95 protein-coding genes and 2 pseudogenes are annotated in these 108,106 nt (G+C 36.6%); 72 read left to right on the forward strand and 25 right to left on the reverse strand.

The genetic code is table 11. The features are described from left to right. The first annotated feature begins 154 nt into the window (after nucleotides 1-154). The 6 genes from HMPREF3270_RS13955 (at nucleotide 155) to HMPREF3270_RS07915 (ending at nucleotide 6,446) form a co-directional block, all read left to right on the forward strand. Nucleotides 155-331, forward strand: coding sequence for a hypothetical protein (locus tag HMPREF3270_RS13955; protein WP_002479814.1), 177 nt, complete (start codon nucleotides 155-157; stop codon nucleotides 329-331). A gap of 75 nt (nucleotides 332-406) precedes the next feature. Further along, complete coding sequence (locus HMPREF3270_RS07895) at nucleotides 407-940, forward strand: NAD(P)H-dependent oxidoreductase (protein WP_070848191.1); 534 nt, start codon at nucleotides 407-409, stop codon at nucleotides 938-940. An 80-nt stretch (nucleotides 941-1,020) separates the two neighbouring features. Further along, entirely contained in the window at nucleotides 1,021-1,692 is a 672-nt protein-coding gene (locus tag HMPREF3270_RS07900) for an NAD(P)H-dependent oxidoreductase (RefSeq protein WP_070867236.1), read from the forward strand. A 149-nt stretch (nucleotides 1,693-1,841) separates the two neighbouring features. Then, complete coding sequence (locus HMPREF3270_RS07905; RefSeq protein WP_070848190.1) at nucleotides 1,842-2,837, forward strand: D-2-hydroxyacid dehydrogenase; 996 nt, start codon at nucleotides 1,842-1,844, stop codon at nucleotides 2,835-2,837. A 47-nt stretch (nucleotides 2,838-2,884) separates the two neighbouring features. Then, entirely contained in the window at nucleotides 2,885-4,672 is a 1,788-nt protein-coding gene (locus tag HMPREF3270_RS07910; RefSeq protein WP_070848189.1) for an ABC transporter ATP-binding protein, read from the forward strand. Further along, nucleotides 4,665-6,446 carry an ABC transporter ATP-binding protein gene (locus HMPREF3270_RS07915; protein WP_371106803.1) on the forward strand — a complete coding sequence of 594 codons (1,782 nt, stop codon included), beginning with the start codon at nucleotides 4,665-4,667 and terminating at the stop codon, nucleotides 6,444-6,446. The genes HMPREF3270_RS07910 and HMPREF3270_RS07915 overlap by 8 nt, the downstream gene beginning before the upstream one ends. Nucleotides 6,447-6,519: 73 nt before the next feature. Here the strand turns inward: HMPREF3270_RS07915 and HMPREF3270_RS07920 are convergent, their stop codons facing one another. Then, a complete protein-coding gene (locus HMPREF3270_RS07920) occupies nucleotides 6,520-6,801 on the reverse strand; it encodes a GNAT family N-acetyltransferase (RefSeq protein WP_002479808.1) in 282 nt (93 codons plus the stop codon). A gap of 343 nt (nucleotides 6,802-7,144) precedes the next feature. On the opposite strand from HMPREF3270_RS07920, the gene HMPREF3270_RS07925 reads away from it, so the two are divergent. From HMPREF3270_RS07925 to melB, 3 genes are all read left to right on the forward strand, one after another. Beyond that, complete coding sequence (locus HMPREF3270_RS07925) at nucleotides 7,145-8,212, forward strand: metal ABC transporter solute-binding protein, Zn/Mn family (protein WP_070848188.1); 1,068 nt, start codon at nucleotides 7,145-7,147, stop codon at nucleotides 8,210-8,212. 158 nt (nucleotides 8,213-8,370) lie between these two features. Further along, nucleotides 8,371-9,264 carry a VOC family protein gene (locus tag HMPREF3270_RS07930; RefSeq protein WP_070848187.1) on the forward strand — a complete coding sequence of 298 codons (894 nt, stop codon included), beginning with the start codon at nucleotides 8,371-8,373 and terminating at the stop codon, nucleotides 9,262-9,264. 279 nt (nucleotides 9,265-9,543) lie between these two features. Continuing rightward, a complete protein-coding gene (gene melB, locus HMPREF3270_RS07935) occupies nucleotides 9,544-10,947 on the forward strand; it encodes a melibiose:sodium transporter MelB (protein ID WP_070848186.1) in 1,404 nt (467 codons plus the stop codon). Between the two features lie 93 nt (nucleotides 10,948-11,040). Here the strand turns inward: melB and HMPREF3270_RS07940 are convergent, their stop codons facing one another. Beyond that, nucleotides 11,041-11,901 carry an AraC family transcriptional regulator gene (locus tag HMPREF3270_RS07940; protein WP_081600380.1) on the reverse strand — a complete coding sequence of 287 codons (861 nt, stop codon included), beginning with the start codon at nucleotides 11,899-11,901 and terminating at the stop codon, nucleotides 11,041-11,043. 87 nt (nucleotides 11,902-11,988) lie between these two features. On the opposite strand from HMPREF3270_RS07940, the gene HMPREF3270_RS07945 reads away from it, so the two are divergent. Further along, nucleotides 11,989-14,937: a glycoside hydrolase family 2 TIM barrel-domain containing protein gene (locus HMPREF3270_RS07945; RefSeq protein WP_070867237.1), complete on the forward strand. Its 2,949-nt coding sequence runs from the start codon at nucleotides 11,989-11,991 to the stop codon at nucleotides 14,935-14,937. Nucleotides 14,938-15,042: 105 nt separating this feature from the next. Here HMPREF3270_RS07945 and HMPREF3270_RS07950 read toward each other — a convergent pair whose 3' ends face one another. Beyond that, entirely contained in the window at nucleotides 15,043-16,995 is a 1,953-nt protein-coding gene (locus tag HMPREF3270_RS07950) for a fructose-bisphosphatase class III (RefSeq protein ID WP_002479802.1), read from the reverse strand. A 198-nt stretch (nucleotides 16,996-17,193) separates the two neighbouring features. On the opposite strand from HMPREF3270_RS07950, the gene HMPREF3270_RS07955 reads away from it, so the two are divergent. Further along, nucleotides 17,194-18,051, forward strand: a complete 858-nt coding sequence (locus HMPREF3270_RS07955; RefSeq protein WP_070848184.1) for an ABC transporter ATP-binding protein — start codon at nucleotides 17,194-17,196, stop codon at nucleotides 18,049-18,051. After that, entirely contained in the window at nucleotides 18,048-18,710 is a 663-nt protein-coding gene (locus tag HMPREF3270_RS07960) for an ABC-2 transporter permease (RefSeq protein ID WP_070848183.1), read from the forward strand. The genes HMPREF3270_RS07955 and HMPREF3270_RS07960 overlap by 4 nt, the downstream gene beginning before the upstream one ends. 74 nt (nucleotides 18,711-18,784) lie before the next feature. Here the strand turns inward: HMPREF3270_RS07960 and HMPREF3270_RS07965 are convergent, their stop codons facing one another. Beyond that, entirely contained in the window at nucleotides 18,785-19,399 is a 615-nt protein-coding gene (locus HMPREF3270_RS07965) for an undecaprenyl phosphate transporter UptA (protein WP_070848182.1), read from the reverse strand. Between the two features lie 350 nt (nucleotides 19,400-19,749). On the opposite strand from HMPREF3270_RS07965, the gene HMPREF3270_RS07970 reads away from it, so the two are divergent. From HMPREF3270_RS07970 to HMPREF3270_RS07990, 5 genes are all read left to right on the forward strand, one after another. Beyond that, nucleotides 19,750-21,024 (forward strand): pyruvate MFS transporter, encoded by a 1,275-nt coding sequence (locus HMPREF3270_RS07970; RefSeq protein WP_002479798.1) that lies wholly within the window; start codon nucleotides 19,750-19,752, stop codon nucleotides 21,022-21,024. Nucleotides 21,025-21,185: 161 nt separating this feature from the next. Continuing rightward, nucleotides 21,186-21,488: a putative quinol monooxygenase gene (locus HMPREF3270_RS07975; RefSeq protein ID WP_002479797.1), complete on the forward strand. Its 303-nt coding sequence runs from the start codon at nucleotides 21,186-21,188 to the stop codon at nucleotides 21,486-21,488. A 94-nt stretch (nucleotides 21,489-21,582) separates the two neighbouring features. Next, entirely contained in the window at nucleotides 21,583-22,290 is a 708-nt protein-coding gene (gene budA / locus HMPREF3270_RS07980; protein ID WP_031262481.1) for an acetolactate decarboxylase, read from the forward strand. A 131-nt stretch (nucleotides 22,291-22,421) separates the two neighbouring features. Then, entirely contained in the window at nucleotides 22,422-24,347 is a 1,926-nt protein-coding gene (locus tag HMPREF3270_RS07985; protein WP_070848181.1) for an FUSC family protein, read from the forward strand. Between the two features lie 43 nt (nucleotides 24,348-24,390). After that, nucleotides 24,391-24,795: a DUF2188 domain-containing protein gene (locus HMPREF3270_RS07990; protein ID WP_002479794.1), complete on the forward strand. Its 405-nt coding sequence runs from the start codon at nucleotides 24,391-24,393 to the stop codon at nucleotides 24,793-24,795. A gap of 191 nt (nucleotides 24,796-24,986) precedes the next feature. On the opposite strand, the gene HMPREF3270_RS07995 is transcribed toward HMPREF3270_RS07990, so the two are convergent. Further along, nucleotides 24,987-26,186 carry a GTP-binding protein gene (locus tag HMPREF3270_RS07995; protein ID WP_070867238.1) on the reverse strand — a complete coding sequence of 400 codons (1,200 nt, stop codon included), beginning with the start codon at nucleotides 26,184-26,186 and terminating at the stop codon, nucleotides 24,987-24,989. A 261-nt stretch (nucleotides 26,187-26,447) separates the two neighbouring features. On the opposite strand from HMPREF3270_RS07995, the gene HMPREF3270_RS08000 reads away from it, so the two are divergent. The 7 genes and pseudogenes from HMPREF3270_RS08000 to HMPREF3270_RS08030 form a co-directional block, all read left to right on the forward strand. After that, the gene (locus HMPREF3270_RS08000; protein WP_002479792.1) at nucleotides 26,448-27,158 is read left to right on the forward strand and encodes a GTP pyrophosphokinase; all 711 of its coding nucleotides are present in this window, start codon (nucleotides 26,448-26,450) and stop codon (nucleotides 27,156-27,158) included. Between the two features lie 601 nt (nucleotides 27,159-27,759). Next, entirely contained in the window at nucleotides 27,760-29,859 is a 2,100-nt protein-coding gene (locus HMPREF3270_RS08005) for an AAA family ATPase (protein ID WP_002479791.1), read from the forward strand. Between the two features lie 162 nt (nucleotides 29,860-30,021). Further along, complete coding sequence (locus HMPREF3270_RS08010) at nucleotides 30,022-30,708, forward strand: GntR family transcriptional regulator (protein WP_070848180.1); 687 nt, start codon at nucleotides 30,022-30,024, stop codon at nucleotides 30,706-30,708. Between the two features lie 12 nt (nucleotides 30,709-30,720). After that, nucleotides 30,721-32,256, forward strand: a complete 1,536-nt coding sequence (gntK, locus tag HMPREF3270_RS08015; RefSeq protein ID WP_057509981.1) for a gluconokinase — start codon at nucleotides 30,721-30,723, stop codon at nucleotides 32,254-32,256. Nucleotides 32,257-32,392: 136 nt separating this feature from the next. Further along, nucleotides 32,393-33,754, forward strand: a complete 1,362-nt coding sequence (locus HMPREF3270_RS08020; protein WP_070848179.1) for a gluconate:H+ symporter — start codon at nucleotides 32,393-32,395, stop codon at nucleotides 33,752-33,754. A 70-nt stretch (nucleotides 33,755-33,824) separates the two neighbouring features. Beyond that, on the forward strand, nucleotides 33,825-34,604 hold the full coding sequence (locus HMPREF3270_RS08025; RefSeq protein ID WP_070848178.1) for a hypothetical protein: 780 nt from the start codon (nucleotides 33,825-33,827) through the stop codon (nucleotides 34,602-34,604). A 41-nt stretch (nucleotides 34,605-34,645) separates the two neighbouring features. After that, nucleotides 34,646-35,902 (forward strand): annotated as a pseudogene (locus HMPREF3270_RS08030) (acetylornithine deacetylase); the annotation flags it as partial. A gap of 96 nt (nucleotides 35,903-35,998) precedes the next feature. Here the strand turns inward: HMPREF3270_RS08030 and HMPREF3270_RS08035 are convergent. Together HMPREF3270_RS08035 and ppx are read right to left on the reverse strand one after the other, a co-directional pair. Then, nucleotides 35,999-38,167 (reverse strand): RNA degradosome polyphosphate kinase, encoded by a 2,169-nt coding sequence (locus tag HMPREF3270_RS08035; protein WP_002479785.1) that lies wholly within the window; start codon nucleotides 38,165-38,167, stop codon nucleotides 35,999-36,001. Nucleotides 38,168-38,373: 206 nt separating this feature from the next. Further along, nucleotides 38,374-39,903 carry an exopolyphosphatase gene (gene ppx / locus HMPREF3270_RS08040; protein WP_031262477.1) on the reverse strand — a complete coding sequence of 510 codons (1,530 nt, stop codon included), beginning with the start codon at nucleotides 39,901-39,903 and terminating at the stop codon, nucleotides 38,374-38,376. Between the two features lie 345 nt (nucleotides 39,904-40,248). Between ppx and HMPREF3270_RS08045 the strand changes: the two genes are divergently transcribed. The 7 genes from HMPREF3270_RS08045 to HMPREF3270_RS08075 all read left to right on the forward strand — a co-directional run bounded on the left by HMPREF3270_RS08045 (nucleotide 40,249) and on the right by HMPREF3270_RS08075 (nucleotide 46,390). Further along, nucleotides 40,249-40,710 carry a DUF1307 domain-containing protein gene (locus tag HMPREF3270_RS08045; protein WP_002479783.1) on the forward strand — a complete coding sequence of 154 codons (462 nt, stop codon included), beginning with the start codon at nucleotides 40,249-40,251 and terminating at the stop codon, nucleotides 40,708-40,710. Between the two features lie 210 nt (nucleotides 40,711-40,920). Next, complete coding sequence (locus HMPREF3270_RS08050; RefSeq protein WP_070848176.1) at nucleotides 40,921-41,529, forward strand: stage II sporulation protein M; 609 nt, start codon at nucleotides 40,921-40,923, stop codon at nucleotides 41,527-41,529. Between the two features lie 192 nt (nucleotides 41,530-41,721). Next, on the forward strand, nucleotides 41,722-42,510 hold the full coding sequence (locus tag HMPREF3270_RS08055; RefSeq protein ID WP_002479782.1) for a CPBP family intramembrane glutamic endopeptidase: 789 nt from the start codon (nucleotides 41,722-41,724) through the stop codon (nucleotides 42,508-42,510). Between the two features lie 188 nt (nucleotides 42,511-42,698). Continuing rightward, entirely contained in the window at nucleotides 42,699-43,442 is a 744-nt protein-coding gene (locus tag HMPREF3270_RS08060) for a CPBP family intramembrane glutamic endopeptidase (RefSeq protein WP_070848175.1), read from the forward strand. Between the two features lie 168 nt (nucleotides 43,443-43,610). After that, complete coding sequence (locus HMPREF3270_RS08065; RefSeq protein ID WP_023015085.1) at nucleotides 43,611-44,279, forward strand: ABC transporter ATP-binding protein; 669 nt, start codon at nucleotides 43,611-43,613, stop codon at nucleotides 44,277-44,279. After that, complete coding sequence (gene fetB, locus HMPREF3270_RS08070; protein WP_002479779.1) at nucleotides 44,276-45,055, forward strand: ABC transporter permease; 780 nt, start codon at nucleotides 44,276-44,278, stop codon at nucleotides 45,053-45,055. Before HMPREF3270_RS08065 ends, fetB begins: the two co-directional genes overlap by 4 nt. Before the next feature lie 171 nt (nucleotides 45,056-45,226). Beyond that, on the forward strand, nucleotides 45,227-46,390 hold the full coding sequence (locus HMPREF3270_RS08075; protein ID WP_070848174.1) for an MFS transporter: 1,164 nt from the start codon (nucleotides 45,227-45,229) through the stop codon (nucleotides 46,388-46,390). 38 nt (nucleotides 46,391-46,428) lie between these two features. Here HMPREF3270_RS08075 and HMPREF3270_RS08080 read toward each other — a convergent pair whose 3' ends face one another. Further along, on the reverse strand, nucleotides 46,429-47,808 hold the full coding sequence (locus tag HMPREF3270_RS08080) for a carboxylesterase family protein (protein ID WP_070848173.1): 1,380 nt from the start codon (nucleotides 47,806-47,808) through the stop codon (nucleotides 46,429-46,431). A gap of 82 nt (nucleotides 47,809-47,890) precedes the next feature. Beyond that, nucleotides 47,891-49,528: an APC family permease gene (locus HMPREF3270_RS08085; protein ID WP_070848172.1), complete on the reverse strand. Its 1,638-nt coding sequence runs from the start codon at nucleotides 49,526-49,528 to the stop codon at nucleotides 47,891-47,893. Between the two features lie 476 nt (nucleotides 49,529-50,004). On the opposite strand from HMPREF3270_RS08085, the gene HMPREF3270_RS08090 reads away from it, so the two are divergent. The 6 genes from HMPREF3270_RS08090 to HMPREF3270_RS08115 all read left to right on the forward strand — a co-directional run bounded on the left by HMPREF3270_RS08090 (nucleotide 50,005) and on the right by HMPREF3270_RS08115 (nucleotide 55,439). Next, on the forward strand, nucleotides 50,005-50,601 hold the full coding sequence (locus HMPREF3270_RS08090; RefSeq protein ID WP_070848171.1) for a YdeI/OmpD-associated family protein: 597 nt from the start codon (nucleotides 50,005-50,007) through the stop codon (nucleotides 50,599-50,601). 468 nt (nucleotides 50,602-51,069) lie between these two features. After that, nucleotides 51,070-52,284: a betaine/proline/choline family ABC transporter ATP-binding protein gene (locus tag HMPREF3270_RS08095; RefSeq protein ID WP_002479773.1), complete on the forward strand. Its 1,215-nt coding sequence runs from the start codon at nucleotides 51,070-51,072 to the stop codon at nucleotides 52,282-52,284. After that, the gene (locus tag HMPREF3270_RS08100; protein ID WP_002479772.1) at nucleotides 52,284-52,913 is read left to right on the forward strand and encodes an ABC transporter permease; all 630 of its coding nucleotides are present in this window, start codon (nucleotides 52,284-52,286) and stop codon (nucleotides 52,911-52,913) included. The genes HMPREF3270_RS08095 and HMPREF3270_RS08100 overlap by 1 nt, the downstream gene beginning before the upstream one ends. Nucleotides 52,914-52,944: 31 nt before the next feature. Further along, nucleotides 52,945-53,889, forward strand: coding sequence for an osmoprotectant ABC transporter substrate-binding protein (locus HMPREF3270_RS08105; RefSeq protein ID WP_002479771.1), 945 nt, complete (start codon nucleotides 52,945-52,947; stop codon nucleotides 53,887-53,889). Continuing rightward, entirely contained in the window at nucleotides 53,889-54,578 is a 690-nt protein-coding gene (locus HMPREF3270_RS08110) for an ABC transporter permease (protein ID WP_002479770.1), read from the forward strand. Before HMPREF3270_RS08105 ends, HMPREF3270_RS08110 begins: the two co-directional genes overlap by 1 nt. A 93-nt stretch (nucleotides 54,579-54,671) precedes the next feature. Then, complete coding sequence (locus tag HMPREF3270_RS08115) at nucleotides 54,672-55,439, forward strand: alpha/beta hydrolase (RefSeq protein ID WP_023015080.1); 768 nt, start codon at nucleotides 54,672-54,674, stop codon at nucleotides 55,437-55,439. A 113-nt stretch (nucleotides 55,440-55,552) separates the two neighbouring features. Here the strand turns inward: HMPREF3270_RS08115 and HMPREF3270_RS08120 are convergent, their stop codons facing one another. From HMPREF3270_RS08120 to HMPREF3270_RS08150, 7 genes are all read right to left on the reverse strand, one after another. Beyond that, a complete protein-coding gene (locus HMPREF3270_RS08120; protein ID WP_002479768.1) occupies nucleotides 55,553-56,095 on the reverse strand; it encodes a TetR/AcrR family transcriptional regulator in 543 nt (180 codons plus the stop codon). Between the two features lies 1 nt (nucleotide 56,096). Further along, nucleotides 56,097-56,459: a DUF3147 family protein gene (locus tag HMPREF3270_RS08125; RefSeq protein WP_002479767.1), complete on the reverse strand. Its 363-nt coding sequence runs from the start codon at nucleotides 56,457-56,459 to the stop codon at nucleotides 56,097-56,099. Between the two features lie 19 nt (nucleotides 56,460-56,478). Further along, nucleotides 56,479-56,838 (reverse strand): DUF3147 family protein, encoded by a 360-nt coding sequence (locus HMPREF3270_RS08130; RefSeq protein ID WP_002479766.1) that lies wholly within the window; start codon nucleotides 56,836-56,838, stop codon nucleotides 56,479-56,481. A gap of 234 nt (nucleotides 56,839-57,072) precedes the next feature. Continuing rightward, a complete protein-coding gene (gene lrgB / locus HMPREF3270_RS08135; RefSeq protein WP_002479765.1) occupies nucleotides 57,073-57,774 on the reverse strand; it encodes an antiholin-like protein LrgB in 702 nt (233 codons plus the stop codon). After that, nucleotides 57,771-58,232, reverse strand: coding sequence for an antiholin-like murein hydrolase modulator LrgA (lrgA, locus tag HMPREF3270_RS08140; protein ID WP_002479764.1), 462 nt, complete (start codon nucleotides 58,230-58,232; stop codon nucleotides 57,771-57,773). The genes lrgB and lrgA overlap by 4 nt, the downstream gene beginning before the upstream one ends. Nucleotides 58,233-58,481: 249 nt before the next feature. Then, nucleotides 58,482-59,252 (reverse strand): response regulator transcription factor LytR, encoded by a 771-nt coding sequence (locus HMPREF3270_RS08145; RefSeq protein WP_070848168.1) that lies wholly within the window; start codon nucleotides 59,250-59,252, stop codon nucleotides 58,482-58,484. Continuing rightward, a complete protein-coding gene (locus HMPREF3270_RS08150) occupies nucleotides 59,249-61,018 on the reverse strand; it encodes a sensor histidine kinase (RefSeq protein ID WP_002479762.1) in 1,770 nt (589 codons plus the stop codon). The genes HMPREF3270_RS08145 and HMPREF3270_RS08150 overlap by 4 nt, the downstream gene beginning before the upstream one ends. A 244-nt stretch (nucleotides 61,019-61,262) precedes the next feature. Here HMPREF3270_RS08150 and HMPREF3270_RS08155 point away from each other — a divergent pair, with 244 nt between their 5' ends. Then, nucleotides 61,263-62,657 (forward strand): MFS transporter, encoded by a 1,395-nt coding sequence (locus tag HMPREF3270_RS08155; protein ID WP_002479761.1) that lies wholly within the window; start codon nucleotides 61,263-61,265, stop codon nucleotides 62,655-62,657. A 147-nt stretch (nucleotides 62,658-62,804) separates the two neighbouring features. Here the strand turns inward: HMPREF3270_RS08155 and HMPREF3270_RS08160 are convergent, their stop codons facing one another. Then, nucleotides 62,805-64,325, reverse strand: a complete 1,521-nt coding sequence (locus HMPREF3270_RS08160; RefSeq protein ID WP_070848166.1) for a serine hydrolase domain-containing protein — start codon at nucleotides 64,323-64,325, stop codon at nucleotides 62,805-62,807. A 208-nt stretch (nucleotides 64,326-64,533) separates the two neighbouring features. Here HMPREF3270_RS08160 and HMPREF3270_RS08165 point away from each other — a divergent pair. Then, a pseudogene (locus tag HMPREF3270_RS08165) lies at nucleotides 64,534-66,364 on the forward strand (APC family permease). Between the two features lie 83 nt (nucleotides 66,365-66,447). Here HMPREF3270_RS08165 and HMPREF3270_RS08170 read toward each other — a convergent pair. The 3 genes from HMPREF3270_RS08170 to HMPREF3270_RS08180 form a co-directional block, all read right to left on the reverse strand. After that, nucleotides 66,448-67,833, reverse strand: a complete 1,386-nt coding sequence (locus tag HMPREF3270_RS08170) for an amino acid permease (protein WP_023015075.1) — start codon at nucleotides 67,831-67,833, stop codon at nucleotides 66,448-66,450. Between the two features lie 184 nt (nucleotides 67,834-68,017). Next, the gene (locus HMPREF3270_RS08175) at nucleotides 68,018-68,644 is read right to left on the reverse strand and encodes a C39 family peptidase (RefSeq protein ID WP_002479756.1); all 627 of its coding nucleotides are present in this window, start codon (nucleotides 68,642-68,644) and stop codon (nucleotides 68,018-68,020) included. A gap of 121 nt (nucleotides 68,645-68,765) precedes the next feature. After that, on the reverse strand, nucleotides 68,766-69,962 hold the full coding sequence (locus tag HMPREF3270_RS08180; RefSeq protein ID WP_002479754.1) for a putative multidrug effflux MFS transporter TcaB: 1,197 nt from the start codon (nucleotides 69,960-69,962) through the stop codon (nucleotides 68,766-68,768). Nucleotides 69,963-70,136: 174 nt separating this feature from the next. Here HMPREF3270_RS08180 and HMPREF3270_RS08185 point away from each other — a divergent pair, with 174 nt between their 5' ends. From HMPREF3270_RS08185 to HMPREF3270_RS08195, 3 genes are all read left to right on the forward strand, one after another. Next, nucleotides 70,137-70,517: a GtrA family protein gene (locus HMPREF3270_RS08185; RefSeq protein WP_002479753.1), complete on the forward strand. Its 381-nt coding sequence runs from the start codon at nucleotides 70,137-70,139 to the stop codon at nucleotides 70,515-70,517. Between the two features lie 204 nt (nucleotides 70,518-70,721). Next, a complete protein-coding gene (locus tag HMPREF3270_RS08190) occupies nucleotides 70,722-71,618 on the forward strand; it encodes a cation diffusion facilitator family transporter (RefSeq protein ID WP_002479752.1) in 897 nt (298 codons plus the stop codon). A 236-nt stretch (nucleotides 71,619-71,854) separates the two neighbouring features. Then, entirely contained in the window at nucleotides 71,855-72,541 is a 687-nt protein-coding gene (locus tag HMPREF3270_RS08195; RefSeq protein WP_070848163.1) for a 2,3-diphosphoglycerate-dependent phosphoglycerate mutase, read from the forward strand. 318 nt (nucleotides 72,542-72,859) lie between these two features. Here HMPREF3270_RS08195 and HMPREF3270_RS13740 read toward each other — a convergent pair whose 3' ends face one another. Further along, nucleotides 72,860-72,967, reverse strand: coding sequence for a putative metal homeostasis protein (locus HMPREF3270_RS13740; protein WP_002479749.1), 108 nt, complete (start codon nucleotides 72,965-72,967; stop codon nucleotides 72,860-72,862). 217 nt (nucleotides 72,968-73,184) lie between these two features. Here HMPREF3270_RS13740 and HMPREF3270_RS08200 point away from each other — a divergent pair, with 217 nt between their 5' ends. The 24 genes from HMPREF3270_RS08200 to HMPREF3270_RS08315 all read left to right on the forward strand — a co-directional run bounded on the left by HMPREF3270_RS08200 (nucleotide 73,185) and on the right by HMPREF3270_RS08315 (nucleotide 97,795). Further along, entirely contained in the window at nucleotides 73,185-73,967 is a 783-nt protein-coding gene (locus tag HMPREF3270_RS08200) for an amino acid ABC transporter substrate-binding protein (protein ID WP_002479748.1), read from the forward strand. After that, nucleotides 73,951-74,685, forward strand: coding sequence for an amino acid ABC transporter permease (locus HMPREF3270_RS08205; RefSeq protein ID WP_023015074.1), 735 nt, complete (start codon nucleotides 73,951-73,953; stop codon nucleotides 74,683-74,685). Before HMPREF3270_RS08200 ends, HMPREF3270_RS08205 begins: the two co-directional genes overlap by 17 nt. After that, nucleotides 74,682-75,413, forward strand: a complete 732-nt coding sequence (locus tag HMPREF3270_RS08210; RefSeq protein ID WP_070848161.1) for an amino acid ABC transporter ATP-binding protein — start codon at nucleotides 74,682-74,684, stop codon at nucleotides 75,411-75,413. The genes HMPREF3270_RS08205 and HMPREF3270_RS08210 overlap by 4 nt, the downstream gene beginning before the upstream one ends. A 194-nt stretch (nucleotides 75,414-75,607) precedes the next feature. Next, the gene (locus tag HMPREF3270_RS08215; protein ID WP_031262467.1) at nucleotides 75,608-76,207 is read left to right on the forward strand and encodes a DsbA family protein; all 600 of its coding nucleotides are present in this window, start codon (nucleotides 75,608-75,610) and stop codon (nucleotides 76,205-76,207) included. 183 nt (nucleotides 76,208-76,390) lie between these two features. After that, entirely contained in the window at nucleotides 76,391-77,509 is a 1,119-nt protein-coding gene (locus HMPREF3270_RS08220) for an NAD(P)/FAD-dependent oxidoreductase (RefSeq protein ID WP_002479744.1), read from the forward strand. Beyond that, nucleotides 77,503-78,834 (forward strand): nucleoside recognition domain-containing protein, encoded by a 1,332-nt coding sequence (locus HMPREF3270_RS08225; RefSeq protein ID WP_023015072.1) that lies wholly within the window; start codon nucleotides 77,503-77,505, stop codon nucleotides 78,832-78,834. The genes HMPREF3270_RS08220 and HMPREF3270_RS08225 overlap by 7 nt, the downstream gene beginning before the upstream one ends. A 31-nt stretch (nucleotides 78,835-78,865) precedes the next feature. After that, nucleotides 78,866-79,768, forward strand: a complete 903-nt coding sequence (locus HMPREF3270_RS08230; RefSeq protein ID WP_070848159.1) for a CobW family GTP-binding protein — start codon at nucleotides 78,866-78,868, stop codon at nucleotides 79,766-79,768. 169 nt (nucleotides 79,769-79,937) lie between these two features. Then, nucleotides 79,938-80,453, forward strand: coding sequence for a YceI family protein (locus HMPREF3270_RS08235; RefSeq protein WP_002479741.1), 516 nt, complete (start codon nucleotides 79,938-79,940; stop codon nucleotides 80,451-80,453). A gap of 143 nt (nucleotides 80,454-80,596) precedes the next feature. After that, a complete protein-coding gene (locus HMPREF3270_RS08240; protein ID WP_060803604.1) occupies nucleotides 80,597-81,067 on the forward strand; it encodes an SRPBCC family protein in 471 nt (156 codons plus the stop codon). A gap of 90 nt (nucleotides 81,068-81,157) precedes the next feature. Then, nucleotides 81,158-81,349 carry a hypothetical protein gene (locus HMPREF3270_RS08245; protein ID WP_002479739.1) on the forward strand — a complete coding sequence of 64 codons (192 nt, stop codon included), beginning with the start codon at nucleotides 81,158-81,160 and terminating at the stop codon, nucleotides 81,347-81,349. A gap of 216 nt (nucleotides 81,350-81,565) precedes the next feature. Beyond that, on the forward strand, nucleotides 81,566-82,396 hold the full coding sequence (locus tag HMPREF3270_RS08250) for a formate/nitrite transporter family protein (RefSeq protein ID WP_002479738.1): 831 nt from the start codon (nucleotides 81,566-81,568) through the stop codon (nucleotides 82,394-82,396). Nucleotides 82,397-82,586: 190 nt separating this feature from the next. Beyond that, nucleotides 82,587-83,303 (forward strand): sirohydrochlorin chelatase, encoded by a 717-nt coding sequence (locus tag HMPREF3270_RS08255; protein WP_023015068.1) that lies wholly within the window; start codon nucleotides 82,587-82,589, stop codon nucleotides 83,301-83,303. A gap of 1 nt (nucleotide 83,304) precedes the next feature. Beyond that, a complete protein-coding gene (locus tag HMPREF3270_RS08260; RefSeq protein WP_002479736.1) occupies nucleotides 83,305-83,760 on the forward strand; it encodes a precorrin-2 dehydrogenase/sirohydrochlorin ferrochelatase family protein in 456 nt (151 codons plus the stop codon). A 2-nt stretch (nucleotides 83,761-83,762) separates the two neighbouring features. Then, nucleotides 83,763-86,168 carry a nitrite reductase large subunit NirB gene (gene nirB / locus HMPREF3270_RS08265; protein ID WP_002479735.1) on the forward strand — a complete coding sequence of 802 codons (2,406 nt, stop codon included), beginning with the start codon at nucleotides 83,763-83,765 and terminating at the stop codon, nucleotides 86,166-86,168. A gap of 2 nt (nucleotides 86,169-86,170) precedes the next feature. Further along, complete coding sequence (gene nirD / locus HMPREF3270_RS08270) at nucleotides 86,171-86,485, forward strand: nitrite reductase small subunit NirD (protein ID WP_002479734.1); 315 nt, start codon at nucleotides 86,171-86,173, stop codon at nucleotides 86,483-86,485. Next, nucleotides 86,476-87,429 carry a uroporphyrinogen-III C-methyltransferase gene (gene cobA / locus HMPREF3270_RS08275; protein ID WP_057509960.1) on the forward strand — a complete coding sequence of 318 codons (954 nt, stop codon included), beginning with the start codon at nucleotides 86,476-86,478 and terminating at the stop codon, nucleotides 87,427-87,429. Before nirD ends, cobA begins: the two co-directional genes overlap by 10 nt. A gap of 221 nt (nucleotides 87,430-87,650) precedes the next feature. Continuing rightward, nucleotides 87,651-91,325: a nitrate reductase subunit alpha gene (locus HMPREF3270_RS08280; protein WP_070848155.1), complete on the forward strand. Its 3,675-nt coding sequence runs from the start codon at nucleotides 87,651-87,653 to the stop codon at nucleotides 91,323-91,325. Beyond that, complete coding sequence (gene narH, locus HMPREF3270_RS08285) at nucleotides 91,315-92,883, forward strand: nitrate reductase subunit beta (RefSeq protein WP_070848153.1); 1,569 nt, start codon at nucleotides 91,315-91,317, stop codon at nucleotides 92,881-92,883. Before HMPREF3270_RS08280 ends, narH begins: the two co-directional genes overlap by 11 nt. Beyond that, a complete protein-coding gene (locus tag HMPREF3270_RS08290) occupies nucleotides 92,876-93,451 on the forward strand; it encodes a nitrate reductase molybdenum cofactor assembly chaperone (RefSeq protein ID WP_002479730.1) in 576 nt (191 codons plus the stop codon). Before narH ends, HMPREF3270_RS08290 begins: the two co-directional genes overlap by 8 nt. Further along, nucleotides 93,444-94,130 carry a respiratory nitrate reductase subunit gamma gene (narI, locus tag HMPREF3270_RS08295; RefSeq protein ID WP_002479729.1) on the forward strand — a complete coding sequence of 229 codons (687 nt, stop codon included), beginning with the start codon at nucleotides 93,444-93,446 and terminating at the stop codon, nucleotides 94,128-94,130. The genes HMPREF3270_RS08290 and narI overlap by 8 nt, the downstream gene beginning before the upstream one ends. A gap of 11 nt (nucleotides 94,131-94,141) precedes the next feature. Next, nucleotides 94,142-94,597 (forward strand): nitrate respiration regulation accessory nitrate sensor NreA, encoded by a 456-nt coding sequence (gene nreA, locus HMPREF3270_RS08300; protein WP_070848150.1) that lies wholly within the window; start codon nucleotides 94,142-94,144, stop codon nucleotides 94,595-94,597. Continuing rightward, the gene (nreB, locus tag HMPREF3270_RS08305) at nucleotides 94,584-95,633 is read left to right on the forward strand and encodes a nitrate respiration regulation sensor histidine kinase NreB (protein WP_002479727.1); all 1,050 of its coding nucleotides are present in this window, start codon (nucleotides 94,584-94,586) and stop codon (nucleotides 95,631-95,633) included. Before nreA ends, nreB begins: the two co-directional genes overlap by 14 nt. An 11-nt stretch (nucleotides 95,634-95,644) precedes the next feature. Beyond that, nucleotides 95,645-96,298 (forward strand): nitrate respiration regulation response regulator NreC, encoded by a 654-nt coding sequence (gene nreC, locus HMPREF3270_RS08310; RefSeq protein WP_070848148.1) that lies wholly within the window; start codon nucleotides 95,645-95,647, stop codon nucleotides 96,296-96,298. A 330-nt stretch (nucleotides 96,299-96,628) separates the two neighbouring features. After that, on the forward strand, nucleotides 96,629-97,795 hold the full coding sequence (locus HMPREF3270_RS08315; protein ID WP_070867239.1) for a nitrate/nitrite transporter: 1,167 nt from the start codon (nucleotides 96,629-96,631) through the stop codon (nucleotides 97,793-97,795). A 137-nt stretch (nucleotides 97,796-97,932) separates the two neighbouring features. Here HMPREF3270_RS08315 and HMPREF3270_RS08320 read toward each other — a convergent pair whose 3' ends face one another. Both HMPREF3270_RS08320 and HMPREF3270_RS08325 read right to left on the reverse strand, forming a co-directional pair. Continuing rightward, nucleotides 97,933-99,132, reverse strand: coding sequence for an FtsW/RodA/SpoVE family cell cycle protein (locus tag HMPREF3270_RS08320; RefSeq protein ID WP_060803609.1), 1,200 nt, complete (start codon nucleotides 99,130-99,132; stop codon nucleotides 97,933-97,935). A gap of 203 nt (nucleotides 99,133-99,335) precedes the next feature. Next, nucleotides 99,336-100,505 (reverse strand): hydroxymethylglutaryl-CoA synthase, encoded by a 1,170-nt coding sequence (locus HMPREF3270_RS08325; protein WP_070848146.1) that lies wholly within the window; start codon nucleotides 100,503-100,505, stop codon nucleotides 99,336-99,338. 111 nt (nucleotides 100,506-100,616) lie between these two features. Here HMPREF3270_RS08325 and HMPREF3270_RS08330 point away from each other — a divergent pair, with 111 nt between their 5' ends. Both HMPREF3270_RS08330 and HMPREF3270_RS08335 read left to right on the forward strand, forming a co-directional pair. Then, nucleotides 100,617-101,768 (forward strand): thiolase family protein, encoded by a 1,152-nt coding sequence (locus HMPREF3270_RS08330; RefSeq protein ID WP_002479722.1) that lies wholly within the window; start codon nucleotides 100,617-100,619, stop codon nucleotides 101,766-101,768. Between the two features lie 5 nt (nucleotides 101,769-101,773). After that, nucleotides 101,774-103,051, forward strand: coding sequence for a hydroxymethylglutaryl-CoA reductase, degradative (locus HMPREF3270_RS08335; RefSeq protein ID WP_070848144.1), 1,278 nt, complete (start codon nucleotides 101,774-101,776; stop codon nucleotides 103,049-103,051). Between the two features lie 124 nt (nucleotides 103,052-103,175). Here HMPREF3270_RS08335 and HMPREF3270_RS08340 read toward each other — a convergent pair whose 3' ends face one another. Both HMPREF3270_RS08340 and HMPREF3270_RS08345 read right to left on the reverse strand, forming a co-directional pair. After that, the gene (locus tag HMPREF3270_RS08340) at nucleotides 103,176-103,580 is read right to left on the reverse strand and encodes an Hsp20/alpha crystallin family protein (RefSeq protein ID WP_002479720.1); all 405 of its coding nucleotides are present in this window, start codon (nucleotides 103,578-103,580) and stop codon (nucleotides 103,176-103,178) included. Nucleotides 103,581-103,730: 150 nt separating this feature from the next. Further along, on the reverse strand, nucleotides 103,731-104,168 hold the full coding sequence (locus HMPREF3270_RS08345) for a MarR family winged helix-turn-helix transcriptional regulator (protein ID WP_070848142.1): 438 nt from the start codon (nucleotides 104,166-104,168) through the stop codon (nucleotides 103,731-103,733). 168 nt (nucleotides 104,169-104,336) lie between these two features. On the opposite strand from HMPREF3270_RS08345, the gene HMPREF3270_RS08350 reads away from it, so the two are divergent. The 4 genes from HMPREF3270_RS08350 (at nucleotide 104,337) to HMPREF3270_RS08365 (ending at nucleotide 107,997) form a co-directional block, all read left to right on the forward strand. Then, nucleotides 104,337-104,963, forward strand: a complete 627-nt coding sequence (locus tag HMPREF3270_RS08350) for a nitroreductase family protein (protein ID WP_023015062.1) — start codon at nucleotides 104,337-104,339, stop codon at nucleotides 104,961-104,963. 125 nt (nucleotides 104,964-105,088) lie between these two features. Next, entirely contained in the window at nucleotides 105,089-105,445 is a 357-nt protein-coding gene (locus HMPREF3270_RS08355; RefSeq protein ID WP_070848140.1) for a DUF3139 domain-containing protein, read from the forward strand. Between the two features lie 199 nt (nucleotides 105,446-105,644). Next, entirely contained in the window at nucleotides 105,645-106,547 is a 903-nt protein-coding gene (locus tag HMPREF3270_RS08360) for an EamA family transporter (protein WP_002479716.1), read from the forward strand. A 172-nt stretch (nucleotides 106,548-106,719) separates the two neighbouring features. Further along, entirely contained in the window at nucleotides 106,720-107,997 is a 1,278-nt protein-coding gene (locus HMPREF3270_RS08365; RefSeq protein WP_023015060.1) for a cation:dicarboxylate symporter family transporter, read from the forward strand. Nucleotides 107,998-108,106 lie beyond the last annotated feature (109 nt).

Consider the following 108,106-nt stretch of genomic DNA (forward strand, 5'->3'; position numbering starts at 1 on the left):
GACAAGTCCGTAGGACTTTGTCGACAGTCTGACACGCAACCTGAAAAAGGTTGCGTGTTTTTATTTATAAAAACATAAGTTGTCACAAAATTCAAAATACATATTGCAATTTGTATCTTTTATGGGTAAACTAGTCAAAAGGGGATGATGGGATATGATAACAAGATTACTATACATTTTTATTGCTTTCTTCATTAACTCAGCCATTACGTTTTACCTGACAGATATCGGTACAATGATGAATAGTCTGTTGAAATCAATGTCTATCAGTATGATCATTGTATTCTTATTCTATTACACAAAGTTAATGATGGAGACCAAAGGGGAATAACTAAATAGTACGACTTAAAATGAGATGACTTCGGGGTACATCTCATTTTTATTTTGAATGAAAGGAAGGATTATCATGTCCACATTAGTAATTATTGCACATCCTGATATTCAAGAAGGCGACGTTAATCAAGTATGGAAGAAAACATTAGAAGATCGTTCTGATTTAGTGACGGTACATGACTTGTATCAAACTTATCCAGATGGAAACATTGATGTTGAATATGAACAAGCGTTATTACAGAAACATGATTATATTATCTTTCAATATCCCATGTTTTGGATGAGTTATCCGCCACTTTTACAGCAATGGTTCGATGAAGTCTATACACATGGTTTTGCGTTTGATGGCGGTGACGCTTTAAAAGGAAAACATTTCGCATTAGCCATTTCATGCGGCCAACCAAAAGCACATTATAAAGAAGATGGACCGATAGGGTATACGATTGACGAAATTTGCAATCCATTAAAAGGTGTTGTTAATTTAATCGGTGGCCATTTCTTTGGCATTCATGCGATTTACCAAACGGATGACATCGATAATTTTGCGACTCTCGCAGAAAATGCTGATGAATATGTGGCATTTGTTGAAAGACTTCAAAAACAGTAACCACAAGCATTTTCCTTTAGACTCCTTGGTAGGTTCACTATACTATAGGTGACTACATAAGATGAGGAGCGAAAATAGTAATGGAACAACAAGCAATACGCGATCAAATTTTACAAGCATTTAATTTTAGACATGCGACAAAACGTTTTAATCCAGACAAAAAAGTGGGTGCAGAAGATTTCCATACCATTATTGAAGCTGGACGTCTTTCACCAAGCTCAATCGGTGCGGAACCATGGCGCTTTTTAGTCGTTCAAAATGAAGACTTACGTCAAAAATTAAAAAAAGTATCTTGGGGTGCACAAGGCCAATTAGATACAGCCTCACACTTTGTGATTTTACTTGCGCGTAAAAACGTACGTCCGGGTACAGAATATTTAACACATATTATGAAAGAAATAAAAAATGTACCAGATGATGTATTAGAAGATATGAATAAACGTTATGAAATGTTCCAAAATGATAGCTTGGATTTATATGAAAGTGAACGTTCATTATGGGACTGGGCAAGTAAACAAACATACATTGCCTTAGGTAATATGATGTCAGTAGCCGCATTTTTAGGTGTAGACTCTTGTCCAATTGAAGGTTTCAGTATGAGAGAAGTCACACAATTGCTTTCTGATGAAGGAATTATGAATGAAAATGAGTTCTTACCATCTGTTATGGTAGCTTTCGGTTATCGTGCAGAAGATCCGAAACGTGCCAAAACTCGTCAAGCATATGAAGATGTCATTGAATGGCTTGAATAGTTATTTAGGAAAGACTTGAGCTTTAACAGCTTGAGTCTTTTTATTTTAATTGTCTGAATCTTGTGTTTCTTACCTTTGTTTCAATGCTATAATATTACCTATATTCTTGATTTATAAAGATGTAATACATATTAAAGGGGAGTTTTAAGATGGTAAGAATAAAAATGTTTGATGTCGCACCTTATGAAATTGACGCAATTAAAAATTGGTCAGCAGAACACCAAGTAGAAGTGGATTATGAAAGCAATCCTTTAACTATGGACAATATTGAACAAGTAAAAGGATATGATGGCTTATCATTATCTCATAATGGACCATTCAATCCTGAGATTTATAGTAAATTAGAAAGCTATGGTATTAAACAAATTGCACAACGTAGTGCTGGCTTTGATATGTATGATTTAGAAGAAGCCAAAGTACATAATTTAATCATTACAACAGTACCCAGCTATTCACCAAGTTCTATTGCTGAATATGCAGTCACAGGCGCTTTGTATTTTGTGAGACAGTTGCCACTTATCAAACAACGTATGGAGAATCATAACTTTGTATGGGATGCACCATTGATTTCACGTCCTGTCAAAGATTTAACCATAGCGATTATCGGTGTAGGACGCATCGGCAGTATTTCAGCGCAATTGTTCTCAAATTTCGGTTGTAAAGTCGTTGGTTACGATATCGAAGATAAGACGAAATTAGAAAATATTGTTGAATTTAAAGATTCGTTAGAAGAGGCAATCGCACAAGCAGATATCGTTTCACTTCATGTCCCGGGAAATAAAGAGACGTATCATATGTTTAATCAAGCAACATTTAATCAGTTGAAAGATGGTGTGATCTTTGTCAACTGCGCACGTGGTATGGTTGTTGAGACACAAGCTTTGCTAGATGCATTGAATAGTGGTAAAGTAGCGGGTGCTGTTATCGATACGTATGAAAATGAGGCGCAATATTTCCGTAGAGATTTTTCAAATAGAGAAGTTCAAGATGAAACTTTATTAGAATTGATTGAACGTAATGATGTGTTAGCTTCTCCTCACATCGCATTCTTTACACACGAAGCTGTAAAAAATCTTGCTGAAGGCGGATTGAACAGTACTATGGAAGTGTTAGAAACAGGAGATGCACAAACAAGAGTCAACTAAAATGTTGTTGATAAATAAAAAGATAAAAGAAAGGAGGAAGTGATGAGATGAAAGTGTTTATGCATTTAAGCTGGTTTTTTAAACAAGAGAAGTTGAAGTATATTGTCGGGCTATTAGTATTACTCTTTATCGCATTATTTCAGCTTATTCCGCCGCAAATCATCGGTAAAACGATTGATGCGATTGCAGCTGATCGTTTAACGGGAAGGCAGCTATTTACTTATATGATGATACTTGCTTTTGCGGCAGTGATGATTTATATTCTACGCTACTCTTGGCGTGTTCTGATTTTTGGAACAAGTAATAAGCTAGGGAAGATTTTACGTAACCGTTTATATGAGAAATATACTTCTATGAGTCCATCTTTCTTCCAAAGACGTCGAACAGGTGACTTGATGGCCCATGCGACCAATGATATTAATGCTGTTCAAGGTGCCGCAGGTCCAGGGGTGTTAATGATTGGCGACTCTTTAATTACAGGAACTTCAATTTTAATTACGATGGCACTGACAATCAACTGGAAATTGACGTTGATAATTATGCTGCCTTTACCTATTTTAGTCTTATTAACAAGTTATTATGGTCGTTTGATGAGCAAAGGCTTTAAAAAAGCACAAGCTGCATTCAGTCGTTTAAATGATAAGACACAAGAAAGTATTGCTGGTATTAAAGTTACTAAAACAATGGGTTATGAAAAAAGTGACCAAAAGGACTTTAAAACTATCAGTGATGATGTGGTTCGAAAAAATTTAAAAGTTGCGCAAATTGATGCCTTATTCAGTCCAACGATTATGTTAGTGATTGGTACAAGTTACTTCCTTGCATTAGTGTTTGGGACATTTATGATTTTCAATCATACAATTACGTTGGGTCAGTTAATTACCGCAACAACGTATCTCGGTATGTTAGTGTGGCCGTTACTTGCGTTAGGTTTCTTCTTTAATATTATTCAAAGAGGTCATGCATCCTATGAAAGAATTAGTGGTATTTTAGACACAGAAAATGAAATAGATTTAACTTATAAAGTAAATGGTTATCCATCAGGGCCCATCACTTATCAAATTAAATCTTTTACTTTCCCGGGCAGTGAACATCCTTCGTTAAGAGATGTACACTTTACTATTGAAGAAGGTATGACTGTTGGTATAGTTGGGCGTACAAGTTCAGGAAAGAGTACGTTATTACGACTGTTAGTACGTGAATTTGATACGCAACGTCCTGAAGATATTACGTATGGCGGTATTCCAATCCGTGATTATGAAATCCAACATTTACGTGCAATGTTTGGTTATGTACCGCAAGACAACTTCTTATTCTCTACAACTATCCGAGAAAATATTGCCTTTGCGGTACCGAATAGTACAGAACAACAAATTCAACAAGCAGCTGAGACCAGCTATGTTCATCATGATATTTTAAATTTCCCTCAAGGGTATGACACGGTTGTTGGAGAACGTGGTGTTTCATTATCAGGAGGTCAAAAACAACGTGTTTCTATCGCACGTGCAGTCATTTCGGATCCGCCTGTCTTGATGTTTGATGACTCTTTGTCAGCGGTTGATGCAGATACAGAAGAACATATTCTTAATAATATGAGAGACCAAAGACAAGGCAAAACGAATATTATTACTGCCCATCGTATGAGTGCAGTGAGTCATGCGGATTTAATTATCGTGATGGATGAAGGTACAGTGGCAGAACAAGGGACACATGAACAATTGATGCGCAATCAAGGTTGGTATGCGAAAACTTATCAGTCACAACAATTACGCGACCAATTAACTAAAAAGTTAGATGAAGCGGCACATGAAGAGGAGGATGATTATCATGGCTAGAAGACAGAAAATGCATGGTGATAATCAACTCAGTGCGCGTGATCAGTGGCATACATTAATGCGCTTGATGCGTTATACCTTCCCGTTTAAATGGTTGATTTTAGCTGCCTTTGTGATGCTTGGGATTTCCACAGCAGCAGGTGTGGCAGTGCCTTATATTGTGAAAGTGTTTATTGATGATTACTTAACACCAAGACACTTTCCACAACATGAAATCATTTGGATGATTGTTATCTTTATCGGCATTGAATTGATTGGTGCGATAACAACGTATATTAACATTTATATGTTCCAAAACTTCGCATTTAAAATTATCCAACAATTACGTATTGATGCGTTTGATAAAATGGGCGAACTCGGCATGAAGTATTTTGATGAGGTGCCAAGTGGAAGTATCGTGTCACGATTAACGAATGACACAGAAGCCATCGTTAACATGTTTGTTGGGGTGTTTTCTTCCTTTATGATGGCATTATTTACAGTCATTTCAAGTTTTATTATGATGTTTATTCTAGATGTCAGACTTGCGTTAATGGCTTTATGTTTTATGCCGATTATTATCATTATTTTAGCTTTATATCGTAAATATGCTTCAATATTCTTTGCGCAAGCACGTCAACGGTTATCTGATTTGAACGCGAAACTTGCCGAATCTATTGAAGGTATCCGTATGATTCAAGTCTTTAACCAAGAACGCAGACTACAAAAAGAATTTGATGAAATTAACGAAGAGCACTATCAATATAACTTGAAAACGATTCGCCTAGATGGTCTATTATTACGTCCAGCCATCGGTATGTTAAGTATCTTTGCGACAGTAATGATACTAAGTTATTTCGGATTATTAAGCTTCTCTTCGACTGTGACGGCAGGGGTTGTTTATGCGTTCGTACAATATATGCAGCGCTTCTTCGAACCCATTAACCAGGTCAGTCAAAACTTGAATATATTCCAACAAGCTATTGTCGCAGCTAACCGTGTCTTTACATTACTAGATAACGACACATTAGAACCTAAACAAAATGAAATCGCTGACCACCATATCACAGAAGGTAAAATTGAATTTAAAGATGTAACTTTCAGTTATGATGGAGAACACAATGTATTAAAACATATTACATTTACTGCTAATCCTGGTGAAACAATAGCGCTTGTAGGCCATACAGGTTCTGGTAAAAGTACGATTATTAATTTATTTATGCGCTTTTATGAATTTCATCAAGGTGAAATATTAATTGATGGTCAATCTATCAAATCAATTCCAAAGCAAGAATTGAAACAAAAAGTAGGACTGGTTCTGCAGGATCCGTTTATCTTCTATGGAACAGTCTTATCTAACATCCGCTTATATCATCCAACAATGACATTCGAACAAGCAAAAGCTGCTGCAGAATTTGTGCATGCAGATCGCTTTATTGAACAACTGCCAGATCAATATGAGCATAAAGTAATAGAGAAGGGTAGTGCATTCTCTAGTGGTGAACGTCAGTTAATCGCATTTGCGAGAACGATGGCAATTGATCCTAAAATTCTTATTTTAGATGAAGCAACTGCTTTTATTGATTCTGAAACAGAAGAACAAATACAAAACTCATTGAAAGATATGCGTAAGGGACGTACAACGCTCGCAATTGCACATCGATTGTCGACGATTCAAGATGCAAATCAAATTTTAGTGTTAAATCAAGGTGAGATAGTCGAACGGGGTACCCATGAAGAATTACTTGCACAAAAAGGCATTTATTATAATATGTATTTGCTGCAAAATGGATAAAAGAATAAGCGTAACAAAAGAAGCACCTAAAGCCGTTTGAACTTTAGGTGCTTCTCTTTAGTTTATGTAAGTGTTATTCCTTACCAGCTAAGAATAGTTTAAACTCTGGGAATTGTTCAATCACACGTCTTGCGAATGAACAGCTCGCAGTGATTTTAAGTTGATTTGCATTCGCGTAATCTACTACTTTTTCAACGAGTTTCGTTCCGATACCTTGGCCGCCTAATTCATCACTGACAGCAGTATGGAAAATATCAATCACATTTTCTTGCTCATCTCTGAATTCAATGATGGCGCTCGGTGAACTTTCTTCCCCAATAAAGAACTTATGGTCGCCTTGCTTTAAATCTGTCATAGTCATAATCCCCTTTATCTATTTAATGTTACTCCTATCTAAATGGTACAAAACAAAGCGGGTCAGAAACAAGGGTTATTACAAAAATTATATGTTTTCTTTAATGTAAGCGTTTTCTTTAATTTATAAATTTACAAAATAATTAACGTCAAATTAAAAAGAGTACTTTTCTCTTTAATGTGTATATGAATAGTGAACCTAACTGTTTTTTAATTATAAAATATTAGGTTGAAAATTTCAGAATTCTGAGAATCTAAAAGATTTCATGAATACCATTGCAATTTAGTGTATTTAAGGGTATAGTTTAAAACATAATGATTACGATTTGGAGGGACCTTTTAAGATGAAAAAGACACTTTTCATAATGTTATCTTTAGTCTTAACAGTTGTATTAGCAGCTTGCGGTAATGGTGACAGCAGCAAAGACAGCGGTAATAAAGACAGTAAAGATGCTAAGTACAGCGAAAGCAATAAGATGAAAGTTAACACAACTGTATTCGCATTCCAAAGTTTTGCGGATCAAATCGGCGGTAAATATGCAGATGTGAAATCAATTTACCCACCAGGTACAGACTTACATAGTTTTGAACCAACACAAAAAGAAATCATGAACATTTCTAAAGGCGACTTATTTATTTATACAGACAAAGAAATGGACCCAGCAGCGGGTAAAATTGCGAAAACAATAAAAGACAACAAGAAAGTGCTTGAGTTAACAAAAGGCTTAGACAAAAACGCGATTCTTCCTGGTGAAGAACATGAGCATGAACACGAACATGAACATGGTGACCACGAAGAAGGTGAACACCACGAACACGGTGAACATGAAGAACACGGTGAACATGAAGAGCATGGTGATCACGAAGAACACCATCATCACCACGGCAAATACGATCCACATATTTGGTTAGATCCAGTAGCAGATAAAACATTTGCGAAAGAAATCAAAGATGAATTTGTGAAAAAAGACCCTGATCACAAAGATTACTACGAAAAGAACTACAAAAAATTAGTTCAAGACATCTCAGATGTGGATAAAGAATTAAAAGACGTTTCTAAAAACAAAAAACGCGACAAAGTGATTATCTCTCACGATTCATTAGCTTACTTAGCTAAACGTTATGACTTCGAACAAGAAGGTATTAACGGCATGAACAACGATGAACCAACACAAAAAGAATTAATGGCTATCGTTTCTGATATCAAGAAAGAAAAACAACCATATGTATTATACGAACAAAACATCACTTCTAAAGTGACAGATATCATCAGAAAAGAAACTAACACGAAACCATTACCATTCCACAACTTATCAGTTTTAACAAAAGATGAATCAAAAGATAAAGATGTTACTTATCAATCATTAATGAAGAAAAACATCGAGTCACTGAAAAAAGCTTTAGACAACTAATGTGATTAACGTTTATGATACGCATTTCCGGTTAAATCGGAAGTGCGTATTTTTTTATTTACATGAAACAAAATACTGGTATAAAAATTATACTGGTGTTATAATGAGTTTAACAAAGTAAGTATAATAATTATACTGAATAAAGGAGGTTTCCATATATGGAAAATATTAAACGTATACATCATATTTCAGCAATTGTAGGTGACGCACAAGAGAACTTAGACTTCTATCGTAATGTACTTGGCTTACAATTGATTAAACAAACAGTAAACTTCGATGACCCAGGTGTTTATCACTTATACTTCTCAAGACAAGATGACGACAAACGTATGGTAATGACATTCTTTAACTGGCCAAATCAACATAAAGGTCGAGTGGGAAGCGGACAAGTTGGACGTATCGCATTCAGAATTCCTAAAGGCTCAATGGATGCTTGGGAAGCACATTTAAATGAACAAGGTATTGAAACTAAAATTTCTGGTTTATTCGACGAAGCAACATTAGAATTTAATGATGTGCATGGACTAGCTTTAGCATTAGTTGAAGGACAAGAAGAAGCTGAAGATAATGCTATTATAGGTTTCCATGGTACAGAACTATTATCTGCAGATCCAGCAGGTACTCGCAGCACATTAGTAGATGATATGGGGTTAAGTGTTGTTAACGAAAACCCTTCTAAAATCCACTTAGAAACAGAGGGCGAAGAAAAACACCAAATCATTATGTCTGCACAACCATTGCCAAAAGGTTTATTCGGTGTAGGTACAGTGCATCATGTGGCTTGGTCTATCCCAACAGAAGCAGAACATTTAGAATGGCAAAAACACATGGAAGACCATGGTTATTTTGTGACAGAAGTTAAAGACCGTAATTACTTCAAAGCGATTTACTTCAAAGAAAAAGGTGACATCGTATTTGAAATGGCGACAGATGGTCCAGGCTTTGCGGTAGATGAGCCGAAAGATCAATTAGGTCAACATCTTCAATTACCGCTACAATACGAAGATAGACGCGAAGCTTTAACGCAAAATCTTAAACCATTGAAATTATAATATCAGTTATATAAAAGAACTCCTGTGCTTACTTATTTAGAGTAAGTGACAGGAGTTTTTTTCGTTTGAATAATGATAATAACAAGATGAGGAATTATTTTTTAAAGGTTCAAAGTGCCATAAATATTTTAACCTCGAAACATTTGGACATATAAAAGAAAGATTTGGATATTCTATTGTTTTCAGAAAAATGATAACGTTTACATGAATAGAAAATTAATTATTTGAAGGTACAAAGACAACACCAGAAATAACAATCTATAGATAGAGGTGAAAGGATTGGAAAGAAAATTAACGCGCTTTGAAAAGTATGCATTTGGATTCGGAACAGTAGGAAAAGACGCCATTTTTAATATTGTCAGTTTGTTTTTAATGTTCTATATTACGGACATTGTTGGACTCTCACCCGCATTCGTCGGAGTGTTGTTTTTCGCAGCACGTATTTGGGATGCGATTAACGACCCGATTATGGGCATGATTGTTGATAATACACACAACCGCTTCGGCAAATTCAAAACATGGCTCGTTATCGGTACATTAATTAACGCTGTCATCACAGTATTACTCTTCACAAACTTTGATTTCGCAGGCAACGGCATGTACATTTACATCTCAATCATGTACATCATATGGGGTATGACTTATACCATTATGGACATCCCGTATTGGTCATGGCTGCCAAACTTAACGAATAACCCACGTGAACGTGAAGAAGTTGCGGTAGTGCCACGTTTCTTTGCGAGCTTTGCGGCATTTGTGATCGGAAGCTTCGGTTTAATGTTTATCCATAAATTAGACGATTTCTTAGGTCAACCGTTCAGAGGTGCAGGTATTTTTGCGCTTGCAATCATCTGTAGTATTACATTTATCATTACTATCGGTATTACAGTATTCTTCGTTCATGAAGACACTGAAATTGAAAGACAAAACGCAATTAAAGTCCGTTTTAAAGATATTTGGCGTATTCTCTTTAAAAACAAAGAGTTGCTTGCGGTAATTGGTGTAATCTTAGCATTCAACTTATGTGGACAAATGATTAACGCAATTATCTTGTATTACTTTAAATATGTGGCAGGCGTAGAAAGCTTATTCTCTGTCTTTAACACAATGATTCTTATGGAAATGGGATCATTATTGATTTTCCCATACTTAGTTAAGAAAGTCGGACGTAGTGCAGTATTCAACTACGCTGTATTTGGAATTATTATTGGTTTAGTAGTTATCTTGCTTGCAGGCTTTATTGCGCCGCACGCAGCAATCTGGGTAATTATTGGCGGTGCATGTATCCGCTTCGGTACAGGTACACTTGTCGGAATCAACACAGTCGCGTTAGCTGACGTAATCGACTACAGTGAAGTGAAATTCGGTCAACGTAACGAAAGTGTCATCACATCAACACAAACATTCTTAGTAAAATTAGCACAAGCATTTGCGGGATTAAGTGTCGGTGTCGGTTTATCAATGATTGGTTATGTGCCAAATGTTGAACAAACAACAGATACAATCTGGGGTATCAGAATCGGTATGATTGGGGTACCAATCTTCTTTATCATCATTTGTAGTATTTTATATCATAAAGCCTTCAACTTAAAAGGCGACTTCTTACGTGATATTCAACAAACACTTGAATTTAAACGTAAAAGAGAAGGACGTCCGCCGATTCATAAAGAAGAAAAACTGTAACAATACAATAAGCAGTGTTAGAGCCTTCATTCATAACTCTATCCACTGCTTTTGTTTTACAGCAACAAAAAAGTAGCTGCTTGATAGTTTCATTTATTCAGATTGCAATGCTTTTCTGGCCTTATAATTTTTGCGGTATTGCGTAGGTGGACAGTTAAAGTACTTAGAGAAAGCCTTGGAGAAAGCAAGTGACACATCATAATTAAGTTCATCTGCAATGGCTTGCACAGTTTTATTTGTGAATTTCAGCTGCTCAGCCGCAAAAGCCATACGAAGATCGGTGAGATATCTACTTGGTGAAGCGCCAAATTGCTTTTTGAAACGTTTATAGAGCTGACTACGGCTCATGTTTGCGACTTGAGCAGCATTATCAACAGTAGTATCTTTGCTTTTGAAGTTGTCATTGAAATATTCTAAAGCATCTTTTAAATCTGTTGCTTCACGTTGATCAGGAATTACAATTTCTTTTTGGTTTTGTTGTGTTAGGAAATATAACAATTCAAATAGTCTTATCTTTAGTAAGATATCGTGGGTGTCCTCAGGGGTATGGCTGTTTGCCAGAATGCAGATTTTAAAGATTAATTTAAACAGTGTTTCAGTGTTTTGATTTAAGAGGACGAATTCATCTGATAAAGAAGTACGTGTAATAAAGCTGATGGCATGCGTGCCGCTGAAGCCGACCCACATATAATGCCAAGGTGTTTCTCCTGTCGCATGATATTTGACATGCATGCCTTTGAGCAATAAGAAGACATCACCTTTCTTTAAATGGTAAGTCGTATCATTCACAGTAAAGGTGCCGGTTCCTTGTGTCACGATATGCAAGACAGCAGGTTTAGTGACTTCATATTCATAGCCGTTACCTACGTATAAGTTTTCTTTGCCGCATTCATCAACTTGGGCTTCGTAGCTTGTTTTTTTAAGTTTTGTCCAAAAGACTTGCACTTGTCTCACTCTCTTTCTCTCTATGATAGAGCCATTATAACACGTATATTTAACAAAATTATATAATTTTTGAAAAATACATAGGAGGGTCATACCTTGAAATTAGATTTACACTATAACTTAGAACAATTACATGTTAATACATTACCTTATGCCGCTTATTTTATCCCAAAGCCACAACAACACAATACTTCTGTAACACAGTTATCTGGTAACTGGAACTTCGGTTTCTTCAACAGTGTGGCAGAGTTTGAAGCAAGCCGTCATAAAGTGACACAAACTTTACCGGTACCGTCTGTGTGGAATTTACATGGATTTGACCAAACACAATATGTCAATATTAAATATCCAATCCCATTTGATCCGCCGTATGTACCAGAAGATAATCCATGTGGTTATTATGAACGCAACTTTACCATCGATTCTATCTATGACAATGACCATCAATTTGTGTTGAACTTTGACGGTGTCAGCAGTGCGTATTATGTATGGATCAATAATACATTTGTAGGCTACAGCCAAGTTTCACGCAGTGCGTCACGTTTTGATGTCACATCTTTTGTTCAAGAAGGGGATAATACGATTCAAGTATTAGTCGTTAAATATTCAGATGGTACGTATTTTGAAGATCAAGATATGTTTAGACATTCAGGTATCTTCAGAGATGTGTATATTGTAGAACGTCCTAACAATCGTATTGAAGATTATACGATTCAAACGACAGTCGATACAGCTGTACAAACAGGTGCAGTCCATTTAGATGTGACGCAAGTAAATGGTAAACCTGATTATACAGTAGCGCTGCTTGACCAAGAAGGCGGCGTCATTACTGAACAAAAAGGGACAAATGAAGATGTTTTAGTATTAAATGTAGAAGACGCCGTATTTTGGAGTGCTGAAACACCTTACCTTTATACGCTAGTTATCACTACTGCGGATGAAGTTATCACTGAACAGGTCGGTTTACGTGAAGTTGAAATTAAAGATCAACAGTTATGGATTAATGGTAAATCTGTGAAATTGCGTGGGGCTAACTATCACGACAGTAACCCGGAAACGGGATATGTCTTAACTGAAGCGCAAATGCATGAAGATTTGACATTAATGAAACAAGCCAACTTTAATGCGATTCGTACAGCACACTATCCGAAAGCGCCTCGCTTCTATGAGTTAGCTGATGAATACGGGTTCTATGTGATGAGTGAAGCGGATTTAGAAACACATGGCGTAGTGCTGTTTTATGGAGATGAAAATACTAAAGACTTTAATATTATCGCAGATGATCCGCAATACGAAGCACCGATTTTAGATCGTATTGAAGCGTCTATTGTGCCGCTACGCAACTTCTCATCTATTATTATGTGGTCATTAGGTAATGAATCTGGATATGGTGTCAATATTGAGAAAGCAGCTGAACTTGCGAAGGATTTAGATGCAACACGTCCAGTCCATTATGAAAGTGCCTTTTACGCAGAAGGTGGGGAAGATTTCTCTAAACTAGATATGATCAGTCGTATGTATCCGTCACCTGAAGAAATTAAAGAGCGTTATTTAGATAATCAAAATATTACACAACCCTTTATCTTATGCGAGTATGCACATGCGATGGGGAATTCACCAGGTGGTCTTTTAGAATATCATGAATTATTAGAAGCGTATCCAAGCTTTATTGGTGCGTTTGTTTGGGAATGGTGCGACCACGCAGTAAATATCAGTCAAGATGAAGCGCAACCAGTCTTTCGTTATGGCGGAGATTTCGGAGAAGATTTACATGACGGCAACTTCTGTGTAGATGGTATCGTATCGCCAGATAGAACGCCGCACGAAGGTTATTATGAATTCCAACAAGTGAATCGTCCGGTGATTTTATCTCATTATGATAAACAGACGTTAACGTTTTATAATCGTCTCGATTTTATTGATGCAAATGAAGTCTTGCAATTACGTTTTACGATTACGACATTATCAGGTGAACAATATGAAGAGTATGCAGATTTAACAGGATTTGAACCACATACTGAAATTTCTGTGGAACTGCAGACGTTTATTGATGAAGCGATTTTAAACCAAATCAGTGATATTTTAGTAGAGTATATTTCACTTAAAGATCAAACAATTTTAGGTCATGATCAAATCGTTCAAGAACGTTTGGAATTTGAAACAGTAACAGAGCATGAAGCTGCTTATCAAGTATCAGTGGATGATACAGCGCATACTATTCATATTTCAGGAGAGAATAGTGATTATGCGTTTGATACACAAACTGCTTCATTAACGCACGTTACACAAGCAGGTAAGTTCGTGCTTCATGAATCTACTGCAATCCGCATTTGGCGTGCACCGACAGATAATAACATTAATATTCGTAAGCAATGGGAAGAAATGGGTTACGAACATGCGCATACGCGTGTATATGATTATTCGATTGTCGAATCTGAAGGCGGCGTGAGTATTCAATTCCAAATCAGTATTGTGCATAAACGTGTGCCGAAAATCTTAACGGGGACTTTAACTTGGTTAGTGCATGCGGATGGTAAGATTGAAGCGGATTTAGAACTTGAGAAGAATGCACGTATGCCGTTCTTACCGAGACTTGGCTTAGAATTCAAGTTATCAAATGACTATCAAAAATTAGCATACTATGGTCATGGACCCTTCAGCAGTTATGATGATAAGCAGCTTGCGAGTCATTTAGGTTACTTTGTTTCTACAGTCAATGATAATTTCTGGCCGCATATCAGACCGCAAGAAGACGGCAGTCACAATAATACAACACATGTGACATTAAATAATACAACAACACAAGTTGCGTTTAACGCTGAAACACCATTCAGTTTCAATGCGAAACCTTATTCAGATGCGCAACTTACAACAGTAGAACATGCAGATCAATTACACTTAGATGGTTACACATATGTTAATATCGATGTTGGCCAAAGTGGTATCGGTACAAACAGTTGTGGACCGGAATTACCAGAACGTTATCGTATGGATGATGCAGAGTATCACTTAAACTTTACATTGCAGTTCAATACATTATCTTAAATTCTAGTACACGAGACAAATCACAAGCTATAAAAATAAGATATAACCACAAAAAAGCAGAAGGTGACGTTTAATCAGTCAACCTTCTGCTTTTCTTTATGGTTATTAATCTGTATAGCGATGAGACATAAGTTCTTTTAAGTTGCGGATTTCTTCTTTGATGAATTGTCCTGTGTTCGTATCGCGGATACGTTTACGTTGAAGTTCTTTATCAACAAGACGTTTTGTAGATAATTCATCTGCACCGTATCGTAATACGTTTTCTTTCGTGTTGAAGTGTTGGTGTGCCACTAGCTGCATACCGTAAGAGTTGTACAGTAACGTATAACCCGCAATACCTGTTGTAGATTGATACACTTTAGAGAAGCCGCCATCAATGACGATCATTTTACCGTCGGCTTTAATCGGATCTTCACCATCAATTTCTTTGACTGGTGTATGCCCGTTAATGATATGACCTTGTTCAGGATCTAAATCAAAGTCTTCTAAGAGTTTGCCTACAACTTTAGGGTCTTCACGTAGTGAATAATATGGGTTCTTTTCTTCTTTATGAGTTGCTTTATCTTTAATGAAATAACGTTCGAATGTTGTCATGGCACGTTTTCCGAATAACGAAGAATATTTACCTGTCCATAAATACCAAACTAAGTCAGTTGCTAAATCATCGGTAATATCTTTATTTCGGAATGCTTTACGCATATACATTTCGAATTGGTCTAATAATGGACGGCCAGCATAGAATGTGCCATCAATTTCCATACCTTCCATATTGCCATGTTCATCAATCGGGATACAGCCGTGAATTAATAAATTACCGTTGTAAGGTAAGTAAAGTGAACCTTTATCCATTAAGAATGTCATATGACGTTTAAGCTTTTCTGATTCTTGTACAGAAACTAATAATTTATCAATGACTTCTTGTTCTTCTGGTAATAATTTAGCTGGGTCTTCTGGATCTACTGTCACGAAACATGTATCTGTTAATTCATGTGTTTGGCCATGTAATGTATACGTTAAGTTATCATAGTCAACATGTTCTAAGACTAAGCGTTCTTCCATTTCGAAAGAAGGACGACGTTTGATAATCGGCATTTCTAATTTGAATTGAATCATCGCAATGGCTTGATGAATTTTAGTGATTTGAAGTTGTTCTTGTTCAGATAAGTTAGAATCAGAACGTAATTTTGGACGGAAAGCTGGGTTATCACCATAGTATTTTTCAGCTAAGTTTAATAATGGGCGTAAGTTGATACCGTAAGCATCTTCAACGATATTCAAGTTATCGTAACGTGCACAAATACGTAAGATGTTAGCTAGGCAGACACGAGAACCGGCATAGGCACCAATCCAAATCGCATCGTGGTTGCCCCATTGGATATCAACAGAATGATAGTTGATTAATGTTTCTACAATTTTTTCAGGTTCAGGACCACGGTCATAAATATCACCGACAACATGTAAGTGATCTACGACTAGACGTTGAATTGTGTAAGATAAACCGATAATTAAATCGTCTGCTTGTTGAGTTTCGATGATTTGACGCATCAACGTATTGTAGTAAGGTGTTTTATTCTCAAGTTCGTTGGTTTTATAAAGTAACTCTTCGACAATATAAACAAACTTTTTAGGTAATGCTTTACGTAATTTAGAACGTGTATATTTTGAAGCGGAATATTGAACCATTTGAATCATTTGGTCAATACGTGTTTCATACCAACGGTTTAATGGCTCTTTTGTTTCGAAGCTGCTTTTAACCATTCTTAATTTATCTTCTGGATAATAAATTAAAGCAGTGAAGTCGCTGATTTCTTGGTTCGACATTTTATCTTTGAAGATGTCATTGACTTTCGTACGAACATTGCCTGAACCGTTACGTAAGACATGTTGGAAAGATTCATATTCTCCATGTAAGTCACTGACAAAGTGTTCTGTACCTTTTGGTAATTCTAAAATAGATTCTAGACTGATAATTTCTGATGCAAGTTGTTCTTCATGGTTGAATTTCTCTGCAAGTAAATCGAAATACTTATTTTTAAGTTCACGTTCGTTGGTAATCATTTGTGCCTCCTGGGTTTAATAATAATAGCGCTTACATTTGATTATTGTACTTTTTTAACAATTTTTCAATGGTGACGTTTTAAAAAACTGAAAAAATAATGTGTGGTTGGATTAAAAAGAGGGAGAATAGAGAAATAAACTAAATATTTGAATCAGCTATGTTAAAATAAAAATAACATAAAAATATCAGGAGGTCTTATGACACCATTATTATCAGTACATCATTTAACGAAACAGTTTTCTAATAGCCGCTTCTCCATCAATGATGTCTCCTTTCAAGTTGATCCAGGTGAAATTGTCGCTTTAATCGGCAAAAATGGTTCAGGCAAATCAACGTTAATTCGTATGATTGTGGGAGATTATCCTTTAACTAGCGGAGAAATCTATTTTTTCGGTCAACGTGTTTCACCTGAAGATACAGACTACAAAAATGACATGAGTGTTGTATTTGATTCCATGAATTTCACTAAAAATATGACCGTTGATAAGTTGAATCGTATGTTTCAAAAGGTGTTCCGCCATTTTGACAGTACTTTGTTTAATGATTATATCCAGCGTTTTGAACTGCCAGAAAAACAGGCAGTTAAATTCTTTTCAAGAGGTATGTCTATGAAACTCTCTATGGCAGTCGCATTGTCACACAAAAGTCGATTATTGATTTTAGATGAAGCGACAGCAGGATTGGACGCAGCAAGTCGTGATGAGATTCAAGATGAAATTGAAAAGTTCGTACATGATAGCAATCGTGGTGTGTTGATGACATCTCATATTGCGGAAGATATTGACCGCTTAGCGACAAAGTTAGTTTTTCTGAGACATGGCCAAGTTTATAAGCAAATTGACAAAGCAGCATTATTCAACAATTATGCACGTTTAACATGTGATGAAACAGAATTTGAAAAACTTGTAGACGAAGATGTGTTAGCAAAAAAACACCACTTAGGTGAAGTTCAAGCGATTGTGTTAAAAAATGAACGTACTTTGTCTTTTGATTTAGAATCTATCGAGTACATTGATCAAGTCAGTAAAATAATCTTAAGAGGTGAAGACATATGAAGGGTTTAATTTATAGTCAGTATTATTCAACTCAGAAAGCATTGTGGATCTACTTAGGTATCGGTTTATTGTTAGGTATCGGGTTCACAGCTGTGGATTTAGAAGGGTTTCAACCGTTAATCAGTTTAATCATTTTAATGTTTTCTGTTTCAGCTGCGACTGATAATTTGAAAAATGAAGCAGCAGCGGGTTGGTATAAATATGCGATTACATTACCTGTCAGTCGCAAAGAAATTGTACAAGCACATTATGCATATTATTTTTTGTCTGCTGGATTAGGGTTAGCCATTGTTCTGTTTATTTTTGCAGGCAGATATCTATTAGGCTTCGGTACTATTACGGAATCCTTGTCAGCTATCATGTTAGGGATAGGAATTTGTTTGTTAGTGTCATTGTTTTATCCGTGTACTTATGTGGTTGGTGCAGATAAATCGAATATAATTCAAATGATTATCACAGGAATTATAGTAGTTACATATCTCGTGTATAACACTGTAACACTTATCATTGGCGGTTATATGTATGGCTCAGGTAATGATGCTATGCAGCATACTAGTTTTGAACTGGGACGCATGTCTATCTTCCTTGTCTTTGCGCTAATACTTGCGCTACTTGGTTACTTCATAGGTTTGAACAAGTTTAAAAATCAGAATTTCTAAAAAATCAAAATAAATCATAACAAATAGATAAAGCACACTTCAAAAAAATGAAGTGTGCTTTATTTTCGTATTGTTTAGTTCTGTCTATGACGGCGTTTCGCAATGTAACGGTAAGCAAAGTATACTAACGCAATTGCGATAATAGCATACATGATATATGAGTATATATGCATTACATTTAAAATATCGTGCCAGTTATCGCTTAACGATTTACCTAAATAGATTAAACCGAAGTTCCAAATTGTTGTGCCGACTAATGACAATGTCGCAAATGTGACGATGTTCATTTTGTTGACGCCTGCAGGAATAGTGATCAATACACGTAAAACTGGAACGAAGCGACAGATAAAGACTGCGATTGCACCGTATTTTTTAAACCAATTGTTGGCACGTTCAACGTCTTTACCTTTAAGTTTAATCCATTTACCGTATTTGTCTACGAAGCGGTAAAGTTTCTGTTCATTAACTAAGCTACAGATGTAATACAGAATCAATAGCCCCATAAATGAAGCGACTGTTGCGATAATCAATAGCAGCCAAATAGAAATATGTGATTTTGCGGCTAATACACCTGCGAAAGTCAGCACAATTTCTGAAGGCACGAAAGGCAGGATATTCTCAGCAAGAATTAAAATAAAAATTGCGAGATATCCCCAACGCGAAATAAAGTCAGTCAGTATTTGTTCCATGGTAATGCGATGACTCCTTTTTATGTACAAGTTTTATAATGTTTTAATTTTATTTAAAGAACACTTGTGGTTTTGTGTCCAAGCTATATTGTACTAAAAATAGAATCAAATGACATCTATTTATATATCCAGCATATGCATGTCCAAATTTAAAAATCGTAAAAGTCAGGCGTAGTCATGGTTTGTTCGAGGTGTTTTGTAAATAACGAAATAATATTGTGTCATTCATAGTGTTCAAATTTCTGTAAAAAAGTTATTGTGAACGGTTTCAAATAGTGGTAATATTTACTAGAACAACTTAGGTCATATGATGACCTAATGTATTTTGAACACAGAAAGTTGGGATATCTATGAGTGAAAGAAAGAGTAACGTACGATGGTTCTTCGCATTTGCGTTCTTTATTATTGGGGTTATTGCCTATATGGACAGATCTAACATCTCCTTAATTGCGGCACCAATGATGGAAGATTTACATATGACGAAGGCTCAGTTTGGTTTATTAGCAACATTCTTCTCAGCGGGCTATGCCATGATGCAAGTCCCATCCGGTATTCTTGCGGAAAAATTCGGACCGCGAAAAATGTTGACGATTGCGTTGATTTGGTGGAGTGCATTTACGATTTTAACTGGTTTAGTTAAGAACCACGGTTTATTATATACTGTGCGTTTCTTATTCGGTGTAGGGGAAGCGCCGATGTATCCATCAAACGCAGTATTCAACTCATATTGGTTTACTAAAAATGAAAAAGGGCGTGCATCTAGTGCGTTGCTTGCAGGGTCATATTTCGGTCCGGTTATCGCACCGATCGTGACAGTATGGATTGTAAGTTTATTTAACTGGCAAGCCGTATTCTATATCTTCGGGGCAGTTGGTTTTGTGATTGCGTTATTGTGGGTGATTATCGCAAAAGACTTACCTGAACAACATAAAATGGTTAACAATGCTGAAAAACGTTATATCATTCAAGGTCGTGACGTGGTTGATGCAGGTGAAAAACAATCTGCACCATGGAGCGCATTCTTTAAACATTTCAGTTTCTATGCGATTGCAGTTCAATATTTCGTAGTACAATTTATTGTTGGTTTATTCTTAATTTGGTTACCGACTTACGTAATGGAACAATATCATGTTAAATATACAGCATTAGGCTTATTGGCAGGGGTGCCATGGCTTGCGATGTTTATTTGCATCATGATTGCTGGTGCAATTTCAGATAGAATTTTACAAGCTGGCAAATCACGTTTTGTCGCTCGTGGTTCAATTGCGATTGTAGGTATGGTTGTCTTTAGTATTGGTTTATTATTCGCAATCCGCAGTGAAGTATTAGAAGTGAATATCGCTTGGTTAGCAGTATGCTTAAGCGGTATGGGTGTCACTACTGGTATGAGCTGGGCAGCAGCTGCTGACATCGGACGTAACTTCTCAGGTACAGTTTCAGGTTGGATGAACTTATGGGGTAACGTCGGTGCGATGTTAAGTCCATTAATCGCTGGTATTTTAGCTGATTTGATCGGTTGGACTTGGACATTACAATCATTAATTATTTTAGTTGCGATAGCTATATTAATGTGGTTCTTCGTTAAACCAGATAGTCCGCTTGTAGTCAATCGTTCTAAAATGTAAGCACAAGTATAAAATAAGATAGTAAATACAGGTCATGTTACGATGAATGAGAGAAAGGGTCTTATCAAGCGTAGCATGACCTTTTAATTTTATTATGGTTCGTTGAATTATTTTAGGGGAAAGAAAGTACTGGTAAAATATAGAAATTGGAGAGGGAAAATATGATTACAGTAATTGTTAAAACAAAAGTCAACGATATGAATTATGATAAATATACACAATTAATGGGACAATTAGTCGCAGCATCACAAGCTGAAGCATCAAATATCAGCTATGAACATTATGAAAATGCGAATATCCCAAATGCCTTTGCGATTATTGAACAATGGAGTTGTGAAGAAGGCTTTGAAAATCATAAGAAATCTGATCATTTCCAAGTGTATTGGCAAGAAATCGTACAACTTTGTCTAGATGAGCCAGAAATTATTGTCTTTGATAACCAAGAAACACTCACAGAAAATTAAGCAACAAATAAGGCAGGGCATGACTTTAGTGCTATAATAGGACATAAATAGACAAAGACATAAAGATGTCTGTCATGTCAAATCAGTAAGGAGAATGAAGAGTATGATTTACCAACATGGAACTTTGGCGACGTTAATGGCTGGAATGCTTCAAGGCACAGTATCTGTAGATGAGATGCTTGAACAAGGAGATATGGGCATCGGTACATTGACAGGTTGCGACGGTGAAGTCATTTTTATTAACGGTAACGCTTATCACGCAGATGAATACGGCGGTTTCAGACACTTAGACGGTCATGAGATGTTGCCGTTTGCGACCATTACGAAATTTGACCCTACACAGGCATTTGAAGTGTTGAATGTTACAACTCAAGATGAATTGTACGATCAAATTATGGAACGCATGAAGAGCCGCAACTTATTCTCAGCAATCCGTATCACAGGCAGTTTCAATCATGTCCATGTACGTATGATGCCGAAACAAGAGCCGCCATATACGCGATTAATGGAATCAGTGAATCGCCAACCAGAACACCATTATGATTATTTAAATGGTACAATTGTCGGTTTCTTCACACCTGAACTGTTCCATGGTGTTGGTTCAGCAGGTTTCCATTTACATTTCGTGGACCAAGACCGTACAGTAGGCGGCCATATTTTAGGCTTTGAATTAGAACGAGGCAGTGTAGAAATTTCTGATGCAGAAACGTTCGAGCAACACTTCCCAACTAAAGATGAAGCATTCTTAGAAGCAGATATTGATTACGAAAATATCGATGAAGAAATCAGAATGGCAGAATAAGCGAAACAACATCCTAACGTCAGGATATAATACTCGGGTATTATGTTCTGGCGTTTTTTATTTTCATATAGGACATGACCATCTGATAAATTAAAAGATAGATGACTTTAATATTTGAAAGGAGAAATCGTATGGCGCACTATATCAAGTCGCTATTTAAATTTAATAAACACAATGTGAATTACAGTAAAGGAATAAGACAAGGCTTATTGATGCTGACACCGTTACTGTTAGGATATCTGTTAGGTTACTTCCAATTTGGTTTATTAATAGCGACAGGGACATTGGCTAACATTTATGTCTTTGGCGGATCTGATAAATCTAAATTACGTATTTTATGGTGGTGTGCTGTCGGGTTTGCGTTATGTATTACATTTGGAACACTGACAGTTGCAACACCGTTGCTGTTTGGAATATTGTTGCTGCTTGTTACTGTTGTAGCATACTACATATTCAGTGCTTTAGAAATTCCTGGTCCTTCAGCAACTTTCTTCATTGTAACGTTTGCGTTACCGATTAACATGCCGATTGCGCCGGAACAAGCATTGACACGTGGCGTTTTTGTATTTATCGGCGGTATCTTTGCGTTAGCAGTTGTAGCAATACTGTTAAAATTACAAGAGAAAAATACACAAGAGCGTGCCATTGAAGCGGAGTATCAAAGCTTATTAAAACTTGTTAAAGAATACGCAGACAGTGAGAAATTCAAGAAAAATACTGAGCAGTTGGTCAATCAGTTTAAATCTACAGATAAACAGCTGATTACTTCTTTTACTTCTAATAAGAAACAATCTGAACAATTACATCGTTTATATTTACTGCATAATAACGCAGAAGGTATCTTTGCTGAATTGTTAGAGTTGAAGACTAAAGAAGTCGAAACATTACCAGATGTTTTAATTGAAATGATGCAGTATATTGAACGAAGTGTTTCTTCAAGGTTAGAAGAACAAGAAATCATGCAGTGGAGAGAAAAAATCGAGCTGCCGGTTAGCTTTCAACGTTTAGAAAAACAGATTTATCGTACAGATGAAATCTTACATAGTCCGACAGGTCAAATTGAATACGAAGCGAATCTAAGACAACCATTATACGGACAACAGTTAAAATATAACTTAACATTAGATTCACTCGTATTAATGAATACTTTACGTTACAGCATGATTATGGGTGCCGCTATCTTTATCGCGTTGATGTTTGATTTTGATAAAGCGTATTGGATTCCATTAACAGCACATACGATATTGATAGGGACGAATACGATTCATAGTATGGAACGTGCCGTTGCCAGAACAATTGGTACGTTTATCGGGGTCCTCTTATTGACCGTTATTTTATCCCTTCACCCGCATATGATTGTTAGTATTATTGTACTTGCGTTAAGTGCAACGATTACTGAAGTCATTATCGGTGCGAATTATGCGATAGCGATGATTTTCATTACAACGCAAGTCATTATGTTGAACGGCCTTGCATCAGGCAAGTTATCTATTTTAATTGCTTTACCAAGGGTTGTAGATGTAGTTATCGGTGTGATTATCGCGGTCATCGGTCTCTTAATACTAGGCAGAAAAAATGCATCGCAAACATTACCAGATGCGATCGCTGAAGTGGTTCGTTATGAAATGTCTTTCTTCTATTATGTCTTCTCAAGAAATGAACATTTAGCAAAACAAGCACCGAAGTTCAATGAATTAAAATTACGTATCAAACTAAGCAATATGAATAGTATGTACCAAAACGCACATGGTGAGTTATTTGCGGATAGTACAAAAATCAGTGCGTATTATCCAATTATCTTTGCGTTAGAAGAAATCAGCTTTATGTTATCAAGAGCGCAAAACAATCCAAAACCGCAAACGATTGATGATGTCGTTATGGGTCAGTATTTAATTGCGTTTGAAGGTATCGCGACGCACTTTGAACAACATGTACCGCTTTATCAAGGCACAGGCTTACCATCTTTACCGCAATATACGAATATTCGCACTGCGCTGTTGAATATCCAACAATATGCACGTTTAAGAAATTCAGACAAGATTGGAGATTCTCAATAAGTGGTATAGCAATATTAAGTGATATTGAAGAGGAGGGCGTTATATGCCTTGGACATTAGATGACTATCCAAATACTTGGAAGAACTTAGATAAGTTAGAACGCAAGAAAGCGATTGATATCGGTAATGCGATGTTAAAAGATGGTTATGACGAAGGTACATTGATTCCGATTGCGACAAAACAAGCTGAAGAATGGTATAAAAATGCGTCAAAAGAAGAACTTGATGAGTTGAAAAATAAAAATATTACAAGTCATCAAAAAGATAAAGACGCGCGTCCGGAATTAAATGAAAATGATGTCGAAGTCTATAAAGAAGATAACGAGTGGAAAGTCAGAACGCATGGTGCGAAACAAGCTGCAGATAGTTATGATAAGAAAGAAGAAGCGGTTAAACGTGCCAATGAAATCGCAGATAACCGTGGCACAAAAGTACATGTTAAATCTTAAATTAAGTGCACGATAATGATTATTTAAAACAGGACTTGGGTATTTTAAAAGTACCGATTCACAGTATGCAATATAATAAGAAACTGAGCGCGTTGCATAGTGAATCAAGGGAGCAACAGATACGTTATTATAGAAGAAAGCCTCTTAACAAATTGCGTTAAGAGGCTTTCGTTTGTCTAATATACTGTTGTTTATGCTTGTGTGATTTGCCATCCATAAGGTTCTGGTAGTTGAGACCAATCTTGATCGTATTCTTCTGTTGTTAGTAAGCATTCATCTAATGATTTTGTTAATGCTTCTTGGTCTAAGTCTGTACCGATAATCACAAATTGTGTATGGCGGTCGCCAAACTCAGGATCCCAGTTTTCACGCACATCTTCACGTTCATGCAAGATTTCACGTTGTTGTGCTTCAGACATTGCCGCAACCCAGAAAGTAACAGGGTGGATAGAGACTGAAGAACCTGCTTGTGACATTAAGCACGCCACATGATTATATTGTGCTAACCAAACAATACCCTTAGCACGTACAATTGTATTCGGCATATTTTCTAACCGCTTATGGAAACGTTCTGCGTGGAATGGCATACGACGTTCATATACAAATGAAGAAATACCGTATTCTTCTGTTTCTGGTGTATGTGTCGCATGGCCGCCTTCTGTTAATTCTTGAAGCCAGCCTGCAGAGTTTGATGCAGCTTCAAAGTCGAATAAGCCAGTGTTTAACACATCGCTGAGTTCAACTACTGAATTTTGTGTACGGATGAATTTCGCAGTTGGTTGTAATTTGCGTAAAATACCTTCTAGTTTGTTTAATTCTTCTTCTGAAACTAAGTCTGTTTTGTTTAAGACTAAAACGTCACAGAATTCGACTTGGTCAATTAATAAATCAGCAATAGTACGTTCATCTTCTTCACTTGTACCTTGATCACGGTCAACTAATAAATCTTCTGATTTGATGTCGTTGATGAAGCGGTTCGCATCAACAACAGTAACCATTGTGTCTAAACGGCAGATGCTTGTTAAATCGATACCAAGTTCTTCATCGATATATGAGAATGTTTGTGCGACAGGTACAGGTTCAGAAATTCCTGTTGATTCAATCACGATTTGATCAATGCCGCCACGTTTAACAATATTTTCAACTTCTTTTAATAAGTCTTCACGTAATGTACAGCAGATACAACCGTTAGAAAGTTCTACTAATTTTTCATCAGTACGTGAAATGCCCCCGCCTTCAATTACTAAGTCTTTATCAATATTCACTTCACTCATGTCATTAACAATGACCGCAATGCGTAAGCCTTCTCTATTTTGTAAGATATGGTTTAATAAAGTTGTTTTACCTGAACCAAGGTACCCACTCAGTACCGTTACTGGTATTTTAGCCATAAATAAATCCTCCTATTTATATATACACGCGTTTAATCGTAATTATTACGATTTATATTGTATAGAAAAAAAGAACGGTGCGCAAGGTGATGAACCTAAACTATGAATGTTTAAAAATAAAGAATTGTCTATTAAATATGCAGAGACTCGTTTTGTATCTTTTGAAAATTTATGCGCAAATATTCGTTTGTGAATTACAAATAATTAATTTTAACTACAAACTTCGTTATAATAAAGATGTCTGAAGAACGGGGGATTATTATGTATGTAGAGAGAAGAGAAACACTTAACCTTAATGCGCTTAAGGAAGATTTAAAACGTAATATCACAAAGTTTCAAGAACAAAATTATCGAATTGAAGAACTCGTGGACTTTGTGAGCTTACATCATTTGTATGCATCAGCGTTAGAAGAAGTCAGTACGAAGTTGAGTATTTTAGATAATGACTTCCAAATCTTATATGAACATAATCCAATTCATCATATGGAACGACGTGTTAAAGAAATCAGCAGTTTAGTACGTAAGCTGGAAACAAGGGGATTGCCAGTAACGACTGACTCTGCACGTCAAAATATTACAGATATCGCTGGAATTCGTGTGGTATGTAATTATTTGGAAGATATTGAAGTCGTAGCTTCTTTATTATTAAGACAAGCTGATGTTAAATTATTAAAACGTAAAGATTATATAGAAAATCCTAAAGAGAATGGATATCGCAGTTTACATCTTGTAGTATCAATACCGGTGTTCTTAACAGATACGGTTGAGTATGTACCAGTCGAAATTCAAATCCGTACGATTGGTATGGATATGTGGGCCAGCCTTGAACATAAATTACGTTATAAAAATGCGACAAATACAGAAGTTTATAAAGATACATTAAAAGAATGTGCTAAAGAGATCGAAACAGTAGAGTATAAGTTGCAGAAAATGCATGGAGACATTTTAAAACAGGTCAGCCATGAAGATTAATCGGAAAGAAGTTGAGTCTATGAAGATTCAACTTCTTTTTTTATGAAAAAATCAATGTAATGTACACAGAGGTACTCAGATGGTTGGTAAATTAGTTATTTGGTATATTTAACCGAAAAAATCCAAAAAAACTTAAAAAAACTTTGAAAAATGCATATTTAGTACTTGATTTATGCATAAATATGCGTTATAATTACATATGTAAGGTTGATAGAGGCGATAACTAAAGGAATTAAGTTATTTGACTTTAATTGACCAAATAATAATTATACAAATTTTAACTTGAAAACAAGACATGAAATTGCAAGGACACAATAGATAATGTAGAAGTAGAGAAATAAAAAGAACATGTAATATTAAAGTGTTTTGAATCTTTGACAAGGTGGGTATATTTGAAATGTAAGAAGTAGTTTATCTTGTCAACTAATTGAATATCCGAATTTAAAGCACTTATCTGTTAATAATATGACTCGCACAGCGAAAAAGTATTGTGTACTTGCCACAGGAAATAACATAAATGGAAGTGTAAAACAGTTATTTTAAGTCAGACAGAGATTCTTAAAATAATGGAATTTTACCAATTAACGGAGGTTATGAATATATGAATAACGGATTTTTCGGAAATGAATTTGACTCAATTTTTAGAAGAATGATGCAAGATATGCAAAATGCAGATGGAAATAAAAAATATTATATTAATGGTCGTGAAGTATCACCTGAACAATTACAAGCATTACAACAACATCAAGGTGGTCACCCTTCACAACAAGTACAAAGTGCACAACCAGGACAAGCTGGCGGTGGACAAGGCGGCGAAGACTACTTAGAAAAAGTAGGCCGTAACTTAACTGAAGAAGCAAGACAAGGCTTATTAGATCCAGTAATCGGACGTGACAAAGAAGTTCAAGATACTGCAGAAGTATTAAGCCGTCGTAATAAAAACAATCCAATCTTAGTCGGTGAAGCTGGTGTAGGTAAATCAGCAATCGTTGAAGGATTGGCACAAGCAATTGTGAAAGGTAATGTACCAGCAGCAATTAAAGATAAAGAAATTATCTCAGTAAACATTTCTTCATTAGAAGCAGGTACTCAATACCGTGGTGCTTTCGAAGAAAACATTCAACAATTGCTAGACAGCGTTAAAGAACGAAAAAATGTCATCTTATTCTTTGACGAAATTCACCAAATCATCGGATCAGGTTCTACTGGCGGAGATTCAGGCAGCAAAGGCTTATCTGATATTATCAAACCAGCATTGAGCCGTGGTGAAATTTCAGTTATCGGTGCAACTACTCAAGACGAATATAGAAACAACATCTTGAAAGACCCAGCTTTAGCACGTCGTTTCAACGAAGTAGTCGTTAAAGAACCATCAGCACAAGATACAATCAAAATCTTAGAAGGTGTTCGTGAAAAATTCGAAGAACACCACAATGTAACATTACCTGATGATGTATTGAAAGCTTGTGTAGACTTATCTATCCAATACGTGCCACAACGTTTATTACCAGATAAAGCATTAGATATCTTAGATATCACAGCTGCACATTTAGCTGCACAAAATCCTGTAGTAGACAAAGTGGAAGTTGAAAAAGAAATTAAAGAATTAGAAGATAAAAAATCTAAAGCAGTCAGCGAAGAAGCTTATTCTGATGCAGACAAATATCAAAAAGAAATCAAAGAATTACAAGACAGACTTGAATCAGGTCATGGTGAAGGTTCAACAGCAACTGTTCAAGATGTAGCAGACACTGTAGAACGTATGACTGGTATTCCAGTATCACAAATGGACGACAATGATATTGCTCGTTTGAAAAACATTTCTAAACGACTAAAAAGCAAAATCATTGGTCAAGATAAAGCAGTAGATATGGTAGCTCGTGCCATCCGTCGTAACCGTGCAGGTTTCGATGAAGGTAACAGACCAATCGGTAGCTTCTTATTCGTAGGTCCTACTGGTGTAGGTAAAACTGAATTAGCAAAACAATTATCAATCGACTTATTCGGTAATAAAGAAGCGCTTATTAAATTAGACATGAGTGAATACATGGACCGTACAGCTGTATCTAAATTGATTGGTACATCTGCTGGTTATGTAGGTTATGATGATAACTCTAATACTTTAACTGAAAAAGTTAGACGTAACCCTTACTCAGTCATCTTATTCGATGAAATCGAAAAAGCGAACCCACAAATCTTAACTTTATTACTACAAGTGATGGATGACGGTAACTTAACAGACGGTCAAGGTAATGTCGTGAACTTCAAAAATACAATCATCATCTGTACTTCAAACGCAGGTTTCGGTGATGAAGATGAAAAAGATCGCGAAGCATTAATGGACGACCTTAAAAAATTCTTCCGTCCAGAATTCCTTAACCGCTTCAACGGTATCGTAGAATTCGTTCATTTAGACAAAGATGCATTACAAGATATCATCAACTTATTATTAGATGATGTTGCTGATACACTTGATAAAAAAGGTATCTCACTTGAAGTAAGCCAAGATGCTAAAGATTGGTTAATTGATCAAGGTTACGATGCAGAACTTGGTGCACGTCCATTACGTCGTGTGGTTGAAAGAGAAATTCGTGATCGTATCACAGACTACTACCTAGAACACACAGATGTGAAAGACATCGAAGTAACACTTGATGGCGATGACATCTTAATCAACGGTGAAAAAGTAGATTCTCTATAATCCACCACGATTGAATAATTGAATCACATTTAAATTTCACGCTCTCATCTATAGAAATATGGATGAGGGCTTTTTTATTACTTTCTTGTAAGCGATTGCAATCTTCGAAACTTTGTATTAATATACTTGTATACAAGTATGTAGAACGAAAAGAGGTGCGTGATGGAAAAACAATATCCGAAACAATGGTTAGCGAATATGACAACAGGGGAAACAGTTGCGGCTGAGTTACGTTTGAAGATTATCAATGGTGAATTGACATCAGACGATGCCTTGACTGAAAATCAAGTCGCTAAACAATTCAATGTCAGTCGTTCTCCTGTGCGTGATGCGTTTAAATTATTGAAACAAGATCAATTGATTCGTTTAGAACGTATGGGGGCAGATGTCTTAACGTTTGGAGAAGCTGAACGTCGTGAAGTGTATGATTTACGCATTATGATGGAATCTTTTGCGTTTGCGCGTGTTAAAGATGAAGAACGTGCAGCGTTAGCTAAAACTATGCGTAAGCATTTAGAGATGATGAAAGTAGCGGTACAGTTTGAAGATGCAGAATCTTTTACTGAACATGATATTTTGTTCCATGAAGTGTTAATTCATGCGACGAAGCACCGTTATTTACTCAGCAGCTGGAATAATATTAAACCTATTTTATTGTGTTTAATATTGTTATCGATGCGAGATAGAATGCAGATGGACCCTGATGATTTTGAAAGAATTCATGCCAACCACGAAGTATACGCACAAGCCGTTGAACATAACGATACGACATTATTACGCGATGCATTCCATCGTAATTTTGATGATGTCGGAGATTATATCAGCGCATTATTTTTAGAGAAGAAATAAGGAGGTCAAACCATGCAGTATATGATTGGAGTCGATATTGGCACAACGAGTACGAAAGCTGTTCTTTATGATGAAAATGGTCAATATTTGTTAAAACATAATATTGGTTACGACATGCAGACACCAGATGTCGATACCTCTGAAGAAAATCCAGATGAAATTTTTGATGCCGTTTTAATGACGATTAAAGCAGTCATACGAGAAGGCAAAGTAGGACCAGATGATGTGAAGTTAATCGCATTCAGTGCACAAATGCATAGCTTAATTGCGATGGGCAACGAACAAAAACCATTAACACAAAGTATTACTTGGGCCGATAACCGCGCAAGTCGACACGCTGAAGAAATTCGTCAACAACATCACGGACACGAAATCTATAAACGTACAGGGACACCGATTCATCCAATGTCGCCGTTATCTAAAATCTATTGGTTGAAAGATGAGCATCCAGAGATTTATCAACAAGCGACAAAATATATTGATATTAAAAGTTATGTCTTATACCAACTTTATGGACGCTATGTGATGGACCATTCTATCGCTTCAGCAACAGGTATGATGGACCTTGAAACATTGACATGGGATATACCAGCATTAGATTTGCTTGGGATTACACCAGAACAATTACCAGAACTTGTGCCGACAACATATATCTTAAAAGGAATGAAACAACGCTATGCGACACTATTAGGTTTAAACAAAGAAACACCTGTAGTTATCGGCGCAAGTGATGGCGTATTGTCAAACTTAGGTGTGAACAGCTTCAAGAAAGGCGAAGTAGCGGTTACTATCGGTACATCAGGTGCGATTCGTACTGTGATTGATCATCCAAGAACAGATGAGAAAGAACGTATTTTCTGTTATGTCTTAGATGAAGGACAGTATGTGATTGGAGGTCCAGTAAATAATGGCGGTATTATTTTACGTTGGTTGCGTGATGAATTGCTTGCGAGTGAGGTAGAAACAGCGAAACGTCTTGGTGTCGATCCTTATGATGTTTTGACAAAAATCGCAAGCCGTGTAGAACCAGGTGCGAAAGGTCTGATTTTCCATCCTTATCTTGCAGGTGAACGTGCACCTTTATGGAATGCGGATGCAAGAGGTTCGTACTTTGGTTTAACGTTATCACACCAAAAAGAACATATGATTCGTGCAGCGCTTGAAGGTATTTTATACAATCTGTATACCGTTTATCTTGCGTTAATTGAGATGATGGGTGAAACACCAACGGCCATTAAGGCAACAGGTGGTTTTGCGAAAAGTGAAATGTGGCGCCAAATGATGTCGGATATTTTTGACACGGATTTAATTGTACCTGAAAGTTATGAGAGCTCTTCTCTTGGTGCGTGTGTTCTAGGACTGAAAGCATTAGGAGAGATTGAAGACTTTTCAATTATCGAAGACATGGTCGGGACAACACATGCACATCAACCGAACCAAGAAGCGGTAGAGATTTATCAGCAATTGATTAGTATTTATATTGATTTGAGTCGTAGTTTGGCTCCGCAATATCGTAAGATCGCAGATTTCCAAAGAAAACATTTATAAAAACAAAAAGCCATGAGCCACTGAGAAAAAGCAGTTGAAGTGTCTACCTATAATTATTAAGCACTTCAGCTTTTTCTTTGACTACTGATGTAAACGCTGTCAGTAAAGGTGCTCATAAGGAAAGCGAGGAAAAGTTATGTTTACAGAAATTTGGCCGTTAATCACGGTGGTCATTGGTATTTTAATTTTATTAGCACTCATTATTGTATTGAAGTTGAACACATTTATTTCCTTAATTATTACATCAATGGTCACTGCGTTGACGTTAGGTATGCCGTTAGATAAAGTCGTTGAAACCGTCGAAAAAGGGATGGGCAGCACGCTTGGACATATCGCAATTATCTTCGGTTTAGGTGCAATCTTAGGTAAGTTGCTCTCTGATGGTGGCGGTGCAACACGTATCGCAGATACCTTAATTGATAAATTTGGAGAGAAACATGTCCAATGGGCAATGGTTGTCGCTGCCTTTGTGATCGGGATTGCGTTGTTCTTCGAAGTTGGACTTGTACTATTAGTTCCTTTAGTCTTTACTCTAGCAAAACGTACGAAAGTATCTCCGCTTAAAATAGGATTGCCGATGATTACTGCGTTATCTGTAACGCATGGCTTCTTGCCACCACACCCTGGTCCAGTCGTTATCGCGAAAGAATTACATGCTTCATTAGGTGAAGTATTATTATATGGTTTCATTATCGCGATTCCAGTTACGATTATTGCAGGTCCGGTATTCGGTAAAATTGCACAAAAATTAACACCGACTGCTTATACAAGAGAAGGTGACATTTCATCATTAGGTGCACAAAAAGAATTTAAAGACTCAGAGATGCCGGGCTTTGGTATCAGTGTGTTAACTGCGACACTTCCTGTTATTTTGATGTTAATCGCTACAGTTGTTCAATTGATTACAGGGAATGTAGACAATTCTAAAAATGCATTTATCGGTATTATCAACTTTATCGGTACAGCTGATACAGCGATGTTGATCGCGGTACTCTTTGCGATGGTTACAATGGGTATCCGACAAGGCCGCAACAACAAAGCGATTATGCAGTCTGTAACAGATGCGATTTATCCGATCGGTATGATGATCTTGATTATCGGTGGCGGCGGTACGTTTAAACAAGTACTGATTGATGGCGGTGTCGGTGATACAATTGCGAAGATGTTCGAAGGCTCAACGATGTCTCCGATTTTACTAGCATGGATTGTTGCGGCAGTTCTACGTCTTGCGTTAGGTTCTGCGACAGTTGCGGCAATTTCAACAACAGGTATTGTATTACCGTTGCTTCAAGCCAGTGATGTCAATGTCGCATTAGTTGTGCTTGCGATTGGTGCCGGCAGTGTGATTTTATCTCACGTTAACGATGCAGGATTCTGGATGTTTAAAGAGTACTTCGGTTTAACAATTAAAGAAACATTCTTAACTTGGTCATTACTTGAAACGATTATTTCTGTTTCAGGACTTATCTTTATTTTATTCTTAAGTTTATTTGTATAGATTTAGAACGCACGTGTCTTTCATTAGATGCGTGCTTTTTTGTTATAGTAAAGATGAAGAGGTGAAGACCATGACACGCATTGTGATAATAGAAGATATTTCGCTTACCGCAAAATACATATTAGAGACTTTGAATCCGGGACACTATGAAATTGTTGTTGTATATGATTCAAATCGAGAACCTGATCAATACCCAGGTATAATTTATCAACCAATGGATTATTTAGACTTAGCACATTGGCAAAAATACATAGAAAAAGAAGATATCGTGCTGATGAATGCATTGCCTGAAATGTTTGGAGATGGTTTGTGGCATGGTAAGCCTCATGTCCTACGTCAATTGATTAAAGATTATGTATGTGCGGCTGGACCATTTGAAGTGATTGAGTATCATGACATTATCGCATATCAAAAAGTGAAGACGAAACAAGCTGCGTCACTTCAACAAATGTCGGTATCTCAAGACTATACAGCTCATCAAAGTATTATTGCTTATGCGCATTACTTAAAGAAAATGTCTTTAGGTCTTATTCAAGTGAAAGGACAACCTGAACGCTTTGATATTCACTTACTCAATATGAAACGTCCTTTGATTGCGATGAATCAAGTGCCATTAACGCATGGTGTCAAACTTACGCTTCAAGCAAACAGCTTGTTGTATCAACCTAAAAGTAACGCCTCAGCTTTTTATTTTATTCAAAAGCAACAATCGCTATGTACCTGTTTAACGCATTTTACGCCGCGTTTATCTTGGCGCATTTATCAATCTACACAAGCAGTGATACATGAATGGGTGATGCGAGGATTTCGCAGTTATTTAAGACGATTAAATCAGGGTAACGAGAAGTGAAACAAACATAAAACAAACAATCACATTTAGAAAGGAAGAGGAACATGGAACGTCGCTTATTTGAGTTGTTGAAATGGTTAGTGGAACATCCTACAGAAAGTCCGCCAGCACGTAATACAGATCCGTTGCAAATAGAAATACAGAATTACTTAGAAGGATTAGGCTTTGAAGTCAAACGTGAGCCTTTATATGAGAATGACAGTATAGTGGTTGGTGTATTAGCGGGTGAAAATAAGGATGCACCGAAGTTGATATTAAACGGTCATGTAGATGTCGCAAATGTAGAAGATCCTAAACATTGGCAATATCCGCCATTTAAATTAACTGAAGTAGATGATGCAGTGTATGGTCGAGGTGTCAGTGATATGAAAGGCGGCATGGCTTCGCTCTTTTATGTCTTAGAACAACTGCATGCACAAGGATTAAAACCAGAAGGTGACATCATTGTACAATCGGTTGTGGGAGAAGAAGTCGGAGAAGCAGGTACTAAGACGGCATGTGAATTAAGTCCCAAAGCTGACTTGGCATTAGTATTAGATACAAGTGATGCACAAGCGTTAGGGCAAGGTGGCGTGATTACCGGCTGGATTACAATTCAAAGTAAAACGACAATTCATGATGGTGCACGCAGCCAAATGGTACATGCAGGCGGTGGCCTGCATGGAGCGAGTGCGATTGAAAAGATGGCTAAAATCATTACAGCGTTAAAAGAGCTAGAACAACATTGGGCAGTTATGAAATATTATCCAGATATGCCTGCAGGTGCTAATACGATTAATCCAGCGGTTATTGAAGGCGGTCGAAATCCTGCCTTTATCGCAGATACTTGTCGTTTATGGATCACAGTTCATTTCTTACCGGATGAAGATTATCATGAAGTGATTAAAGAAATTGAAGCGTATTTAAATCGTGTGGCTGAAGCGGATGTCTGGTTAAAAGATAATCCACTTCAATTTGAATGGGGCGGTACTTCTATGATTGAAGACCAAGGTGAAATCTTCCCAAGCTTCACACTGCCAGTAGAACATGAAGGTTTCAAAACCTTAGCAAAAGCCCATGAAACCATTCATCACACACCGCTTGAGACAGGTATGTCCACAACAGTGACAGATGGTGGTTGGCTAGATGATTACGGTATTCCGACGATATTGTATGGCCCGGGATTATTAACAGAAGCACATAGTGTGGATGAGAAAATCAATAAACGAGATTTAACGGAGTATAGTGCGGTATTATTGGAATTCTTAAAAGATTGGTATCAACATCCTCAGTCAGCATCAACCATGAAAAAGCAGTAGGCAGAAGAAAATAGAAAAAAGAAATGAATAAATGAAAAGACCCGCGGCTTGCGGGTCTTTACTTATTTCTCACACTTTATTGATATGAGACTTATCTTAAGATTTAAATGTATTTTTTAAACGTGAAATCCAATTACGTCTTGGTTGAGACGTACCCTTGGGACGCGCCTCAGTAAATGGTGTTTTGTGTTTGATAGCTTTTGCTAATTCAACTGCTTGATGCATCAAGTAAAGTTGTGAATTTAAAGGCAGTTGATTGTTGTTAACGTAATGGTAGACGCCATTCTTATCTTGATAACGACCTTTTTGGTTATCAGATAATTGTAAGTTCACAAAGTTTAATAAGCGTTCTCTGATTTTCGCATCATGAACAGGGAATAAAATTTCTACACGTTTAATCATGTTACGTGTCATCGCATCTGCTGATGATAAATAGATTTTTTCATCTCCATTGTTATGGAAGTAGTAGATACGTGAATGTTCTAAGAAACGACCTACAATACTTACAACTTCAATATTGTCGCTCACGCCTGGAACACCAGGTTTCAAGCAGCAGATACCACGGATAATCAATTGAATTTTAACACCTGCTTGTGATGCTTCAAATAACTTTTTGATAATCGTTTTATCTGTTAAAGAGTTCATTTTCATAATGATATGGCCATTGCCATACTCTTGATGATTTTTGATTTCAGTTTCGATACGTTCTACGAATACATCACGAATATCAAACGGTGCTACAATCAATTCATTGTAGTGAGGTTTGATTGAATAACCGCTTAAGTAGTTGAAGAAGTTGATCGCATCTTCAGCAATACCTTTATGTGTTGTGATGATACCCATATCTGTATAGATTTCCGCTGTTTTATCGTTATAGTTACCAGTACCTAAGTGTACAAATGGTACAAGACGACCTTTTAAACGTTTAACCACTAATGTAATTTTACTGTGTGTTTTCAGATGTGTCATACCGTAAATTACATGACAACCTGCATCTTCTAACATACGTGCCCAATGGACGTTGTTTTCTTCATCGAAGCGGGCTTTCAATTCAACAAGAACAGTGACTTGTTTACCTTGTTCCGCCGCATATTTCAAACTTTTGATAATCGGTGAATCTTTGCTGACACGATACAATGTTTGTTTAATCGCAATTGTATCAGGATCTTCAGCAGCTTCACGGATGAAGTCGACAATCGGTTCAAATGATTCGTATGGGTGATGGAAGAAAATGTCACGTTTTAGCGCTAAATCATAGACATCATTGTAACCTAATGATTCAGGAATTTGCGGTGTATAACGGTCATAACGTAAGTTTGGCAGTTGCGGTGTTAAATAACCAACTAAACCAAATACCATTGTTAAATCTAATGGACCATCCACAAAGTAAACATCATCGTCATGAATTTCTAATTGTTCTTTTAGACCTTCAATGTCTAATTCATTTGTATTACGTGAATCAACTTCTAGACGTACAGCTGAACCGCTTTTACGCATTTTCAAGAAACGTTCGATTTCGATTAATAAATCTTCAGCACCGTCTTCATGAATCGTTAAGTCAGCATTACGTGTAATACGGAATGTGAAAGTTTTTCTGATGTCATAACCTTGGAAGAGGAATTCAATGAAATAATCGATTACATCCTCAACCATTAAAACGTATTGTTTATCTTCATCTTTTAAAATCATGAAACGATCAATTAACGATGGAATTTGAACAATTGCTGTATTTGTTGTTTCATCAGTATCTAATTCCACAAAGATATTCAAACTTTTATTAACAAGCTTCGGGAATGGATGATATGCATCAATGCCCAGTGGTGTTAACGTCGGTAAAATATTATTTTTGAATTCTTGTTCTAATTCATTTTGTAACGTTTCATTTAAATCTTGTGGTTTGGTAGTAATCACATTATATTCGCGTAAACGATTCGTCAATTCGTTATAGCGTTCGTACTGTAAATCAACAAGTGGCGTATTTTTTTCTTTTATAGCAGCCAGTTGTTGTTTAGGTGTCATTTGAGATTTGTTCTCGGGTTTGTTGAAGTTCATTTTAACTTGGTCTTGCAGCCCAGCTACACGGACCATAAAGAACTCGTCTAAGTTAGATGCGAAAATCGCAATAAAATTTAATTGTTCTAATAAAGGATTTGTTTTGTCGCTCGCTTCTTGTAAGACACGATAGTTGAAGTCGAGCCAGCTTAATTCTCGGTTATTGTAAAACTCTGGTTTGTTGAGATCTTTTTCAACGACTTGATTTTCCATAATGACCACCCCATGGTAAGTAAATAGACTTTATTTAAATAAAAAAATTGAAATGACTATGTTCTGTGATGTCATTCAGAGATGTCAGTAATTGCAATTTAAATTTTATATTGAACGCTCAAGTGCAACTTGTTGTATAACTTATATCATTGTATACAAATGCTTAAATCCACAGAAACATCCATTTGTAACTTAACACATTAATGTTAAGATTTTGTAAAGTTTATTGATACTTTTCCTTTTAATACTTTTTCTAAGTGTTTCTTTTGACGGTTTGCTTGATATTCTTCTGCAATCGGATGACCGGTGTAATAGGCATTTAAAGTATAATGCTCTTTATCATTTTTCACGAGTTCAATACGTTTGATTGGATTGGTATGTGACACATTCAAGGCATCGATGAATTTTAAAATACCGCCAAGAGATTGTAAGTCGCTTAGTTGGTCACTGTTCAACCAACCGGTTTCATCATTATAGAATTTTAATAAGCTTTTATTTTTAAAGCTTGCCATTAACGCTAATTGAACACGATCATGGTGACTAAAACCATCAATCATTGAGTTTGAGATAATGTAATACGTATGTTGTGATGCTGAATCGGCATCGATAAAACGACCTAAATAATAAATATAAGCCGCTTGTTTAAAAAGGCGTTGGTCTTTCTCAGATAATTTGATAATGTCTTGTTCTTTTAATTGATCTAATAAGTCACCAGCTAAAACGACACGTTGTTTGGCACCTACACCTTCATGTTTATAGGTGTTAGACAATTGATATAATGCACGGTTACGAACGTTAAAACGATCAAAAGCATCTTTGATCTTTTGGTTGAGTTGATACATCACATAACCTTCACGTAAACCTTTTCTAGAGAACGTGAATTGTGTCGCATCCACTTGTTTGAATAATGCTTTAAAGACAGCGACAGCAGGTAGAATGATATCTACACGGTCACGACTTAAGCCGTCTAAGTTTGTTAAGTCGTCACGTGAACTGTCTTCAATTAAATCAAAAACTTGATTTAAGTCATCGCCTGTCATGGTATAACAATGCACGCCGCCAATAGGGTAAGCGACTTCAGATTGATGGATACGTGCTACGTTACGTGCAGAACCGCCGACACCGACTAAAGCTACTTTTTGGTTATTGATCCAATCAAGTGAACCAAAAGCTTTGTCTAAGAATTTCTGCATTTTTTTAATCGCATCTTTGTCATTATGATCTTTACCTTCAAAGAATTTACGAGATAAAGTAACGACACCGAATGGGAAACTGTGAGAATGAATTAACTCTTTTCCTTTAAATAACGTAACTTCAGTAGAACCACCACCGATATCGACAGAAAGTCCATCTACAATGGCAGTAGAGTTAATAATCGCATAGAAACCGTAATAAGCTTCATCTAATTCTGGAACGATAGATAGTTTCATACCGATTTTTTTCTTCACTTGTTTTAAAATGTCATCTCTGTTTTTCGACTGACGAATTGCAGCTGTCGCAATCGGATGCAGTTCGTCTACTTTATATTCATCTGCGACTTTCTTAAAGCTTTGTAATGCTGAAATTAAGACATGAACACCTTCATCGTTCATTGTTAAGTCATCTTCTAAATATTGACTTAAACGTGCAGGTGTTTTTATATTTTGTATTTCCGTAAGGCCTGTTTTACTATCGTATTCAAACACAACTAATCTAATGGTGTTTGAACCGATATCGATTAATCCAATGCGTTTCATGAGAACCCCCTCTGATTGCTTAGAAGCAGTCAGCAGACGATTAATCAATTTCTGTCCTGGTAAAATCATATGACTAACTCCTTCTTTTAGAAAAAATGAGAACGCTTAATGCCTGATATGACAACAAGAGTCACATTCTTTACTCACTTTAATTTTATCACAAAACATTACATTCTACATTAACTGTATAGACTAAAATGATAGTAATATTCATTATTTTGAACAAGCAATCGCGTACACTTTAAATTTTCAAATAGGACATAAAAAATAGATAATAGAGATACGTGGAAATGAAAAAAGGTGGTATAATAATTTTATTAAATGGATAAGAAAAGAGGGAACGATATGAAACGCAGCCTTCTCTTTATGGGGATAATTATGTTGAGTCTTTTCGTCTTAGCAGCTTGTGAAAAAGAACAATCCAAAACATATCAAGGCGAATTAGCAGGGGCAGATGTTATTGATACTTTAACTTATAAAGGCGATAAAATGGTTAAACAATCAATGATTATGACAATTAAGTACGACGAAAATGGACTTTCGAAAAGTGATGCTGAAAATATTTTAGCTAAACAAGAAAAAGTGTTCGAAGGTTTAAAAGGTGTTAAATACAAAAAAGATATCAAAGAAGACAAAGCAGTTCAAAAAGTAGACATTGATTATAAAGAAGCAGATTTAAAACAGTTATCACATAGAGTCGGTGTGACTGGGCCAAAAGAAGGCAATGACTACGTCGATGTTAAATCTGTAGAACGATCATTGAAAAAATCTGGTTTAACTGTTAAAAAACCACTCAGCGAAGAATAATCTCATCATAAAAACAGCAAGTCACTTCAGTGTGATTTGTTGTTTTTTGTTGCTTTTAATCAGATACTAAACATTAAATATAATACTAAATATAGATTTTAACGTGATTAAATAAGAATAATTGTTATAATCAAATTGGTAATGATGGAGAGCTTTCGATTCTTCCTAAAGTAATCAATTAATTTGATAATTTAAAAAGAGAGGCTAACTATGTTAAATATCCAAGATTCAAATTATTTTAAGAGAACTATTAAAATTTTCGTCGTAGCAATGACTCTTATGTTAATTGCTTTTGTGTTATCGCTTATCTTTAGCCCATCAATTGAAACTTTTAAAAGTATATCAAGTGGTTTACCTTCTAACCTTGAGGATGCACAAGGATTAAATAAAGTTTGGGAATATATATTAAATAATGGTGGCCGTGTTCCGCTTCAAATGTTTATATTTTCCTTAATTCCAATACCATTTTTGTACTGTTTAAATATAATTTCTACAAGCATAGTTACAGGTATCATGTTTGGATTTGCAATTCATTTTGATTTTAATAAAGGGATTATTATGGTCGGATCCGCAATTCCCCATGCAATTATAGAGATATTTGCCATGTGCATCGTTATTAGTGGTTTATATAAATTAAATCAAGCAATCGTCAGAAAGATAAGCAATTTATTTAGAAGTAATAAAAAGCAAAATTTTTCATTTAAACTAGCTTTAAGTAATTTGCTAAAAGTATATCTTCTAGTTGCTTTACCTTTATACATACTCGCAGCGTTTTTAGAAACATACTTCACAGATTTCATATATAATCTTTTCACTTAAAGACAATGTTGCTATATTTTAATAGTCGGCATTAGGATGATATTTTTGTCTGATTTTTGTTGAACATTAAGAATGAATTTTTGAAAATATACACAAAAATCACATTAAATAAACGAGTGATATGTTATAATCTTGTTTTGAAACGAAAGCAAGCAGTTAACGTATAAGTAGCTGCTTAGAAAAGGTGATATCGTGAATGAAAATGAACAACGTCCATTAGCTCAAACACAAGATAATCCTTATCAGTCAAATCGTGTAATGAAACGAGATTTTTGGTTGATTCCGCTGTTCTTCCTTGTGATTCCATTAATTACTGCACTAGTGATGTTTCCATTACGTTTAATATATGAAAGCCAATTTGGTGATTTAACAAGGCATACATTTATATTGTTGAATGTGATCGGCAGTTTAGTAGGTCAAATAGTGGTAGTACTGATTTATTACTTGATGCATCGAAAATATATCATACCAATTGCGAAAGCACGTTTTGCGAAAGTAAAACGCTACGCTTGGGTGTTGCTTCTTACATACTTAGCGATGTCTGTCGCACAAGCAATCTATGGTGGATTGATGTTATTACTGCCAAAGCATCTGCAATTTGATAACACACAAAACCAAATGATTCTTCTTCAACTCTTTGATAATCCTTGGGCATGGCCAGTTTTATTTATTGATATTGTGATTTTGACACCGATTATAGAAGAATTGATATTCCGTCATTTAATTATCCATGAACTTGGTAAGAAAATCGGATATACAGCTGGTGCTATTTTATCCATTATTATATTTGCGGGTATTCATGTAACAGGGGCTGTCTCGCCATTTGAATTCGGTGTATATGCGATCATGGCAGGTGCATTAGTCTTTGTTTATATGTATTCACGTCGTAATTTAGCGGTATCTATTGCTTTTCATATGATTATTAATGGTATTGGCTTTATCGGCATTGTCGGTCAGTTCATTATGGATAAATTTTCATAATATAAAAGCATAATCAAACACTCTAAAGGCTGCATATGCAGTCTTTTTTCATTTCCTAGGAAATAATTAAATTTAATCGCGCATTATATAGACTTTGATGGTTAAGATAAGTTTTTAACGTTTTATGATTTATTTATGCAAATCTGGTTCAGTTTTGTACAATAAAGAAAAAAACAAGAGGTGACAACATGACACAAACAACAAAGACACTAGAAAATCCTTTTGACTCAACTAAAGTTATGAAACGTGATTTCTTCCTATTTCCGTTATCTTTCTTCTTATTATTTGGTGCGGCAGTACTACTGCAACTTGTGCTTGGTCTTTATTATGGTGCCACTAATCGAGAAGTTCCGTTGATAAAGTATGAAGAGTTTGGCGGTATCGCACAAGATGCCTCAAGTTTAGGTTTGTTATTCATTTTCTACTTAATGCATAGACGTTATCTGATACCTATCGCGAAAGAGAGGATCAGGCGTGCATTTAAACTATGGTATCTAATTATTGGCGGAGGTATTGTGGTTTTCACTTTAAATGCCGGTATAGGATACCTTATGGAACATGTGTTACACCTAGATAATACGCAAAACCAAGCTATGATTGAAGCTATGTTTGAACATCAATGGTTATGGCCATTCTTATTAATCAGCATTGTTGTCCTCGCGCCAATTGTAGAGGAGCTTTTATACAGACATGTGATTATTCATGAGCTCGGTAAGAAAATTGGCAATGTTCTAGCAACACTATTATCCATTATTTTGTTCGCGGGTATACATATGATGTATGCGACTTCTATATATGAAGCTTTACCTTATGTGATGATGGGTACGGTCTTTTCTATTGTTTATTTGATGAGTCGAAAAAACTTAGCAGTTGCGATTTTGCTTCATGCCTTCAACAACGCAATCGGCTTTATTTTGATGTTATTTTCTTAAGTCATAGATATGCATGAACACTGGCTAAGTATAAAGTCAGTGTTTTTATTCTATACTTAGATAATTGTCATATTTTTCAAAATTGAAATATGTTAAATTGTATAAGAAAGGGAATAGAAAGGTGATGGATAATGTCATCTCTCTAGATTGAAGAAAAGGAGCAGTAGTATGGCGATTTTAGAATTAAAAGATGTGTGCTACAAAGCGGATAAACGTCTGATTATTGACCATTTAGACTTAACGGTTAAAAAAGGCGAAAAAATCGCAGTTGTAGGACCGTCCGGCAGCGGGAAAAGTACGCTGTTTCATTTGTTGTGTGATTTAATCAGTCCGACGAGCGGTCATATGTATTATAACGGCAAGGAATACGATGCGTATGAGCCGGAAACATTACGTCAACGTATCAGTTATATGCCGCAAGAAACAGATTTATTTGATCGTACAATCGGAGAAAATTTAGCGTTTCCTTCTATTGCGCGAAATGACAAATTCGATAAAGACAGAGCGTTAAAACTATTATCGGAATTTGGTTTAGGTCATTATGATTTAGACACTAACGTTGAATTTTTATCTGGAGGAGAACGTCAGCGTATCTGTTTAGCACGTCAGTTGATGTACATACCAGATGTTTTATTATTAGATGAGGCCACAAGTGCTTTAGATGCGGATAATACCGAGAAAGCAGAAGATGTTATTTTTGGCTTAGCGAAAGATGAAGGGGTATCAATTATGTGGATTACCCATAGCTATGACCAAAGTATGTCACACTTTGACCGTCGTGTGGATATTGTCGATGGTAAAGTCAATAAAGATAAGAAAGGGGTAATTGATGTATGAGTACAACAGCCTTAGCCTTGACGGCACTGTTATTAATTATCCCGATTGCAGTCTCTATTAAAGAGAAATTAAACATAGCAAAAGATTTAATCATCGCATCGATTCGTGCAGTAATTCAGTTAGTTATCTTAGGTTACATTCTGCATTTCATATTTGATTTGGATGAACCGTGGATTTTAATTTTATTCGTCTTAATCATTATTATTAACGCGTCATGGAATACAATCAGTCGTGCATCTAAAGTGATGCACCATGTCTTTTGGATTTCATTTGTATCTATCTTTATCGGTACCGCAATTCCATTAGCCGTGATTGTCTTTGTGGGCGCTATTAAATTTACCGGTAATGAATTGATTCCCATCGCAGGGATGCTTGCGAATAATGGATTAATTGCGATTAACCTTGCGTATCAAAACTTAGATCGTGCTTTTGTAAAAGAATACGGTACAATCGAATGTAAACTTGCATTAGCCGCAACACCGAAGTTAGCGTCTAAATCAGCAGTAAGAGAAAGTATTAAACTTGCGATTGTCCCAACGATTGATTCAGTGAAAACATATGGTTTAGTTTCTATTCCAGGGATGATGACAGGTATGATTATTAGTGGCGTGGACCCGCTTCAAGCCATCAAATTCCAACTCTTAGTTGTCTTTATTCATACGACTGCGACAATCACAACAGCACTCATCGCAACATATCTAAGTTATAAACAATTCTTTAACCATCGTCATCAACTCATCGGCAGTATGATGGAAGATGAAGATGATGATAACTAAATCTACATTAAACAGAGCTGTAAAGCTGGGAAACTATTTCTGCTTTACAGCTCTGTTTTTTTAGCGAATATTGAAAAATAAATTCATCCACTTACATTTTGATTTCAATTCAACTATAATGGAAAGGTTGAAAATATTAATTTTACATACAAAAGAGAGGAGGCAAAGAGAATGTCAGTTATGAGAATAGTGACGTTTATTATCAGTGTGTTTATTGTCGGCATGGTCGAAATGATGGTTGCTGGGATAATGAACTTAATGAGCGCAGATTTACATGTTTCAGAAGCGTGGATTGGCCAATTAGTGACGTTATACGCAGTTACTTTCGCCGTTTGCGGCCCGATTCTAGTCAAAGTTACTAATCGTTTCAGTGCGAAAACAGTATTACTTTGGACTATTGCAGTCTTTGTCTTCGGTAATGCGTTAATTGCGGTATCACCGAATTTCACATTACTGATTATCGGACGTATTATTTCTTCAGCTGCCGCAGCTTTGATTATTGTTAAAATTTTAGCGCTGACAGCTATGCTGACGGCACCACAGAATCGCGGTAAAATGATTGGTATTGTGTATTCAGGGTTCAGTGGTGCGAATGTCTTCGGCGTACCGATCGGAACGATGCTTGGAGGATGGCTCGGTTGGCGCGCGACGTTCGTTTTTATTATCGTGGTTAGTGTCGTAGCTGCTTTCTTAATGATGCGTTACTTACCGACACCTGCTGAACTGTCCGCTGCGTCAGGTGATACATCTGATACGTCGTCACAATACAAAATTTTAAACCGTGCAGAAATCATTAAATATTTAGCAGTGACCTTTATGTTGCTGACTGCGAATTCAATTACGTTTGTCTACATTAATCCGTTGATGCTGACAAATGGTTATGACATTCAATTTGTCTCTATTATATTATTAGTAAATGGAATTGCCGGAACATTAGGGACATCCATGGGTGGTTTCCTTGCAGATAAATTAACTAGTAAGACTTGGTTATTAATTGCCGCAATTGCGTTTACGTTATCTTTAGCCGCAGTCAATTGGTTTATTACGAATTCTATCATCATTGTATTAATCATCTTTATTTGGAATATTATGGAATGGAGTACTAACCCAGCCGTACAAAGTGGTTTGATCGACCACGTGAAAGGCGATGCGAGCCAAGTGCTCAGCTGGAATATGTCTAGTTTAAACGCAGGTATTGCAGCGGGCGGTATGATTGGCGGCTTAATCGTCTCAAATATCGGTGTACATGCGGTTGCTTATAGTTCAAGTATCTTAGGTATTGTGATTGTATTAATTGTCTTAAGTATTAAACAAACACAAAAGCCGCAAATATAAACAAAACGCTTAATCCAATTTTGGGTTAAGCGTTTTTCTTATTCGAAAATATAAGCATCTTCAATTGTTGTATAAACAGACCAATCCACATGACCTTCTGTCACAAATTTGCCTAGTGTGTCCATCATCTGTTGCATCAAAGTATGTGTGTGAGGCGTTATAGGAAGATGATGAGCATGTAATATATCTGTATGTCCGAACCAAAAAACAACATCTAAAATATGATAAGGTGTTTTAAAATTTTGAGCTGTTGGTGCACTCCAATTAAAATAGTAGAGCCATTTCTTCTTATATTGATAATGATCTAACCAACGTAAGGATGGTTGTTTAAATTCATAATAGGTGATTGCTTCTGATTGGCCTTTGCCCGTTGTGATATCAAAGGCAGCTGTATTTACGGTTACATCATTATTTTTCATGATTTCTAAAAAGCGCTCAGGTGCTAACTTGCGTGATTCATTACGGATATAACAATCACCTTCTTGTTCAGTGAAACCCACTAACACAGGCCACTTGTCAGGGGTTGTATCTACCATAGTGGATTCATCAAAGATAGGACTGTAAATTAATTCTAAACCTTTAGAAGGTCCGTACTGCGCTAAATCTTCTTCTAGCGCATGCATCATTTGATGTGTTGAGAGTGCTGCTAAGTTGGTAGTGTCATAAAGTTTTGTGACTGTGTTCAGAAAATGTTGCGCAGTGTTTTGACTGTGTTGTACCTCATCAAAACGTAATGGGCCACTCATTAAGACCGCTTTATGAAAAAGAGGTTGTGCTGCTTTTAGATGCATTAATGCTTGAATACTCATGGCACCTGCAGACTGTCCACACAAAGTGATGTTGTTAGAATCCCCAACGAAGGCTTCGATGAATTGGTTGACCCACAATAATGCGGTGAATTGATCGGATAAGCCGCAGTTCATATCGTAATCTTCATGAATCGCATTAAAATTCAAATAGCCGAGTGCACCTAAACGATAGTTGAATGTAATGACAATGACTTGCGCATGTTCAGCGAATGTTTGTGGGTTATAAAGTTCAGCTGAACCGTGACCATTGAGATAACCGCCGCCATAAAACCAAATCATAACTGGTAATTTTTGATTGAAAGAAGCGGTGATGGGTTTCCAAATATTTAAATATAAGCAATCTTCGCTTTGATTTTTAATCATAGGCACTTGTGTGTCTTCAGGATGTGTAGAGAAAAACGCTTCAAGTTTATTAAAGGGTTGGGGCGGAATGGCTTTAAATTGATCAGCATGTAAAGGTTCTGACCATGTTGTTTTAAGTTCAGCATGTTTAAAGCGTCTTTCGTTAATGGGCGGATAAGCGTAAGGAATACCAAAATACGTTTCACAGTGTTGTTTAATTTGTCCGATAATCGTGCCTGCTTTTGTGTGTCTTGTAATAGATGTCATCATACTCGCTCCTTTCCTCTAACATAGCATAAAAAAAGAAACAGCTGAGAGACATAACATCTGTTCAGCTGTTTCATATCATTTATTGTGATGAAGTTTTAGCTTCTGCTTGGCTAGAAATATCTTTTTCTAAAGTTTGGTTGATTTCTACTGCGTTCTTATAGTACTTACTTTCAAAGTAACTGCCGATACCGATTTTATAGAAGACTAAAGCGACGATAATGATGACTATAAAGTCATATGGATAATGAATCCAGTTAATACCGTTAAAGTCTTTACTGCCGATAAAGGAAAATCCTGAAAGTACAAGTAAATAGATAATCAACCACAGACTGCCGCGCAATTGATTGCGAGTATTTTCCCAGTTTAATTTGTATTCATAGAAGAAGTACATCGGTAAACCTAGAATAATGATAAAGATAACTTTCGCAGTCGTCGGCCACATTGCCCAATAAATCGCAAGTGACGTTAAGGCGAACGATAAAGGTGCCGCTATTTTCAAGAAGCGTGCTTTAAATGGACGATGAAGTTTTGGCCCCATCTTTCTTAAAGCCATCGCTGTTGTCGGCCCTGTTAAATACGCAACTAATGTTGAGGTTGCGATCACGGTTGCGAGTGTACCCCAAGATCTGAATAACGTCACCATAACCATTGCTAGAATGGCATTGACAATAATTGCGACTCTTGGAATATTATATTGTTTGTTGATACGGCCTAAAATTTTAGGAATATGTCCATTTTTCTCCATAGCGCTTAATACACGACCTGTTGAAGCAACGAATGAGACCCCAGTTCCAAATGGTGAAACGAATGCTTCAATGTATAGTAAAATCGCTAGCCAATTCAAGTTTAATAAGATAGCTAAGTCAGCGAAAGGTGAATTGAATTGAATACCTTTCCAACCTTTATCAGCGACCATATTTTCAGGCATAGATGTAATAAAGACACTTTGTAGAACGACATATAATAACGCAGTTAATGATAAACAAATCACGATACCGCGTAAAATGTTTTTCTCTGGTTTTTCAATTTCAGCACCCATGTTGATAATGGTTTGGAATGCGTTGAATGAAAAGATAATTCCTGATACTGTAACTGCAGCAAATATCGGTGCAGTACCATAAGGAATGAAACTGCTTAATGAATGACCATAGTTTCCTGGATGGAAACCTGATAGTAATAATAAGATGACTGTTAACGTCGGTACACCTAATTTAAAGAATGAGATTAAACTTGTAAAAGATGTAAGAACTTTCACTGACCAATAGTTCAACAGTGAAAAGATAATAATAATGACATATACAGCGAATAAACCAATATTACTGATTGTACCGTCTTTCATCAGAACACTTGTGAACTTTGCCCACTCCCAAGGCCAAGAACTCATGTATTGTACAGCAGATACGGCTTCAATCGGGATAATCGTAACTAAAGCAACCCAGTTCGCCCAAGAGGCGATAAAGCCGAGTAATGAACCGTGTGTATATTGTGCATAGTTGCTCATCCCGCCAGATTGCGGCAGCATTGTCGCGACTTCTATATAGTTATATGCGACTAAACTGATGATGATGAAACCAATCACCCATGAAAAGATTGCTGCAGGACCTGCAACAGATGAAGCTTCCCATGCCCCGAACAGCCAACCTGAACCGATTAATGAACCAAGTCCAAGTAACACAAGCTGTGACAGGCTGATTTTACCACTATTAGTTTGTTTCATAGTAAAACTCCTAAGTTTCAGAGAACATGCTCTCTTTATTTGTAAAGCAAAATAAGCTTGCTTCATTTTTAAATCAGGCAAACCTAACTCATGATAGAACATTATACGGAAAATTCAGATGACGTCAACAGGAAAAGGACAGGTTTATATTTTATGAATGAAAACGCATGAAAATACGATATAACGGTGGTTTTTGTATATTCATTAATGGTGATAATACGTAAAAAACTGTCGTGGCGCATTTTCTTGTTTTAATATATTTAATGATTATGCATAGAGAAAAAGTAGAAAACAAATTAAAATGCAAGAAAATCATCGCTTATAATCAAGACAATCAATGACAACTCTGGAATGAGAAAGAAAAAGAGAAAAATAAGTGAATGAGTGTTTTAGAATACAAAAAGTGTAAAATTGAGGATTAGAAAAATAGATAAATGGCTATGGTATATTAAGCCTGTAAAAAAAGGAGCACAACAATGACAAAGAACAGATTAAATGATAAAGCAGAAGCATATTTCACACGTGCGCAGGAGTGGCATGATGAATATAAAGCACTACGTGCTATTATCTTGAAAAATGAAGACTTAACAGAGGATTACAAATGGATGCACCCATGTTATACCTTGAATGATAAAAATGTGGTGTTGATTCATGGTTTCAAAGATTATTGTGCATTATTGTTTCATAAGGGTGCTTTAATGAAGGATCCAGAACATAAGTTGATTCAACAAACTAAAAATGTACAAGCAGCAAGACAATTACGTTTTACATCACTTGCTCAAATCGAAGCAGAATCAGAAATGATTGCAGCTTATGTAGATGAAGCAGTGGAAATTGAACGTTCTGGTAAAAAGGTCGAAATGAAAAAGACTGAGGAGTATGACATGCCGCAAGAATTACAAGCAGCTTTGGAAGCGGATGAACAGTTAAATGAAGCATTTAACAATCTTACTCCTGGGCGTCAACGCCAGTATATGTATTTTATCGGCCAAGCCAAACGGGAAGCTACAAGAAAAGCACGTGTTGAAAAATACAAAGCTCAAATTTTAGCAGGTAAAGGTATGAACGATTAGTCGTTTTAAGTAATTTAGTTACGCGGTAGGGATTAAATATTGATTTAATCCACTCTAAATTATGAAATTTTGAAAATATGTCAATTTTTTTTCAAAAAATTTCGCGATTAATCCGACCAAATGGTTTAGTTTGTGTTATAGTTATAAAGTACACTATTAATCAAGTAAGTCGAAGATACAATTTTTAATTTATTGTATTGAACAAAAGAACAGACACTGTTGAACAGCGCTGTATTATAACGTAGTTGAGGTGAAGGTTGCAGCGCAACCGAATCTAAAGCAATTAACAAGTCATTTGCGACTTTGTTTAGGAACTTATCCGTTAAGTTATTGAAACATTGGGCAAGTGATTTTTTTATTGACTGCTTTTAGGGTGTGTACAGAGAACAATAGACAGACTGTTCTTTACTCACAACTTAGAACTTACTTTAGGCTTAAACAAATTCGATAAAGAAAGGAATTACTTTAATGCTTAGTATTAAGAACTTATCTAAGGTTTACCCTGGAGGTAAAAAAGCGGTAGATGATATTTCGCTTGATATTCAATCAGGGGAATTTGTTGCATTTATTGGTACAAGTGGTAGTGGTAAAACAACTGCTTTACGTATGATCAATCGTATGATTGAAGCAACGAAAGGACAAATTACGATTGATGGCAAAGATGTCAGAAAGATGAATGCGGTAGAATTACGCCGCAGCATTGGTTATGTGATTCAACAAATCGGTTTAATGCCGCACATGACAATCAAAGAAAACATTGTACTGGTTCCAAAATTATTAAAATGGCCAGAAGAAAAGAAAGATAAAAAAGCACGTGAGTTAATTAAATTAGTTGACTTACCAGAAGAATACTTAGATCGTTATCCATCTGAATTATCAGGCGGACAACAACAACGTATCGGGGTTGTACGTGCTTTAGCAGCTGAACAAGACATTATCTTAATGGATGAACCGTTCGGTGCTTTAGACCCGATTACACGTGATACATTACAAGACTTAGTTAAAGAGTTACAACAAAAACTAGGTAAAACATTTGTTTTCGTTACACATGATATGGATGAAGCAATCAAACTTGCAGATAAGATTTGTATTATGTCTGAAGGTAAAGTCGTTCAATTCGACACACCAGATAATATTTTACGTCATCCAGCGAATGACTTCGTACGTGATTTCATCGGTCAAAACCGTTTGATTCAAGACCGTCCGAATATGCGTACAGTAGAAGATGCGATGATTAAACCAATTACAGTTCGTGCAGACGATTCATTAAACCATGCGGTTGATGTGATGCGTCGTCATCGTATCGATACAATCTTTGTGGTAACTAACCAAGACAGATTCTTAGGTTACATGGATATTGAAGATATCAACCAAGGATTACGTGCAGGTAAAGAACTGATTGATACAATGCAACGTGATATTTATCGCGTAAATGTGAATAGTAAATTACAAGACACAGTACGTACGATTTTAAAACGTAACGTACGTAACGTGCCGGTGGTTGATGATCACGACACATTAGTCGGTTTAATCACACGTGCCAACTTAGTAGATATTGTTTATGACAGCATTTGGGGTGAAGGTGCTGAAGAAGCGCTACAAGAATCTGAAGCATCAGGTATTAAAGAAGCACCGGTAGAAATGAATCACGAAAAAACGTCGGATGCAGGAGTTGAGCGATAATGAAAGAATTCCTTCAAGAATATGGCGGCGAACTGATTCAAAAGACGGGCGAACATTTCTTTATTTCTATTGTTGCGCTTCTCATCGCTATCGTAGTAGCAGTGCCGATCGGTATTTTGTTAGCTAAAACTAAAAAAGCAGCAAGTATTGTATTAACAACAGCAGGTGTGCTGCAAACGATTCCGACACTTGCAGTATTAGCCATTATGATTCCAATTTTCGGTGTAGGTAAAACACCAGCAATTATCGCATTGTTTGTGTATATCTTATTACCGATTTTAAATAACACTGTATTAGGTGTTCAAAATATCAACCCAGATGTTCGCCAAGCAGCGATCAGTATGGGAATGACAAAATTCCAACTGATGAAAGATGTTGAGATGCCTTTAGCATTACCGTTAATTCTAAGTGGTATCCGATTATCAAGTGTGTATGTTATCAGTTGGGCAACACTTGCAAGTTATGTAGGTGCAGGCGGTTTAGGAGACTTCGTCTTCAACGGATTGAACTTATATAACCCAATCATGATTGTGAGTGCTGCAGTACTTGTTACAGCATTAGCATTAATTGTCGATTACGTACTACGCGCAGTAGAAAAATGGGCAGTACCAAAAGGCTTAAAAGCATAAAATATCCAGATAGGGAGGACATTGGAACTTTATGAAACAGATAAAAAAATACTTGATTCTGATGGTGACTTGTCTTGTTGTATTATCTGGATGCAGTCTGCCTGGTTTAGGCGGTGGTCGTGCAGATGATGATTCAGTAGAAATTACATCACTTGCAACAAGTGAGTCTCAAATCATGTCACATATGGTGCGCTTAATGATTGAGCACGAAACAAAAGATAAAATCAAACCGACATTAATTAATAATATGGGTTCAAGTACCATCCAACATAACGCGTTGATGAACGGTGACGCGAATGTTTCAGGTACACGTTATACAGGTACGGACTTAGTCGGTGCTTTAGGTGAAGATCCAATTAAGGATCCTAAAAAAGCAATGAAAGTGACACAAGAAGGATTCGATAAAAAATTCAATCAAAAATTCTTTGATTCTTACGGTTTTGATAACACGTACGCTTTCATGGTGACAAAAGAAACAGCAGAAAAATATGACTTAGAAACAGTTTCTGACTTAAAGAAACATGAAAAAGAGTTACGCTTAGGTGTAGATAGTTCTTGGTTGAACCGTAAAGGTGACGGTTATCCAGGATTCAAAAAAGAGTACGGCATTAGTTTTAATACTGTACGTCCAATGCAAATCGGTTTAGTTTATGATGCATTGAAAAGTAAAAAACTAGATGTTGCATTAGGTTATTCAACTGATGGACGTATCGCGGCATATGACTTGAAAGTATTAAAAGACGATAGAAAGTTCTTCCCGCCATATGATGCGAGTCCAGTTGCTAAAAAAGATTTATTAAAGAAACATCCTGAAATTAATACAGCATTGAAAAAATTAGAAGGCAAAATTTCAACAGAAGAAATGCAGCATTTGAACTATGAAGCAGACGGACAAGGTAAAGAGCCTGCAGTCGTAGCCGAAGAGTTCTTACAAAAACATAATTATTTCGAAGATAAGAAAGGCGGGCAAAAATAATGAAAGGTAATTTATTCCAACAGCTGATTGAATACTATTCATTGAACGCCGGTTATCTGTGGGGACTTTTCTTCCAACACTTACTCATGTCAGTTTATGGCGTCATCTTTGCTGCGATTGTCGGAATTCCAATTGGTATTCTGATTTCAAGATTCGGCAAATTATCTAAGACTGTCATTACTATTGCGAACATCATTCAAACAGTTCCTGTTATCGCAATGTTAGCCATTCTGATGTTAGTCATGGGATTAGGTCCAACAACAGTTGTAGTCACTGTATTCTTATATGCCTTATTACCGATTATTCAGAACACATACTCAGGTATTATCGGTGTCGATGCCAATATCAAAGATGCTGGTAAAGGTATGGGTATGACAGGTAATCAAGTATTGCGTATGATTGAATTACCACTAGCTTTATCAGTGATTATCGGTGGCTTACGTATCGCATTAGTTGTCGCAATTGGTGTTGTAGCGGTTGGTTCATTCATCGGTGCACCGACACTTGGTGATATTATCATCCGTGGTACAAACGCGACAGACGGCACAACATTCATTCTTGCAGGTGCGATTCCAATTGCTTTAATCGCAGTCATCATCGATATTGTTTTAAGATTCTTAGAAAAACGTCTCGATCCTGTGAAGAAAAGAAAACCGAAAGGTCCACTACCTCAAGGTGTAGATGGGTAATTAAATTAGAAGGTATCGCATGCAAGATGATTTCATCTGATATGCGATACCTTTATCATTGGTATTGAAACTAATCATAAGGAGGAACTTATTATGGCATGGTTACAAGTTAATTATGATTCAATCACATTAGGTAAAGAACAACGCTTTAATGCATTTTTACCAGAAGAACCTTCACAATTTGAAACAGGTAAACCCGCAAAAGAATTACCTGTGCTTTTATTACTACATGGTTTATCAAGCGATGAAACATCTTATTTAAGATTTACAAGTTTAGAACGTTATGCGAAAGAACGTCAAATCGCAGTGATTATGCCAGCAGGCGATCACAGTGGTTATGCGAATATGGGTTATGGTCATAATTATTATGATTATGTATTAGAAGTATTTGATTATGCACTTCAAATCTTACCGTTATCTAAACGTCGTGAAGACCACTTTATCGCAGGTCATTCTATGGGTGGTTATGGCACAATCAAATATGCATTAACACAAACAGAGCGCTTCTCTAAAGCAGCACCATTATCTGCAGTTTTTACACCTGATTGGTTGATGAATATAGATTGGCATGACTTCTCTAAACATGCGATATTAGGAGAGAAAACAGCGGCTAGAGGAACAGAACTTGACCCTTATTACTTGGTAGATCAAGCAATAGAAAAAGGATTAGATATTCCTGAATTATTGATTATGTGCGGTACAGAAGATGATTTATACCAAGACAACCGTGATTTCATCAGCTATTTAGATGACAAAAAAATCGCATATCAATTCGAAGATGGCCCAGGTAAACATGATTATGCTTACTGGGATAAAGCAATTGAATATGCATTAGATTGGTTCTTAAAAGATAGAAAATAATATAGAAATCAGCGAAATAGAAACACAGTGATAAAAAAATTCCCCTCAAACTCAAAAATAGGTTTGAGGGGATTTTTTATATCATTTTCTATTCTTGTTAAACAGCTGAAAGGTTAAGAAGGACGATAGGCATCAATCACAGTATTTAACATGTTATAGATATATTCATCTGTAAGCACTTCAGGTTTAATTAAGATATTAAAATAAATCGGTGAGAAGATTAAATCAATAAACATATCTTGATGTTCCTCTGGTATATAAGGTGCGCTGACTTGTTTTAACATCTGACGATATTGGTTGAAATAATCTTCCATAAAGTGATTGCGCAAGTCATTCTCTTCATTGGTTAATAAGATTTGAATGACTGCTTTACCTAATGGTGTTTTATAAAGACGTGTGATTTTAATCAAAGTGGCATATAAATCTTCAAAGAAGTCACCTTGAAGTGTGACATCAGAATGTGCCTTGTTTAAAAACATATCAATAATCATACTGTCTTTATCTTTCCAACGACGATAAATAGTCGCCTTTGAAATCTGTGTATTTTCAGCTAATTCATCTATAGTAATAGAATTATAGGATTCACGTTCTAACATTTTGCCTAACTCATCAAAAATCCTTATATTTATCTTCGGATCTTTTGGTCTGCCTGCCATATTAATGACCTCGTTTCAAATGTGCTAGTTTCTCTACTATCTCAAAAATGATGATTGCGCTCAAGAACCATGCAATTAAACCAACGAAAATACTGAGAATCCAGTTGTTTGTCCAAACTAACATCAACCAAGTAGCTAAGATGTTGAATAAAACACCTGTCATACCGAATACTGCACCATTACTGACATGAGCTGCAACTTTGTCACCATATTGGATACCAGAAGCAATTAAAGCGATTAAGAATACAGCTGGAAATACTGCGAAGATGCCGCCGAATTCTTTCCATGGAATAATAACAGATACTATATAACTCAAGCAGACGGACATGCCGCCGGCTAAAAATTTAACCAATAGCATTTTCATTTTTTATTCAAACCTCCGATTAAATATGTTTCAGTGCTAGGATGATACAAGATAAAACAAACCAGCAGGCGATAGAGAATACTGCGCCTTTTCTATATCCGATATGTTTTACCGCGATTGCTGTTAAAGCGACACTGATAATACAGCCGATAATACCGATAACAGCACCAGCACTTAAGTGGATAGATTCATAAACTAATTTATTGCCGGAAAAGTCAACAGATAATGTGACTAAGGCAGCTAAATAAACAGCTGGGAAAGTAGAAAAGATACCACCCAATTTGCCGCCGAGTTTTGACGCGATAACAGTCGCCAAAGTAACAGCCAATCCACCGAATATAAAGCGGATGATCAAGCTTATTAATGAAATGCCGAACATAATGAAAATTCATCCCAATCTATATAGTTTTAAAACGAAACGTATCGTTTACTAATAGTGTAATACGCACATATTTTCTTGTAAACAGGATACAACTCTTCATAATTGAACATTTAATGAAAACTTTAAATTAAAACGCTTACATTTAATTCATGTTAATAAATCAAAAAAATAGAGACAGGTCATCCTGTCTCTAAACGAATGGAAAATTAAAGCTGTGGTAGGTAAGAGGTCTTACAATAAAATTGTTGCTAAGAAAGGAACGATTGCGACAACAATGACACCCACTAATACAACCGCGATGCTCGCCATTGAAGTTTCTGTTTCACCAAGTTCTTGTGCTGCAGAAACACCGAGTGTATGGCCACTTGTTCCTAACGCTAGTCCACGTGCAATCGGATTATCAATGTGGAAGAAGCGTAATAGTTTATTACCTAATGCATAAATAATGACTGCGTTTAAAATCACTGCTAAAGATGTTAATTCTTTTACGCCGCCGATACCATCTGATACAGGTAAAGCGATGGCAGTTGTCGCAGCTTGCGGAATCATTGATGCCACAATACCGCTTCCGAATTGGAATAATTTAGCGAATGCATAGATACCGAAGATTGCGATGACTGTACCTAATGCAATACCGCTGAAAATTTTAACCCAATATTTTTTAAGTACGTCACGTTTTTTATACAACGGAATCGCAAAACAGATAGTTGCAGGTTCTAAGAAGAAGTTGATAATGTCTCCGCCGATTTTATAGTTTTCATAACTGATCCCAGTTACCTTTAAAAACGCAATCCCAAAGACCATACTGACAAATAATGGTGCTAATAAGAAGAAACCATTGGTCTTTTTAAAGAAGTATGTGGCAACTAAGAAAGGAATCACAGATAACAAGATACCAAAATACGGTGTGTTAATGCCTAAATGTTCAATCATACATGATCCTCCGCAACTCTATTGTGATGTTTGACTGAATGTTGTTCAGATTTACGTTTAATAGGTGAACCCTTTACTAATATTTGAGAAACAAATCCAGTACAAAGTAGTAATAAAACAGTTGAAATAATAATCAACAAGATAATTAATATCGGACTCTTGCTTAAAATACCCAGTGAGTTAATGACTGAAATACCAGCCGGTACGAATAGGAAACCGATATTGTTTGTCAGCGCAGTTCCCACGCCTTCAACTTCACCGAGTTTAATGATGCCTGTTGAAAGTGCGATGAACATCAATACTAAACCAATCACTGATGCCGGCATTGGAATAGGGATGAAACTTTCGATAATTTTTGAAATTAATAAAATGATACTGATGACAAGGACTTGATGTAAGAATGAATACGCTTTTGCTGTTTTGCTTGTTTTTTTAACGTTTGCTTGTGCTTTTTCCATCGTGGATTGCCTCCGTTCGTTTCTTTATCTTGTCTCTAGTTTAAGACGAAAAAACGAGATTGTGTGCGTTTTCACGATGAGATGCGAGTATTCGTATGCGAGTTGCACTAATCAGAAGTTGAAATTCAGAGTATTATTTCTAGAATGTAAGCGAAGCAATCTGAGTTGCTGAAAAGTAGAATTGAAATACAAAAAAGCCTAGTTTCTTGTAAAGTGGAAACTAGGCTTTTGTCGTTTGATTGATTAGAGTTATTCTAACCCAATAGTTTGTTTAAAGGCTTTCATATAAGAACGACTGACTTGTACTTTGAGATCATTGGTCATAGTAACTTGATACGTATAATTGAACCAAGGTTCTACAGTTTGAATATGTGCTTTGTTGATAATGGTCGCACGGTGAATACGAATAAATTGTTTCTCATCTAAGCGCTTTGCGTAATTATTCATAGGTTCTGATGTTTCATAATCATGGGTTAATGTATGCAGCGTTGTTCTTTTATTATTTACTGTTAAAGCGATAATATCTTTTTGATTCAACACATAGATACGTTCATCTACTTCAATCGGTAAGACCTCAGGTGCCTTGTCTGTGGATTTTAGTTTCTGTTGTTGATGGTTCGTCTCTTCTGATTTAACTTCAGTTTCTGTTTTTGTATGAGTTTGCAGTTGAGCAGCCACACGGGCAACTGCCGCGTCGATACGCGCTTGTTCAAACGGCTTCAGTATATAATCTGTCGCATTCAGTTCAAAGGCTTTTACCGCAAAGTTGTCATGTGCTGTCGCAAAAATAATATAAGGAGGCTGACGCATTTTCTTAATTTTTTCAGCTAAATCCAATCCACTTTCATCCATCAGATGAATGTCTAAAAAGATGACATCATACGTATCGTATAATAATTTTTCTAAGGTTTCTGAGATTGTTTCAGCTTCTTCTATTTTGTCGAATTGACCATTTTGTGTCAGTAAGTAATTTAATTCATTACGTGCTAATGGCTCATCATCTACGATTAAAGTTTTCAAATCAATTGACCTCCTTCGTCACTTTGTGTGCGATATGGAATGGCACAACGGACTGTTGTTCCATCTTCATTAGAATTAATTTTCAACATAGACATTGGTCCATATAGACCCGATAATCTCAAATTCAAGTTTTCTAACGCACTGCCTGTACCGCCAGATTCAGAATGTACAATGGCTTTGCCGATATAAGGCATTTTGTTTTTAGGAATGCCCATACCATTATCTTTAACAGTGAGATATAAGTAATGTGCTTCGAGTTTTACTGTAACTTTGACATTGTTGTTAGAACGACGATTTCTAAACGCATGACGAATAGCGTTTTCGACCAAGACTTGAATGATAAACGGTGGTAAGAGTGCATGTTGTGCTGCTGGATCAATGTCAAAGTCGATGTTGAAGCGATTAGGGAAGCGTGCTTGTTCTAATGAAAGATAAGCTTCAACTTGTTGTAATTCTTTATCAAGCGTAATGGTGTTATTGCGCGCACCTTGTAAGTTAGAACGGAAGAATTGGCTCAGTTGCAGTAATAAATTACGCGCTTTTTCACTATCAATTCTGACTAAAGCAGAAATTGTATTAATCGCATTAAAGAAGAAATGAGGATTAACTTGCGCTTGTAATGACTTGATTTCAGCGTCTTTTAATAACTTGCTTTGTGTTTCTGCTTGGCCAAGTTCCAGCTGACTTGAGAAAATATTGGCTAGACCTGTGGCTAATTGTTTTTCCACAAAGGTTAATCGATGTGCATCTGTAAAATACAGTTTTAACGTACCGACCACTTTGTCTTTAATATGAAGCGGAATCACAATGGCGGCTTCTAATGGACAATTCGGATGGTGACATCCGATTTCTTCACGTGAATGTGCCTCTTTGATTTTTCCGCTTTGAATCACCGTTTTAGATAAATCTGTAATAATCGCTTTTTGCGGTACATGATGATCACTGCCTGCACCGACATGGGCTAAAATATCATGACGATTGGTAATCGCAACCGCTTGGACTTGCATTAAATCCTTAATGATTTGTGCGGCTTTAAAAGCAGATGCTTCAGTCAAACCTTCTCTGAAGTAAGGCAAAGTTTCATTAGCCAGTTGTAAGACATCATGAGTTTGAACTCCACGCATTTGTTCTTCTTGTTTAATTGTAGAAATAATAATAGATAAGAAAATTGCGGTACCGATACTGTTCATTAAAGTCATTGGAATCGCAATGAAACTCACAAGCGACCAAGCATGACCAGAATGTTCAGCAAACAACAGAATACATGTCATTTGAATGACTTCTAATAACGCACCGACAATGACACCTAAGAAAATAGGAGGGTAGCGTCGTGCTTTTAAATAGTAACGGCCGACATAGCCTGACACAAGCGCAATTAAGATAGAAGATACGAAATATGTAAAAGCATTCGCACCACCGATATAAAATCGATAGATACCTGAGATAATCCCTACAACTAAAGCGACACCAGGTCCACCGACGAGTCCTGAAACACCGATAGTCAACACACGTGTATTTGCGAGTGAAGTATCAGGAGCTAAATGAGTATAGAGTTGACCTGATAAAATTTGCGAGTCTCTAATCACGACACCCGTTACGTTAGAGAGCAAAGCAAAGATGACAAACATAATCGCAAGCTGCCATTTCGCACGCCAAGTTTCTCGATGATGCATCAAATTCTTGAAATAATTGAAGTTCATCAAGAGGTAAGCGAGCAAAATAATCAAGCCGACACGTTCGAGTAAAAGCATAAATAAGTTGAGCATTGAAATCACCTGTAATGTTCGAATTTTGTGACAACATAATCATAATTAATTATATTCTATACTATTGATGTAAAGTAACACTTATATTTAAGCGGAATAGCATGTATTTATAGAATTTAAGTTGAAATTGTTGTAAGATATTTCATATATTGAAAATGATAGGTTTAGTTTATATTGCTATTGTAGCATAAGTTAAATCGCTATTTTTTTCGATTTTTTTGCAGGGGTATAGGAGGAATTAAATATGACAGCAACAAGACCGTTCAAAGGTGACAACAGATTGTTGTTAGGTATCATTCTTGGGGTCATCACATTCTGGCTGTTCGCACAGTCTGTATTGAATGTGGTACCGACACTTCAAGAATCCTTTAGTTCAAATGCAGGAACGATCAATATTGCGGTCAGCTTGACAGCGTTATTCTCTGGTTTGTTCGTTGTGGGGGCCGGAAGTATCGCAGATAAAATCGGGCGTGTCAAGATGACGTATATTGGATTAATCCTCAGTGTCGTGGGCTCACTGTTGATTATTGTTTCCAATTTATCAGCGTTATTGATTATCGGTCGAATCATTCAAGGTTTTTCTGCAGCTTGTATTATGCCTGCTACTTTAGCCATTGTTAATGAATATTACCAAGGCAAAGATAGACAAAGAGCATTAAGTTATTGGTCAATCGGTTCATGGGGTGGTTCAGGTATTACGTCATACTTTGGCGGATTAATGGCCACATTCGTAGGTTGGCGTTGGATTTTTATCGTATCTATTATTGTCGCTATTTTAGCGATGATTTTGATACGTCACACACCTGAAACAAAAGCTTCAAGAGATAGTGATGTGCGTAGTCACAAATTTGACGTTGTAGGTTTAGTAGTTTTAGCGATTATGATGTTAAGTTTAAACGTGATTATTACACAAACATCTCACTTCGGATTCTTATCACCATTGATTTTAAGCTTAACTGTTGTGTTTATTGTTTCAGTTATTTTCTTCTTAATTTACGAGAAGAAATTACAGAACCCATTAATTGACTTTGGCTTATTTAAACACAAAGGTTACTCTGGTGCAGTGATTTCAAACTTCGCGTTGAACGCTGTAGCCGGAACTTTAATTGTCGCAAATACGTATTTCCAACAAGGACTCGGATTTACATCTAACCAATCAGGTATGATGAGTATCACATATCTTATCACAGTACTTGTGATGATTCGTGTCGGAGAAAAAATCATGCAGAAACTTGGGGCCAAACGTCCGATGTTATACGGATCGTTATTGAACGCAGCAGGGATGTTACTGATTGCTTTAACATTCTTGCCGACAGGTATTTATGTCGTATCTAGTGTCATCGGCTATCTGCTATTCGGTTTAGGGCTAGGTATGTATGCGACACCATCAACAGACACAGCTGTAACAAGTGCACCAGACAATAAAGTCGGCACTGCATCAGGTATTTATAAAATGGCATCATCATTGGGTAACGCATTTGGTATTGCGATTTCAGGTACGATTTATGCCGTTGTATCTGAGAGTGTCAACTTGCAAGTAGGCGCAATGGCAGGTATCGGTTTTAATATCTTATTAGGCCTTATTGCGTTTGTTACAGTATTATTCTTAGTTCCAAAATCACAAGGCGAAACTTATTAATAAAAAATGTTCCACGCAAAAAATAATAATGAGAAACGTATGACAGCAGAATAGAAATGAAAAGAAGGAGCAGTACTTGTTGTTTAGTTTATGAGGGAAACTAAACAATGAGAACTGCTCTTTTTTTATGTTCAAAAGTATTGAATTTTATAATTTAGGTCGATTTGATTTAAGTAAGATACAACTGTTGAAATAAAGCACACTGAGTATCAATGTGAGTAGACTGCCGAGACCTATCAGTAATACAACAGGTGGAAAGACACTAAAGGCAATAGACCAGCTGGCATCTTTTAATAACCATGAAGGCATAACCCAAGCACTATAAAGCAAGCCGATGATGATAAGTACGGTTAGACTTATTGATAATTTATTTAGCCAACTTGATTTGTTTAAGTGTCTATGTTGTTTAAGAAGATAGCTGTTTCTTATGCAAGCTGCACATAACACAGTGAACATTAAAATAACCCACCATAAAGTAATAGTTAATAACACAAGATTATCCGCTGCTGTTTGATGCAGTGCTGTGAAGTTTTGATAATGTTCAATTTGGTAGAGTAATGTTTGTGCTAAGTCAGGTAAACCAGGCGCGTTCAAATTTGCTAAAAGGATGACCGCATTTTGATACTTGGTATCTAAAATAATCATTGATGAATAATTAGGTAATGTACCAGGATGTAAGACTTGATTTGAGTACTGATCAATAAACCAGCCAGCGCCATAGCCATTCATATGTGATTTGTCAGGCACATCTGTCAACAGTGTGTGTGATTGTTTAATGAGTGATTGATTTGAAGCGGATGGTTGTAAGTTCATTTTCACAAAAGGAATCAAATCAGTCGTACTGCTGATTAAGTAAGCGGCAGGTGTATCACCACGGAAATAATCAGGGTCATTTGCTTTAACATCTCTTCCTTCTAATACATAACCTTGTGCTTTTGCGGCTTGCTGCTTATCTGTTTTAAAGAAAGCGTGATCCATGTGAAGCGGTTTAAGAAAATGCTTATGCATATAATCTTCATATGAAGTGTCTGTCACTTCTTGTATAACTAAGCCTAAGATATTGTAATTCATATTAGCATAGTTAAAAACATCGCCAGGTTTACTTCTTAAAGCCTCATGATTCAGACTTTCTACACGTCCCTTTAAGTTATCTTTCTTTGTTGGCACTTCACCTTCTTGATCTGGTGACATTTGATCATCAATACCGCTGGTTTGAGCGAGTAACATCTTTAAAGTGATATCTTGTTCATGTCCTTGATAGGTTAAATGAAGCCAAGGTAAATAATCTGAGACAGGCGCCTCTAATTTAACTTTGCCTTGCTTAGCAAGTTCTAAAATAGCTAAGCCTGTGAAAGCTTTTGTATTAGATGCGATTTCATAACGTGTCTCCGCATCAGCTAACGTATGTTGTTTGAGATCGGCATACCCATAGCCTTTATTTAAAGCGACTTCGTTACGTTTAATGAGCGCAACACTTAATCCAGGTATGTGATCTTCCTTCATGGTTTTTTCAATACGATGATCGACCAATTGATTTAATGTCTGGTGTTTAAAATGTTTTACTGAATACTTTGTATAAGAAAATACCAAGCTATAACTTATACTTAAAAATAAAACAGAGGTAATAACTAAAAGTAATATGTAAGAGTAAGTGGATTTTGTTTTCACAATACGTGTGCTCCTGTAAGTTTAGTTTTTATTATTATAGCACGGGGGTTGATTCATGTGAGAGATGAGAAATATTTGTGAACAGTTTATAAAAATGTAGGTAAAATGTGAAAGTTCTATGTAATTTAAATAAATTGACTGTACTTTTCTAAAGAATAGGAGTATGTTTTTGCCATTCAAAACATGAAGAGTCTAGAGGTCCTTAGATATGAATATAAAACAAATAAAACACATATTGATCGGAACACCTAAACGTAACAGGGAGTTATCGAGTGAAAAAATAAGTAAAGTCAAAGCTTTAGCTATCTTATCTTCAGATGCGTTATCATCTGTTGCCTATGGTCCAGAACAGATTTTATTAACATTGACTGCACTTAGTGTTTTGGCGACATGGTATACCTTACCGATAACCGCAGGTATTTTAGTCTTATTAGTTGCTTTAGTTTTGTCTTATAGACAAGTGATATATGCATACCCTCATGGGAGGCGGCGCATATACTGTCACGAAATATAATTTAGGAGAAAAGTTATCATTGTTGGCTGGCGGTGCACTGTTAGTAGATTATACATTAACGGTCGCAGTTAGTATTTCTTCAGGAGCAGATGCTTTTATCGCTGCGTTTCCTGCTTTATATCACCATAAAGTATTGATAGCTTGTCTGCTTGTCATCATTATTTTGATTTTGAATTTAAGAGGGGTGACAGACTCTGCGACAGTATTGTCATTTCCAGTTTACTTATTCATTTTCGGAATGTTGATATTGATTGGGTATGGTGCATTTAAAGTAGTGACCGGTCAAACGACACCAGAAGTTCATGCGTCTATTGGTACAGCAGTACCTGGAGTAACGTTATTTTTATTACTACGTGCTTTTTCTTCAGGGGCATCGTCATTAACTGGTATTGAAGCAATATCGAATGCGGTGATGGATTTTAAAGATCCGGCACCTAAAAACGCCGTCAAAACGTTGATTGCGATGGGAACTATCCTCGCGTTGATGTTAGTAGGTATTGTTGGTTTATCGTATTGGTATGGCATTGTACCGAAACTTCAAACTACAGTACTTTCACAACTTGCGGCACATGTATTCGGACAAAATGTTGCCTTTTACTTTATTCAAGCATCTACAGTATGTATTTTGATTTTAGCTGCGAATACAGGGTTCACCGCCTTTCCATTGCTTGCGGCGAATATGGCACAAGATAAATACATGCCACATATGTTTACAGTCAGAGGTGATCGTTTAGGTTACTCAAACTCTATGATTATCCTAGGCGGTGTTGCGATTGTATTGATTATGTTATTTAAAGGACGTACCGACAGTTTAATTCCTTTATATGCGACAGGTGTCTTCATTCCATTTACACTTGCGCAATACGGTATGGTCGTAAAGTGGGTTAAAGAACGTCCGAAAGGTTGGTTCTTTAAATTAATCGCTAACGCAATCGGTGGTACTATCACACTCGTAGTCTTTATGATTTTTCTGATTACAAAGTTCTCACAAGTATGGCCGATATTAATTTTCTTGCCTTTAGTTGTAATGGGATTATTACGTATTCGTACGCATTATCACAATATTGCTGAAGAGTTGCGAACAGACAATTTCTTTAAAGCGATGCGTCATGTTGATAAAAATTTAGCCTTGATACCAGTCAGTTCGGTATCTTCTATCGTAGATAAATCTATTGCCTACGCCAAAATGACATCTGATCACATTATTGCGGTTCATGTATCGTTTGATGAACATCAAGATCAAAAGATGCTAGAGAAATGGCAAGCACGTTATCCCAATATTCGTTTGGTCATGTTACATTCGCAATATCGCAGTGTAGTTAAACCCTTAGCGCGCTTTATTGATAAAATTCGAAGCAAAGCTGAAAATGATCGCTTTGTGATTACCGTTATTGTCCCTCAGTTTATTACGAATAAAACATGGCAGAACTTACTGCATAACCAAACAGGTATTTTATTAAGATGGACATTGTTTTATCAAAAAAATTGTATCTTAGCCATGATTCCTTTGAAATTGAAAAAATAATTTATCAAGCGCATGGTATATAAAGAGGGAAGCGACTATAAAACGAAAGCCAAGAACACTGACGTTCTTGGCTTTTTTGAGATTTATTCTTTTGTTTCACGCATTTTTGCGACATTCGCATGTGCGTTGTGTTTATATTTCTGATAGAAAATAATGACGATAATAAACCAAATCGGTGATACAAATAGTGCATTTCTTGTTTCTTCTGTAAAGAATAACAGTACATAGGCAAACAAGAAGAAGAGTAACACAACGATACCGGCATATGGACCACCTGGTAATTTAAAGTCATTCGTTTTATGTTCCTGCTTGTTTTTAAAGGCATAAATAATGTATGAAATGATAATCAATGTCCAAACAAATAAGTAAAGTACGGTTGATAGTGTTGTGACATAGATAAATAACTGTACTGCATTAGGGAAGACATAATTCAATAATGCTGCGAACAGTAATAAAATTGATGAAATCAACATTGAAATATGCGGTACGCCACGGTGATTGACTTTACCTAATGCTTTAGGACCTAAGCCTTGTTCAGCTAAACCGAATAAGATACGGCTGTTTGAATAAATACCACTGTTAGTAGCTGACGCTGCAGCTGTAATAACTACAAAGTTCACAAGACTTGCGGCGAATGGAATACCAATCAAGCCGAAAACTTTAACGAATGGACTTGAGTTTTCACTTAAAGTATTCCAAGGAACTACAGATGTGATAATGATTAATGAACCGACATAGAATAATAAGATACGAATCGGTACATTATTAATGGCTTTCGGAATCGTATTAGCACGGTCTTTCGTTTCACCGGCAGTTACACCGATCAATTCTATACCAATAAATGAATAGATTGCCATTTGGAAAGCCATTAAGAAGCCGAAAGCACCATTAGGGAATAATCCGCCATGACTGACTAAGTTTGAAAAGCTTGCTGTACCATGTTCAGTTTTTACTGACATGAAAATTAATACTAGTCCTACTACAATCAATGCGATGATAGTTATAATCTTAATTAAAGCAAACCAGAATTCTAGTTCACCAAACAATTTTGCGCCTAACAAGTTGAATGAAATTAAGATTAATACCACGAACAGCACTGAAATCCAGTTAGGAACATCAGGCAGCCAATATGAAATATATTGACCGATAGCTGTTAAGTCAGACATGCTTGATGCAATCCAACAAAACCAGTAGGTCCATCCAATCACAAAACCGCCGAATGGTCCTAGATATTCATTAGCAATATCTACAAATGAATTAAAACGTGTGTTGCTTAAAAGTAACTCGCCCAGTCCGCGCATAAACGCAAATAAAAACATCCCAATGATGATATAAGCGATGAAAATACTCGGACCTGTTAATTTAATCGTTTGGCCAGATCCTAAAAAGAGACCTGTACCAATTGCCCCACCAATCGCGATTAACTGTATATGCCTATTGCTGAGGTCTTTTTGTAATTTCTGTCCCAAATTTTTGCACCCTTTCGGATTTGTATATGACAAAGGGGTTGACGTTAAATGATGTTAATAATGATATAAAAAATTTCAGGACATTGCAATTGTTAATGTATAAATATAAAAAACTTTTATGAAGTACATAATTTAAAACTATCAAAAATTTTGTTATTTTTTAGCTGGTTTGGGTAAGCATTTTCTATAAATTTTCTGTGGCTTCTGTCGCATGATATAAACAAAGACGACCGGCTGAGTCATAGCTTTGACGCATTTTATCTTTCGGGATTTGAATCACTTGATAACGTGAAGGGATCAAAGCCGGAACATAGAGTTTACGACCAAATTGTGCCCATAATGGATCAATATAAAAATAGTTGTTTTGGTCATATCCGATTAATAAGGTGATATGAATGTTTGAGACCCATTCTTTACGTGTGTCATCGACTCTGAACGTTCGACGCTGCGGTTTTTGGCCCAGTACTGTGTGATAAATCAACACAGGTTGACCTGCATCGATAATACGTTCAAGTTCAGCTAATGATTTACCAGTACCATCTTTAATACGTGTGTCGTATTGTTTCAAGTAGGGAACAAATGCATTTGGGAAAATCGTTTGATGTGCACCCGGTTTAATCATTAAGAAATGACCGACGTAGCCTTTATTCGGATTGCTTGGATGTGTCGGCCAACGCTTCATTAAAGAAATAGGGTGGACAAATATATGATTATAATCCAGCAGCATAGATGCGGCAGTGCCTTCACAGCCCATGACCATAGGAATTGGAGAGAGCTGACTTTTTGGTTTAACATTTAGTATTTTCTTCATTTTTGATAACTCCCCATCGTTCATCATTACTCTTATTATAAAAGTTGTACATGACTGAGTATATTACTTTGTCTCAGAAAATATAAAAAAGAGCGAGACTGTTGTCTCACTCTCATTCATGTTATTTAACTTGAATTAATTTGTGTAACCAAACGTTTAAGACGATGACTAACACACTAGTGATTAAGATAATCACAATAAATGGACCGACGCTTGTACCACCTTGAATACCAACTAATGGTGCGATAATACCGCCGATGATAAATTGGAATAAACCAAGTAAACTTGAAGCATTACCGCTTCCCCCAGAACGTTCTTCAATCGCTAAAGAGAAACCAAGCGGTCCAATACCTGTTACCGGCCATACCATAATAAAGAAAGAAGCTAATAATAACGGTAATGGTAAATGGAAACCTGTTGTGATGACCACAAGGATTACACCAAATACTTGAATACCTGTTAAGATATGCAGCAATTTCTCTCTTTCAATATACTTCACCGCAAATGCGGTAATTTGACTCATCGCAATTAATCCAATACCAATTACCGCATACATCCAACCGAATGCTTGAGGTGACATATGGTAAATTTTTTGTGTGATGAAAGGTGAAGCGGCTGCGAAACTGAAAAGCATCACGTAAGTAAAGCCTTGCATCAACATTGGAATGACAAAACGCGCTTTGCTTAATAAGTGACCGAAGTCTTTAAAAATTGCGCCGAAATTTAAGCGTACATTTGCCGTATCACGTGTTTCTTCCATCTTAATAAATGCGATTGAGAAAATCACTAATGAAATCAGTGTTAATGCCGCAAAAATCATTTTCCATGATGTAAATGCTAAGGTATAACCGCCGATTAATGGTGCAATAATCGTAATAATACCATTAACCACAAGCAAAGTTGCGATCATTTGCGTTAAGCTTGCACCTTCATATTGGTCACTGACAGTTGCTCTTGCGATTACAATTGCGCCGCCTCCAAGTAACCCTTGAATAAAACGTAAGACTAAGAAGACATTAATAGATGACACAAAGACACAAGCTAAAGAGACAACCGCAATACCGATTAAAATCGATAACACTGTTTTCTTACGTCCATAAACATCAGAGAGTGGACCGAAAACAAATTGTCCTAGTGCCATACCGATCATGACAAAGGATAAAGTAAGTTGTGATGTTGAAGTAGAAACACCGAAATCATCCCGCACTTGAGGAAGGGCAGGGTTATACATGTCTACCAACATAGGACCGAAAGCGGTCATAGCTCCTAAAACTATAATCATAATAATAGGGAGCCGTGATTGTTCAGTTTTGACCATTTGAGATAACTCCTATTCTGTTAATCAATTATTATGGTTAATTGTAACGTAAATCAGCGGCTTGTGTGTATGTTTTTTTCAGTGCGACAGAAAATAAGTGAAATGAAGAATTTAGAAGTGCTATAATAACGTTGAATTATCGATTTTTAGAAGAAAAGTGATGGTGCACGATAGATGAAGTTAACACAAACACATTTTGAAATTATCAAATTTATTATAGTAGGCGGTATTAATACCTTCAATTATTACATTGTATATTTATTATTGTTGAAAGTGATAGGTATCAATTATCTTGTCAGCCATATTACAGGTTTTGTAGTCAGTTTCATTATTTCGTACTATTTGAATTGTTATTTTGTATATAAAGTCAAACCGACATGGCGCAAATTTATTCAATTCCCTTTAACGCAAGTTGTAAATATGGGCATGCAGACGGTGTTGCTCTATGTCTTTGTACAATGGTTTCACATTTCATCAGTGATTGCACCTTTTGCAGGATTAATCATTACCATTCCTGTAACATTTGTATTATCTAAATACATATTAAGAGACTAATACGAAGCAAGATAAGATTCTTTTTAATAAAGGGCTTATCTTGTTTTTTAGTCTCAACTCAAGGTTTCGTTTTAATTAATATTTAGGTTAGGCTAACTAAAAAATTAGCACAAGAAATTAAAAAATAATTAAAAATAAAAAAATTGAAAGTGGTTATGAAATACCGCATACTAAACATGAATTAAAGAAAGGGTGGGACATTCCATGTCGCAAACACTTAATTTACAACGCGCACAAAAAGGTGCGTATTTAAGTTTAGTAACCTATATTGTACTATCTATTGTTAAATATGTTGTAGGTACGTTGTATCATTCTGCGGCAGTCAGAGCCGATGCATTAAACAATATGACTGATATTTTAGTTTCAATTGCGGTTATTGTCGGTTTGAAAATTTCAATCAAACCTGCTGATCGTAATCATCCTTATGGTCATTTAAAATCAGAAAACATTGCTTCATTACTTGTTTCGTTCATTATTATGTTCGTCGGGGTTCAAGTTATGATGCAAAACTTCCCACGTTTGTTTTTAAATGATTATCATACTCCGACACCGATTACGATTATTGTCAGTATTGTCAGTGGGTTTGTCATGCTTGGTGTGTCTTACTATAATTTCCGTTTAGCAAAACAAACCAAAAGCCGCTCACTCCATTCTTCAGCAGTAGACAACATGTCTGACAGTATTGTCAGTTTAGGAACTGGTATCGGCTTGATATTTACACAATTCGGTTTACCGATTGTCGATATTATTCTCGCAACGATTTTAGGTGCGTTAATCGTTTATACAGGCTTTTCTATTTTCAGAGAAGCAATCTTCACATTAAGTGATGGATTTAATGAACGTGACTTAGAAAATTATCGTCAAGATGTGTTAGAAGTGTCAGATGTCATTGCGGTCAACAGTATTAAAGGACGTTATCACGGCAGCAGTGTATTCGTGGATGTGACCATTGCGGTAGAACCAGACTTAACATTACAAGAAGCGCATGCTATTTGTGACCGAGTTGAAACACATATGCATAGTAAAGGTGTATCTTCGGTTTACGTACATCCAGAACCATATCATCCTGAAGAAGAATCTCATGAAGTGCATCATTCATAAATAGGGTAAACAGTACTTAAGCCATTGCTTAGGTGCTGTTTTTATTTGAAGAGATTTAACATCAAGCGACATATGTTCATCATTTTGTTTTTATAGAGTAAAAATGTGACAAATTTTCTATCTTTTCATTTTAAGCTAAAAATTATGAGATGTTGTATAAAAAAGTGGTAAAATATGAGATGAAAAGTGATGTATATCAAATTGAGCGCTTTTCTTAGAAGAAAGGAAGGGTATATATGCCTCAATTAATATTATGCCGACATGGTCAAAGTATTTGGAACGCAGAAAATTTATTTACTGGATGGACAGATGTTGATTTATCTGACCAAGGTAAAGAAGAAGCAACGACTTCAGGTGATCGCTTAAAAGCAGAAGGAATCAAAATTGATGTTGCCTTCACATCCGTATTAAAAAGAGCTATCAAAACAACTTACTATTTACTTGAACGCTCTGATCAATTATTTATTCCAGTTCATAAAACTTGGAGATTAAATGAAAGACACTACGGTGGATTACAAGGTTTAAACAAAGATGCTGCACGTCAAGAATTCGGTGAAGAACAAGTGCATATTTGGCGTCGTTCTTATGACATCGCACCCCCAGAAGCTACAGCAGAACAACGTGAAGCAGATTTAGCTGATCGTAAATACAGTGATTTAGATGCACGTGTTGTACCGACTTCAGAAAGTTTAAAAGATACATTAACACGCGTTATTCCTTATTGGGATGATCAAATTGTGCCTGAACTTTTAACTGGTAAAACAGTATTAGTTTCAGCACACGGTAACTCATTACGTGCGTTAATCAAACATATTGAAGGGGTATCTGATGAAGATATCGTAGGTTATGAAATTAAAACAGGTTCACCTTTAATCTATGAATTAGATGACAATTTGAACTTTGTTTCTAAAAGATATTTATAAAGTAATAGATGAATCATGAAAGAGCAGCGGTTATTTTACCGCTGTTTTTTTTCATATATGTAAAAAAGCCTGAGCAACCTTGGAAGTAGGGTGCTCAGGCTATAATTTTGCAAATGACCAATCGCGTTTAATAGACTACAACTATTAATTGTCTAGGAATAAAAAGTTAAGGGAATGTTTTTTGAAATACTGTTTATATCCAGCTGCAGAGGTGTGCTTAATGGGTAGAGCACAAATAAGTGTTTGTGAAAAACGTCTTGGACATAAAATCTGTGAAAATTAATGTTAAAGGATCATTTGCAAAGTATATGGAAAACGTTATTTATTATTACGTTTATGTGCCTTGATAATCTTTAACGCACGTTTACGCGTTTTGATATTCGGGCTACTTAAATTACGTCTTGCTGTTGCTAAATCTTGTTTCATTTTCTTTCGCCTCCTAATCGTATTTCCTATTATGCATGAAAAATACATGTTTGTAAATAGGAATGATTACGATTTATAAAATTAATTGAGAAACGTTCTCAATATCGTCACATTTTAAATCGGTTAAGTCTGAGTAATTTGTATTGACGGAAGTTATGACTTGACTTAAAATATTAAGTATTCCGATTATATTGATAAGGATAAAAGGAGAAATGTTATGAAGAAAATTTTGTTAGCAGTATTCACACTAGTTATTGCGGTGGCACTCGCAGCATGCGGCAATGGTTCAAATGATAAAAAGTCATCAGATAAAGATGATAAAACATTTGTAGTTGGGACAGAAGGTACATATGCACCTTTTACTTTCCATGATAAAGAAGGTAAGCTGACTGGCTATGATATTGATGTTACAAAAGCAGTAGCGAAAGAAATGGGTTATAAAGTTAAGTTTAAAGAAACACAATGGGACTCAATGTTTGCTGGACTAGATTCAGGTCGTTTTGATGTGATCGCAAACCAAGTCGGTATTAATAAAGAAAGAGAACAAAAATATAAATTCTCGAAACCATACACATTCTCTAAAGGTGTTTTGGTTGTGAACAAAGATAATACAGACATCAAAAGTTTTGATGATGTCAAAGGTAAGAAAATGGCACAAACATTTACATCTAACTTCGGTGAGTTAGCGAAGAAAAAAGGTGCTGAATTAGTAAAAGTAGATGGTTTTAACCAATCTGTAGATTTGATTCAGTCTCATCGTGCAGACGGTACATTTAACGATAATTTATCTTACTTAGACTATATTAAGCAAAAACCTAATGCGAAAATTAAAGTGATTGAAGGCAATGCAGAAAAAAGTAAAACAGCATTCACGTTCTCTAAGAAAACAGATGACAAAACGATCAAAGAAGTTAACAAAGCTTTAGATAAATTAGAGAAAAATGGTGAGTTAGCTAAAATAGGTAAGAAATGGTTTGGTCAAGATGTTTCTAAACCTTAATGCGATTGTGCTAAATGACCAGCAGCAACACGCATGGGACGCAGCACAACAAGCATTCTTGCCGATGCTTGGCGGTTTATTAAAATATTCTATTCCCATCACGCTGGTAACGTTTGTATTAGGTTTACTTATCGCATTATTTACAGCTTTAATGCGTATTTCTACAAGTAAGATATTGCGTAGTATTGCACGTGTTTATGTTTCAATTATTCGAGGCACACCGATGATTGTACAACTCTTTATCATATTCTATGGTTTGCCGGAACTTGGCAGATTGATTACGAATAATCCAGATACCCAGTGGACACTGCCTTCAGTTGTGGCTGCGATTATAGGATTATCTTTAAATGTAGGTGCTTATGCATCTGAGATAATTCGTGGTGGTATTATGTCTATTCCGAAAGGTCAGACAGAAGCGGCATATTCAATTGGTATGAATTACAGTCAAACAATCAGACGTATTATTTTGCCTCAAGCAATCAGAGTGTCGGTGCCGTCATTAGGTAATACTTTCTTAAATTTATTGAAAGATACATCATTAGTTGGGTTTATCTTAGTAGCTGAAATGTTCAGAAAAGCACAAGAAGTTGCATCAACAACTTATGAATATTTAACAATTTATATTCTGGTTGCTTTAATGTACTGGGTAGTATGTTTTATTATCTCAGTGATTCAGTCATACTATGAAGCTTACTTAGAAAGAGGGTATCGCGCATGATTGAATTAAAAGGAATCAAAAAGGCATTTGGAGATAAAACAGTGATTAAAGGTGTCGACTTAGAAGTCGCTGAAGGTGAAGTTATAACATTAATCGGACGTTCTGGTTCAGGAAAGACAACTTTATTGCGTATGATGAATGCGCTAGAATTACCGACAGAAGGTCAAGTCTTTGTAAATGGTGAAACTTATAAGAATGAGGATAAGAAATCACAAATTCGTGTACGTAAACAATCTGGCATGGTATTCCAAAACTATAATTTATTCCCCCATAAAACAGCAGTTGAAAATGTCATGGAAGGCTTGATTGTCGTAAAGAAAATGGCTAAAAGTGAAGCGAAAGCCCGTGCTGAACACTTACTAGAAAAAGTGGGTTTGACGCATGTGAAAGATCAGTATCCTATTGCTTTATCTGGTGGTCAACAACAACGTGTGGCGATTGCGAGAGCTTTAGCGATGAACCCTAAAGTGATGTTGTTTGATGAACCGACTTCAGCACTGGATCCAGAGTTAGTTGTTGAAGTCTTACGTGTTATCAAAGAACTTGCTCAAGAAGGTATGACGATGGTTATCGTCACGCATGAAATGAAATTTGCGAAGGAAGTCTCAGATAAAACTGTCTTTATCAATGAAGGTCAGATTGGTGAACAAGGTCCTCCATCTGAGTTGTTTGAACATCCTAAAACAGAAGCATTACAACGCTTCTTAAATGTAATTCAAGAACAATAATAATAGGAAGTCTTCGGTTAATTCATAATCGAAGGCTTTTTATTTTTATTTAAGTCGTTTCAAACTAGAAAGGTGATGCTTTCAGGTGTATGATGAGGTTTGTGAGTATAAAAATAGAGTGAGTAGAAAAAATATAAGACAAGAAGTCGATTCGCATCAAAGAAGTAAAACTCATGAATCGAGGCGTAAATGAAATGAAAAAATGGTTATTATTTATTAGTACTGTTATTTTGGCAGTCATTGTTCAAGGCTGTTCTCAAAAAGATCCTGATTTAGCAGGTAAAGGCGATAAAATTAAAATTGTAGAATTCGCGGACTATAAATGTCCTTACTGCAAGAAAGTAGAAGACCATATCATGCCGACACTGAAGAAAGATTATATCGATAAAGGTAAAGCTGATTATCAAATGGTTAATGTGGCTTTCTTAGGTAAGGATTCAATTATCGGTTCGCGTGCCGGACATGCGGTTAAAATTTATGCGCCGAAACAATATTTAAATTTCCAACAAAAAATCTATACAGAACAACCTGAAACAAAAGATCATAAAAAACCATGGATTAATGAAAAATTACTAGATGGTCTGATTGATGAACTCAATATCTCAAAACAAACAAAAGAAGAGATTAAAAAAGATTATAAAACCAAAGACAGCAAGTCATATAAAGCAGCTGAAAAAGATAAAGCGTTAGCGAAAGAAAAAAAGATAGACACAGTACCAGTAGTTTATATTGATGGACAGATTGTAAAAGACCCCTATCAATTTAAAGACTATAAAAAATTACTAGAAGAATAAGTTCAAAAGACAGTTTGTGTGGTGAGGCGTCACGATGCAAACTGTCTTTTTATATTTAATCTGATTTCCTATTCTTGTCTTTAGTATGTGTAAGTGATAAAATACTTTGATATAAAACGTAACGATTACGATTTGAGTTTATATAGAGATTGATAGAGAGATAAGGAAAGGAAGTAATAAATAATGCAACATTACCGTGTAGCAATTATAGGTGCAGGTGCAGCAGGTGTCGGCATGGCAATTGCGTTCCAACAAATAGGTTTAGATGATAATGATATGATTGTGATTGATAAAGGTAAGGTCGGACAATCTTTCTTAAATTGGCCGAAGTCTACAAGAACAATTACCCCTTCATTCACAACAAATGGTTTTGGTATGCCGGACATTAATGCCGTGTCTACTGAAACTTCTCCAGCTTATACATTTAATGAAGAACACGTTTCAGGTGAAACGTACGCAGATTACTTACAAACAGTAGCCCAACACTATGAACTTCCGATACAAGAAGATACTGCCGTTGAAAAAGTTGAGTTTGTCGACGGACATTATGAAATTGAAACAAATCAAGGTTTAATCACAAGTGAATATATCTTTGTAGCGACAGGAGATTTCTCATTTGCGCGTAAACCATTTAAGTATGGTCAGCATTATAGCGAAGTAGAAGACTTTACGAAAATGCCGGGTGATGAATATATCATTATCGGCGGTAATGAAAGTGCCTTTGATGCGGCGATTTGTATGGCTGAACAAGGAAAGCAAGTTTCTATCTATACGCATTCAACAGGTTTAGAAGATGAACATGCTGATCCAAGTATTCGTTTATCACCATATACGCATCAACGCTTACGTAAAGCAGTCCAACAAGGCGCTATGATTGAATTGAATGTGGGTTACACTGCATCTAAAATTTCATTTTCTGATGTAGACCGTAAATATGTGATCCAGTTTAATAATGGTAAGCAAGCAACATCAAAAAATGAACCGATTTTAGCAACTGGTTTCGATGCGACAACGAATCCATTAGTCCAACAACTATTCAGTACACAAGATGGTGACATTGAGTTAACAGATAATGATGAATCAACACGCTATCCAAATGTCTTCTTAATCGGCCCAACTGTACGTCATGCGGATGCGATTTTATGTTATATCTATAAATTCCGTGCACGTTTTGCGGTGCTTGCGACAACAGTGTTAGAAAGAGAAGCATTAGAAATTAATGAGGAAGCGGTTGAAGTTTATAAAAACAATAATATGTATTTAGATGACTACAGCTGCTGTGAAGTGGACTGCTCATGCTAGAAGTTAAATTCAACTTAGCAAACGGGCAAACCACTGATATACCAGATGGCACACATCAGTTGAAGTTGATCGGCTTTAAACATTTAACAACTGCGCAGCAATTTTTGCTGCGCCAGTTTATTACGAAGGAACATATTCACGCTTCACCATATCAAGCGGTCGTTTCAGATAGTACGCAAACACAATACGATATACAGAAATTAAAAGCGTATGTAGAAGCTAGTCGTCAACATCATCCAAAGTTCCATGATACTTTACTAGGTTGGTTAATTATCTTCCTTATGTTTGCTTTACCGATTTATTTGGCGTATCACTTTTCGGATTGGCTTCAAAATCAATATGTTTCCCATTGGATAGAAATGATGACCACGCATGCGCACACATCATTTCAATGGTTGAACCAAGTACTGTACGGTGATTACGGTGTGTTGTCATTAGGTATTTATTCCTTAGTATGGGCATTGCCTGTGGTCGTAATGATTGGAATTTCCACTGCGGTGATTGATCAAACACAATTAAAACAGTTTGTGGTGTGGTCGATTGAACCCACGATGCGTAAAGTAGGGTTGGATGGTCAAGATATTATTCCGGTTTTAGAAGGTTTTGGTTGTAATGCGGCAGCTATTACACAAGCAAATAGTCAATGTAGCGCTTGTACTAAAACAAGCTGTATGAGTATTATCAGTTTTGGTTCATCGTGCAGTTATCAAATTGGTGCGACACTATCTATCTTTAGCGCTGCCCAACATTCATGGTTGTTTGCGCCTTATTTATTGCTCGTCTTTGCAGGGGGTATTCTGCATAATAAATTATGGTATCGTAAACAAAATAGTTTTCATGTAACACCACCGGTTTATCGCAATCAATTGAAGTGGCCGAGTCTAAAACCCTTGCTGAAACAAATTTGGGGTACGATTGAGATGTTCCTGATGCAGGCATTACCGATCTTTATTGGTATCTGTATTGTTGTGAGCTTATTAGCTTTGACACCAATTTTAACGGTGATTTCTACAATCTTCACGCCATTACTTTACTTACTTCATATTCCAGATAGTATGGCACCAGGGATCTTATTCTCAATGATACGAAAAGACGGTATGTTGTTATTTAATTTTGGTAATGGTGCAGTTTTACAATCATTATCACCAGCCAGTTTATTGGTTTTAGTTTTCTTCAGTTCTACATTTTCATCATGTATGGTGACTGTTTCAATGATGGCGAAACATTTAGGTTTAAAACAAGGCGGAGCGATTATTGGTAAACAAATGGTCACATCAATCGTTTTAACATTAGCCATTGCTTTATTAGCAGGTGTTTTAATTTAATTTCTATCTTTAAATGGAAAGAGGCAATTACATGGATATTATTATTATTGGCGGATTTCTAGGCGGCGGTAAGACAACCGCTTTAAATCATTTAATTAAAGCTGCACTTCAACAAGAGTTGCAACCTGCTGTGATTATGAATGATTTCGGTCAAGCCAGTGTCGACAGTCAACTGGTTGAAGGTTCAGTACCGATGGACGAAATTATTGAAGGCTGTATCTGTTGTGCGATGAAAGCAGATGTATCAAAACAATTACATCAGATTTATTTAGATTATCAGCCAGATGTAGTTTTTGTGGAATGTAGCGGTATTGCGCATACACAGTCAGTGATAGATGCCTGTTTGACGCCTGTGCTTGCACCTATTTCTACTATCCGCAGTGTGATCGGTGTAGTAGATGCGACATTATATCAACGTGTTGAAAGTTATCCAGGCGATATGCAAAAGCTGTATTATGATCAATTGTCGTATTGCTCACATCTCTTTATCAACAAAATCGATCGATGTGAGCCTGAAGATATTGCCCCTATCCTTTCTGATTTAACGATTCTTAATCAAGATGCAGAAATATCTGTTGGCAGTTTTGGTCAATTTGAAACGAGCACAGTCTTTTCTAATGAAGTACAAGTTAAAGCAGAAACTATACCTCAAGCTTGTGACTTAGGTCATGCACATTCTGGTATCGGTCATCGTTATTTTGCGTTTAAACATTCGGTTAAACTTGAAGATTTAGTTAAATGGTTTGAAACTTTACCTCAATCGACGTATCGCGCAAAAGGCTTTATACAACTTGCAGAACATCCTCAATTACAATTAGTACAATATGCCGAAGGTCAATTGGAAATAGAACCGATAGATTTACAAAATCAGACAGAACAATATCTTGTAGTTATCGGCAATCAATTAGATAAAATCAAAGTGCCACAGTTTTAAAACGTCACGCTATTCACATCGAATAGCGTGTTTTTTATTTTGAAGTTAAGGATATCTTAATAGAAATCGGGTAGGCGAAAAATAGAACAAAATTATTTAGACAAAACTATTGATATATTAAATATATGTGGTATACTAAGTATACAAATAAAAATTGGAGGTTTGTTTTATGACTAAATTTACTTTTGACGCAGCACATTCATCTGTAGCTTTCCAAGTGAAACACTTAATGGTTTCTAAAGTGAAAGGTGCATTCGATCAATTTAACGTAGAACTATCAGGTGATTTAAACGATTTCAGCACACTTAAAGGTGAAGCAACAATCGATGTAAAATCAATCAACACTAACCAAGAAGACAGAGACAACCACTTACGCACAAATGATTTCTTCGCAGCGGATGAGCACCCAGAAATCAAATTCGTAATCAAAGAAGCTTCTGAAGACAAAGTAACAGGAGACTTAACAATCAAAGGCGAAACACATGAAGAAACTTTCGATGTTGACTTTGAAGGCGTAAGTAAAAACCCATTAAACGATACTAACGTAGCTGGATTCACAGTTTCAGGTAAAGTTGACCGTGAAAAATACGGTATGACATTCAACCAAACATTAGAAACTGGCGGCGTATTAATCGGTAAAGACGTTAAATTCGAAGCTGACGTAGAATTTATCGTAGAAGACTAATCTTTTCCTACTCACTGGAATATGGCGGAATGCTGTATTCCAGTTTTTTTATGCGCATTTTTGCTTTTGAAATGGTATGATATGCCTGTTATTTGGGAAAAGATTATCAAGACAAACAATTCAACATTAAAGGAAGTGTAAATGTGACAGTCACAAGAGAAGGTAATGAAATTATCGGCAAGCGTACATTTGATGCGCCGATACAACAGGTATTCAATGCTTATACTACAAAAGAAAAATTTGAACAATGGTTCTTTCCTAAAGGCGGGGAGATACAAGTCTTTGAATTTAATCCAAAAGCAGGTGGAAAGAATTTCTTTAAAATAACGATGCCAGACGCTCAAAGTTATACTGTACAACACTATGAAATGATAGAAGCTCCACACAAAATTATTTATCGTGATTATTTCGCAGATGAAAAAGGTCATGTGGATACAAAGATGCATGGTATGCGTGTGGAAATCTATTTAACATCACAAGGAACTCATCAGACAGAAGTACGTTCTGTGTCAGTGATGCCTTCAGAAGAAGCAGCGAAACAACTGATGGAAATGGGTGTCGAACAAGGTATGGAGAGTACATTGGATCAGTTAGAAGAACTCCTGAAACAGTGATAGGGGATTCCCCGATTTCTGCGCTAAGTGATATTCAATCTCATTTGAAAGTGCTAAACTATAATTGTTAACACAAAAGAGGTGAGATGAATGAACGAGCGTTACGTAAAAGTTGTGATTCTTTACGTTATCAGTACATTACTTCCATCCTTAATTTTCCCATCAAAATGCGTTTCAAATAGCGGATTGAAATGGACATTAAGAACAATCGCAGGCTGTGGTATCTTCTCAGCTGGCTTAAAATGGATGGTTAAACGTAAAACACAAAAGCAAGCTAAATAATTGATATGGAAATACTGGAGCGTTTTTGTTCCAGTATTTTTTCTTTTCTAATTTCCCATAATTTCAAAGAAACATTTACATAATTTTAAAATTGATTGGTCTGAACAGATTATTTAAATATTAGATATAGGAAAATTTAAATAAAGGGTAGGCATCGGCTTAAATTAATAATATACTAGATACATCTTGATTAGATTATGGGAGGGAAAGTTTTTTATGGTTATGCAAAATCATAAAACGGTTGAAGATACATATACTTCACGCGAAACGATGGATAGCGTAGTCAGTTCATCACAAATGAAATCAGTAATGTTAAGCAAAACCCCTGCACGTTACTTTTTAAAATCTATGATGTCAGGTTTCTTATTATCAATTGTGGCAGTATTTATGCTTGCGATGAAAACACAACACACTGGTTTAAATGAAGGAACAATCAACTTTATCGGAGCTGTTTCATTCAGTTTAGCCTTAGTATTAATTGTATTAACGAATTCAGAACTTTTGACGAGTAACTTTATGTATATGACTGCTGGTGCGTATTATAAATCAGTACCAATCGGTAAAATCTTATGGCTGTTTTTCGTATGTTTCCTAGGAAACATTGTCGGAGGCTTTGTGTTATTCGGTTTAATGAAATTCACAAGCGTTATGACTCCAGAAATGGTTAAAGCGTTGACAGGTATTGTCGATAAGAAAACAATCCTTGGCACTTGGGATGGTATTTTAGTGAAAGCAATCTTCGCAAACTTCTTTATCAATATCGGTATTTACGTATCTATGCAGTTTAAAGACGGCTTATCAAAAGGCTTCTTTATCGCATGTGGTGTTGTAGTCTTCGTATTCATGGGCTATGAACACGTTGTTTACAACGCTAACTTATTCTCAGGTATGATGTTCTACAATATCGGCGCATTAGCTTGGTTAGATGTCTTAAAAAATATTGTTTTCGCATTTATCGGAAACTATATCGGCGGCGGTATTTTCGTAGGTCTGCTTTATGCATTCTTTAACGGAAAACGTAATCACTACTTAGATCAACAAAAATAATAAAAGAATATGCAGCAGATGATGTAATGTTTTTTAATTTTTTATGTTTTCACATATAAATAGTTGAATACGTCAGGGAATCCCCTCAAGATAGAGCTAAGGGGATTCCCTATTTTTATATTAATTATGTGAATGCATTCACATTAATTCAAAATTTAAGGTACAATGCAATTAAAGGGGGGAAATGCATATGACACAAACCATTGTCGTTATGCATGGAATGAGACGTGGCAAACAAAATCAATTATTGATGGAGGAGCTTGACAGTGTTGCACAACAAATAGAAGGCACATTTGATGTTGCGTTTATCGAGAGTGATGAACTTTCATTACCTCAGGTAATACGTAAACATTTATGGGAGGGTGAAACTTCCTTTGTGATTGTGCCGCTTTTATTATTTTCTGGCAGACATTACTTACAAGATTTGCCTGAAGTGATGCGTCAGATGCAACTGATGTTTCCAAGTATTACGTATGAAATACGTCAGCCCCTTTGCGACCATCCAAGTTTAACTAAATGGATCAATCAACGTATCGAAGCATGGCCAGATGCACATACACCTGGTTCCGCAATTGTTTTGATTGGGCACGGCAGTCCGATTGTGACAGAGCCTGATGCCGAAATCGATGATATTGCGACACGAATCACTACAGATTTACCGGTCTACACCATGATGTTTTATGGGGATAAACAATTTGAGGGGTTACTCCCTGAAATGAAAGAGGATTATGACCAAATCTATGTGATTCCAATTTTCTTTTACGATGGTTTCTTGGTCAATAAGATTAAGAAAAAAATCGAGAAAATAAAAGGAGATTCCAATATTACAATCGCTTCAGCGTTGAATTTTGAACCGGAGTTAGATGAGATGTTAATTGATAGATTGAATCAGAAAGAGGCGGTTTGATATGTATCCTATACAACTGGATTTGTCAAAGAAACATGCAGTATTAGTCGGCGGAGGCAGAATCGGATACCGTAAGTTTAAACAACTGGCAAAAGCCAATTGCGGAGATGTTACAGTTATTTCCAAATCTTTTTTGCCAGAATTTTTTGAAGAGTCTTACCCCAATATGAAATTAATCACAAAAGACTATGCGAAGGAAGATATTGAAAACGCAGATGTCGTGATTATCGCAACAGACTCACCAGAAATCAATGATCAGATCAAGAAAGATACTAAACCGACACAGTTGGTTAACCATACAGGGGATAAAGAACGATCTGACTTTTTTAATATGAAAGAATTTGAGTTTGAAGATTTATCCATCAGTGTCCGTTCAAATGGCGGAGATTATAAAAAAGCGAAACATGTGGCACAAGCGATTCAACAATTTTTAGCTGAAGAATACGGGAGGGAATAAGGATGCCAAAAACTAAGTTAGTCATGATCGGTAACGGTATGGCCGGCGTCAGAACAATTGAAGAGATTTTAGAGAGAGACAAAGATAAATATGAAATCACAATTATAGGGAAAGAACCTTATCCAAACTATAACCGCATTATGTTATCAAACATTTTACAAAAGAAAATGTCGGTTGATGAAACAATCATGAACCCTTACTCATGGTATGAGGAAAATAACATTTCACTTATTACAGGAGAACGTGCAACACGCGTTAATCGTGAACAAAAATTAGTGGAAACTGAATCAGGACAAGAGATTCCATATGATATTTGTATCTTTGCGACAGGTTCAAATGCGTTTGTCTTACCGATTCCAGGTCATGAATTACCAAGTGTAATCGGATGGCGTACGATTGAAGACACAGAACGTATGATTGAAATTGCGCAAACGAAAAAAGAAGCAATCGTTATCGGTGGCGGCTTGCTTGGTTTGGAATGTGCAAGAGGTTTACTTGACCAAGGTATGAACGTTACTGTTGTTCACTTAGCTGAATGGTTAATGGAAATGCAGTTAGACCGTCAAGCAGGTGAAATGTTACGTGAGGACTTAGAAAAACAAGGCATGCGCTTTGAATTAGGTGCGAATACAAAAGAAATTCTAGGTGAAAACGACGTTGAAGGTATCCGTTTAGCAGACGGCAGAGAATTACCAGCTGACTTAGTTGTTATGGCTGTTGGTATTCGTCCATTTGTTCAAGAAGCGAAAGACTCTGGTCTAGATGTAGAACGCGGTATTGTTGTGGATGACTTCATGCGTACAAGTGATGAAAACATTTACGCAGTAGGTGAATGTGCGCAACATAACGGCAAAGTTTATGGTTTAGTCGCTCCTTTATATGAACAAGGTAAAGTATTAGCTGACTACTTAACTGACCGTGATACAGACGGCTATAAAGGTTCAACAACATTCACATCATTGAAAGTATCAGGCTGTGACTTATACAGTGCGGGTCAAATTCAAGAAGATGAAGAAGTTGAAGGTGTTGAAATCTACAACAGTCAAGATCATATCTACAAAAAAATCTTCTTAAAAGGTGAACGTGTTGTAGGTGCGGTATTATACGGTGATACAGATGATGGTACGCGTTTCTTCAATATGATGAAAAAACGTGAATCTATCGAAGACTACACATTAGTTTCATTATTAAGCAAAGCTGGCGAAGAAGAAGGTTTATCTGTTGCGGACATGGATAATGAAGAAACAATCTGTGGCTGTAATGGTGTAACTAAAGGTACAATCGTCAATGCGATTGTAGAAGATGGTTTAACATCTGTTGCGGAAGTGACTAAAGCTACAAAAGCAGGTAACTCTTGTGGTAAATGTAAACCGCAAATTGGTGAATTATTAGAACATACATTAGGCGGCGCGTTTGTCGCATCAAGACCTGCTGGTATTTGTGAGTGTACAGATTTAACACGTGATCAAATCGTGACTCAAATCCGTGCTAAAGGTCTGAAAACATCTAAAGAAGTACGTAATGTGCTTGGATGGAAAACTGAAGGCGGTTGTCCTAAGTGCCGTCCAGCAGTCAACTACTACTTAAATATGATTTATCCAAATGAACACGAAGATGAAAAAGCATCTCGTTTCGCAAACGAACGTTACCACGCAAACATCCAAAATGACGGTACATTCTCAGTTATCCCACAAATGCGTGGTGGTGTGACTAACCCTGATCAATTAATCCGTTTAGGTGAAGTTGCGAAGAAATATGATGTACCTCTAGTTAAAGTAACAGGTTCACAACGTATTGGGTTATATGGTATTAAGAAAGAAGACTTACCGAAAGTATGGAAAGATTTAGGCATGCGTTCAGCATCTGCTTACGCGAAGAAAACACGTTCTGTTAAGAGCTGTGTCGGTAAAGAATTCTGTCGTTTCGGTACACAATATACAACACGTCTTGGTATCCGCTTAGAGAAAACATTCGAATATATCGATACACCGCACAAATTCAAAATGGGTGTATCTGGTTGTCCAAGAAGCTGTGTAGAATCAGGCGTAAAAGACTTCGGTGTTATCGGTGTAGAAAATGGATTCCAAATCTATGTCGGCGGTAACGGCGGTACTGAAGTTGTGAAAGGTCAATTCTTAACTACAGTAGAAACTGAAGATGATGTAATCAAACTATGCGGCGCGTACATGCAGTATTACCGTGAAACAGGTATTTATACTGAACGTACAGCACCTTGGTTAGAAAGAATGGGCTTCGATGTGGTTAAAGAATATGTCTTAAACCCTGAAAACCAAGATGCATTATATGAACGTATCATGGAAGCAAAACGTGCAGTTGAACAAGAGCCATGGTCTGAAATTGTAAATGATCGCGAAGATCAAAAAATCTTTGAAGTAGAGAAGGTGTAAGTATGCATACGTTAGAAAAAATTAAAGTAGCGGCGTTAGATGACTTAACACCCTTAATCGGTAAAAAAGTCATTGTGAAAGATAAACAAATTGGATTGTTCTTAACAGAAGACGGTACAATTCATGCGATTAATAATGTGTGTCCGCATAAACAAGGACCATTATCTGAAGGGACAGTAGCAGGTCATACTGTATTCTGTCCGCTTCATGACTCTCAAATCGACCTAAAAACGGGTCTTGTCCAAGACCCTGATGAAGGTTGCGTTGAGGTCTATACAGTAGAAGTGGAAGATGGAGATGTGTATTTATGGCTGTAAGCACGACCGGGCATGTGTACTTGGTCGGTGCTGGGCCAGGGAATCCTAATTTATTGACACGTAAAGCAGAACATTTAATCCGTACTGCGGATATTGTCCTTTACGATCGATTAGTTAATCCCTTTATCTTGCAACTCGCACCTCCTGGTATTGAAATTGTCGATGTAGGTAAAAAGCCGTACAGCCGACATATTCAACAAGGTGAAATCAATGACATCATTGTAGATTCAGCATACAAACATCAAAGGGTCGTTCGTCTAAAGGGAGGCGACCCAGCGATTTTTGGGCGTGTACAAGAAGAAGTGGAAACTTTAAAAGCACATGATATTCCTTGTGAAATTGTTCCGGGGATTACGACAGCCAGTGCAGCATCAGCTGTTTTAGGTATTGGTTTAACAAGTCGTAACGTCTCTAAGAGTGTGACATTCACAACTGGAAGCTTTAAAGATTCAAAAGAAGAAGAAATTGATATTGCTTCATTGATTGATGGCGGAACTTTAGCTATTTACATGGGTATCAAGCGTCTTCATAAGATTATTGAACAAATTTATCGACAAGTCGGCAAAGACTACCCGATTTGTGCCATTTTCAACGTTTCTTATGCGAATCAAGTGATTATTCGCGGACATCTGTCTACGATTGAAGAAGATGTACGAGATGCTGCACCTGAAGATGCACCAGGTATTTTACTAGTCGGAGATGCGATGGGCTTAACAGAAGGTGCCACATATATTGAGTCTGATCACTTGCCTGAGTATTTCGGTAAACAATGTATCGTTACAGGAGAGAGAGAAGCGGCTATTGAAAAAGCATTTGAAATTTATGATGCTGGCGGTTGGGCCATGATTGATCCGAATAGCGGAGATACTTATCATCAAAGTCAATTAGATTTAATCTACCGCTTTATGCAGATGGATGACATTACAGAAATTGTGAAAGCATAGAAAAAATATCTTAAGTATAAGCAGTGCCACTTACTAAGAGGGTGCTGCTTTTTTGTGTTGTTCAAAAAACATAGGGAATCCCCTCTAGGTTATAGGTGAATCCCTAATACATCTTACATAATAGAAATCGTACAATAAGAGTAAGTTGAAAAAATAGTAAACAGTATTTACGAAGTTAACAGCCTAGTGAGCAAAGTAATTGAGATGAGAGGATGTTAGAGATGGCAAAATTTGGATTAAACTTCTTTAAGCCGACTGAAAAATTTAATGGTAATTGGTCTGTTTTACAAGATAAAAGTAGAGAATGGGAAAAAATGTATCGTGAACGTTGGAGTCACGATAAAGTAGTCAGAACAACTCATGGGGTGAACTGTACAGGTTCATGTTCTTGGAAAGTATTCGTTAAAAACGGTGTCATTACTTGGGAGAACCAACAAATTGACTACCCAAGCTGCGGTCCAGACATGCCGGAATTCGAACCGCGTGGATGTCCTCGTGGTGCTTCATTCTCTTGGTATGAATACAGCCCGCTTCGCGTACGCTACCCATACATTAGAGGGAAATTATGGGAACTTTGGACAACAGCATTAGAAGAAAATGAAGGTAATATGATTAAAGCTTGGGCTTCTATCGTTGAAGACAAAGAAAAAGCAGAAATTTATAAAAGTGCACGTGGTAAAGGTGGACACATCCGTGTCGCATGGAAAGATGTTTTACAACTGATTGCAGCACAACTTCTTTACACAATCAAAAAAGACGGTCCTGACCGTATCGCAGGCTTCACACCGATTCCAGCGATGTCAATGATCAGTTATGCATCAGGTGCACGTTTCATCAACCTATTAGGTGGAGAAATGTTAAGTTTCTATGATTGGTATGCCGATTTACCACCAGCGTCACCGCAAATCTGGGGTGAACAAACAGACGTACCTGAATCAAGTGACTGGTACAACTCAAGCTACATCATTATGTGGGGTTCAAACGTACCGTTAACACGTACACCAGATGCTCACTTTATGACAGAAGTTCGTTATAAAGGAACAAAAGTGGTTTCAGTTGCACCTGACTATGCTGAAAACGTGAAATTCGCTGACAACTGGTTAGCACCAAACCCTGGTTCAGACGCAGCGATTGCACAAGGTATGACACACGTTATCTTGCAAAAATATTACGTAGATGAACCTTCTGAAATGTTCGTTAACTACGCTAAACAATATACAGATATGCCATTCTTAATCATGTTCGATAAACATGAAGATGGCTTCAAAGCAGGTCGTTTCCTACGTGCGAGCGACTTAGGTATGGAATCTGAAAACAACGAATGGAAACCTGTTGTATTTGATAAAGAATCAAGTCAAATTATCGTACCTAACGGCACAATGGGCCAACGTTGGGAAGAAGGCAAGCAATGGAACTTGAAGCTTGAAAATGAAGACGGTTCTAAAATCGATCCAGCGTTAACAGTAGCTGACGATGAACATGAAATTAAAATTATGAAATTCCCTTACTTCGATAACGCTGGCAACAGCATTTTCGAACGTCCGATTGCAGCACGTAAAGTAACATTAGCAAACGGCGAAACAACATATGTGGCGACTGTTTTCGATTTAATGACAAGTCAATACGGTGTACGTCGTTTCGGACATGAATTAGAAGCAAAAGGTTATGACGATGCGGATACAGAATACACACCAGCATGGCAAGAAAAAGTAACAGGTGTGAAACAAAAAGTAGTCACTCAAGTTGCTGAAGAGTTTGCCCAAAACGCAATTGATACAGGTGGCCGCTCAATGATTATCATGGGTGCAGGTATCAACCACTGGTTCAACTCAGACACAATTTATCGTGCAGTCTTAAACTTAGTTATGCTGTGCGGTTGTCAAGGTGTAAACGGCGGCGGCTGGGCACACTATGTAGGACAAGAAAAATGTCGTCCGATTGAAGGCTGGAGCACAATTGCCTTCGCGAAAGACTGGCAAGGTCCGCCACGTTTACAAAATGGTACAAGCTGGTTCTACTTCACAACAGACCAATGGAAATATGAAGAGTCTGGTGTCGATAAATTAGCATCACCATTAGCAGAAAATATTAAACACCAACATCCAGCTGACTATAACGTAACAGCTGCACGTTTAGGATGGTTACCGTCTTATCCGCAGTTCGATACAAACAGCTTGAAGTTCGGTGAAGAAGCAAGAGATGCTGGAGAATTCAACAACGAAGCAATTTTAAAACGTGCTGTTGACTCTGTAAAAAATCGCGAAATGAAATTTGCGATTGAAGATCCGGATTTACGTAAGAACCATCCGAAATCATTATTTATCTGGCGTTCAAACTTATTATCAAGTTCAGCAAAAGGACAAGAGTACTTCATGAAACATATGTTAGGAACAAGTTCTGGATTACTTGCTGAAGCAAACGAAACAGATAAACCTGAAGAAATGATCTGGCGTGATGAAGTACAAGGTAAATTAGACTTGATTGTTGCATTAGATTTCCGTATGACTTCAACACCATTAAAAGCAGATATCGTCTTACCAGCTGCAACTTGGTATGAAAAACACGACTTATCATCAACAGATATGCACCCATTCGTTCACCCATTCAATCCAGCGATTGACCCATTATGGGAATCACGTTCAGACTGGGATATCTTCAAATCATTAAGTAAGACATTCTCTGATTTAGCGAAAGTGCATATGCCAGGTACATTCAAAGATGTGGTGACTTCACCATTAGCGCATGACTCTAAACAAGAGATTGCGACACCTTACGGTAAAGTTAAAGACTGGACAAAAGGCGAAGTTGAAGCGATTCCTGGTAAAACTATGCCTGGCTTCTCAGTTGTAGACCGTAACTATACAGAAATCTATGACAAATTCATTTCTGTCGGACCTTTACTAGAAAATGCGAAGTTAGGTGCGCACGGTGTCAGCTTCCCAGTTAAAAAACAATACGAAGAAGCTAAAGATATCGTTGGTACATGGAATGACGATACAGTGAAAAACGGCTTGCCACGTATTGATACAGCAAGACGTGCTGCAGATGTCATCTTAAATATTTCATCAGCAACAAACGGTGAGTTATCTCAAGCGTCATATAAAGACTTAGAAGATAAAACAGGTATGCCTTTAACAGATATTTCTAGTGACCGCAGTGCTGAAAAGATTACATTCTTAAACATTACATCACAACCACGTGAAGTGATTCCGACTGCAGTATTCTCTGGTTCAAATAAAGGTAAGAAACGTTATTCACCATTCACAACAAACATTGAACGTTTAGTACCGTTCAGAACATTGACTGGACGTCAAAGTTACTATTTAGATCATGAAATCTTCCAGCAATTCGGTGAAAGCTTACCGGTTTATAAACCGACATTACCACCGATGGTCTTCGGTACAAAAGATAAGAAAGTCATCGGCGGTCAAGATAACTTAGTCTTAAGATATTTAACACCTCATGGTAAATGGAATATTCACTCAACATACCAAGATAACCAACACATGTTGACGTTATTCCGTGGTGGTCCGGTTGTTTGGATTTCTAAAGAAGATGCAGAAGCACACGATATTAACGATAACGATTGGTTAGAAGTATATAACCGTAACGGTGTTGTTACAGCAAGAGCCGTTACATCACACAGAATGCCGAAAGGAACAATGTTTATGTACCACGCACAAGATAAACATATCCAAACACCGGGTTCTGAAATTACAGGAATGCGCGGCGGTTCACATAACGCACCGACTCGTATTCACTTGAAACCTACGCAAGTAGTTGGGGGCTATGCCCAAATCAGCTATAGCTTTAACTATTATGGTCCAATTGGTAACCAAAGAGATGTTTATGTAGCAGTGAGAAAGATGAAGGAGGTAGATTGGCTTGAAGATTAAAGCACAAGTAGCCATGGTATTGAACTTAGACAAATGTATCGGGTGTCACACATGTAGTGTCACTTGTAAGAACACTTGGACAAACCGTCCGGGTGCAGAATATATTTGGTTTAATAACGTAGAAACAAAACCAGGTGTCGGTTATCCGAAACGCTGGGAAGACCAAGAGAAATATAAAGGTGGATGGACACTGAACAAGAAAGGCAAATTAGACCTTAAAGCGGGCAGCCGCTGGTCTAAGATTGCTTTTGGTAAAATCTTCTACAACCCAGATATGCCAGTCATTAAAGATTACTACGAGCCTTGGACTTACAACTACGAACATCTGACAACTGCAAAAGCAGGCAAACATTCTCCAGTTGCGACTGCACACTCAGTCATTTCTGGTGACAAAATGGATTTACATTGGGGTCCCAACTGGGAAGATGACTTAGCAGGCGGACACGTAACTGGGCCAGAAGATCCGAACATTCAACGTATTGAAGAAAAAATCCAATTCGACTTTGACCAAACATTCATGATGTATTTACCACGTTTATGTGAACACTGCTTAAACCCAAGCTGTGTAGCATCATGTCCATCAGGTGCAATGTACAAACGTGACGAAGATGGTATCGTGCTTGTTGACCAAGAAGCTTGTCGTGGATGGCGTTACTGTATGACAGGATGCCCATACAAAAAAGTTTACTTCAACTGGAAAACTAACAAAGCTGAAAAATGTACTTTCTGTTTCCCGCGTGTTGAAGCTGGTTTACCAACAGTATGTTCAGAAACTTGTACTGGCCGTATGCGTTATTTAGGTGTATTACTGTATGACGCTGACCGTGTACATGAAGTTGCATCAACTGAAAATGAACAAGATTTATACGAAAAACAATGTGATTTATTCTTAAATCCATATGATGAAGAAGTTATTGAACAAGCGTTAAAAGACGGCGTATCAATGGAATGGATCGAAGCTGCACAAAACTCACCAGTTTATAAATTGGCAATCGAGTACAAATTAGCTTTCCCATTACACCCTGAATACCGTACATTACCAATGGTTTGGTATTGCCCACCATTAAGCCCAATCATGAACTACTTCGAAGGTAAAGATTCAATCAAGAACCCAGATGCAATCTTCCCTGCAATTGAAGAAATGCGTTTACCGATTGAATACCTTGCAAGCTTATTGACTGCTGGTGATACAAAAGCAGTTAAAGAAGCATTACAACGTATGGCAATGATGAGAAGTTACATGCGTGCACAAGTGACAGGTAAAGACTTCGATTTAGATCGTTTAGACCGTCTTGGTTTAACAGAACGTCAAACTAAAGAGATGTATCGTTTATTAGCGATTGCGAAATATGAAGATCGTTTCGTAATCCCAACATCTCACAAAGAACAATATATGGACACTTATGCTGCACAAGGCAGTCAAGGTTATGAATTCAGCGATAACACAATCGGCGGAAGCGGTTGTGACGGCTGTGGCGCACCAGTAGCAATGAAACCGGGACAAACTGGACAAGAAGCTTATAACGAAAGCTTCTATGGAGGGATTTTCCGTGATTAACCTGAATAACTTTTATAAATATCAAGAGTCAATCGGTTATTTTGCGCAACAACTGAACTTTCCAGAAAAGTTAACTTTCCATCCTAAGACATTTGAAGATGTTTTCGATAGTCACCATCCAGCATATGCTGAGATGGTGGAATATCGTGAACGTATTCTAAGTTATCCGTTGACTGAAATTAAACAACTGTATACAGATACATTTGATTTTAATAAAGAAGCACCGCTGTATATGACTTACAATAAATTTGATACGCAGAAAGAACGCGGACAAATGTTAGCGAAACTCAAAGTACTCTATGAAATGTTCGGACTCGATATGGTCGATAATGAACTTTCAGACTTCTTACCGTTAATGCTTGAATTCTTATACGCTGCACAATGGCAAAACGATGATCGTGCAGAAGGCAATATCGAATTCATTATTATGGTGATTGAAGATGGAACATTTGCGATGCTGAATCAATTAAGAGAAATGGATAGTCCGTATGCACCTTTAATTAAAGGCTTAAGAGAAACACTCAAATTATGTTTACAACCAAGTGAAGAGGTGACACCGCATGCTTAATCAATTTTTGTGGGTCATATACCCATATTTATGTATCGCCATTTTTATTCTCGGTCATATTGCCCGCTTTAGATATGACCAATTCTCTTGGACAGCAAAGTCCAGTGAATTTATTGAAAAGAAACGTTTGAAATGGGGCAGTTTATTATTCCACTTAGGGATTATCCCGGTAGCAATTGGACACTTTGTGGGTTTAGTAATCCCGCCATCATGGATCAGCGCAATGGGAGTCAGCCATGAGATGTACCATTTCGGGGCTGTATATATCGGTAGTATTTTTGGTATAATAACATTAATTGGAATGTTTTTATTAACGTCACGCCGTGTATCAGTTAAGAATATCAGACATCTTAGTTCTGCATCAGATATGGTTGTAAACTTTTTCTTGTTGATTCTTGTATTTATGGGGTGCTATGCAACGTTAGTAACAAATGCGGTTATGCCAGATTTTGATTATAGATCATCAATTTCTGTATGGTTCAGACAATTATTCACATTTGGACCAGATGCAAATTTAATGACAGATGTGCCATGGTCATTTAAACTTCATGTATTACTTGGTTTTGGTATCTTTGCGTTATGGCCATTCACAAGATTGGTTCATGTGTGGAGTGTACCATTGACTTATGCGAGCAGAAGTTACATTATTTACCGCAGAAACAAAGTCAAACATAGATAGGAGGAGACAATTTGAATAGTGTAGTTGCGACGGGTTACTTTAACTATCAAGCTGCTTTGGAAGAAATCAGAGAAGAAGAACAGTTTGATTTTGCGGCGATTGCTTTGCCTGAAGATGACTCACATAGTGCAGTCATCAAATGGAGACATGCGTCAGGCAATCTCAATAACCGCTATCAGCTGATTGTCTTGCGCCCTGGCAAGGGGTTGGCTGGTCTTGTTATCCGAACTGGCTCTAGAATGATTATCGATGATGTCAATACTGTGCTGAGTCCAAGCGACAAGCTCAGTTATCCGATTGTTTTAAGTGAATCACTGACAGCAATGGTTGCCATTCCTTTATGGCATGATAATCGTGTGTATGGCGCATTGTTGCTAGGTCAACGTAATGGGCGTCCATTGCCTGAAGGCAGTGAAGAGATTCGCATTAATCACAGGTTAGGGAGTTTTAGAGATGAAATCAATTGATAACCGTGAAAAATTACAAGAATTATTGACCAAGTATTATTTAAATACCAATGAAAAAATGGTGTTTTTAAATAAGGAAGGTCAAGTGATCGCGTTGAATGAAGCGGCGGAAGAGGTCTTTTCTGAAGAAAATGACTATAGTCAAATGACGAATGCGATTTGCAGAAGATGCGAAGGCTATTCAAATGAGTTTGATATTATGTCATGTGAAAACTGTTTTTTAGAAGCGTTAGAAATCGGCAAAGGCAGCTTCCAAGTCTTTATGCGCACACGAGACAATAAAATTGAACCATACACTGCTTCATACGAAATCATCGATACAGCCAATGAAATCTATGCATTTACACTACACAATGTTTCTCCTCAGATTGAACGACAAGATAAACGTTATCAGCGTTTGATGATGCAAAAAACAATTTCAGCACAAGAAAATGAACGTAAGCGGATTTCCAGAGAATTACATGATGGTATTGTCCAAGAATTGATTAATGTAGACGTTGAATTACGTTTATTGAAGTATCAACAAGATAAAGATGAAATGGTTGATAATTCTAAGCGTATTGAAGGCATTATGTCACGTTTAATCGATGATGTCCGTAATTTATCTGTAGAGCTGCGCCCATCTTCATTAGATGACTTAGGACTAGACGCTGCTTTCCGCTCTTACTTTAAACAGTTCGAGAAGAACTATGGTGTGCATATTGCGTATCATACTGATTTTTCGGCACAACGTTTTGACAGCGAAATCGAAACGGTAGTTTATCGTGTGGTACAAGAAGCATTATTCAATGCGCTGAAATATGCACAAGTAGACACAGTTTACGTTTCCTTACACTTAGGAGAAGCGTCCATTATCGCTGAAGTGAGCGATCACGGTACAGGATTCAATATAGGTGATAAAGCAAAAGGAACCGGTCTAGGATTATTCGGTATGAATGAACGTGCTGAATTAGTCAACGGTTCGGTTAATATTGATTCACAAGTGGGACGTGGTACAATAGTGACGTTAGAAGTTCCAATAACTGATAAACGATAGGAGACTTGATGTTGAGAATTGTTATTGCAGATGATCACGCAGTGGTGAGAACGGGCTTCTCTATGATCTTGAATTTCCAAGAGGATATGGAAGTCGTAGATACTGCTGCTGAGGGTGTTGAAGCATACCAAAAAGTGATGCAGCATCGCCCTGACGTGTTAATTATGGATTTAAGCATGCCGCCAGGGGAGTCAGGTTTGATTGCGACAAGTAAAATTATGGAAAGTTTTCCTGAAACAAAAATACTTATTTTAACGATGTATGATGATGATGAATATCTGTTCCATGTCTTAAGAAATGGCGCGAAAGGCTATATTTTAAAGAACGCACCAGATGAACAATTAATTTCAGCTGTGCGTACGGTTTATCGCGGCGACACTTATATTGACCCTAAAATGACGACATCATTGATCAATGAATTTGTGAATAATTCTGACCAAGATGGCAAAAATACGAATGATCCGTTTCGGATTTTATCTAAACGCGAGTTAGAAGTATTGCCTTTAATTGCCAAAGGTTATGGAAATAAAGACATCGCAGAAAAATTATTTATTTCAGTGAAAACTGTAGAAGCACATAAAACACATATTATGCAGAAGTTAGAATTAAAATCTAAACCAGAATTAGTGGAGTATGCCTTAAAGAAAAAATTGCTTGATTTTTAAAATAGGAATGACATTGAACTCATCAAAATAGATGAGTTCTTTTTTAATTTAAAGTCGAACAATTTGAATAGTATGTGACTAATATGTGAAAAATTGTGATGAAAAAAGCCTTTAACATGCTGATTTTAACTAAAATAGAGGGATTAGGGAAAAGCCGAATGTTTTAAGGGAATGCCCTTATGTTCAATAATTCACCTAAATAATACACTATTAAGTGTAAGCAGTATCTTTAACTGATGAATAAAATAACTTCGACTCAAAAAACACATCAGGGGGATACTGCTGCTCTTATTAAATATGATATGAAAATGTAATGTTAGGGTGAAAAAAATGAACAAATCTAGAGGCGGTTTACAGTTAACCATCCAAACGTTGAGTTTGGTTGCCGGCTTCATGGTATGGATTATCATTGCACCATTGATGCCGCTGATTTCAGAAGACATTAAAATTACGAGCGGACAAGTTTCAATTGTACTCGCAATACCAGTTATTTTAGGATCTATTCTTCGTATCCCATTCGGTTATTTAACAAACGTTATTGGCGCAAAATGGGTCTTCTTCGCAAGTTTTATTATTCTATTAGTACCTATCTTTTTATTAAGTTCAGCAACATCAGTTAACATGTTAATGATTGCAGGCTTTTTCTTAGGGGTAGCAGGTGCGACTTTCTCAGTTGGGGTAACATCATTACCTAAATATTTCCCTAAAGAAAAAGTTGGTTTAGCGAATGGTATTTACGGTATGGGTAACTTAGGGACAGCCGTATCTTCATTCTTAGCACCACCATTAGCAGGTGTTATCGGTTGGCAATCAACAGTGAGATTATACTTAATCTTAATGGCAGTATTCGCAATCATAATGTTCTTCTTAGGAGATGCTAAAGAACCTAAAGTTAAGGTTCCATTTGTAGCACAAGCGAAAGATTTATTAAAAGACTTACGTTTATATTACTTAAGCTTATGGTATTTCATTACGTTCGGTTCTTTCGTAGCATTTGGTATCTTCTTACCTAAATACTTAGTTGATCATTTCAATTTGACTTCAGTAGACGCAGGAATCAGAGCAGGGGTCTTTATCGCGATTGCGACATTACTTAGACCGCTTGGTGGTATCATCGGGGACAAAATTGATGCGGTGATGGCATTAAAAGTCGACTTTATTATTATGATTATCGGTGCTGTCTTATTAGGTATTTCTGATGGTATCTTATTATTTACAATCGGATGCTTAACAATCAGTGCATGTGCAGGTATCGGTAACGGTTTAGTATTCAAATTAGTACCGCATTACTTCCACAAAGAAGCAGGTGTCGCAAACGGTATCGTATCAATGATGGGTGGTCTTGGAGGATTCTTCCCGCCATTAGTGATTACGTATGTGACAAGCTTAACAGGAACAAGCCACTTAGCTTTCATCTTCTTAGCATTATTCGGAGTGATTGCGTTTATCACGATGTGGCATTTAGGCAAGAGAAACCGTTCGCTTGCAGCTAAATAAGAACGGTATGGATGAATGAACATGTAAATATTGAAGACGTATGGACCACTAATAGATGAATGTTAGTGGTCCTTAGTCATATTAAAAAGCAGGACAAGAGAAAGGTGATAGACCTACACTTGTTCCTACTTTGAATGTTATTTAATTGCTTGAAGTTTAGTGTGCGCGGTACGTTCACGATTAATTTTACGTGTCGTCATAATCAATGCCGCAAATGCAATACTGACACTTAACATCGATGAACCGCCATAGCTGAGCAACGGTAAGGTTACACCTGTTAAAGGAATGGTACCTGAAACACCGCCGATATTAACAAAGGCTTGGATAAAGATATAACTGCCGATACCGATACATATCAGCTTGTAGAAGTGATTTGAAGTACGGTTAGCATAGATTAAACTTTTCACCACAATGAGTCCATAGAGTCCTAATACAATCAGTACCCCGATTAAGCCTAACTCTTCAGACAAGACAGTGAAAATAAAGTCTGTATGCGGTTCTGGCAGGTACCCAAGTTTTGAAACTCCATTGCCGAGTCCTTTACCGAATAAACCGCCATTACCGATTGAAATTAAAGCACTTGTCAGCTGATACCCTTCATTATTTTCATATTTGAAAGGATTTAAGAAAACAGCAATACGTTTGATTCTGTAAATGTTCTTCGTATCAAAGAGTAATGTATAAATCAGATACATTGCTACAGGCAAGAGTGCGATGCCGAAGATTTGCACTTTAATTTTATTCTTGATATCAGAATAAAGTAAAATGCATCCTATAATGACGACGGTTAACATGGTTCCACCTAAGTCACCTTGTAAGAGTACAAGGACCAGACCAAAGCCTAATAAGAGTAACGGTGGAATTAAATGATTAATTTGATAGTCACGCTGTCTGCTTAATCGTCGATCAATGATGTATGAGAAATAAAATATAGAAGCGAGTTTTAAAAACTCGGAAGATTGGAGACTGAAAAATCCTAAGTTCAGCCAGTTTTTGGAACCGTTGATTTCTTTACCTATTAATAAGGTTAAAGCTAAAAGTCCAAAGGTAACTAACAACATGACCAATTGAACATTTGGAGATTTAAAGAAATCGATTCTGACAAAAAGAGAGAAAAAGATTATGATAAGTCCAATCACGAAATAAATAGCTTGGCGTTTCATGAAATGGTTGCTTGCGACAGGGTAGCCGCCTGTTAAAGAACCTTTTGAAGCGGGTACCATACTAGCACTATAAACCATGACAATCCCAATAAAACCAAGCAGGATAAAGGTTATGATCAAACTCAGATCCACACCTTTAGTTGCGTTACGCAACGCTCTGAGAAATTTCTTCAATTCTAGTCACCTCTACGATTGTCTGTTTTTCCTTAAACGCGATGTGAAATATAATGCATTAAATATCTATTATATAGATTTTGTTTACAACTATCCACCTTTTATAGGTAAAAGAAAATTGAATGAAACACAAATAAAAAAAGAAGCCTTGAAATGACTTCAAGACTTCCAAATCAAGCATTGCTTCACACAAGCTTTATCTATTATTTTACGGTATCATAGTAACGAATGTTGTCTGAGATTTCTTTAAGGTAGAAGTTGCCTTTTGGTTCAACTGCTAACTCAGTTTCAGCATCAAATTCAAGGTTATCGAAACGTTTGAAGAATGATTCGTACTCTTCAACAGATAATGCTTTTCGGTTTTTCAACATTGCTTGATGTGCTTTAACATCAAGTGCGTCTTTGAAGCCGTCTGCAAGTGTAGCTGTGAAGAATTCACCTACTGAACCAGAACCATAGCTGAATAGACCGATACGGTCTCCGCTATTTAAATCATGGTTTTCAAGTAAAGAAATCAAGCTTAAATAAAGTGAACCTGTATAGATATTTCCGACATAGCGGTTATAATCCGTAGCAGATTTGTAACTGTCATTTAATCTTGCTTGTGTATCTTCTGAGGCTGTATCTGTTAAAATAGAATCAAGTGCTTTTTGACCCATCTTTGTGAATGGTACATGGAAGCATAACGCAGCAAAGTCAGACAATGATTTATGATAACGTTTCGCGTATTCGTTCCAACTTTCTTGGAAAGAATGGATATAGGCATCTTTAGATAATTTACCGTCAACAAGCGGATAAATTTCACCAGATGGTCTCCAGAAATCGTAAACGTCTTCTGTAAATGCAACTGAATCATCATGCAACTCAGCAATACGCGGGTTATGACTGATTACCATAGCGACTGCACCAGCACCTTGTGTCGGTTCACCGCCGCTGTTAAGTCCGTAACGCGCAGTATCACTTGCGATAACTAATACTTTTTCATTAGGACGTGGTACTAAATAATCTTTTGCCATTTGAATCGCAGGAGTCGCTGCATAGCATGCTTCTTTCATTTCGAAACAGCGTGCAAAAGGTTGAATTCCTAGTAGATGATGAATCTGTACAGCAGACGCTTTCGCTGAATCAATTGCTGATTCAGTTGCGACAATAACCATCGTAATATCTTTCTTGTCTTGTTCTGTCAAGATAGGTTGAGCAGCGTTCGCACCCATTGTTACAATGTCTTGACTGACTGGGCTTACAGCCATTTCAGTCTGACCGATACCAATCAGAAACTTGTTTGGATCTACATTGCGTGCTTCGGCTAAATCAGCCATATCTACGTAAAAGTTCGGAATATAAAAATTAAGTTGGTCGATACCAATTGTCATAAATAACCAACATCCTTTCTTGATATGTTAAATCACTTTAAATCATATCAAAAGAGGGTACAAAAATACAATTTTAAATTAGTAGCTAGTGATAAAAAAGGAGACTAAATTATGAGCAAAATCGCAATTGTTAGTGCAAAACGTACACCAGTAGGAAAATTCAGAGGGAAATTAAGAGATTATTCTGCAGTACAACTTGGCACCATCGCTTTAGAAGCAGCAATTGATGCTATCAATCTGCCGAAAGATAAAATCGAGAATGTAATTTTTGGTAACGTATTGCAAGCAGGCAACGGACAGAATCCAGCACGTCAAATCTTGGTAAATGCCGGATTGCCGACATCAACTCCTGGAATGACTATCAACGAAGTATGCGGATCTGGTTTAAAAGCTGTAATCTTAGGTAAACAACTGATTCAATTAGGGGAAGCAAAAGTTGTCGCAGTTGGCGGTGTTGAAAGTATGACAAATGCACCGAAACTGGTATTACCTGGACAAGAAAAACCTGTACCAAGCTTTATGCATGACGGTTTGACAGATGCGTTTGAAAATGTACCGATGGGGATTACGGCTGAACGTATTGCGGATAAATATGAAGTGACACGTGAACAACAAGATGCGTTTGCGGTCAATTCACATCAAAAAGCGTACGAAGCATCTCAAGCTGGTAAATACCAAGCAGAAATGATTCCATTAACAGATGCAGATGGCGAAGAAATGACAATGGACGAAGGTATCCGCGGTAACAGTAATGTAGAGAAACTTGCGACTTTAGATACTATCTTCAAAGAAGACGGTACAGTAACAGCAGGAAATGCTTCAAGTATCAATGACGGTGCATCAGCCTTAATCTTAATGGATGCAGACTATGCACGTGAAAACGGCTATGAAATTATGGGGATTTTAGGTGATTATGCAGAAGTCGGTTGTGATCCTGAAATTATGGGTATCGCACCTTACTATGCTGTATCTAAATTATTAGAGAAAACAAATCAAACAATTGATGATATTGATTTAGTAGAAATGACAGAAGCATTTTCAGTTCAAAGTATTGCGGTTAAAGAGAATTTGAACATTCCAGATGAGAAATTGAACATCTACGGCGGCGCAGTCGCAATCGGTCATCCAATCGGTGCTTCAGGGGCACGTTTAGTGACATCATTAGTTCATGAACTGCATCAAGAAAATAAACACAACGGTATTGCAACAGCATGTATCGGCGGCGGTTTAGGTATCGCATTAGAAGTTGAAAAAGGAGAGTAAGCAACATGAAAGCATTGGGGAAAGATTTCAGACACTTATCACGTCAAGATAAATTACAGCGTTTAGAAGACAATGGTTGGATTTCACAAGAAAGTCATCAAGAATTGTTAGATATACCGCTGCTTTCTGAAGAAGTGGCTGATAGTCTGATTGAAAATGTGATTACACAAGGTGCATTGCCTGTCGGATTATTACCAGACATTATTGTAGACGGTAAACATTATGCGGTGCCGATGATGGTAGAAGAACCATCAGTCGTAGCTGCCGCAAGTTATGGTTCGAAGTTAGTCAATCAAACTGGCGGATTCAAAGTTGAATCGAGTGAACGTTTGATGATTGGACAAATTGTCTTTATGGAAGTAGAAGATCCAGCACAATTAGCTGAACAATTAATTGAGAAAGAATCACAAATTCATCAAGTCGCAGATGCAAGTTATCCATCGATTTTAAAACGTGGCGGTGGTTATCGTAAAATTGATGTCGATACGTTTGAAAAAGAACAACTAGTTTCTTTAAAAGTTTATGTTGATACGAAAGATGCGATGGGCGCTAATATGATGAATACCATCTTAGAAGGCATTTCTGGCTTCCTGAAAGGCGAATGGCCAGAAATCAATGTCCTAATGAGTATTTTGTCTAATCACGCTACAGCGTCACTTGTGCGCGTCTCAGGAGAAATTGATGTTTCAGCTTTAGCACGTGGTGAGATGAGCGGTGAAACAGTTGCGAAACGTTTGGAAGCTGCTTCAGTTTTAGCTTATGTCGATCCATACCGTGCAGTGACACATAATAAAGGTGTCATGAATGGTATTCATGCAGTAGTATTAGCAACAGGCAATGACACACGCAGTGCTGAAGCCAGCGCACATGCATATGCATGTAAAGAAGGACAATATCGCAGTATGACAAAATGGGAGTACTTAGAAGATAAAGGTCGTTTAAGAGGAACGATTGAAATTCCGATGACACTCGCAACTGTCGGCGGCGGTACAAAAGTGGTTCCGATTGCACGTTTAGCACAAGAAATCTTGCATGTGGATTCTGCACAAGAATTAGGTGAAGTTGCGGCAGCAGTCGGCTTGGCTCAAAACTTCTCAGCGTGTCGTGCTTTAGTATCTGAAGGTATTCAAGAAGGTCATATGAGTCTGCAGTATAAATCACTGGCGATTGTCGCAGGTGCGAAAGGTAACGAAATTGAACAGGTAGCCGATGCTTTAAAACAAGCAGACACTGCGAATATGGCTGAAGCGGAAAAATTGTTAGCTGAATTACGTAGTAACTAAAAATAAATGTTATAAATCAATATGAGATGTCATTTTGATGAGAGAAGCGGGTTCTTAAAGAGGACTCGCTTTTTTTGACGTAAAAAAACAGCATCTCTTAAAGGAATGCTGCGAAAAATAATTATTAATCGATTGTGATATTAGAACCCGCTAAGTCTTGTTCATCTTTCTTAGGCAATACAACAGTTAAGACACCATCTTTGTAAGAAGCTGAAATCTTGTCGCTGTCGATATTACTGAAAGAGAATTCACGGCTGACACTGTCAGTGCTACGTTCTCTTTGGATTACGCGACCTTCTTCATTTTCAGTACGACTTTCAATTGAGCGTTTTGCGCTGATTTTCAGTGTACCTTCATTATAAGAAAGGTTGATATTCTTTTTATCAAATCCTGGTAAATCTGCTTCAACAATATATTGGTTATCTTTTTCTTTAATATCTGTTTTTACAGCATTTACCGTTGGGATTTGATCTATAAATTGGCGTCCGAATTCTTTGAAAATGTCAGTGGGTTTACTTTCGAAAGGCATATAAAATCGCTCCTTTTCATTGTTTAATTAAAGCTCGCTTTAGTCATTCATACCCGAATTCTTGTAAGGCAATCTTACTGAGTATTCAGCGAGTTCTGACTTTAATTATATCACGTCCAGGAGCTGATAGATAATCAGAGGATTGTAGTGTTAGGCTTCAGAAAAGTTATTAACGATAAATTTCGATAGGATAGATTTAATTGTTTTCGCATCTTCCATTGAAATGTCTAAATCATTGAAAACTTCCATCGCAATATGTGAGATTTCGTGGCGAGTGTTAACACCTTCTTCAGTTAAAGAGACAAGGAGATTTCTTTCGTCTGATGGCTGTCTAAGACGTTTAACAAGCCCTTGTTTTTCTAACTTTTTAATCATAGGTGTTAATGTTCCAGAATCTAAATATAATCTTTCCCCTAAAGATTTGATGTTGATATATTCATCGTCTTCTATAGCGAGTAGAACAATATAGCCAGTATATGTCAGCCCATATTTCTTAAGATGCGGGGTATAACGCTTAATTATCTCTTTAGACGACACATAGAATAAAAAACATAATTGTTTATCTAAAAAGTTGTTAGGTTCATGCAATTAAATCACTCCTTATTTAAAACAACGATATTATGAACGCAATCACTTGTCAAGAATAAATTTCGTGCCTATAATTTACTATGTTTAAACTTTGTAGTATGAAAATATTCAAATAGATTCCGTTTTGTTCGAAAAATAAACATAATAGATAAAGGAGCAAAAAATATAATGGAAAAACAATGGTTTGATGATGTGCTGAGAGCACGTAAATCAGTAAAGGTTTATGACCCGAATGTGAAGATTTCACATGAAGAAATGGATGAAATGTTAGGGAAAGCAGCACTAGCACCTTCTTCAATTAATATGCAGCCATGGCGAGTTGTTGTTGTAGACAGTGAAGAAGGAAAAGAAAAAGTCCGTCCTGCTATGCAATTCAATACAAGACAAAATGATACATCTGCTGCGATGGTTGTTATTTTTGGTGATTTACGCAACTACGAGTATGGTGAACAAATCTATCAAGGTAACGTTGATAAAGGCTATATGCCTCAAGAAACTAAAGATGACTTATTATCTAAGTTTCTACCATTTTATAAAGGGTTAAGCTTGCCGCAAATGACATCTATCGTAAATATCGACTGCAGCTTGTTTGCGATGCAGTTCATGCTTGTCGCTAAAGCACATGGCTATGATACTAATCCAATCGGCGGTTTCGATAGAGAAAATATTGCTTCTATTTTAGGTTTAGATCCTGAACGCTATGTTCCAGTAATGGTGGTTGCTGTAGGTAAGGCAGATCAAGCAGCACATCATACGTATCGTTTAGATGTAGATGCTTTCAGACGTTATTTCTAATGTAATCATCGACAAATTTGTTACAATGTAATTAAATGTGTGACAAGTAAGGGAAACTTCATTCATAATTATATAGATAATATATTTTTATATGGATGAAGTTTAAAGGCTAAAGGAGTCTGGCTATGAGTAAAAGAGTTTTTCATTTGATTTTAATTATTATCGGTTCCTTAATTATCGCAACAGTATTCTTCTTTGGTTTGAAAACCTATCAAGGTAAGCAAAATTTAAAATTGGTGGATCAGTATATTGCTGAACATCAATTACAAGATGATATCAAATCAGAAAAGAAAAAATTCAATGCGAAAGACGGCGTTTATTATAAAGAGGTTGTCTTTAAAGATGAACCGCAATTAACGTATGTGATTCAACCGATGGGGACTTCAAAGGGATTATTTGCACAAGCATTTGATACGCAAACAAGAAAGCATATCAAAAAAGCTAAACATAATTTCTTTGATGACAATTATAAGCTTAAATAACCGATTAAGTATGTTAGAATAAATGTGATTAAGACATTAAACACGATGAATAGTGTTTAGTGTCTTATTTGCGTTACAAGGATAGTTGTGTGATTATGAAAACTCTATCACAACTTATCAAAAATTGATTATTATCATCAAAAATGGATATAACACCTTTAGTATCAGCATAGAGAAAAAACATGATAGGAGGGACGGCATGACACACAGAAATCAAAAACGTTGGCCGGGCTTTGTACTCGTGATTATTGGCTCTATATTCTGGGGCGTCGGCGGTACAGTATCACAATGGTTGTTTGAAAATAAACAATTACCGGTCACGTGGTTCGTGGGTGTTCGTTTATTAGTATCTGGATTACTTTTAGTTATAATGTCATTCTTTTTAGAAGGTAAGAAGACAATCACCATTTGGGCAGATAAAAAAGATACGCTCAAATTATTTATTTACTCACTCATTGGTATGTTAGGTGTGCAATACTGCTTTATGGCGACCATTCATTATGGTAACGCAGCAGTAGCGACGTTGCTCCAATATTTAGGTCCTGTCATTATTATCTTGTATTTAGTTGCAGCTAAAGTCATCCGTTTCAGATGGAAAGAAGGTATCGCAGTCACATTGGCACTAAGTGGTACATTCTTCCTATTAACGAATGGTTCGCTTGCAACATTATCTGTTCCGATGCCAGCAATTATTTGGGGTGTAATGTCAGCTTTTGCGATGGCATTCTATACCATCTTCCCCGTACAATTGCTTGCTAAGTGGGGAACGGTCAATGTTGTAGGTTGGGCGATGTTAATTGCAGGTATATTCTTAAACTTCTTACATCCGATTTGGAAAGTTGATACATCAAATTGGGATGTAAAAGTCATTGTGTATTTATTCATTTCAGTGATTATTGGTACGATGTTTGCATTCTGGCTATTTATTTCCAGCTTGAAATTCTTATTCCCGCAAGAAGCCAGTGTACTTGGTACGATCGAACCGTTAACAGCGATTTTATTATCAGTTGTATGGTTAGGCGTATCATTCGGTGCTTGGCAAGTTATGGGTGTCGCATTAATCGTATTAATGGTAATCTTCTTAGCAGTCGTCAAAGACTAGCGGTATAATTAGGATAGAAAGATAATTGCTTCAAAATATGTTATTTTACACTGTTATTTAATATAATTTTAAACATTTAGTGTAAAATCATCTTGAAGTTTTAAATTTTTCTATCCTAATTATTTATTTTCTGATATAATTAAACAATGTCAGAAAAAGGGGAGATGCATCAATGGCTATATTTAAGAGAAAAATAAGTTTACCAGTGCAGGTTATGATCGCGCTTGTTCTTGGTGTTGTTGTAGGACTATTGCTTTATGGACAAAAAGACATCGCGAATTATATACAACCGCTTGGTGATATATTTTTAAACTTAATTAAAATGATTGTTATTCCAGTCGTTTTCTGTTCGCTTGCCTTATCTATTTCAGGTGTAGGTGAATCTAAAACAGTTGGACGTTATGGACTTAAAACAATTATTTACTTTGAAGTGATTACAACTATCGCAATTGCATTAGGTGTTTTGTTCGCGAATATCTTTAAACCGGGGACGGGACTAGATCCGAACAAATTACCAAAAGGTGATATTACTAAATATGAATCATCAGCACATGCAGCTGAACATTCTACATATGGCAATCATTTTATTGATACCATTGTTAATATCATTCCGACGAACTTTTTCGAAGCATTAGCTAAAGGCGAATTGCTTCCGATTATCTTCTTCGCTGTATTCTTTGGATTAGGAATTGCAGCTATCGGAGAAAAAGGAGAGCCTGTTAAAGCTTTCTTAAGCGGAGTGTTAGAAGCGACATTCTGGATGATCAATAAAATCTTGAAACTCGCGCCTCTAGGCGTATTCGCATTTATTTGTGTAACAATTATGACATTTGGTGCTTCAGCATTGGTTCCACTATTGAAATTAGTGGCTGTTGTTATCGGCGCAATGGTCTTCTTTGTAGTAGTAGTATTGGGCATTGTAGCTAAATTATGCGGCATCAGTGTATTTGATATTATAAAAGTATTGAAAAGTGAAATTTTATTGGCATTCTCAACTTCAAGTTCAGAAGCAGTATTGCCAGTTATGATGAAAAAAATGGAAAACTTCGGTTCTCCGAGAGACGTGACATCATTTGTAATTCCAATCGGCTACACATTCAACTTAGATGGTTCAGCACTGTATCAATCAATCGCCGCATTGTTCGTTGCACAAATGTATGGTATTCACTTAAGTTTAGGTGAACAACTTGTATTAATCTTTACATTGATGATTACATCAAAAGGTATGGCAGCGGTACCGGGAACTTCAATCGTTGTACTTTTAACAACATTAGGTTCTATGGGCTTACCAGCAGCTGGTCTTGCGTTAATCATCGGTGTGGACCGTATTCTGGATATGGTTCGTACATGCGTTAACGTAGTCGGTAACGCATTATCAACAGTCGTTATTGCGAAATGGGAAAATGTCTTCGATAAACAAAAATCTGAAGACTACTTAAAATCTATTTAAGCAATACACACGTATAGAGAGGTTGTTAAAACCTGACTCTAAATTTAAATTTTCTGACATAATATTTGTAAAACTATTAAAAAGGGGTCGGGACATAAATGTTCTGACT

It is taken from the genome of Staphylococcus sp. HMSC65H10 (assembly GCF_001839185.1).
Classification (GTDB): Bacteria; Bacillota; Bacilli; order Staphylococcales; family Staphylococcaceae; genus Staphylococcus; species Staphylococcus simulans.

Bases quoted from the DNA above. Each gene is read 5' to 3' on its own strand.
- HMPREF3270_RS07900 (WP_070867236.1), top strand. From the start codon at position 1,021: ATGGAACAACAAGCAATACGCGATCAAATTTTACAAGCATTTAATTTT.
- HMPREF3270_RS08060 (WP_070848175.1), top strand. From the start codon at position 42,699: ATGACACAAACAACAAAGACACTAGAAAATCCTTTTGACTCAACTAAA.
- HMPREF3270_RS07965 (WP_070848182.1), bottom strand. From the start codon at position 19,399: ATGGAACAAATACTGACTGACTTTATTTCGCGTTGGGGATATCTCGCA.
- HMPREF3270_RS08185 (WP_002479753.1), top strand. From the start codon at position 70,137: ATGAAGTTAACACAAACACATTTTGAAATTATCAAATTTATTATAGTA.
- HMPREF3270_RS08085 (WP_070848172.1), bottom strand. From the start codon at position 49,528: ATGAAACAAACTAATAGTGGTAAAATCAGCCTGTCACAGCTTGTGTTA.
- narI (WP_002479729.1), top strand. From the start codon at position 93,444: ATGCTTAATCAATTTTTGTGGGTCATATACCCATATTTATGTATCGCC.
- HMPREF3270_RS08005 (WP_002479791.1), top strand. From the start codon at position 27,760: ATGAATAACGGATTTTTCGGAAATGAATTTGACTCAATTTTTAGAAGA.
- HMPREF3270_RS08230 (WP_070848159.1), top strand. From the start codon at position 78,866: ATGGATATTATTATTATTGGCGGATTTCTAGGCGGCGGTAAGACAACC.
- HMPREF3270_RS08190 (WP_002479752.1), top strand. From the start codon at position 70,722: ATGTCGCAAACACTTAATTTACAACGCGCACAAAAAGGTGCGTATTTA.
- HMPREF3270_RS08355 (WP_070848140.1), top strand. From the start codon at position 105,089: ATGAGTAAAAGAGTTTTTCATTTGATTTTAATTATTATCGGTTCCTTA.
- HMPREF3270_RS07910 (WP_070848189.1), top strand. From the start codon at position 2,885: ATGAAAGTGTTTATGCATTTAAGCTGGTTTTTTAAACAAGAGAAGTTG.
- HMPREF3270_RS08100 (WP_002479772.1), top strand. From the start codon at position 52,284: ATGAAAGAATTCCTTCAAGAATATGGCGGCGAACTGATTCAAAAGACG.
- budA (WP_031262481.1), top strand. From the start codon at position 21,583: ATGAAGAGTATGATTTACCAACATGGAACTTTGGCGACGTTAATGGCT.
- HMPREF3270_RS08365 (WP_023015060.1), top strand. From the start codon at position 106,720: ATGGCTATATTTAAGAGAAAAATAAGTTTACCAGTGCAGGTTATGATC.
- nreB (WP_002479727.1), top strand. From the start codon at position 94,584: ATGAAATCAATTGATAACCGTGAAAAATTACAAGAATTATTGACCAAG.
- HMPREF3270_RS07990 (WP_002479794.1), top strand. From the start codon at position 24,391: ATGCCTTGGACATTAGATGACTATCCAAATACTTGGAAGAACTTAGAT.
- HMPREF3270_RS08205 (WP_023015074.1), top strand. From the start codon at position 73,951: ATGTTTCTAAACCTTAATGCGATTGTGCTAAATGACCAGCAGCAACAC.
- HMPREF3270_RS08260 (WP_002479736.1), top strand. From the start codon at position 83,305: ATGTATCCTATACAACTGGATTTGTCAAAGAAACATGCAGTATTAGTC.
- HMPREF3270_RS08315 (WP_070867239.1), top strand. From the start codon at position 96,629: ATGAACAAATCTAGAGGCGGTTTACAGTTAACCATCCAAACGTTGAGT.
- HMPREF3270_RS08000 (WP_002479792.1), top strand. From the start codon at position 26,448: ATGTATGTAGAGAGAAGAGAAACACTTAACCTTAATGCGCTTAAGGAA.
- HMPREF3270_RS08105 (WP_002479771.1), top strand. From the start codon at position 52,945: ATGAAACAGATAAAAAAATACTTGATTCTGATGGTGACTTGTCTTGTT.
- HMPREF3270_RS13740 (WP_002479749.1), bottom strand. From the start codon at position 72,967: ATGAAACAAGATTTAGCAACAGCAAGACGTAATTTAAGTAGCCCGAAT.
- HMPREF3270_RS08335 (WP_070848144.1), top strand. From the start codon at position 101,774: ATGAAAGCATTGGGGAAAGATTTCAGACACTTATCACGTCAAGATAAA.
- HMPREF3270_RS07920 (WP_002479808.1), bottom strand. From the start codon at position 6,801: ATGACAGATTTAAAGCAAGGCGACCATAAGTTCTTTATTGGGGAAGAA.
- HMPREF3270_RS08120 (WP_002479768.1), bottom strand. From the start codon at position 56,095: ATGGCAGGCAGACCAAAAGATCCGAAGATAAATATAAGGATTTTTGAT.
- HMPREF3270_RS08360 (WP_002479716.1), top strand. From the start codon at position 105,645: ATGACACACAGAAATCAAAAACGTTGGCCGGGCTTTGTACTCGTGATT.
- HMPREF3270_RS07985 (WP_070848181.1), top strand. From the start codon at position 22,422: ATGGCGCACTATATCAAGTCGCTATTTAAATTTAATAAACACAATGTG.
- HMPREF3270_RS08050 (WP_070848176.1), top strand. From the start codon at position 40,921: ATGTTAAATATCCAAGATTCAAATTATTTTAAGAGAACTATTAAAATT.
- HMPREF3270_RS07955 (WP_070848184.1), top strand. From the start codon at position 17,194: ATGACACCATTATTATCAGTACATCATTTAACGAAACAGTTTTCTAAT.
- HMPREF3270_RS07925 (WP_070848188.1), top strand. From the start codon at position 7,145: ATGAAAAAGACACTTTTCATAATGTTATCTTTAGTCTTAACAGTTGTA.
- HMPREF3270_RS08235 (WP_002479741.1), top strand. From the start codon at position 79,938: ATGACTAAATTTACTTTTGACGCAGCACATTCATCTGTAGCTTTCCAA.
- HMPREF3270_RS08225 (WP_023015072.1), top strand. From the start codon at position 77,503: ATGCTAGAAGTTAAATTCAACTTAGCAAACGGGCAAACCACTGATATA.
- HMPREF3270_RS08010 (WP_070848180.1), top strand. From the start codon at position 30,022: ATGGAAAAACAATATCCGAAACAATGGTTAGCGAATATGACAACAGGG.
- HMPREF3270_RS08045 (WP_002479783.1), top strand. From the start codon at position 40,249: ATGAAACGCAGCCTTCTCTTTATGGGGATAATTATGTTGAGTCTTTTC.
- cobA (WP_057509960.1), top strand. From the start codon at position 86,476: ATGGCTGTAAGCACGACCGGGCATGTGTACTTGGTCGGTGCTGGGCCA.
- HMPREF3270_RS08090 (WP_070848171.1), top strand. From the start codon at position 50,005: ATGACAAAGAACAGATTAAATGATAAAGCAGAAGCATATTTCACACGT.
- HMPREF3270_RS08125 (WP_002479767.1), bottom strand. From the start codon at position 56,459: ATGAAAATGCTATTGGTTAAATTTTTAGCCGGCGGCATGTCCGTCTGC.
- HMPREF3270_RS08215 (WP_031262467.1), top strand. From the start codon at position 75,608: ATGAAAAAATGGTTATTATTTATTAGTACTGTTATTTTGGCAGTCATT.
- HMPREF3270_RS08250 (WP_002479738.1), top strand. From the start codon at position 81,566: ATGGTTATGCAAAATCATAAAACGGTTGAAGATACATATACTTCACGC.
- HMPREF3270_RS08155 (WP_002479761.1), top strand. From the start codon at position 61,263: ATGACAGCAACAAGACCGTTCAAAGGTGACAACAGATTGTTGTTAGGT.
- HMPREF3270_RS07915 (WP_371106803.1), top strand. From the start codon at position 4,665: ATGGCTAGAAGACAGAAAATGCATGGTGATAATCAACTCAGTGCGCGT.
- HMPREF3270_RS08195 (WP_070848163.1), top strand. From the start codon at position 71,855: ATGCCTCAATTAATATTATGCCGACATGGTCAAAGTATTTGGAACGCA.
- HMPREF3270_RS07895 (WP_070848191.1), top strand. From the start codon at position 407: ATGTCCACATTAGTAATTATTGCACATCCTGATATTCAAGAAGGCGAC.
- HMPREF3270_RS08350 (WP_023015062.1), top strand. From the start codon at position 104,337: ATGGAAAAACAATGGTTTGATGATGTGCTGAGAGCACGTAAATCAGTA.
- HMPREF3270_RS08245 (WP_002479739.1), top strand. From the start codon at position 81,158: ATGAACGAGCGTTACGTAAAAGTTGTGATTCTTTACGTTATCAGTACA.
- HMPREF3270_RS07960 (WP_070848183.1), top strand. From the start codon at position 18,048: ATGAAGGGTTTAATTTATAGTCAGTATTATTCAACTCAGAAAGCATTG.
- HMPREF3270_RS07995 (WP_070867238.1), bottom strand. From the start codon at position 26,186: ATGGCTAAAATACCAGTAACGGTACTGAGTGGGTACCTTGGTTCAGGT.
- lrgB (WP_002479765.1), bottom strand. From the start codon at position 57,774: ATGATTGAACATTTAGGCATTAACACACCGTATTTTGGTATCTTGTTA.
- HMPREF3270_RS08210 (WP_070848161.1), top strand. From the start codon at position 74,682: ATGATTGAATTAAAAGGAATCAAAAAGGCATTTGGAGATAAAACAGTG.
- HMPREF3270_RS08075 (WP_070848174.1), top strand. From the start codon at position 45,227: ATGTCAGTTATGAGAATAGTGACGTTTATTATCAGTGTGTTTATTGTC.
- HMPREF3270_RS08200 (WP_002479748.1), top strand. From the start codon at position 73,185: ATGAAGAAAATTTTGTTAGCAGTATTCACACTAGTTATTGCGGTGGCA.
- nirB (WP_002479735.1), top strand. From the start codon at position 83,763: ATGCCAAAAACTAAGTTAGTCATGATCGGTAACGGTATGGCCGGCGTC.
- nirD (WP_002479734.1), top strand. From the start codon at position 86,171: ATGCATACGTTAGAAAAAATTAAAGTAGCGGCGTTAGATGACTTAACA.
- HMPREF3270_RS07950 (WP_002479802.1), bottom strand. From the start codon at position 16,995: ATGATTACCAACGAACGTGAACTTAAAAATAAGTATTTCGATTTACTT.
- HMPREF3270_RS08180 (WP_002479754.1), bottom strand. From the start codon at position 69,962: ATGGTCAAAACTGAACAATCACGGCTCCCTATTATTATGATTATAGTT.
- HMPREF3270_RS08115 (WP_023015080.1), top strand. From the start codon at position 54,672: ATGGCATGGTTACAAGTTAATTATGATTCAATCACATTAGGTAAAGAA.
- HMPREF3270_RS08340 (WP_002479720.1), bottom strand. From the start codon at position 103,580: ATGCCTTTCGAAAGTAAACCCACTGACATTTTCAAAGAATTCGGACGC.
- HMPREF3270_RS08280 (WP_070848155.1), top strand. From the start codon at position 87,651: ATGGCAAAATTTGGATTAAACTTCTTTAAGCCGACTGAAAAATTTAAT.
- HMPREF3270_RS08065 (WP_023015085.1), top strand. From the start codon at position 43,611: ATGGCGATTTTAGAATTAAAAGATGTGTGCTACAAAGCGGATAAACGT.
- HMPREF3270_RS08130 (WP_002479766.1), bottom strand. From the start codon at position 56,838: ATGTTCGGCATTTCATTAATAAGCTTGATCATCCGCTTTATATTCGGT.
- HMPREF3270_RS08035 (WP_002479785.1), bottom strand. From the start codon at position 38,167: ATGGAAAATCAAGTCGTTGAAAAAGATCTCAACAAACCAGAGTTTTAC.
- gntK (WP_057509981.1), top strand. From the start codon at position 30,721: ATGCAGTATATGATTGGAGTCGATATTGGCACAACGAGTACGAAAGCT.
- HMPREF3270_RS07970 (WP_002479798.1), top strand. From the start codon at position 19,750: ATGAGTGAAAGAAAGAGTAACGTACGATGGTTCTTCGCATTTGCGTTC.
- HMPREF3270_RS08110 (WP_002479770.1), top strand. From the start codon at position 53,889: ATGAAAGGTAATTTATTCCAACAGCTGATTGAATACTATTCATTGAAC.
- ppx (WP_031262477.1), bottom strand. From the start codon at position 39,903: ATGAAACGCATTGGATTAATCGATATCGGTTCAAACACCATTAGATTA.
- HMPREF3270_RS08025 (WP_070848178.1), top strand. From the start codon at position 33,825: ATGACACGCATTGTGATAATAGAAGATATTTCGCTTACCGCAAAATAC.
- HMPREF3270_RS08020 (WP_070848179.1), top strand. From the start codon at position 32,393: ATGTTTACAGAAATTTGGCCGTTAATCACGGTGGTCATTGGTATTTTA.
- HMPREF3270_RS07905 (WP_070848190.1), top strand. From the start codon at position 1,842: ATGGTAAGAATAAAAATGTTTGATGTCGCACCTTATGAAATTGACGCA.
- HMPREF3270_RS08325 (WP_070848146.1), bottom strand. From the start codon at position 100,505: ATGACAATTGGTATCGACCAACTTAATTTTTATATTCCGAACTTTTAC.
- fetB (WP_002479779.1), top strand. From the start codon at position 44,276: ATGAGTACAACAGCCTTAGCCTTGACGGCACTGTTATTAATTATCCCG.
- HMPREF3270_RS08095 (WP_002479773.1), top strand. From the start codon at position 51,070: ATGCTTAGTATTAAGAACTTATCTAAGGTTTACCCTGGAGGTAAAAAA.
- HMPREF3270_RS08220 (WP_002479744.1), top strand. From the start codon at position 76,391: ATGCAACATTACCGTGTAGCAATTATAGGTGCAGGTGCAGCAGGTGTC.
- HMPREF3270_RS08175 (WP_002479756.1), bottom strand. From the start codon at position 68,644: ATGAAGAAAATACTAAATGTTAAACCAAAAAGTCAGCTCTCTCCAATT.
- HMPREF3270_RS08255 (WP_023015068.1), top strand. From the start codon at position 82,587: ATGACACAAACCATTGTCGTTATGCATGGAATGAGACGTGGCAAACAA.
- HMPREF3270_RS08330 (WP_002479722.1), top strand. From the start codon at position 100,617: ATGAGCAAAATCGCAATTGTTAGTGCAAAACGTACACCAGTAGGAAAA.
- HMPREF3270_RS07975 (WP_002479797.1), top strand. From the start codon at position 21,186: ATGATTACAGTAATTGTTAAAACAAAAGTCAACGATATGAATTATGAT.
- HMPREF3270_RS07930 (WP_070848187.1), top strand. From the start codon at position 8,371: ATGGAAAATATTAAACGTATACATCATATTTCAGCAATTGTAGGTGAC.
- HMPREF3270_RS13955 (WP_002479814.1), top strand. From the start codon at position 155: ATGATAACAAGATTACTATACATTTTTATTGCTTTCTTCATTAACTCA.
- lrgA (WP_002479764.1), bottom strand. From the start codon at position 58,232: ATGGAAAAAGCACAAGCAAACGTTAAAAAAACAAGCAAAACAGCAAAA.
- HMPREF3270_RS08150 (WP_002479762.1), bottom strand. From the start codon at position 61,018: ATGCTCAACTTATTTATGCTTTTACTCGAACGTGTCGGCTTGATTATT.
- HMPREF3270_RS08080 (WP_070848173.1), bottom strand. From the start codon at position 47,808: ATGACATCTATTACAAGACACACAAAAGCAGGCACGATTATCGGACAA.